Raw genomic sequence first — 114183 nt, 5'->3', positions numbered from 1 at the left:
TGCGTGATCCGATGCGAACCCACTATGTAGCGGAAACGTCACTCGATGACGTCCGCCTCTCCAAAGACCTCGAGCACAGCGATTCACTTCCGTGGTCCGAAGCGCACAGCGACTACGTTTCCCGTGGCGCCTATAGGAGCTGCATGCTCTGGACCCCGGGCGGAGCCGATGGCGACGGGGTGGTCACCAAATACGATCACCGCCAGCCCGGCGCGTTCACGGAGTACGGCAACCAGCTTCCCTATCTCCGCGAGCTGATCAGCACGGTTGTCGATCTGGACCGGCTGAACTTCGTGCGGCTCGCGAAGGTACAGAACAGCGTGGCCATGCCGCACCGGGACCTGCTCGAGCTCAGCGACATCCCGGACGACACCCGCAACGCCCACCGGGCGCACATCCCCCTCGTCACCAACGAGAACTGCTTGTTCAGCGAGGGCAACACCGTGTACCGGATGCGCCGGGGCGAGATCTGGTTCCTCGACGCCTCAGTGATCCACTCGCTGGCGGTGCTCTCCACCGAGGCGCGGATCCACCTCATGCTCGACTTCGTGAACGTGCCGTCCGAGAAACCGTTGATCACGATCCCGGGCCACAGCGCCGACGCCGGCATTCCGGAGGACCGAATGGTCAAACGACCACCGGTCACCGATGCCGACCGCGCCAGCCTATTGCGGCTCGCCGACGTCATGACAATGGAAACGGTCGACGAGATATTCAGCATCGTCATCAAAAAGCATTACCGGTACGACGGTGGCGACGACTTCGTGTGGAGCACGATGATTGACATCGCGCGCGCTTGCGAGGACACCGAAGCCCTCCGGCACATCGAGGAGCTGCGTCGCTACTTCACCATCGAACGGTCCCCCTGCACATAGCCACGCGAGCCGCCGGCTGCCCGGGAAATGCGGAACTCCTCCGAAGACAGGAGAGAACCTTGGCTCCAAGCACATCTGACGTGGCCGCGCCGGGCAAGCCCGCTGCCCGCCCGGTTCCGCTGACCGGGGCGATCGACCACGTGGGCATCCAGACGATGGACCTGGAGAACGCCGTCCTCTGGTACCGGGAGTTTCTCGGCTGCACGGTCTCCTGGGACATGCGAGGCGGCTTCTCCGACCTGAGCCGGCAGCGGCTCCCCGGCCTGACCCGCGTGGTCGAGGTGGCCGTGGGCGACATCCGCCTGCACCTGTTCACCCGCGACCGCGGTACGCACGGGCCGCCGGCCGGCGAGGTGAACCAGTTCCAGCACCTGTGCATCCGGGTCGACACGCCGGAACAGCTGCGACTGTGGCGCGGCCGGTATCGGGAGCTGTACGAATCGGGCCGCTTCACCTTCGCTCGCGCCGAGCCGGCCACCGAGATCGACATCGACGGTCAGGGCATGCAGAGCTTCTACGCGTACGATGTGAACGGCCTGGAGCTCGAATTCACCCACCTTCCGGATACCTCCGAGGGAACGGATGCCGCCGATGCATCCGCTTGAGGTACCGGCCGTCACCACCACCCTCCCGTCCGGCGCGGAATGGGAGTTCGGCGGTCATCCCTACGGGCTTGAGCCGCTGGCCCTGCCCTCCCGATGGGTACCCCGAACAGTGCCCGTGGACCCGATGCGGATCGAGGAACTGCGGAAACGGCTGGTGCACGCGTCACCCGCGTCGGTCCACGACCTCCGTCCGGACAGTGCCGAGGACATCGACCGTCTGTTCTGGTTCCGGTGGATCACCGCCCACCAGACCACCTTCCTGCTGTGGCAGCTGCTCGGGGCCATCCTGCGGGAGAGCGAGGCCGCGCGGGTCGAACACGAGGAGCTCGCCACGCAGGCGCGATTGCTGGTGCGCGGCTATTCGCTGATGCTGATGTACGGAAGTTCCGCCCCCCGGCACATCTACGGACCGGTCATCCGGATGCCGATGGCCCGCCAGCACGTCAATCTCACCGGCGCCTGGGCCCGCGACTATCCACCGGTCCGGCCGCTGATCCGGGGCAAGGTGACGATCGGCTCCGGCACCGTGGCGGAAGCCCTGCGCCACGAGTGCGAACTCAACGAGCAGGTTCACGAGGGGATCGCGGACAAGGTCCTGTCCTCGGGCGAGGTGTCCTTGCTGCGGAGTCCCAAGCCGAAGGGCCGGCAGCAGATCCCCCGGGACACCTTGATGTGGCTGTACGACGGCATCTTCCTGACCAGCCGGGCAACCGTGTCCCAGCTCGCTGTCGGCAGCCAGCTGGTCCGCCGACTGCACGCCATCTTTCTCGACCTCACCGCGAACGGCCTGTACCCCTCCTTCGCGCCGAGCGCGCATGAGGAACCGCCCCGCCTGCGGACCCCGGAGGTGATGCGGCGCAAGGCGGGACTGACGGACTGCGTCCTGGAGATCCTGAGCTTCGTCAGCGCGCCGGCCACCCAGGCCCACCCATCGAGAACGCTCCGGACCAGCTCCACGATGCGAAAGTTGAGGACTACATGACCGCCGCGACAACCCATCTGCCCAAGGAAGAAGCGCGATACTGTGCGGATACCTTCAACGGTGCCGTGGCCGCAGCCGCTCTCAGTGCGGCCTGGGACATCGGCTTGTTGGACGAGCTGGCCGACCGGGAGGCTGTCGACGTACCCGAGTTCACCGCCCGCACCCGCACCCACCCGGAGGCGGTTCGCCGGATCCTTGTCGCGCTGTCCAGCCGCAGGATCGTGGTCGTCGACGCCGGGCCGGACCTGGCCCGGCGCGGACCGGGATTCGACGAGGCGTTCCGTACCAGGGGCTTCTTCTACTGGCTGACCAGGGGCTGTGGTGAGCTCTTCACCGATCTCACCACCCTGGTTCGCACCGATGAACGCGCCGACCGCCAGATGCGCCGCGATTCGCGGGCGATCAGCGTGGCCTGCCGGAGCATCGCCCGCAACTTCTTCGACCCGCCGCTGCGGGATCTACTCGACGGTATCGACTACACGACCGTCGCCGATCTCGGCTGTGGCAGCGGCGACCGGATCATCATGTTGGCCGAGCGGCGACCCGCGATCCGGGCCATCGGGGTCGATATCGCCCCGGGGGCGTTGGCGGTCGCGGGAGAGGCGGTCCGCGATGCGAACCTGACGGACCGGATCACGCTGCTTCGGGATGATGTGCTGAACATGTCGCCGAGGCCGGAGTACGCCGACGCCGAACTGGTCACCTGCTTCCTCATGGGGCACGACTTCTGGCCACGGGACAACTGCGTGAAGACACTGCAGAAGCTCCGAGAGACCTTCCCCAACGGACGAAACCTCCTCCTCGGCGACACCTGTCGGTCCGTCGGCGTGGAAGGCCCGGACCTGCCGATGTTCACGCTCGGCTTCGAGACCGTGCACGCGATCATGGACCAGTACCTGCCCACGCTCGACGAGTGGTACTCGGTGCTCGATGAGAGCGGCTGGCGTCTCGCTGATCAGCGGCTCATCGAACTTCCCGCGTTCAGCTTCATCTTCCACCTGACCCCAGCCTGATCCGTCTTCGACGCGGCCGGCGCGGCCGCACCCGGAGGAACACCCCATGGACGCCCCTTCCGCAAGCGCCGCGGTCGCGGCCGCCGCCCCGGCCGCCCGAATGGATCTTCCGCTGTTCCGCGAGATTCCCGGACATCACGCACCCACACCGTTCTACCTGACCGACGACATGTACGGCGGGCTGTGCTTGGAGCTGGCCGGCGGCGAGCTCAGCGACAAGGTGGGAAAGCCGGTGGCCGATCCGCATACCCACGAGTGTCCCGAGATCTATCTGCTGCTGTCCCCGAATCCGGGCGGTGGCGTGATCGAGGTGGTCGCCGACGGACGCCACCACACGCTGACCTCGCCGGCGACATTCTTCATCCCGGCCGGCACGGTGCACCACTTCGTCACCCGCAAGGCCGAACCGGGCACGTATTGCCTTGGCCTGCTGCTCACCGGGTCAACCCAACGATGACCGTCCTGCGACCCCAGCTCACCGGTACCTTCGGCGCCGTGGCCTCGACGCACTGGTCAGCGTCCGCCGTCGGCATGGGCATCCTCGACCGGGGTGGCAACGCCTTCGACGCGGCGGCGGCCGCCGGCTTCGCCCTCCAGGTGGTCGAGCCGCACTCGAACGGGCCCGGCGGCGACGTCGTGATCTCGGTCTACCCGCGCTCGGCCGGCACGGTGCGCATCATCTGCGGACAGGGCCCGATGCCGCAGGCGACGACCATCGAGCGGTTCGGGGCGCTCGGCATCGAGCAGATGCCCGCGGCGGGCCTGCTCCCCGCGACCGTGCCGGGCGCGTTCGGCGCCTGGATGCGCCTGCTCGCCGAGTTCGGCACGATGCCACTGGCCACCGTCCTGGAACCGGCGATCGGGTACGCCTCCGGCGGCTACCCGCTGCTGCCCGCCGCCGCGGCGACGGTCGCGGCGATGGCTCCGCTGTTCCGGACGGAGTGGACCGCGTCCGCGCGCACCTACCTGCCCGACGACGCGGTACCGGCGGCCGGCGCCCGGATGCGCAACGCCGCGCTGGCCGACACCTACGAGCGGCTGCTGCGCGAGGCGCGGGCCGCGTCGACCGACCGGGAGGCCCAGCTCGAGGCGGCCCGGGCGGCCTTCTACGAGGGCTTCGTCGCCGACGCGATCGACGGCTTCGCGCGTACCACCGAGGTGCTCGACTCCACCGGCGGCCGGCACCGTGGCCTGCTCACCGGCGACGACCTGGCGGCCTGGCGGCCTGCCGTCGAGGAACCGTGCGCGCTGCCGTACGGCGACTTCACCGTCTACAAGCCGGGGCCGTGGTCGCAGGGCCCGGTCTTCCTCCAGCAGCTGGCGATCCTGTCCGGCTGCGACCTGCGCGGCATGGGGCTCGGCTCCGTCGACTACGTCCACACCCTCGCGGAGGCGGCTAAGCTCGCGTTCGCCGACCGCGAGGCCTGGTACGGGGACCCGGCGCACACACCGGTGCCGATGGCCGAGCTCCTGGCGCCGGAGTACACCGCGCGGCGGCGCTCGGCCATCGGCGACCGTGCGGCCCTCGACCCCCAGCCCGGCCGGGTCGGCCCCGGCCAGCCCTGGATCCCGCAGGCCAAACCGGAGCAGCCGGGCGCCGACGAGCCGGACTGGATGACCCAGCTGCGCAGCGGCATACCCACCGTGACCGCCGGGGCGCCGCAGGCCGGCGCCGGGAACACCTGCACCGTCGCGGTCGCGGACCGGTGGGGAAACCTGGCCGTGGCCGTGCCCAGCGGCGGCTGGCTCAAGAGCTCACCGGTGATCCCCGATCTCGGCTTCCCGCTCGGCACCCGCGGCCAGACCGCCTGGCTCGTCGACGGCCACCCGAACTCGCTGGCGCCCGGCCGGCGTCCGCGCACGACGCTGAGCCCCAGTATCGTGCTGCGCGACGGCGAGCCGTTCCTGGCGTTCGGCACGCCGGGCGGTGACCAGCAGGACCAGTGGACGCTCCAGGTGTTCCTCGCGATCGCGGAGTTCGGGATGGAACCGCAGGCCGCGACCGAGCTCCCCGCCGTCAACATCGACCACTTCGCGCAGTCGTTCGCGCCGCGCGCCTCCCGGCCGGGCGTGCTGGTCGCGGAACGCTCGCTCGGACCCGACGTGCTCGCCGGCCTGGAGCGGAAGGGCCACCGGCTCGACGTGGTGCCGGCGTCCACCCTCGGCAAGGTCTGCGCCGCCGGTGTCGACCCGGATACCGGCTTCCTTCGGGCCGCGACCGGCCCGCGCGGCCGCCAGGCCTACGGAGTGTGCCGGTAGCCATGTTCGTACCGAGCCACTACCGGATCAAGGACGAGGACTGGCACCGCCGGATCATCGACGGCCACCCCCTCGCGACGCTCACCACGAACGGGACGACCGCTCCCCTGGCCACCCGCCTGCCGGCCCTGGTCGCGCCGGGTGAACCCGAGTCCGGCCCGCTGGCCGGCACCGAGATCCTCGGCCACCTCAACCGCGCCAACCCGCACTGGAAGGCGCTCACGGACGGCACGTACGCCCGGCTGATGTTCGACGGGCCGGGCGGCTTCGTCACCCCGGCCGTCTACCCCGGCGACCCGTCCGCGCCGACGTGGAACTTCGCGGCTGTGCACGTCTGCGGCCGCCTACGGTTGATCCGCGGGCGGGAGGAGACACTCGAGGTCGTCCGGTGGACGGCCGCTCGCCTGGAGGATCGCTTCGGCGCGGGCTGGGACCAGACCTCCTCGGTCGACTACTTCCGCCGGATCGTGCACGGAGTCGGTGCCTTCCGACTGACGATCGAGTCGGCGGAGGCGCTGTTCAAACTCAGCCAGGAGCAGCCGGCGGACGTGCAGGAGTCGGTGATCCGCCGCTACGAGGCGGATCCCAGCGGCGCCGGCTGGCCGATCGCCCGGCTGATGCGGGAGGCCGGGATGGGCGGCTCCGCCGGATCGCCGGACGACACCGTGTCCGCCTGCCCCTTCTGACCGGGCAGAGCGGATGCCAGGCGCAGGAATCCGGTGGTGGGAAGCGGCGGGCCAGCCGACGGAACCGGCTGACCCACTCCAGGCAGCGTTCGATGGGATGTGGTTCGCTGTGGCAGACGACCAGAATCTGGCGGCCGGGAGTAGCAGCAGCATTGCGGCTGGAAGTCGCCCGACCGGTCAGCGCTCCTGCTCGGTGGGCGCTTTCACTCGGTTCGGGTATCGGCCTCGAGCACGGTGAGGTCGCGCACCGCGTACCGGTGATGCTCGGCCTCTTCCCTGAGCACGACGCTGAGGCAACGGCGCACGACGTAGTCCTTGTCCGGATACGAATCGGCCGGCTTGCGACCACACACCCGATTCAACTCAGCCTCGGTGAGCTCGTCGACAACCCGACGCACCGCGGCCATGCGAGCAAGCCGCGGCACGAGCACCTCCTCCAGCGTCGGGACCACATCAAGAGTGAGCCCGAGAAGCTTCGCCGATGCCTCAGCCGGCATCCCGCCACCAGGAAGCCCCAACGGATGATACGGCGCATCCTCCTCCAGCACAGCGTTACCGATCCAAGCATCACCAGCCATCAGCAGATGCCGCTGCGTCTCAACAAACGACCACTCACCATCGACCCGCTCATGCAGCTTCACCTCCGGTAAGCGCCCAGCACGGTCGATCGTCTCCCCCCACTGCCTCTCGATCGCATCCCAAGCAACCCGGAATTCAGCGGCAGACGTGGCCTCACGGGCCAGCACCCGGTTCGGATGCAACCGATCCAGCTCAGCCTCAACATAGGCGGTCACATCAACGTCATTGACAACAACACGCTCAAAACCGCCACCAAGGGAAACCTCACCCCCATAGCAGTCCACGATCTTCAAACCGGTGACGTCACAATCACGAACCTCCAGGCCGGAGAGGTCGCACAGATGGATGCGGGCACCACGGAACTGGTCACCTTGGGTGTACTCAGCAGTCATCTGGACAGCCTCCCGTATCCGTCCCGCACCGATGCAGACGCCCGTTTCAGTGACTAGACCCGTCCGTCCGCGCCGCCTACGGTTGGCGCGACTGGCGTGTCAGTAGCCTCCATCGGCAGCGGCCGCCCCGCATTCCTCGTTCCAGGCATGTCCGGCTGGCAGGTACCTCATTGAATGAAGGGGTCAAGGTGGCGGAAAGCACGAGCGACCCGGCGATCCGAGGGCTGACGGCCGAACAGGTGGAGTCCTTCAACGAGAACGGGTTCCTCGGGCCGTTCGACCTCTATGCCGAGGACGAGGCTCCGCTGGTCTGGAGCCAAGCCATGATCGATATGGTCACGTCCGAGAACAAGCCGCACGACTCGACCATCATCAACTACGACCGCCATCTCGACTGTGAAGCGCTGTCCCGGCATATCGCCCACCCGGCGATCGTCCACAAGCTTCGCAGCCTCATGGATAACGACATCATGTGCTGGAAGACGCACATCTTCGAGAAAGAGCCCGGCGACTCGGGAACGGGCTGGCACCAGGTCGAGGCATTCACTGTGTACAACGAGTCGGAAACCCGCTCGTATCCCTCGCTGCGCTACACCGAGGAGTCCACGGCCGCCACGCGGGAGCTGTTCGTCTGGACGGCCTTCTCCGAGACGGACAAGGCGCACGGCTGCCTGCGCTTCCTGCCCGGCAGCCACAAGCAGTCCTACAACGTGGAGAACAAGTCCCACAACGGCTACGACTACGCGGAGCTCAAGCTCGACAAGGACTGGGATCCGAACAGTCACGAGATCGTCGACATGGAGTTGAAGCCCGGCCAGTTCGTCATCTTCCTGGACAAGTGCGTCCACGGCTCGCACCCGAACGTCAGTGCCGACAAGCGCGTCGGGTTGGTGTCCCGCTACATCCCGCCGTCCGTGCGGGTCTACGAGCACATCAACCGTCTCAGCGGGTTCGGCGACGCGATCGACCTCGACTACCACGGATGCGTCATGGTGTCCGGCGAAGACAAGTACGGGCATAACCGGATGTACCGGGAGAACCTCAACGGCTTCCCCTTCCCGAAGGTCGAGTCCGATGGCCACTGACGACTACCGGCAGAGGTTCGCCGAGATCCTCGCGCGACCCAACCCATGGGCGGCATCAGCTCGCTCAACATGATCATCGTGCTGATGAATGAACAGCACGCCGGCATCGCCGATGAGGCTCATCCGCGGAAGTCGTGCGCCACCAGCTCGGCGGTCAGCTCGGCCGCGGATAGACCGTCCGTGGTCCGGGCGTATCCGGTGCGGGGCTTACGTCCCCGGCGCAAGTCGGCGGCGAACTCGATGACTGCCTCGGCCAGGACGAAGGTCAGCGGGGCGCCGTGTCGCTCGGCCTCCAGGGTGGCCAGGTCCTCGCGTGGAGCGGCCAACGCGTCCGGGCGCGCTCAGATTTCCTCGTAGCCCATCCGCCGGGCGATCGCGGCGCTGATCGCCGCCGCCAGTTGGTCGGCGTGCTCCTGGTCGAAGAGGCTCAGGTGGTTTCCCTTGATCTCGGCGGTCGTCACCTCGGCGGCGACGGCGGACCAGCCGCGGTCGCCGTCCAGGTAGCCCGCCGGGAACGGCGGCGCGTCGGCGGGCAGCGGGTCGCTCGCGCGCAGGAGGTCCACCTCGGCCGGGTAGTACTCCGGCCGGTAGTCGAGGAACGCCGCGCGGTTGCGTTCGACGGTCTCGGCCAGCTCGGCCTGCGTCGCCGGGGTGGCGTCGGCCCCCTCCAGGCGCAGCACGTCCAGCGCCAGGACCGAAGCCCGGACCCGGGCCGCGTCCGCCGCCGCGGACATGAACGCGGGCGGCGCCCAGGTGTCCAGCAGGAGGGTCGCGGCGACCCGCTCGTTGCGATGCAGCCAGCGGCGGGCCATCTCCAGCGCCACGGCGCCGCCCATCGACCAGCCGGCGACCACGACCGGGGCGACGCCGCGCACCGCGTCGACCTCTTCCACGTAGCGGGCCGCGATCTCCTCGATCGACGCCGGCGGAACCTCCGGCGGCGACTGAAGCGCGTACACCGCGAACTCCCGCCCGAGCCGCTTGGCCACCTGGTAGAACGGCAGCACCGAACCGCTCGCGGCGTGCACGAAGACCACCAGCGGCGCGCCCGGGTGCTCGACCAGGCTCACCAGCGGGTCCACGCCCCCTGCAGGTCGCATCGCGCCCAGCGTCGCCGCCAGCGCGCGGACCGTCGGGCCGGTGAACACGTCCAGGACGCTCGGCTTCAGCCCGAACTCGCTCGCGCAATCCTCGATCAGCTTGAAGACCAGCAGCGAGTGGCCACCCATGGTGAAGAAGCTCTCGGTGACCGAGACCGAGTCCCGGCGCAGGACCCGGCAGAAAATCCCGGCCAGCCGCGCCTCCAGCTCGGTCTCGGGTGCGTCGGTGCGGTCAGCTTCCGTGTCGCGGTCCCGGAGGTCGAGCAGCGCGGCCACGTCGATCTCGCCGCTGCCCCTCCGGGGGATCTCCTCCACTACCGTGACGGTTGCCGGCATCAGGTACTCCGGCAGCCGCGCGGCGGCGCCGTCGACGAGCCTTCTCCCGGACAGCTCACGTTCCCCGTCCGGCACCACGAAGGCGGCGAGGCCGCCGTCCGGCGCCGCGGTCACGACGGCGCGCCGCACGCCGTCCTGCTCGGCGAAGGCCGCCTCGATCTCGGCCGGCTCGACGCGCAGGCCGTGGATCCGGACCTGCCGGTCGATCGGGCCAAGATGCTCCAGCACGCCGTCCTCCCGGTGCCGGCAGAGCTCGCCGGTGCGGAACATGCGGGCGCCGGGGGCAGCGAACGGGTCAGCCACGAACCGGTGCGCGGTCAGCGCCGGCCGCCGGTGGTATCCGCGAGCGAGGCCGATCTCGCAGCCGACGTAGAGCTCACCGACCACGCCGATCGGCACCGGCGCCAGCGCCTCGTCCAGTACGTAGAGGGCACGGTGGCCGGCTGGCCGGCCTTGGTCGGTGACCCGCCCGGTCTCGGCCGGCCCGTAGCCGGCGACGAGGTCGCCCGGGAACCCGGCCACGTCCGGCACCATCGACGGCACGACCGACAGCGTCGTGACGCCGTACGCCTCCGCATGGTCCGCCAGCCGCCGCGGGTCCTGGTGCACCGCTGGCGGCGCCAAGGCGACCGTCGCGCCCTGCGACAGCGGCCAGAAGCAGTCCTCGGGCGTCGCCAGGAGCGCTACGTCGCCGGCACCGAGGGGATGGTCGTGCTGAAGTTGCGCCAACTCGGCCAGCGCCCCCTCGACCGGGTAGGCGATCGCGGCCGGCCGGTCGGTGGCGTGCGCCGCGTAGCGCAGGCACAGCAGGTCGTACCCAGTTGCCTCGACCGGCAGGTCGTCGGCGGGCACCCCGGCCCACCGGCCGGACTCCGCAAACGAGTGCACCTGCCACGGTCCTGCCGGCACGCGGCCCGCCGTCGACCCGTCAACGATCACCGCTGCCGGGGCGGCACCGTCCAGCATCGCCCCGAGCCGGCCCTCCTCCGGATCGAGCGTTACGTACGGGGCGCCGGCCTTGGCCGCGGCTAGTAGCGCGACCGTCTGGTCAACCCCGGGGGAAAGGCACAGCGCCACGACGTTTCCCGGACCGACCCCGGTGTCGCGCAGGAACCACGCCAGCCGGTTGGCCCGGGCGTTCAACTCGGCGTAGCTGAACCGGCCCTCGGCACCGCGCACCGCGATCGCGTCCGGGGCGCGCCGGACCTGCTCCTCGAACGGCTGCGCCAGCGTGCGGTACGCGATGTCCGGCCGGACGTCCCGGTTGAGCCCGTGCAGCACGCGCTCCCGCTCTGCCTGCGACAGCAGCGGCAGCTCGAACGCTCGCGCGTCCGGCCGCTCGGCGGCCGCGGCCAGCAGATGCTCGAGGACACCTGCGGATCGGAGCGCGGTGCCCCGGTCGAACAGGTCGGCCGAGTACAACATGATGCCGCCGAGCGCGTCGCCGTCCGGGTGCAGGATCAGAGCCAGGTCGACCGGCATGGAGTTCGTATTCAGCGCCACACTCTTCTCGGCCGCCCAGCCCGAGCCGCCGACCGGGTGCTGCAGCGTGATGATGGTCTGGAACACCTGGTGCACCCCAGACAGCCGGGGCAACCCCAGTTCGGCCACCACCCGGGCGTACGGTACGGCCTGATGGTCGTGGGCCTCCAGGAAGGCCTCGTGCACCCGGCGGACGACCTCGCGGAACGTCGGGTCGCCGGACAAGTTGGTGCGCAGCGGCACCGACCTCACGAAGCAGCCCACCATCGACTCGGCGACCTCATGGTCCCGGCCGGCCAGCGGGACGCCGACGAGGATTTCCCGCTGCCCCGCCATCCGGGCCAGGAACAGCTTGTACGCGGCCAGGACGACAACGAACAGGGTGACCCCGTCGTCCGCCGCCAGCCGCTGCAGCCGAGTCAGCAACGAACCGGGAATCGTGACCGGCACGGTGGATGCGGCCCGGCTGGCTCGGGCCGGCCGGGGATGGTCTCTCGGCAGGTCCAGCACCGGCAGGTGACCGGTCAGATTGTGGGTCCAGTAGGCCAGGTCGCGCTGGACCGTCGCCTCGTCGGTGTTCTCGCGTTCCCAGGCCGCGTAATCGAGAAAGCCAACCGGCGGGGGCGGGTCGAGTGTCCGGCCGGCCAGCAACGCGCCCAGCTCCCGGACGACCTGCTCCCGGGAGATTCCGTCGGCGACCAGGTGGTGGAAGTTGGTCGCCAGCATGGTGCGCTCGCCGGGCAACGCGAATCCGATGATCGTGAAGAAGCACGGCTCGTCGAGCGGGATCGGACTCTCGGCGGCCCGGCTGCTGATCTCGGTGGCGCGCGCCGCCGCCTCGTCCGCCGGCAGGTGCCGCAGGTCGTGCCAGGTCACCGGCGGCTCGATCGGGCCGCAGTCCTGCTGCATCGGGACACCGTCGCGCTCGAACATCCGCACTCGCAGGATGTCGTGCCGGGCCATCAGCTCCGCCGTGGCAGCGCGCAGTGTCGAATGGTCCAGCGCCCGCTCCATGACCTGCAGGTCCGGAATGCTGTACTCGCTGCTGTCCGGGTACTGCCGGCAGGAGAACCAGATCCCCGCCTGCGGCGGGTTGAGCGGAACGGCGGTCCCCGGCGGCACCGGGGTGATGCGCGGCACTTCGGCCGCGGTGGCCCGCTCGCGCAGCAACTTCATGAGCAGCCGCTGTTTGTTCGCGTCCAACGTGGTCATCGGCTTACCCCTCACCGGTCGCCGAGCCGCTCGGCGACGTCGTCGTCGGACATCGTGGCCACCTCGGCGGCCAGCGCCGTCTCCAGGTTCCCGGCCACGCCCGCGATCGTCGGTGCGTCGAAGAACTGCCGGACGGTGAGCGATACCCCGAACCGGGTCTTGATCCGGTGCAGCATCTGCAGGGCCGACAGGGAGGTGCCGCCGACGGAGAAGAAGCTCTGGTTGCGACCGACCTGGTTGACCTGCAGCAGGTCGCGCCACACCTCGGCGACGTCCGCCTCGATCAGCGAGGTGACCTCCGAGACACCGGTCCGGGCCTCCCGGTCCCGGATGGTGGGAACAGGCAGTGCCTGCCGGTCCACCTTGCCGGACGGGGTCAGCGGCAGGGCATCCAGCTTCACGTACACCGCCGGCAGCAGATACTGGGACAAGTACCCGGCCAGGTACTCGGCAACCTCGGGGATGAAGGCGTCCGGCCCGACCAGATAGGCCACGATCTCCTTGACGCCGGGCTCGTCCTCCCGGACCGCCACCACCGCCCGCTCGACCGCCGGGTGGCTGTCCAGCACCGCCTCGATCTCGCCGGGCTCCACCCGCACGCCCCTGACCTTGGCCTGGTTGTCCGCCCGGCCGGCGTAGTGCAGCAGGCCGTCGTCGTCCAGGCTGGCGAGGTCGCCGGTACGGTACAGCCGCTCCCCCGGCACCACCGGGCAGGGATGCGGCAGGAACCGTTGCGCCGTCAGCTCCGGCTGTCCGAGGTAGCCGCGGGCCAGGCCGTCCACGCCGGCGACGTACAGCTCGCCGACCACGCCCGGCGGTATCGGCCGGAGCGCTTCGTCCAACACGTACAGCCGGTAGCCGTTGACCGCCCGGCCCATCGGGACGCCACCGCCGGCCGGCCAGGCGCGCCCGGTCCAGAGCGCGACCTCCGAGGTCTCCGTCTGGCCGTACGCGTTGTGCAGGTCGAGATCGAAGTGGGCGGCGAACCGCTCCAGAAGCGCCGCCGGCACCGCCTCACCGGAGGTCTGCACGCAGCCGAGGTCCGGGTACTTGGTGGCCGGAACGGTGGCCAGGTACATGTCCAGCATCGACGGTACGAAGTGGGCCAGCACCGTGCCCGGCTCGGCGAGCAGCTCGGCCAGGTACGGCACGTCCGTCTCCGAGCCCGCCTCGGCCAACTCGACTGTGGCGCCGGCGGCGAGCGTCGCGAAGATCTCCCAGATCGCGACGTCGAAGATCAACGGCGTCTTGTGCACGACTCGTCGGCCGGGCTCGAGCTCGTACCGCCGGGCGATCCACTCCACCCGGGACGCCGCGCAGCCGTGGTCGATGACGACGCCCTTGGGCCGGCCCGTGGACCCCGACGTGTAGTAGACGAAGGCCGTGTTCCGCGGGTGGATCCGACGGTGACTCCGGTCCGGCGCGGCCGCCTCGACGATCGGCGCGGCCGCCTCGACGATCGGCAGGCCCTCCAGCCCGGCCGGCGGTGGCCCCGCGGCGATCACCGCCGCCATCTCGCAGTCGGCGGCTATCCAGCGCAGGCGCTCGACCGGGTAGCCGGCATCCAGCGGTACGAAGCCGGCACCCGCGCGGAGTACCCCGAGAAGCGCCGCGATCGACTCCACCGAGCGCGGGACGCACACCCCGACCAGGGACTCCGGCCCGATGTGGGGTGAGTTGCGCAGCGCGGTCGCCACCGCCTCGGCGCGGGCGTCCAGGTCGGCGTAGCTGACCGAGCTCGTCCACCCCTGCACGGCCACCGCGTCCGGGGCCTGGGCCAGCGCGGCATGGAAACCATCGTGCAGCAGCGTCCCGGCGGCGCCGCGGTCCTCGTGGCCGGCGTTGATCGCGGCCAGCTGCGCGGTGGCCGAGGCGGCCGGCATTAGCGGCAGCTCGGCCAGTTGGGCCGACGGGTCCGCCAGTGCCGATTCGAGGAGCGTCAGCAAGGCTTCCTGCCAGCGGCCGGCGGCTGGGCGGTCAAACCGGCGGGTGGCGTACTCCACCTCGCCGGCCAGCGTCCCGTCGTCCAGCCGCAGCGTGCAGGTCAGCGCGACCTTGGCGGTACCGGAGTGGATCGGCTGCTCGGTGATCTGAAGGCCGTCGATCTCGCCACCGCCGTCCATCGGGGTGGACTCGAAGACGAACATGGTCTGGAAGACGGGGTTGTCGGCCCCGCCGGGGGAAAGACCGCCGACCATCTCCGCGAACGGCAGGTCCTGCCGGGACAGCGCCTCGGCCAGCGCCGCGTCGGTGCGCTCCACCAGGTCCCGGAAGCGCATGCCGGGGGTGAATCGCATCCGCAGCGGCACGGTGTTGACCAGGTAGCCGATCAGGTCCTCGGTGCCGGGCCGGACCCGGCCGGCCATCGGGACCCCGACCACCACGTCGTCGGCACCGCCGGTCATCCGGTGCAGCGTGCCGAGGAAGCCGGCCAGCAGCACGCCGAACGGAGTAGATCCATAAGCGCGGGCCACCCGCTCCACCGCGGCCAGGCCGACGCCGGCGAGGTCGAGCGGTATCGAGAACCCGGCCTGCCCCTCCGCCCCGGTCGGCCGGCCGGGTTCCAGCACCGGCACGTCGCCGTCGAGCTGCTCTACCCAGTATCGCCGCTGCCCGGCCGCCTCCTCCGAGCCCAGCCAGCGCTCCTGCCAGGCCACGTAGTCGGCGAACCGCACGGACGGCGCCGGCAGCGGGCGGGCCTGGTACAGCGCGGCGAACTCTCGCCAGAACACTCCCAGCGACCATGCGTCAAAGACGCTGTGGTGCACATCGAGCAACCACAGGTGCTGCTCGTCGTCGACCCGGTAGCAGCAGGACCGCACCAGCGGTCCGGCGGACAGGTCGAACGGCCGGGCCGCCTCGGCCTCGGCCAGGCGCGCCGCAGCCGCCCGGTCGGCGACGGATCTCACCTCGGTACGGACCGGCTCTGGCGGCTGGAGCCGGGACCAGACGCGGCCGTCCCGTTCCGCGAGGGTGGTCCGCAACGCCTCGTGCCGCTCCACCAGCGCGGTGAGCGCGGCATCCATCCGCTCGATGTGCAGCGGTCCGGAAATCCAGTATCCGAGGGGTACGGCGTAGGTCGCGACGCCCTGCTGCAGCCGGTCCAGGTACCACAGCGCGGCCTGGCCGCGCGAGGCCGGCCGCCATTCGTCGTGCTCGCCGGACGCCGCGACCACTCCGCCGCCGGCGTCTCGCCGGCTGGTCCCCTTGACCAGCGCGGCGAGGGCGGTCACGGTCGGGGCGGAGCGCAGCTCGTTGAACGATAGAGCCACATCGGTGGCCCGTGCGATGCCGCTGAGCAGTTGCAGACCACGCAGGGAGTCGCCGCCGGCCGCGAAGAAGTCCTCGTCGGCGCCGGCCGGCCGGCCCAGCACGTCGGCGACGAGTCGCGCGACGACGCCTTCCACACCGGAGGACGTGGCCGCGCCGGCCAGGGCGGGGGTGGCGGGTGGTGGTGGCGGCAGCTCGGACGGCAGCACCTTTCTGTTCAGCGGGGACCGCGGGATCCGGTCCAGCCAGATGATGGTCCGCGGGAGCATGACGGCGGGCAGCCGGTCGGCCAGTTCGGCGCGGAGCGCTGCGTCCGCGGCCGGCGTGTGCTCCCCCTCGGCGTAGGCGATCAGCTGGGCGCCGGAAACCGGGTCGTCGGCCGCGACCACGACGGCGTCGCGTACGCCGGCACAGGCCCGCACCGCGTTCTCCACCTGGCCGGGCTCGACCCGGAACCCGCGGATCTTGATCTGGCGGTCGGACCGGCCGAGGAACTGCAGGTTCCCGTCCGGCAGCCGGTTGGCCCGGTCACCGGTCCGGTACATCCGGGCGCCGGGCGGCCCGAACGGGTCCGGCCAGAACCGGTCGGCGGTGGTGGCCGGCGCACCCAGATAGCCGCGGGCCAGCCCGAAGCCGGCGATCCACACGTCCCCCGGTTCCCCGTCGGCCACCGGCGCCAGCTCGTCGTCGAGCAGGTGTACGGTCACCCCGGGTAGTGGTCGCCCGATCGGCACGAGTCCGACGTCGGGCAGGTTCGCCGGGTCCGGCCGGTAGGTGGTGCAGCTGATCGTGGTCTCGGTGGGCCCGTAGTCGGCGACGAAGTCCACCGGTCGCGAGCCGACAGCCTCCATCCAGACGGCGAGCCGGTCCATCCGCACCTTGTCCCCGCCGACGAACACGGTGCGCAGGCTGTCGGGCAGCGACACGGTCCCAGCGGCGAGGTCGTCCGCCCACTGGTGCCAGTAGTTGCTCGGGAGGCTCACCACGGTCGCCCCGCGGGCCACCATCACGCCGGTCAGCTCGACACTGGTCGGACGGGGCGTGTCCGGCAGCACGACCGCGGCGCCGGCCAGCCACGCCGGCAGCACCTCCTCCAGCGAGGCGTCGATGTGCATCGAGGTGAACTGCATGAACCGGTCGGACGACCGCAGGCCCAGCTCCGCCCGGATCGCAGCGGCGTGTTCGGCCAGGCTGGCATGCGAGACCCCGACGGCCTTCGGCCGGCCGGTCGAGCCGGAGGTGAAGGCGCAGTACGCGAGATTGCCGGGCCACAGCGCCGGCCGGGCCACAGCCGGGTCCGGTTCGGCCGAGCCGGCCGGTTCGGCCATGAGGTCGGCCAGGTCGGCCACCGAGAACCCGGCACCGTCGAACGTCCGCTCCGGTCCACCGCGGAGCACCAGCTCCACCTCGGCGTCGGCCAGCATCCCCGCCACCAGCTCGGCGGGCAGCGCGGCGTCCAGCGGAACGTAGACGCCACCGGCCTTCCACACCGCGAGCACCGTCACCAGCCAGCGGGCGGACTGTTCGACGGCGACCCCGACCCGGACCTCCGGCCGCACACCGCGCACAGCGAGCCGGTCGGCCAGCTCGCCGGCCCGCTCGTCGAGCTGACGGAAGCTCAGGACACCGTCTCCGGACATGATCGCAGGCGCGTCCGGGGTGCGCGCCGCTCGCGCCTCGATCAACTGATGTACGCAGAGATCGGACATCGATCGCCTACCTCCATCCGTGCCGTAGAGATGAACTGCGTTCGAGTCAGGCGACCGTGCCAGCGGCCGTGGCTCGCCGCCAGCTGTCGTACAAGCCGGTGTAGACACCGCCCGCCGCGAGCAGCTCGTCGTGCCGGCCGCGTTCCACCAGCCGGCCGCCATCGAGCACGATCACCTCGTCGGCCCGTTCGGCGGTGGCCAGCCGGTGCGCGACGGTCAACGACGTGCGGCCCGCGGTGAGCCGCCGCAACGCCTCGATGAGCGTCAGCTCGATCCGCGGGTCCACGGCCGAGGTCGCCTCGTCGAGGATCAGGCAGGCCGGGTTGGCCAGGTGCGCGCGGGCCAGCGCGACCAGCTGCCGCTCGCCCGCGGACAGGCTCTCGCCGCGCTGCCCGACCGGGGTGTCCAGGCCGCGCGGCAGGCCGGCGAGGAACGCTGCCGCACCCAGCTCGTGGAAGGCCTGCTCGACGTCGGTACGGGTGGCGGACGGTTGCCCGTACCGGACGTTCTCCTCGACCGTGGTGTCGAAAAGGAACGGTTCCTGCGGCACGACCACCACCCGCGAGCGCAGCGACTCGGTGGCGATTTCCCGTACGTCCACGCCGCCGATCAGGATGTGGCCGCGGTCGGGGTCGGCCAGCCGGGCGATCAGCTTCGTCAGCGTCGTCTTGCCCGATCCGGTGGCGCCGACCAGCACGACCTGGCGACCGGCCGGCACCTCGAACGACACGTCGGTCAGGGCCGGGCCGGCGTTCGGGTAGCCGAAGGTGACATTCCGTACGGCCACCGCCGGCGGGCTGGCTGGCAGCTGCCGGCCGTTGACCGGCTCGGTGACGTCCTCGGCGATGTCCAGCAGTGCCAGCACCCGGCGCCAGCCGGCCACGGCATTCTGCGTGAAGTCGATGACCTGAGTGAACTGCCCCACCGGCCCCAGGAACAGGGTCACCAGCAGGAGGAACGCGACCAGCTCACCGGCGGTGCGCCCGGTTGACGGGCCGATCGCCAGGCCCACCGCGACGACGCCGACCACCACGATCGCGGCGAACAGCTCGGCGAGGGAGAACAGCACGCTGCCCAGATAGCCGGCGCGGGCCTTCGTGTCCCGCCAGCGGTGGATGGTCGCCGTGGTCCGCCGCAGGCTCGGCTTCGTGATGCCGTAGGCGCGGATGACGGCCGCGCCCTGGATCGTCTCCGAGGTCACCGTGAGCAGATCGGCGACGCGGCCCCGGACCGCGGAGTGCGCGGGCCCGAGGCGCCCGGTCAGCACGTGGATGAGGACGATCATCGGCACGATCAGCGCAACCGTGACCAGCGTCAGCCAGACGTCGTAGTACAGCATGCCGGCGAGGGCAGCCAGCATGGCGGCGCCGTTCACCACCCAGGCGATGCCGCCCCACTGCAGGAACTGGCTGAGGGTCCCGACGTCGGAGGTCACCCGGGACACCAGCTTCCCGCGCGTTTCGGCCGAGTGGTACGCCACGCTGAGCCGGTGTATGTGGCCGAAGGCGCGGACCCGCAGCCCGCACAGTGCGCGCTCGCTGGCGATCGCAAGGCGCAGCAGGCTCACCCAGTTGACCAGGGCGGTGCCCCCCACCGCCACCGCCGCCAGCGCGCCCAGGAGAACCAGGTGGCCGACGTCGACGTGTCCGGTGCTGAGTCCCCGGTCCAAGAGCTGCTGGACGAGGACCGGTACGGCCAGCCGGCCGAACCCGCCGACCAGTGCGAGGACGAGCGTCAGGGCCAGGCCGTCGCGGATCTCCGGGATGGAGGCGAAGCCGCGCCGAAGCACCGCGGGCGTCGACCCGGCAACACCGTCGGGATCGACCGTGACCGCACTCATGCCGCCACCCCCTCTCGCTGGCATCTCCGGATCAGCCGGTCGTAGCCGTCGATCCGGAGCAGGTCACCATGGGCGCCGACACCGGCCACGCGGCCGCTGTCGAGGTACACGACCGCGTCGGCCCTGGCCAGCGTCGCGGCGCTGGTGGTGACGACGATCGTGGTGGTGGACGGCAGGCTGGTGGCCAGCCCGCTCATGATCTCCTGCCGGGTGGTCGCGTCGACCGCGGACGTGGCCTCGTCCAGCAACAGCACCCGGGGCCGGCGGACCAGGGCCCGGGCCAGCGCGAGGCGTTGTCGTTCGCCGCCGGACAGCGTCACCCCACGCTCGCCGACCCGAGTCGCCAGCCCGTCCGGCTGGCCCTCGACGATGGCGGTGGCCCGGGCGAGACGGAGCGCCTCGTCCAGCCGCTCCCGGTCGGCGTCCGTGGGTGCTTCCGATGGGGTGCCGTCGAAGTCGAGCCGGACGTTCTGGGCCAGCGTGCCGGCGAACAGGAACGGCTCCTGGAAAACCGCCGCACAGGCCGCCGCCCGGTCGGCTGCGCCGACCCGGTACAGGTCGACCCCGTTCAGCAGCACCGTGCCGCCGGTCGGGGGCAGCAGGCCGGCCAGCGCCAGCAGCAGCGTGCTCTTGCCCGACCCGGTGCTCCCGGTGATCGCGACGGTCGCGCCGGCCGGGACGTCGAAGCTCACATCGGAAAGGACCTCCGGGCCGTCCGGGTAGGCGAAGCCGAGACCGCGGACGCGCAGGTCGAGCGGACCGTTCGGCAGCGGCTGCGGATCCACCACAGCCGGCGGTGGCGTCTCGCCGAGCACCTCCTGAACCCGGCCGTACCCCGCCAGCACGTGCGGCACGTGGGCCAGCACGTTGCCGATCACGCTCAGCGGCACTGCCAGGATGGCGAACAGGTTGACGAAGCTGACCAGTTGGCCGACCGTGATCGCGCCGCTGTCCACCCGCCACGCCCCGACCACCAGGACGACCAGCGACGTGGCGGCCGGGATCAGATCGAACAGCTCGTTCATCAGCCATTCCCGACCGGCCAGCTTGATGTTCGCATCGCGGAGCCGGGCCGATTCGGCGCCGAACCTGTCCCGCTCGGCGCGGTCCCGGCCGAGCGTCTTCACCAGGAAGGCGCCGTCGAAACTCTCGTGGGCGACTGCGGTCACCCGCCCCAGCCGCTGCTGGGCCTCCGCGGCGAGCCCTTCGACCCGTTTCTGGTACACCGAGTTGACCAGCAACAGCGCCGGGATCGAGGCACCGCCGACCACTGCCAGGATCGGGTCCACCGCCAGCATCCAGCCGGCGGTGACCAGGAACATCAGGAACATGCCGAGTACCTGCGGCATTCGGGCCGGCAGGTCCGCGGCCGCCTCCGGGTCGGTGGTGACGTGCGCCAGCTTCTCGCCGGTCGGGTGGGCCCGATGGTAGGCAATCGGCAGCGCGTCGTACCGCTCGACCACGGCCTCCCGCAGGGAGGCATCGAACCGGGCCCGGGTCGCGGTGGCGGTCCATCGCAGGATCAGCGCTGCCGTGCCCTTGACCACGCCGATCGCGAGCACGACCAGGACCATGGCGAGGGCGGTGCCGGTGGCCACCTGGCCGCCCTCGAACCTCGGTATCACCACGTGGTTGACCAGCTCGCCGAGCGCGACGGACCAGACGGTCAGTCCCGCTCCATACAGCATCGCGGCGGCCAGCCCCCAGCTCATCGGACCCGGATGGGCGCGGAAGGCGGCGAGCAGCAACGTGCGCGACCGGCGCAGGACGTTGGGCCGTGCGGCTGGCCTCTGATCCACTGTCGGCACTTCCTCATCATTCGCTGTCGTCATTGCTGCTCAGCGGAGGCGCTCATGGCGGCCCGCAGGCTGGCCGGGCGCATGTCCGTCCACAACCCGCCGATGCGCGCCAGACAGTCATCCCGGGACGCCGGCTCGCCGACCGGCTCCCACCCGGCCGGTACCGGCCGACCCGACCGCCAGATCGAGTACTGCTCCTCGTCGTTGCGAACAATCACGTACATCTCGTCGGTGTCGGTCATGACTGCCTCTCGCTCGCGGCCGGGGCCGCACGCGGCTCCGGCGACAGGGGGAACCGGCCGGAAAGGGCCTCGATCTCGATCTCGATCAGGACCGAGCCCCCGGCGCGTGCGGCCGGCCCGGAATCCGCCGGGTCGACGCGAGCCAGGTGCGCCACAAGTCGGTCCCGGTCGGTCACCACCCGGGCGCATCCGCGAACGTCGATCACCATCGAGTCCCCGGCTTGCGGCTCGCCGGGCGGCGCCCCGTCCGGCTGGAAAATCGCCAGCACCTTGCCGCCGTCCAGCAGCGGCAGCTGCGGATCGGTCCGGTCGAGCACCCCGAGCAGGACGCCGTTGCGACCGCGGTCGCGATCCAGCACCAGCGGCAGCCGGGTCGCGACCGGGAACTCCCCCGCACCGGCGCTCACCAGCGTTCCGGAGCCGCATCGCTCGATCAGCGTCACCGGCGTCGCGGCGGCCGGCCCGGCGTCGTGCCCCGCCGGCGGGAACGCGCGCGCCAGCGAACCGCCGTCCTTGACGATGGCTGTGATGATCTGCTTGGACCGGAAGGGCAGCTGCGACAGCAGCGTGTCGCCGAGCCCGTGCGTCGCCTCGGCGAAGCCCTGCACGTACAGGCCGCAGGTCAGCTCGTCGGTCGTGCGCACGCGGTGTTCACGGGAAACCGCCAGCCCGCCATCGGCGGCGGTGTCCAGGTAGGGAAGGACGTCGCGGTACATCTCCGAGTCCAGTTCGCGCCGGTACCCGGTGGCCAGCACCAGGCCGTCAACTCGGAGCACGCGGGCCCCGCCGCCGAAGCGGGCGTCGACCCCGATCCGGATGCCCGTGCCGTCGGCCCCGGCCTCCGCCCCGGACAGCCGGGAGCCGTCGTGCACCACGAGGCGGGTGCGGCCGCGGACCTCGTCGGCGTAGACCAGCCGGTACAGCTCGTCGAGAAAGCTCGCCTCCACCACGCCGTAGTTGGTGGTTCGCAGGCCGGCGTAGTAGTCGCGCCGGTTCGCCTCGCTGCGGGAGTAGTAGTCGGCGGCGTTGGCCTCGAAGAACTGCTCGTTCGCGAACGGGTTGTTGTCGGTGGCACGCAGCGAGTACCCCGGCAGGATCAGGTGCACGCGGGCGTTGCGGTACCGATCCAGCAGGTAGTGGGTGATCTCGCCGGCGCTTTGCCCGTCGCCGGCGACCGCGAACTCCCACTCGCGGTCGCGGTCGGTGAACGTCTCGGGGACCGTTGGCAGGAACGCGCTGGAGTGCACCACGGTCGGGCCGAGCGTCACCGCCTCCGGCACGCGGGGTACGCCGCCGAGCGCGTGCACGATGTTGCGGGCGTGGTACTCGAGGACGCCGCCGGTCGTGGTGTCGGTCGCGGTCACCCGGAACAACGACAGCGTGCCGTCGTTGTCGCGGACCGCGGTCACCGCGCGGACCGCGGAGCGGTAGCGCACCATGCCGGCGAACTGTGCGGCGACCCACCTCAGGTAGTCCTGGAACTCCAGCCGGGTCGGCCGGAACTCGGCGAGGTTCACGAACCTCTCCAGCCGCCCCTTGGCCTTCTCGTACTGGAGGAAGGTGAATGGGCTGGCCAGGTTCCGCAGGGACACCAGGTCCTTGAGGAAGGAGATCTGCATCCGGGCGCCGTCGATGAGCATGCCCTCGTGCCAGCGCGTTTCGCCGGAGCGCTCCAGGAACAGGCCGCGGCGATCCGGCGCGATCTCCTGGGCGGCGATCGCGAGTGCGATGTTCGACGGTCCGAAGCCCAGCCCGATCACGTCGTACGGGTCATCCGGCGTGCCGAGATTCCGCACGTACCGCTCCCCTCCGCGCCGTCTGCCCGGCTGGTTCATTGGGTGTCTCGGGTCGCTGAGGAGCCTTGGGCGATGCGATCAATGCGACCGGTGTCCAGGAAACCGACCACGGGCGGCACCGTGGACACGACACGACCGGCCTCGTCGAGCCGCTCCCGATACCGCGCCGCGACCTCGGGAAGCCGGGTCCAGTGCGTCGTGGGGCGCAGATGGTGCTCCTGGTGGTATCCGTCGTTGAAGGTCAGCCGGTTGTACAGCCGGCTGTAGTAGCTCACGGAGTTCGCGTACCGGCTCTCCGGCTCCGCCCCGAAGTGCCGGTAGTAGTTCTGGACGTTGACCCAGGTAAACGCGGCCGCTACCGCCGGCAGGTAGCACAGCAGCAGCCACTGCCACGAGAGGACGGCGAGCAGCACGATGAAACTCAGGTGCGCCAAGCGGTCGTAGCGGATCTGGGCGAGCTCGGCCGCGCGCCGGGCCGGGTGCCGGGCGGCCCATCCTCGCAGCGTGGTCTCCGCCGGGCCGACGCCGCACAACCGGCGCAAGGACGCCCAGGTGCCCACGAACTCCCGGGCCGAGGCAGCGAGGCTGAAGACCAGGTACCGCCAGAGCGGGGCGTGGTCGTCGTCCCGGCTGTATCGGTACGTGGAGCTGAGGTCGGCGGTGACCCCGTCGCGCTTGCGGTCATTGTTGTACCGGTGGTGGTTGCGGACGTGACTCAACTGGTACGCCTGTACCGACTGCGCGATGTTCGCCGAGTTCATCAACGACACGAGCGCGTTCAGCCGGTCGTCGGTGAACCAAGGCTGGTGCACGAACATGTGGTTAACGATGAGCACCGAGTAGGTCACCATGGCGGTGACCAGGATCGCCGAGCCGAGCCGCGGCCACAGCCCGTCTGGCGTCAGCACGGCCAGCGCGATCGTCCCGGCGAACTGCACGATGCAAATCCCGAGCAGGATGGCGTCGGTCGGACTGTTGCGCCATATCCGTCCGGGTTCGCGGTCGATCATCTCACCGTCACCTTTCCCGAGTCCTCTTCGACGGAGCCCGGGCACGCCTGCCGGCTGACCTCGGTGGGCCCGATCCGGGAGGCGGATTCGACCCAGGTGAATGCCGCTCGTCGTTCGTGAACGCTGACCGACGATACGTAGCTCCGGCTTCCCAGCGCAGTCACGTGAACCGGCGACGCGGCGCCCGGCCCGCTTCGCGGATCGTGGGCGCGGGGCGGGGGGCTGTTTTACGGGACACGGTCCCCCACTGGCCCGGCGTTAGGTTTCTTGGCAGGAGGTTCGACCGGCTTCTTGCCGAAATGCCGTGCTGTGCGAGGGAGGTGGCTCGCGGTGGCCCTTCTGCGTGCGATTGCCAGGTTTTCGACGTAGGAAGAGGAAGAAGCACGATGCGTCCAACTACCCGATGTTCTGATCAGGCGGTGGAAGACCCGACGGCGCTGCCGATCCAGACGGTGTTCGCCCGCGCGTGCGACCCCGAGAGCACGCCACTGCCCGACGCCCTGCGGGCCGCGATCGTTGCGGAGTTGGACCACGGCTGCGCCGACGATCGCGGTTCGCGGGTCCCGCTGGCCGACCTCGGGCCGTCGGTCGCCGCCTGGGCCGCCACGCAACGCTCGCGCTTCGAAGCACTTTTCGCCGCGGCGGAACGCGAGGGCCGCGTCGACGTGCTCGTCCGCCGGGCGGTCCTCGCGTGTGCCCCCTTGGCCTCGCTGTCCGGTGCCTGGCTGCAGTGGATGAGCGAGCCGGGCAACGCCGAGGAAGCGGTCACCATGCGGGTGCTCTCCCTGTTCGCGGGCGACGTCGGCGCCGGGCATCCGCGGGCGTCCCGAGGCAGCGTCTACCTCTCTCTCATGCAACACCTCCGGGTGGCCGTGCATGCGCATCCGGCGAGTCAACTGGCGCAGGACCGCCGAATCGCCGACCAGTCCTTCTACCTACCGGCCGTCGCGTTGACGATGAGCCGGCGCCCGGACGCTTACCGGGGCGAGATCATCGGTCTTGACCTTTGCCTGCGTGAGGTCGGCATGCTCCCGCCGCTCGACGGTGTTCAGACCCGGCTTCCGCACGCGATCGGATGGGACGCGCTGGATCCGAGCCGCGCGCGCACGCCGGACGAGCCGCCGACGGTCGAGGATGCTCGGGCCGTGGCCGCCGCGTTCGTCGAATCAGCCGGTACGGCCGGCGCGACCGCGGTCGAGCGCGGCTTCGCCTGGGCGTTCGGCGCGCTGCGACGTTGGTGCGACGAGGTGGCCCGGGAGCTGGACGCCGCTCGCGACCCGGGTTTCGAGATGGCGGAGCTGGTGCGGTCCCGGGCCAGGGAGGCGTCGGTCTATCACGACCGGTTCAGCGTGCAGGGCCGGCCGCTGCAGGAGTGGCTCTCCGAGGCGCGCACCGACCCGATCCCGTTCCTGACCGCGCTGGCGAACAGTCGCCTCATCCGGCCGGGCAGGTCCGAGGCCAGCCGTCTGACCGGCGCGCTCGTGTCGGACAAGGGCCGGATGTTCCGGATATTCCCGGACAACGAACTGGACACGATCAAGCGATGGATCGACGCGCTGCCGGCGGATCCCGCACAGCGGGCAGGGTGGCGACCGCCCGCCCATCAGCCCCGGCGAATCACGCTCCGGCCGGCCTCGGAAAGCGCCCGCGATGACGGCGACGCTCCCGCGGACATCCGGCAGGCATACATCCGTCTGTTGCGGCGCACGATCACACCGGCGACCCGCCGGTATGCGCTGCGATACGTGGAAGAGCGGCTCGCCAGGTCCCGCCAGGGCATGGAGTCGTCCGCCCGGTCACTGCCGGACGAGCACCCGGTGGACGGTCTGCGGTCTTGGCTGCTCGACCAGCACGACCTCCACAACATGGAGTTCCACAACGGCTTGGGCGATCCCTTGCCGGACCGCGCCGAGTTGATCGACTCGAGCGTGCAACTGGCGCCGCTCACCCTGATCGACGGTGCCTGGCTGACCGGCTACACCGACTATCAGCTCGCCTCCTCCGAGCGCGGGCACTTCCTCTTCGACACCTACTGGGACGAGCTCGGCAACGGCGACCTGAGCCTGAACCATCCGCTGATCTACCGTGCCGTGTTGCGGGAGATGGGCATCGACCTCCCACCGACTGGCTCGCCGGAGTTCGCGACCTGGCCCGGGTTCCGGGACCAGTCGTTCGATACGCCGGTCTACTGGCTGGCGATCGGCCGGTTTCCGCGCACGTTCGAGCCGGAGATTCTCGGCCTGAACCTGGCGATGGAGCTGTCAGGGGTCGGCGGCAACTATCGCCGCGGCCGGCAGACGCTCAAGAAACACGGCTTCAGTACCGCCTTCGTCGACATCCACAACACCATCGACAACGTCGCGACCGGCCACTCCGCCTGGGCGGCCGACGCCATCGACGGATACCTGGCCCAGCAGGCGCCGACGGCCGGCACGGACGCATGGGACCGGATCCGGGCCGGATACCGATCGCTGAATGCACCATCCGGACTCCTGGCACGCAAAGGGCCCGCCGAGCCAAAACCTGAGGGACGGTCGCAGGTCTGAGCTGGTCCCGGGCATCTCCGCCGACGATCACGACAGTGCGGCGGCGCTCGCCTGCAATCGGGTCGCCGGTTTGGTGATCTGGTCAACCCCGTGGCTGATCCGGCGTTCCTGGTGTGCGCGTGGGAACGCGTCACGACCAACAGGGGCGCTCGGACCCCGGGTATCGACAAGGTCGTGATCCCCAAAGGAAATACAGGGAAGTTCCGGAAACTCGGGATTCCCACCATCACCGACCGGGGAGTCCAGGCTCGTATGGGTTCCGCCCGAACCGGCGCGCGCAGGACGCGGTGGCCGAGATTCACTATTACGCCTCGAAGCCCCGGAACTATCACTGGGTGCTGAAGGCGGACATCGAAGCCTGTTCTGATGAGATATCGCATCGGGCATTGATGGACCGTTGCGGGCGAGAATCACGGACGAGCGGGTCCGTGCGCTGGTGAAAGCGTTCCTGAAAGCCGGAGTTCTGACCGAACTCGGTAAGAAGGAAGAGACCCTGACCGGACCACCACAGGGCGGGATCTTGTCTCCGTTGCTGGCCAACATCGCCGTGTCCGCGGTGGACGATCATTTCGATCACCAGTGGCGGGCGATGGGGAGCAGGTACCAGCGGGCCAAACGCAAGGCAGCGGGTCATGGCGTGCAGAATCATCCGCCATGCGGATGATTCGTCCTGATGATCTGGGGCGAGCGGCATCATGCCGAGGCGTTGCGGGAGGAGGTGACAGCCGTGCTGGCCCCGTTGGGGCTGCGACTGTCACCGGAGATCACCCGTGTGGTCCACATCGACGAGGGCTTCGATTTCCTCGGGTTCACCTTGCGTCGTGAAGGCGCGAACGTACAGATCGACCCGATATCAGGACCTGGATGTGGTGCTGAGAGCTATCAACCAGGTCTTGGTGGGTGGGCGAACTATTTCCGTCACGCGGTGGCCAAGACGGTATTCAGCGATCGAACGCGTGCAACCTCACCAACCACCTGAACCTTACCGCGTTTCGAATAAGGCAATAAGGATGCGGCTATCCGCGTGCCTTACTGCCTGGCGACTAAGGTCGAATCCGGAGGCACCCGAGGAAACGAACGGAAGCGAGTCGCCCGTGACCGACGCTGTGTGGACCAGCGTGTCCCTGCCCTACGTCAGCGGGAATCCCACCGACGCGTGGGGCGCCGAAGCCGCCACGCACGGGCAGACCGGCACGCAGCAGCTGGCCGACGTCACCGAACTGCCCGCGCCGGACGCGGTCGCCGACGCCCTCGGCCTCCCCGCTGGGGCGCCGGTGGTGGTGCGGCGGCGGATCATGCTGCTCGGCGAGCAGCCGGTCGAGCTGACCGACTCCTACTACCCCGCCACCCTCACCACCGGCACCGCGCTGGCCGAGCACCGCAAGATCAAAGGCGGCGCCGTCGCCCTGCTCCACCGCCTCGGCTACCCGCCCCGGTCGGTACGCGAAGACGTCACCGCCCGCCTGGCCACCCCCGCCGAGCAGACCGCGCTCGAACTGCCCGATCCAGCGTGCGTGCTGCAACTGTCCCGCGTGCTGTTCACCGACGGCGAGCAGCCCATCGAGGCCAGCATCATGACCATGACCGCCCAGAACCGGCGGCTGCGCTACCAGCTGACCCTGTAACCCGGAAAGGAGTCAGCCGTGCCCCGCCCCCAGGACACCCGGCCCCGCCACACCCAGATCGCCGCCGAACTCCGCGCCCAGATCATCTCCGGCGACCTCGCCCCCGGCACCCAACTCCCCTCCACCGCCCAGCTCATGGCCACCTACGACGCCGCCAACGCCACCATCCAGCGTGCCCTGGGCGCGCTCAAGGACGAAGGCTTCCTCGACAGCCGCGTCGGCAAAGGCGTCTACGTCCGCGACCAGCCCGCCCTCACCATCTCCGCCGCCGCCTACATCGCCCCCGGCCACATCACCTACCAGCTACTGTCCGTCGAGAAAACCCGACCACCAGCCGACGCCGCCGCGATTCTCGGCCTCGGCGACACCGAGACCGCGGTCCTGCGACAGCGGCTACTGCTGCGCGACGGCGAACCGGTCGAACTGTCCTATTCGTACTACCCCAGCGACATCGCCACCGGCACCGCGCTCGCCCACCCCGCCAAAATCCCCGGCGGCGCACCACAAATCCTCACCGACCTCGGCCTACCCCAACGCCACTTCACCGACCACATCACCGCCCGAGCGGCCACCACCACCGAAATCACCCTGCTCGACCTACCCGCCACGGTGCCCGTCATCCGGCAACTCCGCGTCATCCACACCAACAACGACCGCCCGGTCGAAGCCTCCATCCTCATCAAAGGCGCCCACCGCTACCAACTCCGCTACACCGACAACATCGAATAGGTAGCGGGCCTGGCCGTTCAGACAGCTCCCTTCTCGCGTGGCCGGGTGATCTCGGTTTCGTCGTAGCCAAGTTCGGTAAGAATCTGCCGGGGCGCTGGCCGAGGCCCGTTGGTGGCAGCACGGGTTCGCCGGGGCGGCCGTCGACGTGGATGCCGTGCCCGAGCACCCGCAGCGGGCTGGGCGCGGCACCGGCGGGGAACGGGCAGTTCGTGCACCCGACAGCAGGCCTAGATGTGATGTCCGGGGACGTTGTTCCGGATTGACGTGATGTTGTGGGCCTGTCGTGCTGACAGGTGAAGGCCTCCGGTTGTGGAGTGGAGCTGTCTAGGAACCACTGCATCGACCGGAGGCCTTCATGTCCCACCCTAATGCCACTTTGACCCCGCGAACCCGGCTCCGGCTGGCGCGCCTGATCGTCGAGCAGGGCTGGGGACCGGCCGAGGCCGCAAAGATGTTCATGGTCGCGGTCACCACCGCCCGCAAGTGGGCCGAGCGCTACCGCACTGAGGGCGAGGCCGGGATGGCCGATCGCAGCTCACGCCCGCACCACAGCCCCGCCCGAACACCCGAACCCCTCGTCCGGCAGATCGTGCGGCTGCGCTGGCGACACCGGCTGGGCCCGGTCCAGATCGCCGGCCGGCTCGGGCTAGCCGCCTCGACGGTGCACGCGGTCCTGGTGCGCTGCCGGATCAACCGGCCCCGCCGCATCGACAGGGTCACCGGCGAACCCCTGCGCCGCTACGAACACCCCCACCCCGGCTCACTGATCCACGTCGACGTCACCACATTCGGCAACATCCCCGACGGCGGCGGCCACCGCTACGTCGGCCGCCAGCAAGGCGCCCGCAACAAACGAACCACCCCGAACCTGCCCCGCGGCAACGACTACAAACCCCGCACCGGCACCGCGTTCCTGCACACCGTCATCGACGACCACTCGCGCCTGGCCTACGCCGAAATCCACGCCGACGAAAAGACCCCGGCCGCCACCGCCGTCCTGCGCCGAGCCGTGGCCTGGTTCGCCGAGCACGGAGTCCACGTCGAACGCGTCCTCTCCGACAACGGCTCCGCCTACCGTTCCCACACCTACCGCGGCACCTGCACCGAACTCGGCATCACACCGAAACGCACCCGCCCCTACCGGCCACAAACCAACGGCAAGATCGAACGCTTCCACCGCACCCTCGCCGAAGGCTGGGCCTACGCCCGCTACTACCCCACCGAAACCGCACGCCGAGCAGCCCTACCAGGCTGGCTCCACTTCTACAATCACCACCGACCCCACTCATCCACCGGAGGCCAGCCACCCATCACCCGCCTGACCAACCTCCCTGGACATCACACCTAGAGCTGCGCACTCTCCAGCATTTCCACCACGCTGAGCACAGCGGCGGCCAGCACGCCCGCGGAACTGAGTCCGTGTTCCCAGCACGCCGCAGACCGCCGGGTGAGCGCGATCTCGAGTTCGGGGGCCAGCTCGGCCTGGTGCACCTTGCGGGCCTCCCGCTCGGCGAACCGCTCGTCGATGGCCAGCTCCGGACGACCAATGACGCGGCGCAGCAATTCGAACTGCTACTGCTTGTTGGCCGGATGTTCAGCTCGCCGTCCGCAGCGCGGAAAAGGTGCCGGACGAACAGGCCTTTGAGCGGTTCGTTTCAGGCCGTGCTGCTTGTTGACGAAAGCGCAACTGAACCGGGACCTCAGTTCAATATCACGAACGGACACGAGTCGCTTACTGCGTCTACACAAGGCGCGAGCGGTTCAGGCCGGTAGCTGCCAAAGCCGTACGGTGTTGTCTTCGCAGGCCGTGGCGAGGATCCGGCCATCCGGGCTGAGGGCGATCCCGTTGACGCCTGGTTGTGGCAGCAAGGCGGGTTTCTCGTCGGTCAGGCCGGTGATCTGCACGCCCCGCGCACCCCGCCCCCAGAAGGCGATCAGGGTCCCGCCATCGGGGCTGAGTGCGAGCTGCTCGTCCGAACTGATCTCGATCGTGTTCAGCGGCGGCCGGGTCTGGTTGTGGCTGCGGGTATCCCAGAAGCGGATACTGCCGGCGCCGCTCTACTGCCCCGCGGTCAGCAGCGTCCGGCCGTCTGGGCTGAACGTGAACACATCGAGCGAATCGACCGCCGCGCTGTCCGGGAGGGTGATCGGTGCACCCCGATGCGAGCGGGTGGCCGTGTCCCACAGCAGCACCGTGTCCGAGGTGGCGGTCGGGTCGCCGCCGCGGGTGGCGAAGGTGGCGCCGTCCGGGCTGAACACCACATCCGCGGCGTTGCCCTCACCGAAATCGGCGGTGCCGGTGAGCCGGCGGGCGGTCAGATCCCACAGGTAGACGAGCCCGCGATCACCGCTGGTCGCCAAGGTGCGGCCACCCGGCCCGAGCGTGTTCTGCCTGACCTCGTCCGCCGGATCGATGCCGGCGGTGAGCGGTTCACCGGCCGGGTTGCCGCTGCGGACGTCCCACCACCGCACGGTCGTCGCGGTTTCGTCGGACTGTGCGGTGACCAGGGCCGCACTGTCCGCGCTGAACACGAGGTCGAGAGCGGATTCCTGGTCCCCGAAGGGACCGAGGATCTGCCCGACCGGCTCCTGCGCCGCGACGTCCCACAGTTGCACGGTGCGGTCGGCGTTGACGACGGCCACGGTGCGCCCGTCCGGGCTGAACGTCACCGCCTCGGCGGGGGTGGCACCGGTCAGCGCCCCGGTCAGCGGGAACGGGGATGCCGGCGCCATCGATTCCGGGACGGCCGGGGTGATCGGCGGGACCGGCCAGAGCACCCAGGCCAGCACACCGGCGACAACCAGCGCGAGCGCCACCGCGGCGGGCCACCAGCGGCGGGTCCGTCCGGGTTGGACAGTCGTCCGCACCGCCGTCGGGGTGCGGTCCGGGAGGGCCTTCGTCGCGCCGGCGTCGGTGGCCAGGCGGGCGCTGCCGGACTGCCGCTCGGCGATCATGCGATGCACGGCGGCAGGCCAGGCTCGCGCGGCGGGGGCGATCTGACCGACCGAGCGCAGCACCTCGGCCGGGGTGGGGCGGGCGGCGGGGTCCTTGGCCAGGCACGGCTCGACGACGCGGCGCACCGCGGGCGGGAGCCGGTCCAGGTCCGGATCGGCCTGCGCGACGTTGATCAGCGTCTGCAGGGTCGCCGTCGCGGTGAACGGGCTCGCGCCGGTGCAGGCCGCGGCCACCACCGAGCCGAGGGCGAACACGTCACCGGCGGCGGTGACGTGTTCGCCGCGTGCCTGTTCCGGCGACATGAACGCGGGTGAGCCGATCAGCCAGCCGGAGCGGGTCAGCTCCCGGCCACGGGTGTCGGCCGCGCGGGCGATACCGAAGTCGATCACGCGGACGCCGTCGTCGGCGAGCAGCACGTTGGAGGGCTTGAGATCCCGGTGCACCACACCGGCCTGGTGGATCTGCACCAGCGCCGACGCGAGCCCGGCGGCCAGGCGCAGCACCGGTTCCTCCGGCAGGGCGCCAGTCGCGGACAGGACCTCCTGCAACGACGGCGCGGGCACGAACACCGACGCCAGCCACGGGGTGGGGGCATCCGGGTCGGCGTCCACGACGGCCGCGGTGTAGGCGCCCGACACCGCACGCGAGGCTTCGATCTCACGGCGGAAGCGCGCCCGGAACCCGTCGTCCTCGGCGAACTGCTCGTGCACCAGCTTGAGCGCGAACAACCGCCCGTCCGCGCCATGGCCCAGCAGCACGCGCCCCATCCCGCCGCGTCCCAGCTCGGCGAACACCCGGTACGGCCCCACCCACGCCGGCGCGACGGGTGTCACCGCCGTCCGGACCCCGTCCCCTGCCATCGCGCGGAGGCTAAGCGGCGGCGGTGAAGTATCGATGAAACCGCGGGTCAGGCCCGGTCGTTCAGACGGCTCCCTCCTCGCGCAGCCGGGTGATTTCAGCGTCGTTGTAACCGAGTTCGGTGAGGACCTCGGCGGTGTGCTGGCCGAGTTCCGGTGGTGGCAGCACAGGTGCGCTGGGGCGGCCGTCGACGTGGATGCCGTGTCCCAGCACGCGCAGCGGGCCGGGTGCGGCCTCGGCGGGGAACGGCAGTTCGTGCACCAGGCCACGCGCCTGGATCTGGGCGCTGTCCAGCATTTCCGGCACGCTGAGCACGGCCGCGGCCGGTACCCCCGCCGTGCTCAGCCGCTCCTCCCAGTGCGCCGCGCTGTGCCGGGTGAGGGCGACCTCGAGTTCGGCGGTCAGCTGGGCGCGGTGGGTCTTGCGTGCCTCCCGTTCGGCGAACCTCGGGTCCCGGGCCAGTTCCGGGCGGCCGACGACGCGGCACAGCAGTTCGAACTGCTCCTGCTTGTTGGCGGCGATGTTCAGCTCGCCGTCAGCGGTGCGGAAGGTGCCCGACGGCGCCGCGGTGCCGTTGTTGTTGCCGAGCGGGCGCGGGGACTGGCCGGCGATCAGGTGGTTCGACACCACCCAGCCCATCGCGGTGACCGCGGTCTCCAGCATCGAAACGTCGATCATGCAGCCGGTGCCGGTGCGCTCGCGGCCCAGCAGCGCCGACGAAATCGCGAACGCCGCGGCGAGCCCGCCGAGGGTGTCCGCGATCGGGTAACCCGCGCGCAGCGGGGCCGTCTCCGGGGTGCCGGTCACGCTCATCATGCCCGAGCTGCCCTGGATGATCTGGTCGTAGGCGGGTTTCGCGCGCAGCGGGCCGGTCTGGCCGAACCCGGAGATGGCGCAGTAGACCAGGCGGGGGTTGAGCCGCCGCAACTCCGGCCAGCCGAAGCCGAGCCGGTCCAGCACGCCGGGCCGGAAGTTCTCGCACAGCACGTCCGCGCCGGCCACCAGCCGGCGCAGGACTTCCTTGCCCCGCGCGGATTTCAGGTTGAGCGTGAGCGAGCGCTTCTGCGCGTTCTGCGCCAGGAACGAGGCGCCGAGCCCCGCCCGGTTCAGCTCGGCCGAGGCGCCGAGCTGCCGGGCGAGGTCGCCACCACCGGGCAACTCGACCTTGATCACGTCCGCGCCGAGCAGCGCGAGCTGGTAGCCCGCGTACGGCCCGGCGAGCACGTTGGTCAGGTCCAGCACGCGGACCCCGGTGAGCGGGCGATCGGGGGTTTCCGTGGTCATACCACCGCTTTCTGTCGACGACGGGAGCGCAGGCGCGCGAACAGCAGGCCGGTGACACCGAGCACCAGCACGGCGTAGAGGCTGATCGAGATCGGGCTGGACACCAGCACCGCCGGATCGCCTTCGCTGACCGCCATCGCCCGCCGGAACTCGGTTTCGGCCAGCGGGCCGAGGATCACCGCGATCAGCACCGGCGCCACCGGCAGCCCGTACCGGCGCATCAGGAAGCCGAGCAGGCCGATGGCCAGCACCAGCACCAGGTCGAGGATCTTGCTGCTGGTGGCGTAGACCCCGAGCATGGCGAACACCGAGATGCCGGCGTAGAGGTAGTGCCGGGGCACCTTCAGCAGTTTCGCCCACAGCGGCGCGAACGGCAGGTTCAGCACCAGCAGCACGGCCATGCCGACGAAGAAGCTGGCCAGCAGCGCCCAGACCAGTTCGCTGGCGCGCTCGAACAGCAGCGGGCCCGGCTGCAGGCCGTACTGGCGGAAGGCGGCGAGCAGGATGGCCGCGGTGGCCGAGGTCGGCAACCCGAGCGCGAGCAGCGCGCCCATCGCGGTGCCCGCGGTGGCGTTGCCCGCCGCTTCGGGACCGGCGACGCCCTGGATGGCGCCGCGCCCGAACCGCGAATCCGGCCGCCGCGAAGCCAGCCTGCGCTCGGTGCCGTAGGCGAGGAAGGTGGGCACCTCCGAACCGCCGACCGGGATGATGCCGAACGGCACGCCGATCGCGGTGCCCCGCAGCCAGGCTGGCAGCGCGAGCCGGAACTCGCGGCGCGACAACCACAACCGGCCGGTGGACGGCAGTACGCGAGTGTCCTCCTTGGTCCCGCGACGCGCGGCCACGGCGAGCACTTCACCGAGTGCGAGCAGCCCGACGGTGATCACCACGATGTCGATGCCGTCGAACAGTTCGGGCAGGCCGCCGGTGAACCGGGCCGCGCCGGAAATGCCGTCGATGCCGACCAGCGCGATCGCCAGCCCGAACACCAGCGCGGCCAGCCCGCGCAGCACCGACTCGCTGACCACGGCCGAGATCGCCACGAAGGCGAACAACGCCAGCGCCAGGTATTCGGCCGGCCCGAACAGCGTGGCCAGTTCCGCCAGCGACGGCGCGAAGAACACCACGAGCAGCGAAGCGACCACACCGCCGGCGAAGGCGCCGATCGCCGAGGTCGCCAGTGCCTGCGCGGCCCGCCCGTCCTTGGCCATGCGGTGACCTTCGATCGAACCGGCGATCGCGGTGCTGTTGCCGGGCGTGTTCATCAGGATGCCGGAGATCGAATCGCCGAACAGCCCGCCGAAGAGCACCCCGGAGAACATGATGAACGCGCCGATCGGATCGAGCGAGAAGGTCACCGGCAGCAGCAGCGCCACCGCCATCGCCGAGCCGAGGCCGGGCAGCACGCCGACGGCGGTGCCGAGCACCGCGCCGACCAGCACCCACAGCAGGTTCATCGGGGTGAGCACGGTGAGGAAGCCCTCGCCGAGGTGGACCAGTGACTCCATCAGAACACTCCCGCCAGCAGCCCGGGGGGCAGGTTGAGGCCGAGACCGGCCGAGAAGGCCAGCTGGACCGCCGAGGAGATGGCGATCGACAGCACCGCGTCGAACGCGGGCCGCCTGCTGCCGAGCGCACGAGCGACGCCCCAGAACAGCAGCGCGCCGGAGAGCAACCAGCCGAGCGGATCGAGTGCCGCGATGAACACCACGAGGGTGCCGACCGCCCCGGCCAGTGCCCGGTGGTTGCTGCGGATACGGGTTTTGTCACCGTCACCGGTTTCGGCGGGTTCGGGCCGCCGGAGCACGTCGATGCCCAGCAGTACGGCAAAAACCACGCAGGCGACAGCGACCACCGCCGGGAACAGCCGCGGCCCGGGGGCGGCGGCGCTGCTCGGCACCTCCATGGTGAGCGTGCCCGCGGTGAGCGCGATTCCGGTGCACAGCAACAGGACCGGCACCACGAGGCCGGTGCGGCGGCGCAGATAGCCGCCGGAGTCGGTGGTGGTCACAGGCCCAGCTCCTCGATGATCGCGTCGACCCTGGCCTGGTCCTCGCGGATGAACGCGGTGAACTCGTCGCCGGTGAGCAGGCTGCTCGCCCACTTGTTGCGGCCGAGCGCGTCGGCCCACTCGGGCGAGTCCGCCATGTCCTCGACGACCGAGATCAGTTCGCGGCGCTGTTCGGCGGTGATGCCCGGCGGGGCGACCAGTCCGCGCCAGTTCGGCAGCGCGACGTCGATGCCCTGCTGGCGGAAGGTGGGCGTGTCGATCCCCGGCACCGGCGCGGTCGCCGAAACGGCCAGCGCGCGCAGCCTGCCCGCCTCGATCTGGTCGCGGAATTCGTTGTAACCGCTGATGCCGATCTCGACGGTGTTCGACAGCAGCGCGGTGAGCACCTCGCCGCCACCGGCGAAGGACACATAGTTCAGCTGTCCGGGGTCGATGCCGGCGGCACGTGCGGTGAGCCCGGCCAGCAGGTGGTCGGTGCCGCCGAGCCCGCCGCCGCCGACCGCGTGCGCGCGCGGGTTCTCGCGCCAGACCCGCAGGAAGTCCTCCAGCGTCCGGTACGGCGAGGCGGCCGGGACGATGATCACCTCGTAGTCCTCGGCGAGCCGCGCGATCGGCGTGGTGTCGAGCAGGCCGACCGGCGAGCGGTTCGCGGTGATCGCGCCCTCCATCACGGTGCCGGTCATCATCAGCTGGCTCGGATCGGGGCCGATCTCGGTGAACTGCCCGAGCCCGATCGTGCCGCCGGCGCCGGGCACGTTGACCACCTGGACGTTGTTCACGATCGACGCGCCGCGCAGGGCCTGCTGGAACTCGCGGGCCGCGAGGTCCCAGCCGCCGCCGGGCGCGGCCGGCGCCATGATCGTCAGCTTCGACCTGGGCGTCGCGCCCGAGGTCGACCGGCCGGCGTCCACCGCGGCGAACCCCGCGAGCACCAGCGTGCTCACCGCGCCGAGCACACCGAGCGCGAGTCGTTTGCTGCGCACACGATCACTCCCTTGTGATCCGGGATGTCCACCTAGTGGACAATAATGACCGCCTGATGGTAGACATGGATCCGGAGCGGACGCAATGCCCGCGCGGTGCGAGGCGAAGGGATCGGGCGCATGAAGTCGGTCGAAGCGGACGGCGAAGGCGGTGGCATCCGCGCGGTGAGCCGCGCCTGGCGGGTGCTGCGGGCGTTCTCGCCGGAGCACATGTCGCTGAGCGTCGCCGAACTCGTGCGGGAGACCGGCCTGCCGCGGACCACGGTGCTGCGGCTGGTGGACACCCTGGCCGCGGAAGGGCTGCTGGAAACCGCTGCCGACGGGCACGTCCGCGTCGGCACCAGCCTGATCGGCTTCGCGGCCTTCGCCGAAGCCGCCTGGACCGTGCCGGAGGCGTCGCTGGCGCGGATGCGCGAGCTCGCCGCCGAAACCGGCGAGACGGTCAGCCTGTACGTGCGCAAGGGCCTGTCCCGCGTGGTGATCGGCCAGGCGCCGAGCCCGAACACGCTGCGCCACGTCGTGCAGCCGGGTGACGAACTGCCGTTGTCGGCGGGCGCCGCCGCGCACGTCCTGCTCAGCCTCGAACCGGCGGACGGCCGCGACGAACTGATCACCCAGGTCGCCCGCGACGACGCCGCGCCGTTGCGGGCCGGGGTCGAGACCGCCACCGAGGCGGGCTGGAGCGTTTCGCACGGCCAGCGCGAACCCGGCAACAGCGGGCTCGCCGTGCCCATCCCGTTCGCTCCCGAGGCCGGGCGCGTCCCGGCGCGGCCGGTCGTGCTCGCGCTCGGCGGGCCGACCGTGCGCTTCACCGAAGACCGGATCCCCGGCTTCGTCACCGCCGTCCGCCGGTGCGCCGAGGACCTGGCGCGCACCGGCGTACCACCGGCGCTCTACTGAAACCCCCCGCCCCCGGAACCCCGAGGAGGATCGTGGACTCCCCTGCCGACTACCCGGCCCCGGCCGCGCTTCCGGTCGCCACCGTGTCCGACGCGATGGACCGGTTCGGCGTCGCCGCCGGTATCCGTCCACTGTGGCCTGGCGCGGTGCTGTCCGGCCCGGCCTGCACGGTGTGGACCCGGCCCGGTGACAACCAGGGCCTGCACGCGGCCTTCGAAACCATCCGCCGCGGTGAGGTGCTGGTGGTCAACGGCGGCGGGGACGAGACCAGGGCGCTGATCGGGGAGCTGGTGGCGCAGAAGGCCAAGGCGCTGGCGGTCGGCGGCATCGTGCTCGACGGCGCGGCCAGGGACGTGACCGAACTGGCCGCGCTCGGTGTGCCGGTGTTCGCGCGAGCGGTCACCCCGGCCGGACCGTGGAAGACCGGGCCGTACCGGATCGGCGGCACGATCGCGATCGGTGGTGTGCCGGTGCGCCAGGGCGACTGGGTGCTCGGAGACGACGACGGGGTCGCCGTGGTGCCCGCGGAGCGGGTCGGCGACGTGGTCCGCGCGGCGCACCGGCTCCTCGAAGGGGAAGCCGAGCGGCGCGCGGCCAACCAGCGGCTGGTGCCGCGTGGCTGACCTCCCCGTCGTCTGGATCCCGCGGCCGGTGCACGACGACGCGCTGGCTTTGCTGCGCGAGCACACCGACGTCCGGCTCGGCTACGGTGACGCGGCCACGACGTTCGACCGCGTCGCCGACCGCGTCTCGGCGATCCTGCTGCGCACCGTCCGCGTCGACGGTGACATGATGCGCCGCGCGCCCGCGTTGCGCGTGATCGCGCGGCACGGCGTCGGCGTGGACACGATCGACGTGGACACCGCACGGGAACGCGGGATCGCCGTCACCACCACACCGACGGCCAACACGCAGTCGGTCGCCGAGCACACCATCGCACTGCTGCTCGCCGTCCGCCGGGGAATCGGCGTGGCGGCACGCGGCGCCGGCTCCCGCGACAGGATCCGCGGCCGGGAACTGGCCGGCTCGACGCTGGGCCTGATCGGCTGCGGCAGGATCGCGTCGCGCGTGGCACACATCGCGCGGCACGGGTTCGGCATGCGCGTGCTGGCCTACGACCCGATGCTGACCGGCGAGCAGATCACCGCCGCCGGGGCGGAACCCCTGCCGCTGGACGAACTCCTGCCGCTGTCCCACGCGCTCAGCCTGCACGTGCCACTGGTCACCGGCACGCGGAACCTGATCGGGCTGCGTGAACTGCTGGCGATGCCACCGGGCGGGGTGGTGCTGAACACCTCGCGCGGCGGCACCTTGGACGAGGACGCGCTGCTTTCCGTGCTGCGCCAAGGACATCTGGCCGGTGCCGGGCTCGACGTCACGGTGGTCGAACCACTGCCGGCCGACCACCCGCTGCGTGGTGACCCGTCGGTGGTGATCACCCCGCATGTCGGCGCGCAGACCGCGGAAGCGTTGCGCCGCATGGCCATCGAAGCCGCGCGGCACATCCTCGACCACCTTTCCCGAGCCGAACAGGAGCCGGTGCGATGAACCGCGGATCGCGGAAAACCGAGATCGACGTGCTGGTCAGCGAAGTAGGCCCGCGCGACGGACTGCAGAGCGTGGACCGGACCATGCCGACCGCGGTCAAGCAGCGGTGGATCACCGCGCTGGCCGGATCGGGGCTGCGTGAGATCGAGGTCGGCTCGTTCGTCTCGCCAAAACGCCTGCCGCAGCTCGCCGACACCGCCGACGTGGTCGCGCACGCGCTGACCATTCCCGATCTCACCGTGCTGGCGCTGGTGCCGAACCTGGTGGGCGCGCGGAACGCCGTCGCCGCCGGGACGCGGGCGCTCACCATGCCGTTGTCCGCTTCCCGCGCGCACAGCCAGAACAACATCGGGATGACCCCGGAACAGGCGCTCGAGCAGGTCGGCCTGGTGTGCGAGCTGAAGGCCGCAACGCCGGGACTTTCGGTCGAGGTGGGGATTTCCACCGCTTTCGGCTGCACGCTGGAAGGGCCGGTGGACGAGGATTGGGTGATCGAGCTGGCCGTGCGCGCCGCCGGGCGGGGCGCGGACTCGGTGGGGCTCTCGGACACCACCGGTTACGCGAACCCGGCCCAGGTGCGGCGGCTGTTCACCAGGCTCCGCGCCGAACTCGGCGACCGGGCGGGCGGGGCGCACCTGCACAACACCCGCGGCCAGGGCCTGGCGAACGTGGTGGCCGCGCTGGACGCCGGGGTCACCACCTTCGACTCCTCACAGGGCGGCCTCGGCGGCTGCCCCTACGCGCCGGGCGCCAGCGGAAACATCGTCACCGAGGACCTGGTGTTCCTGCTCGAATCAATGGGCCTGCGCACCGGGGTGGACATCGAAGCTCTCGTCGCCGCCCGCACCATCATCGGCGACGGGCTCCCCGGTGAGCAGCTGTACGGGCACGTCCCGGACGCCGGGCTGACCAAAGGTTTCCAGTACGCGAAGGTGGACTGATGCTTTTGCCAGACGACATCGCCGCCCGTACCGAACGAGCCACCCGCGCCGCCGCCGGCGCGGCGCGGGAACTCGGGGGTGACGGTGACCGAGCCCAGGGCCATCTACGACGTGTTCTCCGTGACATCGGCCTGCGTGTCGCCGAACTGCGGCCGAGCGTGCGTGCCGCCCTGCAGAACGCCGAATTCCGGCAAAGCCTCACCCTCGACGCCGTCAACCGGCGCGGCCGCACCATCACGCTGCGCCTGCAGTGCGGTTCACTGCAGAATCCCGGCGGGGAGATCCGCGGTGTGATCCTGCTGATGGACGGCGAACCGCCGGCACTGGACGGTTAGGCGTCCGCCGATTTTTCGACGCCGACCGTGCTCAGGTGCCCGCGCAGGTATTCGGCGGCCTCCTCGCGCCGGTTGGCCAGGAGCAGGTCGGCGATGTCGAGGTGTTCCCGGCACCGGGTGAGGGCCCGGTCGCGTGGCAGTGAGCGCCGGTACTCGATGAGGCGGCGCAGCCGGTTGACACGGCGCAGGGAGTCGATGAAGAACGTGTTGCGGCCGCACTCGATGATCGCCTCGTGGAAGGCGGTGTTGAGGTCGAACAGCTCGGCGTTGCTCACCGTGTGCACGTCGCCGTCGACGAGTTTTTGCTGCTGCGCCCGGACTTTCTCGATGGCCGCGCGGTCGAGTTCGAAGGTGGGTTCGAGGATCGAGGCGGGCTCGATGACCACCCGGAAGCGGTAACTGTCCTGATAGGACCGCAACGAGGTGAGCGTGGGCTGGAACTGCCAGCCGTAGCCGGGCAGCCGCTCGATCCAGCCTTCGGCGTTGATGCGGCGGAGCAGACCGGCGAGCTGAGCCGGGGTGAGCCCGTAGTCGCGGGTGAGCCGGTTCTCGGTGACGCGGTCGGGCAGCTTGCCGTCGAGCCGGTCGGCGGCGACACGCAGGTACAGGGCGTCTTCCGCGTCCCGGTCGACGGGCAGCTCGGTGAGCTTGTCCGCGGTACGCAGCACGGTGTAGCCGCCCTTGTCGCCGATCCCGACGATGCCGTCGTCGGCGAGCAGGCGCAGTGCGCTGCGCACCGGGGAGCGGGAGACGTTCAGCTGTTCGGCGAGGGTGCGCTCGACCAGGCGGGTGCCCGCCGGGGCTTGCCCGGAGCGGATCCGCTCGACGATGCGCGCCGCGATCTGGCGGGTGAGCGGGGTCGGCGGCATGGCCGGGAGCTTACCCGCGCCGCTCAGCCCGGCAGCACGTCGTGCACGTGTTCGACCTGGGGCGGGGCGGCGAAGAACGGCCCGGCCAGCTCCCGCCACCTGGCGAACGCCGCCGAGCCGCGGAAGGTCACCGTGTGGTGCTCGACGGTCTCCCACTCGACCAGCAGGCGGTAGCGCTGGGGGAACTCGACGCTCCGGCGGAGGCGGACGCCGTGGCAGCCCTCGGCGGCTTCGAACAGCGGCACCGCGGTGGCGACCGCCTTCTCGAAGTCGGCTTCCTGGCCGGGGTGGACCTCGATGAGCGCGATTTCGGTGACCAAAGTCATCACGGTGTGGCCTTTCTACAGGGTGATGGCGCCGGTGAGCAGGACAAAGCCGACCATCGCCAGCGAGGCGACGGTGACCGGGACGAGCGCGAACCGCTGGAACTCGCCGAGGTCCTTCTTGACCAGCCCGAGCAGCACCCACAGCGGGGCGGAGGCGGGGCCGATGGAGTGCAGCATCTGTCCGGCGACCCCGGCCCGCGCGATCTCGTAGGCCGGGATGCCGTGCTGCGCGGCGGATTCGGCGAGCACCGGCAGCACGCCGAAGAAGTAGGCGTCGTTGGACATGAAAAAGCTCAGCGGGAGCCCGATCAGCGCGGTGAACAGCGGGATGAGGTTGCCCAGCGCATCCGGCACGGCGGCGAGCAGGGTGGTCGCCATCGCGTCCACCATGCCGGTCTCGGACAGGATGCCGGTGAAGATCCCGGCGGCCAGCACCAGCATGACCACCGGGACCGCGCTGGCGGCGTGGCGCTTGACGACCTCGCCCTGCTCGGCCACCCGCGGGTGGTTGACCAGCAGCGCCAGCACAAAACCGCCCATGAACAGGGTGACCAGCGGGGCGACACCGGCCACGAGCAGCACCAGCAGGGCCACGGTGAGCCCGGCGTTGACCCACAGCCGCCAGTTCCGCAGCGCGGCGCGGTCGGATTCGCGGTTGGCGATCTCGGCGGCGACGTCGGCGATCACCTGCGGATCGATCCGCCGCCGCTGCCGCCGCCCGAGCAGGTAGGCCACCCCGACGATGAACGCGGAGGTGAGCAGCAGCGACGGGATGAGCGGCACGAAGTACTCGGCGGCGTCGAGGTGCAGCACGCTGATGGCGCGGGTGGCGGCCCCGCCCCAGGGCGTGGCGCCGGAGATCGCGCCCAGCGCCATGGTCGCGATCGCGGCGATCACCAGCGGGTTCATCCCGATGCGGCGGTAGATCGGCAGGAAGGCCGAGCAGATGATCATGTAGCTGGTGGTGCCGTCGCCGTCGAGCGCGACCAGTAGCGCCAGCACCGCGGTGCCCACGCAGATGCGCACCGGGTCCCCTTTGGACAGCCGGATGATGCCGTTCGAGATGGGGTCGAACAGCTTGGCGTCCATCATCACGCCGAAGTAGAGCACGGCGAACAGCAGCAGCACGCCGGTCGGGGCCACGGTTTCGATGCCCTCGATGGCCATGTCACCGAGGTCGGCCCCGCGACCGGCGATGACGGCGAACAGCACCGGCGCGGCGATGATCGCGACGAAGGCGGTGGCGTACTTGCGCATGACGAGCACCATGAAGGTGCCCAGGGTGAGAAAACCCAGCGTAGCGAGCATCGTTGCTTCTCCACTTTTCGGGCAGGCCGGTGGCCGGGGTGACCACGCGTGGTCACCCCGGTGCGGGTGAGGGGTCAGGACCGGTGGTGCTCGGCGTCGACGCGGGTGGTCACGCCGGTTTCCACGATCGTGCGGGTGGCCTCGACCGAGGCGTAGGTCCACAGGATCCGCATCGGCTCGGTGGCACTGGCGTTGCGGAAGCGGTGGGGCACCCCGGCGTCGACGTAGGTGGTGTCGAAGGTGGTGAGCCGGTGTTCGGTGCCGTCGATCTCCACCACCGCGTCGCCTTGGAGAATGACGACGCTTTCGGGGCAGTTGTGGGTGTGCAGCGGGATTCCGGCACCACCCTCGAACAGGGTCTGTCCATTGAGGAACACCGTGGCGCCGCGGGCCCGGGTGACCAGCGGGATGGTGGCGGCGCCACCACCGCGGGAGAAGGCGGTCAGCTCGGCCGGGCGCAGCACGGCGGCTTCGAAGCACATCAGGGGTTCACCGGTCCGATCCACAGGGTCTTGAGGTTGACGAACTCGCGGATGCCGTCGGCACCCAGTTCCCGGCCGTAGCCGGACTTCTTGATGCCGCCGAAGGGCAGGCGGGCGTCGGAGGCGACCATGCCGTTGACAAACACGGCTCCGGCGTCGATGGTGCGGGCCAGCTCGCGGGCGCGCTCGACGTCGGCGGTCCACAGTGCCGCGCCCAGGCCGAATTCGGTCTGGTTGGCCAAGGTGATGGCCTCCTCGGTCCCCGCGGCGCGGGTGATCGCGGCGACCGGGCCGAAGGTTTCCTCGTCGAAGGCGGCCATGCCGGGCGTGACGTGGTCGAGCACGGTGGCCGGGTAGAAGAATCCAGGCCCGGCCACGGGTTCGCCGCCGGTGCGCACCACGGCTCCGGCTTCGGCGGTGCGGCGGACCTGGTCGTGCAGTGCCGCGCGCAGGTTGGCGCGGGCCATCGGGCCGATCGTGGTGTCCCGTTCGGCGGGGTCGCCGAGCTTGAGCGCGGTGGCCGCTTCGGTGAACGCGGCGGTGAACTCGTCGGCCACCGCCTCGTCCACGATGAACCGCTTGGCGTTGACGCAGGACTGCCCGACGTTGACAAAGCGCGCCTTGACCGCGGTCCGCGCCGCCGCGGGCACGTCCGCGTCGGCGAGCACGATGAACGGGTCCGAGCCGCCGAGTTCGAGCACCTGCTTCTTCAGCGCGGCACCGGCCTGCGCGGCGACGATGGCGCCGACCTCGGTGGAGCCGGTGAGGGTGACCGCGGCGATCCGGTCGTCGGCGATCAGCCCGGCGACCGCCGGCACTTCGACCAGCACCGTGCGGAACAGGCCCTCCGGCGCGCCGGCCGCGCGGACCACCTCTTCGACCGCGAGCGCGCACTGCGGAACGTTGTTGGCGTGCTTGAGGATCGCGCCGTTGCCCGCGGCGAAGGCCGGGGCGGCGAACCGGAAGAACTGCCAGAACGGGTAGTTCCACGGCATCACCGCGAGCACCACGCCCAGCGGGTCGTGCACGATCGCGGACTCGGTGGCGTTCGACGGCACCGGGCGGTCGGCGAGATAGGCCGGGGCGTGCTCGGCGTAGTGCTCGCAGGTCACCGCGCACTTCTCGATCTCGGCTTCGGCCTCGGTGATCGGCTTGCCCATTTCGGCGGTGATCAGCCGGGCGTACCGCGGCTTGCCCTCCCGCAGCACCCGGGCCAGCTCGCGGAGCAGCCCGGTCCGCTCGGTCACCGGGCGGGCCCGCCAGCGCCGTTGCGCGGCCACGGCGGCGTCCAGCGCGGCGTCCACTTCGGACTCGGTGTGCGGGGTGAACCGCGCCAGCTCGTGTTCGGTGGCCGGATTGATGGAGACGATCATCAGGCACCCGCCTTCTCGAGCGTTTCCCGTACCGCGGCGGCAAAAGCGGCGGTGCCGAGCGTGCCGCCGACGTCCCGCGTGCGGGTGGCCGGATCGGCGAGCACCCGGTCGACCGCGGTGCCGATCAGCTCCGCGGCCCGGATCAGCGCGGGCCGGTCGTGCCGGCGGCCGAGCCAGTCGAGCAGCATCGCCCCGGACAGGATCAGCGAGGTCGGATTGGCCACGCCCCGCCCGGCGATGTCCGGCGCGGAGCCGTGCTGGGCCTGGCCCACGCAGATGGTGTGCCCGGCGTTGATCGAGCCGCCGAGCCCGAGGCTGCCGGAGAGCTCCGAGGCCTCGTCGGACAGGATGTCGCCGAACATGTTGGTGGTGACCACCACGTCGAAGGTGCGCGGCCGCCGGATGAGCAGGGCGGCCGCCGCGTCGACGATCAGCTCCTCGAGCTCGACGCCGGGGAACTCGGCGGCGACCTTGCGGACCGCACGCAGGAACAGCCCGTCGGACAGCTTCACCACATTGGCCTTGTGCACCGCGGTGACCTTCCGGCGGCGCCTGGCGGCCAGCTCGAAGGCCGCGCGCGCGACCCGCTCGCACGCCTTCGCGCTGACCTTGCGCATCGAGATGGCCAGGTCCTCGGTGGGCATGAACTCGCCGCTGCCGGCGTGCATGTTCCGGTCGGAGTAGAAGCCCTCGGTGTTCTCGCGGACGATCACCAGGTCCATCGGCTGCCGCAGGATCGACAGCCCGGCGTGGGACCGGCACGGCCGCACGTTGGCGAACAGGTCGAACACCTTGCGCAGCTCGGCCGACGGATTGATGCCGCCATCCGCACGCGGCGGGTACTCGTAGTGCGACACCGGCCCGAGCAGCACTCCGTCGGCCAGGGGAACGCGGTCGAGCACCTCGGCGGGCAGCGTGGTGCCGCGCTCCGCCAGCGCCTTCAGGCCGATGTCCCGGCTGTCGAACTCGAGGCCGAGGTCCAGGAGCCGGTCCGCGGCGGTGAGCACGCCGAGGCAGGCCTCGGTGATCTCGGGACCGATCCCGTCTCCGGGCAGGACAAGGATTTCCACTGAAGTCTTCCTTCCGATCGCGTGCGGCGCGGTCGCCGCCGGGCGCGCACCGCCTGCGAGGGACCCTAGAACGCGGGTTGGTATTTTGCAATCCCAATATACCAACTGGCTTCAGCTCGGCAGGTCGAGCGTGATGCCGCTGGAGGCCGCCAGCTCGCGCAGTTCGGCCAGCGTTGCCGCGGGCAGGGCGACCTCACGTGCCCGGTTCTCGATTTCGCCCGGGTAGAACACCTCCGTGGCGCCCTGGGCGAGCGGCACGCTTTTGGTGGTGGCGATGAGGTCGTCGACGCGGCGGCCGAACTCCTCCGGCTCCAGCACCGCGTCGATGCGCAGCGCGAGAACCAGGTGCCCGCACCCCGAACGCCGGTCCGGCACGTACGGCCCGGTCACGCCGGTGCCGTAGGAACTGCCGGTGAGCACGCCGGAAAGCACGTCCATCAGGAACGAGATGGCGTAACCCTTGTGCCCGGCCATCGGGGCGAGAACGCCGTCGATCGCGGCGCGCGGATCGGTGGTGGGCACGCCGTCCGCGTCGATCGCCCAAGTGTCCGGAATGGACTCTCCCCGCCGGAGCGCGGCGTAGATCTTTCCCCGCGCCACCCCGGTGTTCGCGATGTCGAGCACCACGGGACCGTGCGAGCCGCCCGGGGTGGCGATCGACCACGGATTGGCGCCGACGGTTTTCTCCCGGCCACCCCACGGCGCCATCGCGGGACTGCCGTTGGTGGTCAGGATGCCGGCACAACCTTCGGCGGCGATCCGGCGGGTCCAGTAGGCGGCGGTGCCGAAGTGGTTGCTGTTGCGCACCGCGACCACCCCGGCGCCGTGCTCGGCCGCCCGTTCCACGGCGAGCGCGCAGGCTCGGTCGGCGACCACCTGACCGATGCCATCGGCACCGTCGAGCACCGCCACCGCGCCGAATCCGCCGGCCAGCCGTGGTTCGGTGACCGCCCGCATGACCCCGGAGCGCAGCCGGGCGACGTACCAGCCCAGGCGCAGCATGCCGTGGGAGGCGTGGCCCCACCGGTCGGCGGTGACCAGGCTGTCGCTCACCAGCTCGGCGTCGGCACGCGGAACTCCCTCGGCGGCCAGGATCCGGGTGCCCGCGTCCTTGAGCGCCGCGGGATCGATCGGGATCATCGGTGCTTCCCTTCGGTGGCCAGGAGATCGCGCAGCACAAACGGCAGGATTCCGCCGTGGCGGTGGTATTCCTGCTCCCGCACGGTGTCGAGCCGCACGATCGCCTCGAACACGCGCCCACCGGCTTCGATGGTGACCGTTTCGGGGTAGTGGCCCGGTTCGGCTCCGGCGAGGCCGCGGATGTCGAAGGTCTCGTGCCCGGTGAGCCCGAGCGTTCCGGCGGACTGCCCCGGCGCGAACTGCAGTGGCAGCACGCCCATGCCGATCAGGTTCGACCGGTGGATCCGCTCGAACGACTCGGCCAGCACGGCCCGCACCCCCAGCAGCGCGGGCCCCTTGGCCGCCCAGTCGCGCGAGGACCCGCTGCCGTAGTCGCGGCCCGCCAGCACCACCAGCGGCATGCCCTCGGCCCGGTGCGCGAGCGCGGCGTCGTAGACGCTGGTCACGTCACCGCCGGGGTCGATCGTGACACCACCCTCGCGCCCGGGGACGAGCTGGTTGCGCAGCCGGACGTTGGCGAAGCAGCCGCGCATCATCACCTCGTGGTTGCCGCGGCGGGAGGCGTAGGTGTTCAGCTCGAACCGGGTGACGCCCAACCGGCCGAGATGCTGGCCGGCGGGTGTGCCGGGCGGGATCGCCCCGGCCGGCGACACGTGGTCGGTGGTGACCGAGTCGCCGAGCTTGACCAGCACGCGGGCGCCAAGAATGTCCTCGACGCGACCGGGTGCCGCGGTCATCCCGTCCAGGTAGGGCGGTCGCCGGAGGTACGTGGAGCGCTCGTCCCACGCGAAGGTCTCCCCGCCGGGCACGTCCAGGCGATGCCAGCGGTCGTCCCCGGCGAACACGTCGCGGTAGACCTCGGTGAACATGTCCGGCCGCAGGCTGCCGCCGACCACCTCGCGGACCTGCGCGGACGACGGCCAGATGTCGCGCAGGTACACCGGGTCGCCGTGTGGGCCGGTGCCCAGCGGCTCGGTGAGCGGGTCGAGGTCCATCGTGCCCGCGAGCGCGTAGGCGACCACGAGCGGTGGTGAAGCCAGGTAGTTCAGCCGGACGTCGGGATTGATGCGGCCGTCGAAGTTGCGGTTGCCGGACAGCACCGCGGCCACCGCCAGGCCGTGCTCCTCGACCGCGGCGGTCACCTCGTCGATCAGCGGACCGGAGGCGCCGATGCAGGTCATGCAGCCGAATCCGGTGAGGTGGAAGCCGAGTTCGGCCAGGTACGGCGTCAGCCCGGCCTTGCCGAGGTAGTCGGTGGCCACCCGCGAGCCCGGCGACAGGGTGGTCTTGACCCACGGCTTGCTGCGCAGCCCGGCCTCGACGGCGTTGCGGGCCAGCAGTCCCGCCGCCACCATCACCGCCGGGTTGGAGGTGTTGGTGCACGAGGTGATCGCCGCGATGGCGACCGTGCCGTTGCCGAGGCGGTGCTCGCGGCCGCCGAGCCGGACCGGCACCGGATCCCGGGGCGGCAGGCCCAGCTCAGTCACCGCCCGCCGGAAGCCCGCTTTCGCCGCGTCGAGCCGTACCCGGTCCTGCGGTCGCCGTGGACCGGCCAGGGACGGCACGATCGTGCCCAGGTCGAGTTCGATGGTCTCGGAGTAGGCGGTCGCCCGCTCCGGCTCGTGCCAGAGCCCTTGTTCCTTCGCGTACGCCTCGACCAGTGCCACCCGATCCGGTGACCGCCCGCTGAACCGCAGGTAACGCAGTGTTTCCTCGTCGATCGGGAAGTAGGCGCAGGTGGAGCCGAACTCGGGGCTCATGTTGGCGATGGTGGCCCGGTCGGCCAGCCCGATCGCGGCCACGCCCGGCCCGGAGAACTCGACGAACTTGCCGACCACGCCGTGGGCGCGCATCAGCTCGGTGATGGTCAGCACCAGGTCGGTCGCGGTCGCGCCGTCCGGCAGTTCGCCGTGCAGGCGGACCCCGACCACGGGCGGGATCAGCATGGTCAGCGACTGGCCGAGCATGGCGGCTTCGGCCTCGATGCCGCCGATGCCCCAGCCGAGCACGCCGAGCCCGTTGACCATCGTGGTGTGCGAGTCGGTGCCGAGGCAGAGGTCCGGGTATGCCCAGCCGTCCGCGGTCATCACCACGCGCGCGAGGTGCTCGAGATTGACCTGGTGCATGATGCCGGTGCCCGGCGGCACCACCGCGAAGTTCTCCAGATTCTGCTGGCCCCACTTGAGAAAGCGATACCGTTCGGCGTTGCGCTCGTACTCGATTTCGACGTTGCGCGTCAGCGCGTCGGGCCTGCCGAAGACGTCGGCGATGACCGAATGGTCGATCACCAGCTCGGCTGGGATCGCCGGATTGACCCGGCGCGGATCACCGCCCAGCTCGGCCATCGCGTGCCGCATGGCGGCGATGTCGGCGAGCACCGGCACGCCGTTGGTGTCGTGCAGGAAGATCCGGCTGGGGTACAGGTCGACGGCCGTCTTGTGCACGTCCGGCTCACCCCAGCGCAGCAGTGCCTCGACCGGCGCGAGGTCCCCGCCGGGGTGGCGGAGCAGGTTTTCCAGCACGATCCGCAGCGTGTAGGGCAGGTCGTCCGGGGCCAGCGCGCCGATCCGGTGGATCAGGTAGCGCTCCGAGCCGACCACGAGCGTGTCCCGGGTGCTCATGTCCGCTCCCGGATCGCTGCCGCGGCCAGCCGCGGCGGGCTGAGCAGCGGCACGCCCAGCCGTTCCTGCGCCGCCTCGAGTGCCGGGGCCAGTGAGAACTGCCCCAGCAGCGCGAGATCGACATCCCGGCCGACCGCTTCGGCGAGCAGCCTGCCCGCGCGATCGGTGTCCCCCGCGGCCAGCGCCTCGCGGGCCCCGGAAACCACGGAGCCGTATACGGCTGTTGCCGGGCCCACTATCGCTTGTAGACGTTCGACGGTGTCGCGGGTACCCGCCTCGATCGGCCCCAGCACGTGCACCCGCTTCGGGGCCCGGCGAACGACTTCGCCGAACAGGGCGGCATCCGAAGACAACACCGGCCGCTCCCCCGCGAACTCCCCGGTGACGGGCCCGTACAACGAGCAGCTCAGCAGGACCGCATCCGCGCCGCCGTCGAGGGCGTACCGGATCAGGGAACGCATCCGCGCCCGCAGCGGTTCGGTGAGCCCGCCCGCGCGCTCGGCGTCCGTGATCAGCGTGTCGTCGAGCAGGTGCCGCAACCGCGCTTCCGGGAACACGTCGGCGAAGGCGGCCGTCGCCGGGGCCATCGCGGCGGGCGTGGCGTGGACAAGGGCCACGAGCGTCACGAACGGTCCTTCCCGGCCGAGATGGCGGCGACCACGGCGGCGGTGAACTCGGTGGTGGAGGCCGAGCCGCCGAGGTCACGCGTGCTGGTCCCGCCGGTGACCGCGGTGGTGACGCCGGTTTCGACCAGCGCGGCGGCATCACGCAGCCGCGCGTCGTCGTTCTTGGCGGCCAGCCACTCCAGCAGCATCGCGCTGGAGAGCACCATCGCGATCGGGTTCGCCACGTTACGTCCGGCGATGTCGGGCGCCGAGCCGTGCGCGGCCTGCGCCATCGCGTGGGTTTCCGACGAGTTCACCGACGGCGCGATGCCCAGCGAGCCGGCGATCTCACCGGCGAGATCGGACAGGATGTCGCCGAACATGTTCTCGGTGACGATCACGTCGAACTCGTCGGCCTTGCGGACCAGCTTCATGGTCATCGCGTCGATGTGGAAGTCGTCCACGGTGACGTCCGGGTAGTCCGCGGCCACCTCGCGGCAGACCGTGCGGAACAGGCCGGTGGTCAGCTTGAGCACGTTGGCCTTGTGCACGATGGTCAGCTTCTTGCCGCGCGCCTTGGCCAGTTCGAAGGCCGTGCGCGCGATGCGCTCGGTGGCCGCGCGGGTGATGATGCCCATCGCGATCGCCACGTCCGGGCTCGGCATGAACTCGCCGGTGCCCGCGAAGGTGTTGCGGTCGGCGTAGAAGCCTTCGGTGTTCTCGCGGACGATCACCAGGTCGGTGCCGTCCACCACCGCGTTGCCGCCCGGGAACGCCTTGGCGGGGCGGATGTTCGCGAACAGCCCGAAGTGCTTGCGGATGGTGCCGCTGGGATTGAGCTGGGACCGGAACGGCTCCGGGTAGGACACGCTGTCGTGCGGCCCGAGCAGCCAGCCGTCAAGCCCGGCCAGCGCGTCCAAAGTGGACTGCGGGGTGGGCGCGCCGTGGGTCTCGATGGCCGACGCGCCGAGCGGCAGTTCGACCCATTCGACGGGTTCGGCACCCGCGGTGGCGAGCGCCGCGTCGACGATCGCCACCGCGGCGGGCACGATCTCGGGGCCGATGCCGTCGCCGTGCAGCACACCGAGGCGGTAGGAGTTGTTGGTCACTGGTTAGCCTTTCACGGGGTCAGACCTGGAGGGTGAGCAGTTCCTCGGCGTCTTCCGAGGGCAGTGCGGCATCCGGGTAGAGCAGTGCCGACTCAGGGGCGAAGGCGAGCCCGACCTCGCCGGACAGGCCCGGCTCGGTGCTCTCGACCTGCACCACCTGCTTGCCCAGCCGTACGTCGTACTCGTACCGCGAGCCGACGTACGACCGGGTGAGGATCTGGGTGCGCAGCAGGTTTGCCGCGTCGGCGGGCCGGTTCGCCGGCCCCACTTCGAACTTCTCGGGCCGGATGGCCACCGTGACCTCCTGTCCAGCGGTTACGGCTGTGTCCGACGCGACCCTGACCACGGCACCACCGGCTTCGAGCCGGATGACGGCGCGCCCGCCGTCGCGGGATTCGACCTTGCCCCGCAGGAAGTTGCACCGGCCGACAAACGCCGCGACCGCCGCGGCGGCGGGCCGTTCGTAGATCTCGTGCGGGCTGCCGACCTGGAGCAGGTCGCCCTCGCTCAGCACCGCGATCCGGTCGGACAGCGCCAGCGCCTCGTCCTGGTCGTGGGTGACGTAGACGGTGGTGATGCCGAGATCGGTCTGCAGCCGCTTGAGCCAGGCACGGGCCTGCTCGCGCAGCTTGGCATCCAAATTGGACAGCGGTTCATCGAGCAGCAGCACGCTCGGCGAGTAGACCAGCGCCCTGGCCAGCGCGACACGCTGCTGCTGACCTCCGGAAAGCTGGTGCGGGTAGCGGTCTTTCAGGTGCGCGAGCCCGACCTTGTCCAGCGCTTCGGTGATCCGGCGCGCCTGCTCCTCCTTGCCTGTCTTGCGGATCTTGAGCGGCACCGCCAGGTTCGCGGCGATGCTCAGGTGCGGCCACAACGCGTAGGACTGGAACACCATGCCGAGGTTGCGTTCCTCGGGGGTGCGGAAGGTCCCGGCGGCCGAGTCGACGAACACGGTGTCCCCCACCGCGATCCGGCCGCCGGTGGGCCGTTCGAGCCCGGCGATGCAGTTCAGCGTGGTCGACTTCCCGCACCCGCTCGGGCCGAGCAGGGTGAAGAACTCGCCGTCGCGGATGGTGAAGTCGATCTCGCGCAACACGGTGGTCGAGCCGAACTTCTTGTGCAGTTGTCCGACGGTGACTTCAGGCATCGGTGCGCCCCTTCATGAGTAGCCCGGCGAGGCCGACGAACGCGGCGGTGATGGCGATCTGCACGGTGGCGAGCGCGGCCACGGAACCGGTGTTGCCCTGGACCCAGAGCTCGAGCATGGTGGTGCCGATGATGTTGGAGTCGGCCGACGCGAGAAAGATCGCGGGCGAGTACTCCTTGAGCATGGTGACGAAGGTCAGGATGACCGCCCCGGCGAAGGCCGGGGTGAGCAGGCGGCCCAGCACCGAGGTGAAGGTGCGCACCCAGTCCGCGCCCGAAACCCGGGCCGCGTTGTCGAGCTCCTGCCCGAGTTGCAGCACCGACGGCGCGATCGAGCCGAACCCGGACGGCAGCGCCCGCAGCCCGAACCCGATGATCAACGCCACCAGCGTGCCCTGGACCAGGCCGCCGAGCCCGAACGGCAGGTAGGCGAAGGCCCAGAACAGCCCGATGCCGATGATGATGCCGGGAATGGCCTGTGGTGCCAGCGCGAGGTATTCGACCAGCTTGCGGTGGCGGAAGGTGGACCGTTTCGACACCAGCACCGCGAGCACGGCCAGGAAACTGACCACCAGCGCCCCGATCCCGGCCACCAGCAGACTGTTCCAAATGGACTGGACGTAGGCGGCGAAGCCGAACACCCGGTCGTAGTTGGCCGTGGTCAGCGTCTGGAACGGGTTCTGCAGCGGCGTGAACACCTTGGTGAACGACCGGAACACCAGCCCGCCGATCGGCAGCAGCGCGCCGAACACCACGTACACACTGATCGCCGCGACGCCGATCCACTTGAGCCTGCCCAGTTCCAGCCGCCGCGGCCGCGTCGCCTTGCCGCGGACCGACACGAACCGCTGCGCGTTCTTGAGCAGCTTCGCCTGCACCGCCACCAACCCGACGGTGACCAGTAGGATCAGCGTGGACGCCGCACCGAGAACGCCGTAGTCCGGATCGATCGACTGCAGCCCGTTGGTGTACAGGAAGGTCGAGAACACGCTGATGCCGACCGGCTGACCGTAGAGCAGCGGCACGCTCAGCGTTTCCACCGACATGCTGAACACCAGGATCGAGCTGTACACCATCGGCGGCCGCAGCATCGGCACCACCACGGTGAACAGGACCCGCAGCGGCCTCGCACCGCAGACCTGCGCGGCGCTCTCCAGCGAGGCGTCGGACTTGCGCAGGGCGTTGGCGCAGAACACATACGCGATCGGGGCCAGCGCCACCGCCTCGGTGATCGCCATGCCCGGGATCGAGTACAGGTTCCACGGCACAAACCCGAGCCAGTCGCGCACCGCGGTGCTGACGAACCCGGCCGGGCCGTACAGCGTGATCCAGCCGAAGCCCAGGATGAGCGAGGAGATGAAGAACGGCCACTGCATGGCCCCGGCGAACACCCGGCCGAACGGCAGTTTCGTCCGCACGACCAGCACGGCCATCGGGACCGCGATCAGCAGGGTCAGCACCGTGGTGCCGACGGCGAACAACGCGGTGTTGAGCACCACCTTGCCGAATCCGGCCTCGGTGAACAGGCGCACGTAGTTGTCCGGGGTGAAGATGCCACCCGCCTCGTACAGCGGGCGGTCCAGCACGGACTGGATCAGCGTCGGCACCACCGGGGCGAGCACCAGCACGGCCAGGAAGGCCAGCACCGCGTACTGCGCCCACAGCTCGCGACGAGCACCGAGCAGGCGCCGGTACCGCGGGGCAGGCAACGGGGGCTCCACCGGCGGCCGGGTTTCGGTCAGTGTTTCGGGCAGTACTGCCATTTCGACTGCGCTCCGATCGTCGTTCAGCGGGCCAGCAGCCCGTCCCAGCGGCCGACGAACGCCTTGACCTGGTCCTCGGGCGTCAGCTGGTACTCGGCGACGATCACGTTCTCGGCGCCGACGGCGTCGACCACCTCCTGGTGCGTGCGCAGCCCCGGCGCGGCGGTGACGTCGGGGCGGTAGGCGGTCAGGCCGCCCTCGGCCACCGCGCGCTGTCCTTCCTGGGAGAGCACGAAGTCCAGGAACAGCTTCGCGGTGTTCGCGTGCGGAGCCTTCGGGGTGATCCCGATGCCGCGCGGCAGCACCACCGTGCCGTCCTTGGGAAAGGCCACCTGGAACAGCCCGCCGCTGTTGTCCACCACCGGGTACGCCGGGGCGCCCGAGATGAAGAACCCGGCCACGTACTCCCCCGCCAGGATCTTCTCGGTCTGCGTGCCGGACGACGTTTCCGGCCGGGCCATCGGCAGCAGCGTCTCCAGATCGGCCCAGGAGTCCGGGGCGGCCTGGGTGAACGCGCTGGACACGGTGAACCCGAAGGCGCCGTTGACGTCCCGCGTGGTGATCTTGTCCTGGAACTTCGCCGGGTCCTGACGGGCCATCGCGGCGAGATCGGCCAGGCTCTCCGGCGCGCGCTCCAGCAGCGAGGTGTTGTAGGCGATGGTCATCGGATCGGTGGCCATGGTGTAGACGTTCGGCAGCACCTGCGCGAAGTCGGTCAGCTTGGACAGCTCGGGTGACTGGTAAGCGAGCAGGCGCTCCGGCTGCTGGGCGTACTCGGCCCACGCCTGCGCGGCGTTGGAGACCAGGATGTCCGCAGGCGAGCCGCCGGTGGCCTGCTCGGACAGCACCCGCTGGAACACCTCGTCGGAATCCAGGTTGTTCGCCTGGATGTCGGCCACCCAGGGGTACTTCTTCTGGAAGTCGCGGAACACCGGGGCCCAGTTCTCCTGGTCGGTGTTCGAGTAGATGGTCAGCGTGCCGCCCTCGGCCTTCGAACCAGCGATGAGCTGCGCGTACTCGGCCGGGTAGTAGTCCGGGACCTGCTCGACGGCGATCGGGTTCTCCGCAGCCTGTTCCACCGCGGCTCCCCCGCCACCGCAGGCGGTCAGGGTCGCCATCGCAGCTCCCACCGCGGTCAGCAGCCGTGTCGCCCGGGCGGCACGGCCTCCGATCTCTCTCGACGCTGTAGTCATCCGGCACCTCTTCTGGCGATAGCGGCACTGCTGTCGCGGCAGACTCTGAAGGTTATAACCTGCATCCGTCAAGCCCCAGACCAGCATTTCCCGGCTAAATTGCTGGTCATAGCTGATTTATCGGTTATATCTGCGCTTCAGGAAGGCTGCCGTGAGGAACCTGCGGACGGTCGGCTTGTCCGGGTCGGGTACGTTATAAGCAGCGAGAGGGGTGTCATGACCGAACCGGCCGAGCCGTACGTGACCAAAAGCGACTACGCCTACCAGACGATGCGCGAGAAGATCCTCTCCGGCGAGTTCGCCCCCGGAGCGGTGCTCAACCAGGCGATGCTGGCCAAGACCATCGGCATCAGCACCACCCCGCTGCGGGAAGCGCTGCGCCGCCTCAAGTCCGAGGGCTTTGTCGAACTCGGCGCGCACAAGGACGCGAAGGTGAGCGAGCTGTCCGGCGAGGAGGCACGCGACCTGCTCGAACTGCGGCGCTCACTCGACCCGCTCGCGGTCGGCCTCGCCGCCGAACGCCGCACCCGCGACGACATCCGCAACATCCGTGAAGCCATGCGAGGTGTCGAGCCGCTGCGGTCGAACCCCGGCTACGACGACCTGATCGCGCATCGCCGCTTCCACGTCGCCCTCTACTCCGCCTCGCACAACGAGCTGCTGATCCAGACGCTCGACAGCCTGTGGGACAAGGCGGACCGCTACCGCCGCGTCGGGCTGCAGGTCGAGCGGAGCCAGGCCGAACGCGACCAGAAGCACGCCGAGCACCTCGGCCTGGTCGACGCCATCGTGGCCGGTGACAGCGACACCGCCGCCGCGCTGATGCTGCGGCACATCGACACCAGCCTCGGCGCCAAGGCCGCCTCCCGGCTCGGCATGCGCCCCACCGCCACGCCCCGCGAAATCTGATTCCCGCCCCAGTTCCCGAGTTTTCGAGTTTTCGAGGAGAACGATGTCCCTGCCCAGCCAGCCGCTCACCGCCGACCTCTACGACGAGCACGGCGACGCGCTCGAGTCGTGTGACACCCAGTTCCGGCAGTTCGGCGGCCGCGGCGTGTTCTCCGGCCCGATCGTGACGGTTCGCTGCCGCGAGGACAACGCGCTGCTGAAAACCGTGCTCTCCGAGCCGGGCGACGGACGCGTGCTGGTCGCGGACGGTGGCGGTTCCGTGCACCGCGCCCTGCTGGGCGACGTCATCGCGGGCATCGCGGTCCACAATGGATGGTCCGGCGTGGTGATCCACGGCGCCGTGCGGGACGTCGCCGCCCTGCGGGAACTGGACCTCGGCGTGAAGGCGCTCGGCTCGAACCCGCGCAAGAGCGCCAAAACCGGAGCGGGCGAGCGCGATGTGGTGCTCGAGTTCGGCAACGCCACCTTCACCCCGGGCGCCACGCTGCACAGCGACGACGACGGCATCGTTGTGCTGCCCGCCGTCCGCTGACCACGGGCAGAACCACGACACCCCGGACCGGCGGCGCGGGCGTGGCCGCCCTGCTCGTGGGCACCATCCTCAGCCAGACCGCCCTGAACCTGGCCCGCCCGCTGCTGTCCTACCGCACCCTCGCGCTCGACGGCGGCGGGCTCGCCATCGGCCTGGTCACCGCTTCCTACGCGGTCCTCTCGCTGCTCGTGGCCCTGCCGCTGGGCCGCCTGGTGGACCGGACCGGCCGCACCGCGCCCGTGCTCGTGCTCGGCACCGCCCTGCTGGTGCTGGGCCCGCTCGCGCTCGCCTGGTCACCGGCGGTGCCGTGGGTTGCCGCCTCGGCGGCCTGCCTCGGCTTCGGCCACATCGTTTTTATGGTCGGCGCCCAGGGCTACATCGCCTCGGCCGTGCCCGACACCGGCCTCGACCGCTACTTCGGCTGGTTCACCGCCGCGGTGTCGGCCGGGCAGATGTTCGGCCCGCTGATCGCCGGTGGGCTGCTCGGCACCGGGACCGGGGCCGCGCTCGGGCGCACCGGGCTGGCCGCCGTGGTCGCGAGCGTGCTCGCCGCGTGCGCCCTTCCGGCCGGGATCGTCCTGATGCGACGCCGTGCCACGGGGGTGCGCCCGGTGCGGGCGGCCGCGCCGGGTGTGCTGTCCATGCTGCGCAGCCGCGGCATGGTGCCCGGCCTGTTTGTCAGCCTCGCGCTGCTCGGCGCGGTCGACCTGCTCACCGCGTACCTCCCGCTGATCGCGGAGGACCGGGGCGTCGCGCCGCTGGTCGTCGGCGGGCTCCTGGCGCTGCGCTCGGCGGCGTCCATCGTGTCCAGGCTCGGCCTCGGCAGGCTCGCCCGGCGCTGGCGGCGGCACACGCTGATCGTCACCAGCGCCGCCGGATCCGCGGTGGCACTGGCCGTGGTCGCGCTGCCCGCGGCGAACGTGCCCGTCATGGCGGTGGCGCTGGTCGTCGGCGGGTTCCTGCTGGGGCTGGGGCAGCCGCTGACCATGACCGTGGTCGTGCAGGCCGTGCCCCAGCACGGGCGCAACGCGGCGCTGGCCCTGCGGCTGTGGGCGAACCGGCTCGGCCAGGTCACCGTGCCCGCCGCTGCGGGCCTGGTGGCGGGCCCGCTCGGCGCGGCAGGCGCGCTGTGGCTCGCCGCGGCGGTCCTGACCACGGCCGCGACCGCGGTGGCCCTCGACGCGCGCACCAGCGAATAAAGCGCGGGTTCGCGCGTCACCGGCCGTTCAGCACCGGTCGAGCGCCGCCCGGCCCAGCGGTCCCCAGTGCGGCTTGCCGCCGGGCAGCCCCCGATCCCCGGTCTGCCCATGAGCAGCAGGAACAGGCTCTTCAGCGCGGCCAGCCCGCAGGCACGCCGGATGGCCGGTGCACAGGTCACCAAAATCGACGATGCCCGAGGCGTTCCGTCCGCGACGACCACGTTCGCCGGGTGCAGGTCGCCGTGTACCCACACCGCGAGCCGTGCCACGCCTCCGCCGCGACCGCGTCGTCCCAGGCGGCCCGGACGCCGGTAGCGAGGTCGCCGGGAACAACGGCTTGGAAGAAGCTCTCGAAGCCGTCCGCGCACTCCCGGGGATGAGCACCGCGGTCGGTGGCGACCGGCGCCCGGGTGATCGAGGCGTGGTCCAGCGGCTCGCCGGGAACCCAGGTCATCACCGTCCAGTGCTTGGGGAAGCGCTCGGACGGCTCGCCGGACCGCACCGGCATCGGCCCCGAGCCGCCACATCTGGTTGCCCCAGCCGCCCGCAACCTCGCGGATCGGCAACCCGGCCAGACCCCGCGGTTGCTCAACATCGACGCGACACTGGGCTTCGACCACGCATGCCGGGCCCGTGCCTTGTTCGGCGGTTCCGGCGGCGGGTACTTCTCCAGAGCTTCGTTCAATTTCTCGGCGATCGTGTCGAATCCCAGCTTCAGGTGGTAGCGCCGGGTGCCCTGGGAGTTCTGGGGTAGCGGTGGTCCGGAAGTGGTTGTCCTGGCCGCAGGTCGAGCGGGTCGCGGCCGGGCAGTGGCCGGTAGGTGGCGGCGGCGTCGGTGAAGGTGACCAAAAAGGACAGTCGTGCTTGGTCGGTGGTGTTGGCGCCCGCGTAGTGGGCGGTGCGGGCGTGGTGGAACGTCACGTCGCCGGCCCGTACCGGCACGGCGACCCGTGGATTCCAGCGCAGCTCGGGCCAGTGGGTGAACAGGTAGTTGTCCGGGTCCGCGGTGTGCTCGGCCAACGCCACCCGCTGTGGTCCGCCACGGCGGTGCGAGCCGGGCAGGAAGGTCAGGCAGCCGCGTTCGGCTGGCACGTCGACCAAGGCGATCCAGGCGTTGAAGACCAGGCGTGAGTCCAGCAGCGCGAAAGTCAGGTCGTCGTGCCAGCCGGTGGGGGCACTGCGTCCGGGGTCTTTGCGCAGGACCTCGCCGCCCCACACGCGCAGCGGCATCCCGGCGAGCCGCTCGGCCAGCGTGCCGAGGCGGGGGTGCAGGGCCAGCTCGCGCAGGGTGGGGTGGTGTTCCCAGGCGTCGGTGGTGGCCACGATGCGGGTGCCGAATTCCTCATCGGTGTGGCTCCGCGCCGCGAGGGCTTCCTCCGCCGCGGTGCTGAAGCGCGCCACCTCGTCGGCGGTGAGCAAGCCTGGTACGTGGGTGAACCCGCGTTCGCGGAAGTCCTCGACGGTGTGCTCGGTCGCGGTGTCGGTGGTGGTCATGTCAGGCAGTCCCCTTCAGCAGAGTTCCGAAACTCGGCGGCGGCGGTGAAGGAGTTGATGTGGTGGCAGGTGCGATCCACGGACGGACAGCAGCCAGCGTCGCATCGGCGCCGCACTCCTCGGCCGCTCGCTCCAGGTCGGCTCGCCGTGGTGCCCGGCCCGTGTCGGCGAACGCGGTCAGGATCCACCGGTGCACCGCCCGCGCCACCGGGGTGAGCGCGGCGGCAGCACGGGTCTTGTTCGGCGTCAGGTCCGGCTTCTCGGTCACCGGGTCCGGGAACGGTTGGGTGGCTTGGGTTTTGCGCATGTCCGCGACGGTAGGGTCTCCCCCCGGGGTGAGGGTCAAGGCTGGTGACCCACCGGGGATCGCCGGTGGCGGGACTGTGCGCGTTTTCGCCGGCGAGTTCGGTGTGGTGGGTGGCTTCGAATTCGTCGAGGCGGTGCAGGGTCTGCCGCAGTTCGGCGATCCGCCGGGTCACGCGTGCGCGGGACTGGTGCAGCAGGTCGGCCAGGCGGGGGCCGAACGGTGCGTCCGTGCCGGCGAGTTCGCGGATTTCGGCCACGGTCAGCCCGAGCTCCCGCAACCGGCGGATCGCGTTGACGCACCACAGGGCGTCGGTGTCGAACAGGCGGTAGTTCGTGGCGCTGCGGCCGACGGTGTAGATCAGGCCCCAGTCCGTGTACTGGCGCAGCGTCTTGATCGGCACACCGGTGCGCCGGGACAGCTCCCCGACCGTCATCAGCCCGTTGCTCGTCATGGCATCGCTCCGCGGGGTCAGGAGGCGCAGCAGGACAGCTTGGCTACGTCGCGGGTGAACGACTGCGCGGCGAGCTTGAGCCCTTCGGCCATCGTCAGGTACGGCGACCACAGCTCGGCCATCTGCGTCACGGTCATCTGGTTCGCCAGCGCGTAGACGGCGGTCCCGATCACGTCACCGGCGCCGCCGGCGAGCACGTGCGCGCCCAGCAATCGCCCGGTGTGGCGGTCGGCGACGAGTTTGATCAGGCCGCGGGTGTCCCGGTTGACCAGCGCCCGTGGCACGTGCTCCAGCGGCAGCACCCTGCTGTCGGTGGCGTAACCCTGCTCGGCGGCCTGCGTTTCGGTGAGCCCGGCCGCCGCGATCTGCGGGCTGGTGAACACCACCCGCGGCAGGTGGCGGTAGTCCAGCGTGCGCTGTGCGCCCTCGAAGGCGTTGTCGGCGACCAGGGTGCCGTGTGCGCCCGCGACGTAGACGAATTGCGGACCACCGGTGACATCCCCAGCCGCCCAGATCCGCGGATTGGCGGTGCGCAGGTGCTCGTCGACAACGACCTCGCCGCGGGCACCGGTTTCCACCCCGACCGCGTCGAGGTTCAAGCCATCGGTGGCCGGGCGGCGGCCGGTGGCCACCAGCAGGTGCTCGGCGGTCACCGTGGTCGGCTGCCCGCTCGCCCCGCTGAGCGTGACGTGGCGGCCGGTCGCGTCGCGGTCCACCCGCGCGACCCTCGCCCCGGTGATCACCTTCATGCCCTCGTCGGTGAACACCTGCTCGATGCCCCCGCTGACCTCCGGCTCCTCGAACGGCGCCAGCCGCGACAACGCCTCGACCACCGTGACCTCGACGCCGAGCCGGCGCCACAGCTGGGCTTGTTCCAGGCCGACGGCGTTGCCCCCGAGCACGATCATCGACCGCGGCACCGTGCCGAGCTCCATCGCGGTGGCCGACGTCAGGTAGCCCGCTTGCGCGAGTCCGTCGATCGGCGGCGCCCACGGCGCTGATCCGGTGGCGATCAGGTAGTGCCCGGCCTCCACGGTCGCGGTCCCGCCGCCGACGAGATCGACGTCCAGCACCGGCTCCGAGCCGGTCGCGTTGAAGCGGGCAGTACCAGCCAGGAGTTCCCAGCCGTAGTCAGCTGCCAGGTCGGTGTACTTCCCCGCCCGCAGAGACTCCACCAGCTCCCGCTTGCCGCCGATCAGGGCCGGGAAGTCGACGCCGACCTGGGAGGTGGTGATGCCGGGGAACCGGTCGTCCAGGCTGACGTGGCGCGCCCCGGCCGCGGCCAGCAGCGCCTTCGACGGCACGCATCCGGTGTTCACGCAGGTGCCACCCACCGTGCCGCGTTCGATCATCACCACCGAACGGCCCTTCGCGCGCGCCGCGATCGCCGCCGCGAACGCCCCGCCACCGGAACCGATCACGGCCAGGTCGTACCGCATCCGCAGCCCTCCTACCGTCGCCTCGCGCTACGTATTTGCTCTAACGGATATGTCTGATGGTAGCCTCGTATCCGCTTATCCGCATACATCGTGCGACGTGAGAACGGTGAAGACATGACCGCAGGTCCCGGCCCGACCGCCGCGCTGCTGCCCACCGAACCGAACGGGGTGGAGATGGTGGCCAAGTTCTTCCGCGCGCTCGGCGACCCCGCACGGCTGCGGCTGCTCGAATTCCTGCTGCACGACGAACACACCGTCACCGAGTGCGTCGCCCACATCGGCCTGTCCCAGGGCCGCGTCTCCACCCACCTCGGGTGCCTGTCGGACTGCGGCTACGTGCAGGTCCGCCGTGAAGGCCGCTTCGCCTACTACACCGTGACCGATCCACGTGTCGCCGAACTGGTGCTGCTCGCCCGATCGCTGGCCGCGGACAACGCCGCCGCGCTGGCCGCCTGCATGCGCATCACACCGACCGCGTGATCGTCCCGAAGGCCCTGCCAGAACCGACCTCGACCGCCGACGAGAAGAAAACGACCCGCGACCTGCCTCTACGGCAGCCGTACCGATCCAGCACCGTTTCCCGGCTCGGCCATGGTCGCGCCGAGGGGCTCGGGCATCCGGCACCGGTCAGTTCGCGCAGCGCGGGCAGTAGTGCGGGCCGATGGCGCGGTCGTGCCCGCGCCAGCCGTCCTGCCGGGCCTGGCCCCACAGCAGCAACCACGCCTCGTGGTGTGCGGTACCCGGCACCGCCCGTGGCCCGGCCGCCCCGCACCCGTCGCAGATCAGGCGCAACGCGACGACGTCGTCCACCGGTACCGCCGTCATCGCCGCGCCCGTTCTTCCGGATCAACCTGACCAGCGGCCCTCACGCGCTGCCGATCGCCGCCAGGGACTTCGCGGGCGCACCGGCGCTGAGCCAGCCGGCCAGCCTGCGCACCGCGGCCCGGTCACCGGTGAAGCGCAGGGTGCGTGCCCGCAGTTCGTCGAGGCACCGGCTGTGGCCGAGCCACACGCTGGCCAGCGCGGTGATCGTGCACTCGACCCGCACCAGCACCGGCAGGTCCGGGGCGGTCCGCTGGGCGCGGGCCCGCGCGCCCAGCACCACCCACCACTGCCGCGGGCCGGTCACGTCCGAGAACCCGACCTCGATGGCGCCGGGTTCGTGTGGTCCGCCGATGGTCCGGCACAGGTCGGCCAGCAGCAGCCGCGGATCGAGATCACCGGCCCGTGGCGGCGGCAGCCACCGCGAACCCCAGCTGGACAGCTGCGCCAGCACCGGTTCGAGGTCACGCCCGGCCGCGGTGAGCCGGTAGTGGAACCGGCCGTGCCGGTCGGCGCTGGCTTCGACCAGGCCCACCGCGTGCAACCGGCGCATCCGGTGGCCGAGGCTCGACTTGGACACCATCGGCAGCAGCTCGGCGAGGTCGTCGAGGCAGCGCTGCCCGGCGAGCAGCTCGGTGACGATCAGCGTGGTCCACGCCTCGCCCAGCAGATCGGTCGTCCTGGCTGCGGGGTGGTGGGTCGCGGAGCGCTTCACCACCTCATCCTGTCGTGGAAACCGGCGGCGGAACCTGACGACTGCCTGACGATCCGGGCGCCGGCTCGTGCTCGGGCACCTGGGTGACCGACGGCGTGGGATCCGGCATCCGGGTGAGGCTGGGCAGCTTCTCCGGACGGTCCTGCGTGCTGACTCCGCAACCGGCGCACGCCAGCACCAGCACGGCCAGTCCACCGAGCACCAGCTTCCTCATTCCGCCTCCGGGAGTTCGACGACAAACCGCGCGCCGCCGCCGGGCCGGTCCGCCACCTCGGCGGTGCCGCCGTGCCGCGCGATGTGGTCGGCCACGATGGCCAGCCCGAGCCCGCTGCCGGTTTCGTCACCGCGCCCCCGCGCCTGCCCGCGGGTGAACCGCTCGAAGATCCGCGACCGCAGCTCGTCCGGCACGCCGGGGCCCTGGTCGTCGACCTCCATCCGGACCTTCCCGTCGTGTGCGGTGACCGCGATGCGCACCACTCCGCCGGCGTAGCGGTCGGCGTTGTCCAGCAAGTTGCCGACCACCCGGTCCAGCCGCCGCCGATCGGCCAGCACCAGCGCGGGCCCCGGCGCGTCCAGCACGTCCGGCTGGTTCCGGTGCTCGAGCACCCGGCGGACCACGTCGCCGAGGTCCACCAGTTCCCAGGCCTGCTCGTCGGATTCCTGGCGGGCACGGGAGATCTCCAGCAGGTCGACCACCATGCGCTGGAACCGGCGGATCTCCGCGACGAGCAGGTCCAGCGCGCGGCGAGCCGGTGCGGGCAGGGCGTCACGGCGGCGGTCGAGCACCTCGGCCGCGTTGGCCATGGTGGTCAGCGGTGACCGCAGCTCGTGGCTGACGTCCCCGGCGAACCGCGCGTCCTGCTGGACCCGGTGCTCCAGCGCTTGCGCGGTGGCGTTGAAGGTCGCGGCCAGCGGCGCCAGATCGGGATCGGTCTGCGCGGGCAGGCGGGCGCTGTGGTCCCCGGCGGCGATCCGGGACGCCGCGCTGGTCAGCGTGGTCAGCGGGCGCAGCGCGCGACGGCTGGCCCACCAGCCCAGCCCGCCGCCGAGCAGGCCGCCCGCGACCGTCGCGGCGGTCAGCACCACGCTCAGGAACCGCATCGTGCGGTCCAGCTCGACCAGCGGGAACAGCTCGACGTAGAAGCCGCCCTCGGACACCACCGGCAGCACCACCGCGAGCACCGGGACGCCGCCGACGGCCAGGCGCTGGCGGGCCGGTTCCCCCGCGCGGCCGAGATCGAGCAGTTCGGCGGGCAGCGTCTGCGGCGGCACCTGCCTGCCGCTGGTCAGCCACCGGCCCGGCTGGTAGACCAGGATCGACGAGTCCGGGCCGGTGGTCAGGCCGGTGAGCAACTCGTCCAGACCAGGAGATCGGTCGCGGATGGCCGCGTCGACCAGCCGGACGTTGAGCTGCGCCTGCCGCACCGCGGCCTGCTCGCGCTGGTCGAGCAGGTAGTTGGTGGCCAGGTTCCAGGTGGTCACCGCGAGCACGCTGACGATCAGCAGCGAACCGGCGCCCAGTGCCGCGGTCACCCGCCAACGCAGTGACCAGCGCTTGCTCATCCGGCGTCCTGGTGCACCCGGTAGCCGACGCCGCGTACGGTGAGCACCAGCGCGGGCTCGTCCGGATCCAGCTCCACCTTGCGGCGCAACCGGCGGATGTGCACGTCGAGCAGGCGCGTGTCGCCGAAGTAGTCGTACCCCCAGACCCGCTGGAGCAGCTGCTCCCTGGTCACCACGTCCCCGCCGGCGGCGGCGAGTTCGGACAGCAGGCGGAACTCGGTCCTGGTCAGGTGCAGCGGCTCCCCGTCACGGACGACCTCGCCGGTTCCCGGGTGGATTTTCAGCGCGCCGGCCACCAGTTCCGTGCGGCCGGGACCCCGGCGCCGCAGCAAGGCGCGGATGCGGGCCGCCAACTCCCCCGCGATCAGCGGTTTGGTCACGTAGTCGTCCGCGCCCGCCTCCAGGCCGTCGATCACGTCGCGGGTGTCGGTGCGGGCGGTGACCATGATGATCGGCAGGTCACCGCGGGACCGCAGGGACCGGCACACCGTCATGCCGTCGATCCCCGGCAGCATCAGGTCCAGCAGCACCACGTCGACCGGCGTGGACTCGACCACCGACAGCGCCTGCTCCCCCGAAACCGCCTCCACCACGTCGAAACCGTGGTCGGCCAAGGAAAGCCCGAGCGCTTCGCGGATGTGCTCGTCGTCCTCGACCAGCAGCACCGCGGTCATGAGCCAGCCCGCGCCAGGATCATCGTCCACCTCCGGCGGCCGATTATCACACGGCACCGCGATCCCGTCGCTCATGCCCGGCTTCGCCGGTTGTCCCAGCGGGCCAGCCGGAAACGCGCCAGCCGGTGCAGCATCTCCTCCATCGCCTCCGGCACGATCTGGCCGTCGAGATCCCGTTTGGCCGCGACCACCGTGCTGACCACCCCGGACGGCGGCACCGTGCCGCCGAACTCCGTCGCGAGTTCGCGAACCACCTTGCTCACCAGTTCCTCCACCCCACCATCGTCACCGCCGCTCGCCCAATTCGAACTGACGACTGGCTGACGATCGGCCGCCTGCTCCGGTGGGCGCGCCGGATTGTCAGGAGAGCGCAAGGTTTCACCCCGGATCCGGCCGTTTCCCGCTGCTACCGTCGCGCACGGAGGAGTTCACCGGAAAGGGCGTTCATGCGCGGGATGCGTGTCCTCGCCTCGGCAGGGGCGTGCGCGTTCGTAGTCAGTGGTTGCGGCACAAAACCCCTGGTGCCACCGGAAACCACGGAGACACCCCCGCGCACGACAACGGTGACGGCGAGCGGCCTGCCAGCTTGCCCGGCCTCGCAGCTGTCCGGGCGGCTCCGGCCCGGCTCCCCCGAAGTCGGCCACCGCCGCGCCACGCTCGAAGTGACCAACCGCGGTGATTCCCCTTGCGCGCTCAACGGATACGGCGACCTGCGCCTGCTCGGCGCCGACGCCAGGACCGTGCCGACGGACGCCTGGCGCCAGCCGCACCCGGCGGCCACCGAGGTGGTGCTCGACCCCGGCGAGGCGGCGGTCCGGGAACTGCGCTGGTCGGCGCGCCCCGGCAAAGGCGAGCCGGCGGACGGGCCGTGCCAGCCGGAAGCGGTCCGCTTGGAGGTCACGCCGCCGGACCAGGCGGAAAGCTTCGGCGTGCCGTGGTCACTGGGCCCGGTCTGCCGCGGCGGCTGGATCGCCGGCGGCGCGTTCACCGAAAGCACCAGCAACGCCCGCCCATAGCTCAGGTTCGCCCCGACCGAACAACCAGGAACGCGCCGAATCTCGGTGTCTGAATCGGACAGTCGCACCGGGCCCCGTGCAACGACACGGTTTCCGGGCCAGCGACGGCGAATCTCGGCAGGCGTAGCCAATCGCTTGCGCCGATCACGCCGCTGGACTGATTTCCTCGACGGTGAGGGGAACGCCTTCCATGCAGGTGGTGGGTGCGCCCGGGTGGGTGCTTCCGGTGATGGTCATGCGTCGCTGTGGTTGGAGCTGGCTTCGGTCGCCGCCGATCAGCAGGTAGCGGGTGGTGCCGGTCTCGAGCAGCAGGCAGCCGGGTTCCACACCGGCTTCGACCGTGCCGGTCACCCGTACTTCACCGGTTTCGCCGGACGGTGGCCCTTCGGTCGGGGTCGGGCTGGTGCTCACCGTGGGCGGGGACATCCCGGGTGGTGGATCCGTGTCGGGTGGGTTGCCGCAGCCGGTGGCCGTGGCAACCAGGACCGCGGCTGTGCCGATGGCGCACCGCCGGCGGAGGCCACCTGGTGTCTGGATGCGCATTTGTGCGAGTTCCTTTCGGCCGGTCACCTGGATTCGATCGTGACGGCCTGCTCGTGTCGCTGGCCGTCACGGAGGACCACGAGCGGAACCGATTCGCCCGCCTTGGTTTTCCTCAGCGCGGTGAGCGGGTCCTCCACCGTGCGGATCTGGGCACCGCCGAACTCGGTGATGACGTCGCCGGCCCGGACACCGGCCGAGGCGGCGGGACTGTTGTCGTCGACCGCGCCGACCACCACGCCGTGGTCGGCCACCAACCCGAGCTTTTCCTTGATGGGCGGGGTGAGCGGGCGCACCGACACCCCGAGGTAGGGATGAGTGGCGGTGCCATCGGCCAGCAGCTGCTCGGCGATGTCGAGGGCGGTGGCCGACGGAATGGCGAATCCGAGGGAGACCGCGCCGGTCTCGGGCGGCAAGTCGGCTTCGTTGATCCCGATCACCCGCCCTTGCGCGTCGAGCAGCGCGCCACCGGAATTGCCGGGCGAGATCGGTGCGTCGGTCTGCACGAGATCGACCAGCGAACGGGTCTGGGCCGCCGATCCCGGAAGCTGCCGGTGCAGCCCCGAAACGATCCCGGCCGTGACGGTGTTCTCGAATCCCAGCGGACTGCCGATGGCGAGCGCCACCTCACCGGGTTGTGGTAGTTCCTGGCGGAACTCGGGAACGGGCAGCCCGCCGCGTTCGCTGCGCACCACGGCCAGGTCGGTCACCTCGTCGGTGGCCAGCACCGTCCCCGGCGATCGGCTCCCGTCGGCATAGGCCACGGTGACCTCCCGAGTTTCGCCGACGACATGTGCGTTGGTCATCACGACGTCCTCGCGCAGGACCACGCCGCTGCCGATGCCGCCGGCGGCCTGGATGGTCACCACGCTGGGACTCAGCCGCTCGACGACAGCGGCGTACCCGCCGGGTTCGGCGGTCGCCGGATTCGGCGGGGTGGGCGGTGGCGGAACTGGGTTCGTTGCCGGGTGTGCAGGCAGTCAGGGGCAGCATCGCCGCCGCTGACAGCGCGAGCACACCGTTTCTGAAGTTGGCCATGTGAAGCGATACCCCGGTGCGCTGTCTGAACACGTGCCGATCCGGTGTGGGCCGTGCTTGATCGCGATCGCTGTCGATATGCACCTCTTGCGCGCCGATACCAAGAAAGCCGCCGGATGCCAATTCCGGCAGCCGGACCCTGCGCTCGTCTTGGTCGATCATTAATCCGTCGATCTCACCGATCTTGTTCGCATTCCGGTCGAGGACTTCCTCTGCGATTTTCATTCATCACGAGGCTCCTTCCCTGTGTCACGCGCGGCCTACCCAGTGGATCTCGCACCGGAACGGGAATTCGTCGGTTGTCAGGTAATCGCAAGGTTCGCGAGCGAGACAGGTTACGGGCCGGTCACGAGGGTGGTGGCTACGTGTATGGCTGTGAGGACGGGGGAACGCGACAAGGAGTTTCCTGGCATTTCACCGTACCGAAGGCGAAGGAGGCGGACATGACCATTCCTGTTGGCTCGATCTTGGCCGGATTCGACGGGTCGAACGGTTCTCGCCGTGCTGTCGAGTGGGCGGCCGAGGAGGCGGTGCGGCGGCGGGGCACTTTGTTGATCGCGCAGTGCTTCGTGTCGGCGCCGCCGGTCATGCAGGGCTGGACCAGCGCGGACGAGGTCGAGGGCACCCGGATCCGCGAGCAGGCGGAGTACCAGCTCGATGAGATGGCCGACCACTGCGGCAAATCCCATCCCGAGCTGGCAGTGGACACCGTGCTGCCCGAGGGCAGGGCGGGCGTGGCCCTGCCCGCGCTCGCCGAGGAGGCCGGGGCTTCGCTGATCGTGGTGGGCTCGTCGGGCCTCAGCGCCTTGCCACGGGCACTGCTGGGGTCGACCGCCGCGGAGTTGGTGCGCACAGCCGTTCAGCCGGGGGTCGTGGTCCGCGGCGAGGAGCCGGCGGCCGCGGACGCGCCGGTGGTGGTCGGCGTGGACGGTTCGGCGGTCAGTGATCGTGCGGTGGAGTTCGCGTTCGAATTCGCGGCCGGGCACGGGTTGCCGCTGCTGGCGGTGCACGCCTGGACGGACTGGCAGGCGGGACTGCTGGCCAGCGCTCCGATGGCCCCGGTCGGGCGAGAACGGCAAGACACGCAGGCGGAGGCCGCGGTCCGGGCTCACCTCGACAAGTTCGCCGCGCGTTTCCCCGAGGTGCGCAGCGAGGTGCGGTTCGTGGCCGAGCACCCCGCGCAGATCCTGACGGAATTGGCCGAGCACGCACGGCTGCTCGTGGTCGGCAGCCATGGCCGCGGGGCGGTGGGGCGTGTCTTCCTCGGTTCGGTCAGCCACGCGGTGCTGTACCACGCTCCCTGCCCGGTGGCCGTGCTGCGAGACACCGGGGAAGGCCATGCATGACACCGCCCCGGAGATCCGGACTTCGCCCGCACGCTGGACCCGGCAGCAAGCGGTCTCGCGGTGGTCGTGTGGACCGCGATGACCATCGTGCTCGGTGCGACGGCACTGGTCGGTGCGCTGGCCGGTGACGCGGTGAATCGATCATTTTTTCGGAGAGGAACCGATGAAATTGACAGGAGTGCTCGTGACGGCCGGTCTGTGTGCGACATCGGTGGCCGCCTGCGAACCCGCCACACCTTCCCCGGAACGAGCGGATGTCCAGGTCGGCGAGACCAGCGCGACGAACCCGATCGCGGCACCCTCGTGCGCGGCCGACCAGCTCACCGGCACGCTCGAGCCCGGCTCACCAGGTGCCGGGCAGCGCTACGCCACTCTCGTGCTGACCAACAAGTCCGGCCCCGCCTGCACCGTCGACGGTTACGGCGATCTACGGCTCGCGGACGCCGACGACACTGCCCTGCCCACCGATTCGTGGCGCGAACCCGATCCGGCGCCCACGCCGGTGGTGCTCGCCCAAGGTGATGCGGCACAACGCGAATTGCACTGGACAGTGGTCCGCGCGCCGGAGGAACCGGCCGACGGCCCGTGCCAGCCGGAGCCGGAGCGCTTGGAGGTCACCCCGCCCGACCGGGCCGGGCTGATCCCGGTGCCGTGGTCTTTCGGGCCCGTCTGCCAGCACGGCTGGCTGGGCGGCGGCGCGTACACCGCACGATGACCGCCTCAGCACTCGCGCGCCGTGCGTGGTTGCTCCTGTGCGTGCTCGTTCCGGCCGGAGTCGCCGGATGCGGAGACCCGCTCGAGCACGGGCAGGGCGCGGGCACCATGGGCACCAACGCCGAGATCGGCCCGGTCAAGTTGCGCAACGTCTACATCGAACGGCCCGCGGACGGAACCTACCAACGCGGCGAGGACGCACGGCTGGCTGTGTCGCTGTTCACCGACGAGTCCATTCAGGACAGTCTTATCGCGGTGTCCAGCAGCGTCGCCGAACAGGTCCGGCTGCAGTGGGATCAGGCATGCGACGGCGAGGCCGAAACCGTGCCCGCCATACCCTGCGCGGTGGCACCGTGCCCACGACAGGCACCCAGGAAGTGACCGGGCACCCGCCGTACTACCTCACCCTGAGCGGGTTCACCCGGGAAGTGCCCGCGGGCACGACCGTGCCGGTGACGTTCACCTTCACCGACGCGGGAACCGGCACCGTGCAGGCCACGGTGCAAGGACGCGGCGAGCGCGACGAACCCGCTCACTACTCCTGCCTCGACGCCCCGCCGGTCGAAGGCTGACCCGCGGCGTGTTCAACGCGTTTCCGGATCCTCGCGGGCGGATCGGGAAAGCTCATCGAGCCCAGCAGCTCCGGATCGATCGCCGACGAAGGCAACCGGACAGGGCACGCGGTGAAGCCGGCGGCGCACAGCCGCGCTCGAGGCACGCCTCGCCACGACGAACAAGGCGGCATCTTGCGCGTGCGACAGCGGATTCCCGAGGTCAGGGCAGAAAAGCGGACCGGTGTCCACGCTGACAGCCGGGTAGCGGTCCAGCGTGGCGAGAAGCCTGCTGGTGATGGAAAACCTGTCGGAGCGGAGCGCAGCGTCCCCGGCCGCGGGATGCGGTACGACCCGCACGGGTTTGCCGTGGCGAGCTGCGGAGTACTCAACGGACTCCCGCCAAGCCTCGTGGGCAGGCCGGACCGCTGTTGCGCCGCGACCGGCGGACGCCCTACGGTTAGGGCAGTCGTACAGGACGATCGCCCTGGAGGTGGCGGACGATGGCTTCCCCAGCCGCGGAACGGGGCCGGGAGGTGCGCGAGCGACTACTGGCCGCCGCGGTCGAACTCATTCCCGAACGCGGCTGGCCCGCGGTGAGCACCCGGGTGCTCGCCGAACGCGCGGGGGTGACACCAAGCGTCGTGCACTACCACTTCTCCTCGATACCCGCGTTACTCCACGAGGCGGTGATCGGCCGCATGCGCGCAGTACTGTCCGAAGTGGACAAAGCGCTCGACGGTGCGGGCACCCCGGCCGCGGCGGTCGAAGGGATCCTCGCGTCCCTGGACCAGTACTCCGGCGGCGACCAGACGTCGCTGCTGTTCATCGAGGCATACCTGGCGGCGACCAGGGACGACGAACTCCGCGAGCGGATCGCCGCGGTGGCCGGGGAGTTCCGGCAGCGGTTCGGTCGATGGCTGGGCGAACACGGGGTGCCCGCGGCCGCGGAGACCGCGGCCGTGGTGATGGCATCGGTCGATGGGCTGCTCTTGCACCGCGGGCTGGGCTCGGACCCGGACACGGCGCAACTGGCGACCGTGCTGCGCCGGCTCACCACGACCGCGAGCAAGGAGCCGCCGCGATGAAGGCGGTGATCTGCGGCGCCGGGATCGCCGGGCTCACGCTGGCGGGCCGGCTGTCGGACCTCGGCGGCGAGGTCGTGCTGCTGGAACGCGCGCCGGGGCCCCGGACGCACGGGTACATGATCGACTTCTTCGGGCCCGGTTACGATGCCGCCGAATCGATGGGCCTGCTCCCCGCGCTCGAAGGTGTGGCGCACCCGGTCGAGGAGGCTTGGTACGTCGACGCGGACGGGCGGCGCCGCGCCACCGTACGCCCCGGCCTGTTCGCCCACGGCCCGCTGCTGAACCTCATGCGACCCGACCTGGAGCGCGTGTTGCGCGACCAGTTACCGGACACGGTCGACCAGCGCTTCGGCGTCAGCCCGGTCGCCGTCGCCGAGCGCGGTGACCACGTGCGGATCACCCTCGACGACAACACGGATCTGGAGGCCGACCTCCTGGTCGGCGCCGATGGCATCCACTCCACCGTCCGGCGGCTGGTCTTCGGGGACGAATCCCGGTTCCTCCGTTATCTCGGCTTCCACACCGCGGCCTACACCTTCGACTCCCCCGCGATCAGCGCCGCGGTCGCCGGGCGGGCATGCCTGACCGACACCATGGGCAGCCAGATGGGCTTCTACGCCCTACCGGCTGGCCGCGTCGCCACCTTCGGCGTGCACCGGGCCCCGGATCCGAGCCTGCCGGACGACACCCGCGCTGCCGTGCTCGACGCCTACGCCGAGCTGGGTTGGCTGGTACCCGAAGCACTCGATCGGTGCCCGCCGTCCACCGAGCTCTACTACGACCAAGTCGCCCAGATCGAGATGCCCCGCTGGAGCAGCGGACACGTCGTGCTGGTCGGCGACGCGTGCCATGCCGTGTCCCTGCTGGCCGGACAAGGCGCCTCGCTGGGCGTCGCCGGTGCGTATCTGCTCGCCGACCGGCTGGCCGGAGCACGGCCGATCAGCCAGGGGCTGCTGGAGTACGAAAGGCTTTGGCGCCCGGTAGCCGAGGAGAAGCAGAAGACCGGCCGTGCTGCCGCACGCTGGTTCCTGCCGGATTCCGCGTGGCAACTCCCCGTGCGCCGAGCAGCGCTGCGAACGACACACGTGCCGTTGCTCAACCGCCTGATAGCGGCGAGCGTGGCCGGGAAACCCACCACGCTCATCCGGAACCTCCCTACCGCCAGCAAGAAGTGAGGATGCTTTGGCACGGTTCGACAACCGGCCGACCGGGCTGCTGCGGACCGCGTTCCGCGCCCCCGTCTGGCTCTACCGCCTGCGCCTGGGCTGGCTGCTCGGACATCGGTTTGTCTACCTGGCCCACCGCGGGCGCCGCAGCGGACTACGACGCGAAACCGTTCTGGAAGTCGTGGACCTCGGTACCGCCGAAGTTTTTGTGGTCTCCGGCTACGGCGAACGCGCCGACTGGTACCGCAACCTACTGGCCGCGCCCCCGCTGGAAATCCGGCTCGGTGGCCACCGCTACCGGCAGCCACCGCAGCGGTTCCTCACCCGCGATCAGATCGTGGAGCTGCTCACGCGCTACCGTCGGCAGCACCCGCGCACCTGGCGCCGCCTGGCGTCCGCACTCGGTCTGCCCACCGACGGTCAGCTCGACGACGCCGCGGAACGGCTTCGCTCCGTCGCGTTCACCATCCGGGCACCCACTCGCTCCATCACCCGCCCGGGCGGCTGGCTTCGGAGCCGAATGCCGTGACACCGGGGACCGCGAGGAGTACGGTTTCCGCAGGTGCGCCGGGAAGCCTGGTCGGCAGTTGTGACGACCGCCTGCCGACAAAGAGGTCCCGGAATGCACGTGATACCCCTGCCTGAAATCGATTCTTCGATGCTCGCCATGGTGGGCGGCAAGGCCGCCGGGCTCGGTGAGCTGGTCCGCGCCGGTGAGCGGGTCCCGGACGGCTTCTGCCTGACCGTCGATGCCCTGGCCGCTGGGGACATTCCCGAGCGCGAGCTGCTGGAGGCTTACCGGCGGCTCGGCGGTGGCCGGGTCGCCGTCCGCTCGAGTGCCACCGCGGAGGACCTGCCGGGGGCGAGCTTCGCCGGTCAGCAGGACACTTTCCTCAACGTGGACGGAGAAGGGCCGCTCGTCAATGCCGTCCGCGACTGCTGGAAGTCGCTGTACTCCGAGCGCGCGGTGGCCTACCGCGCGACGGCGGGCATCGAGGACGCCGCGATGGCGGTGGTGGTCCAGCGGATGGTCGACCCCGTGGTGGCCGGTGTGCTGTTCACCGCCAACCCGATCACCGGGTGCCGCACCGAAATGGTCGTCGACGCCGCACCCGGGCTGGGGACCGCGATCGTGGACGGCACGGTCGTGCCCGACCACTACGTCCTCGCCCACCACTCCCCCGCCACCGCCCGGAACGGCTGGCTCGACGCGCACCAGCTCGACCAGCTCCGCGAGGCCGGTGCGCGGTTGCAGCGGCATTTCGGTGCCCCGCAGGACATCGAGTGGGCGATCGACGCGGACGGTGTCCTGTGGCTGCTGCAGTCGAGGCCGGTCACCACCCTGTTCCCGCTGCCGCCGGACACCGGCGAAACCCGGCTGTACCTCGAATTCGGCCACATCCAGGGCATGCTGCGGCCGTGCACGCCGATGGGCGTCTCGCTGCTCAAAACCGGTGCGGCGATGTGGTTCCACGCCCACGGTGTCCGGGACGCCCTGCGTGATCCGCTGCCCCGGCTCACGCCCATCGGCGGGCGGCTCTACTTCGACCTGACCGACTTCGTCCGCAGCAAGTTCCTGCGCAAACGCCTGCGGACCTCGCTCGAGGTCTACGGGCCGCGGGTACGAGCCGCGGTCGAGCGGGCGATGGACGACCCGCGCTTCACGCCGCGGCGCGGCGTGCCGTTCCGCCTGGGCAACACGATCCGGGTCACCGCGAAGCTGACGCCGAGCCTGCTCGGCGGCCTCGTGTCGAGCCTGGCGCGCCCGGACGCCGCCCGTGCCCGTGCCTACCGCGCGGTGGCCGAGATCCGCCACCGGACCACGCCACCACCGGAACCCGCCACCGCGCTGACCAGGCTGACGTGGGTCGCCGAGGAATCGCACGGGGTGGTGATGGGCAACGGCATGCTCGGGCTGCTGGGCCCGCTGACGGCGGGCATCGTGTCCGGCACGGCACCGTCGGCGCTGCTCGACGGGATTGCTTCGCCCGAAGAACTCGACGTCGTGCTCGGTGGCATGCCGTTCAACGTGACCACCGAGATGGACCTGGCCCTGTGGCGGCTCGCGGTGAACGCGGCCGGACACCGCGAGCTGTTCCTCGGGCTGTCCCCGGACGAACTCACCGCGAAGTACCGGGCAGGCGAACTACCGGACATCGGCATGGCCGGGTTCCTGGCGCAGTACGGCATGCGCGCGGCGGCCGAAATCGACGTCGGCATGCCCCGCTGGGAGGAAGATCCCACGCCGCTGTGGGCCACCATCGCCAACTACCTCCGCGTGGACGCCCCCGAGCAGGCACCGGACCGGCGGTTCCGCCAGGCCGCGGCGAAGGCGGAGGCCATGATCGAGGAACTCGCCCGGCGCACGCGTCGCACGCGGCCGGTGCGCGGCAGGGTCGCGGTGTTCCTGATGCGCCGGTCACGTCGCCTCACCGGACTCCGCGAGATCGGGAAGTTCGCCTGGCTGCCCGCACTCCAACTGTCACGGCGGCAACTGCTGCTCGCCGGTGAGGAACTCGTCGCGCGGGGGCTGCTCACGCGCGCCGACGACGTCATGTTCCTCGACCTCCAGGAAGCGATCTCCGCCGCACGCGACGGGACCGACTACCGCGACCTGGTCGCCACCCGGCGCGCGGAGCACGAGCGTGAACTCCGCCGCCCGACCGTGCCGGGTGCCCTGCTTTCCGACGGCACCGACGTCGAGACGCTCGCCCCGGCGGGCCCGGCCGAGGACGGGGTGCTCACCGGGATGGCCGGTGCCGCGGGCCGGGCGACCGGCCGGGCACGCGTGATCCTCGACCCCGCCGACGCGCACATCGAACCCGGGGAAATCCTGGTCGCCCCGACCACCGATCCCGGCTGGACCCCGCTGTTCCTGACCACCGCCGGCCTGGTCACCGAAACCGGCTCGCCGGTGGCCCACGGCCCCACCGTGGCCAGGGAATACGGCATTCCGGCGGTGATCTGCGTCCGCGGCGCCACCCGCGAGATCAAAACCGGGCAGCTGATCACCATCGACGGCGGCGCTGGCACCGTCCGCATCGACGAGCCGGCGGACCACTCCGCCGCGGCCAGCGGCCGGAACCCGTAGGGTGGGCACCGGTGTGCCGGGAAGCCTGGTCGGCGATTGTCCACTTTCGACAGTTCTGGAGAACCCGTGGCACCCAGTGGAAAACGCCGGCCTGCGTCGATCTACCGGACACCAGCGGGCCGGGAAGCGATCACCGAGTGGTGTACCGACCGCCTCGCGAACTGGCCCGTCACACACGAACGCCGGGTGATCACCGCGCACGGCGCACCCACCCACCTGGTCGTCGCCGGTGGCGGCGAAAGCACCGTGGTGGTGCTGCCAGGGACCAACTTCAGCGCGGGCGCCTACCTCCCCCTGGCCGCCGAGCTGGCGTCGCGCTGCCGGGTCGTCGTGGCCGACCTGCCCGGCCAACCCGGGCTCAGCAGCGGTGATCGCATGCCCGCCGCAGGCCGGCTGGCGTGGTACGGGCGCTGGCTGACCGACGTGGTGGCCCAGTTCGCGGCGGGTCCGGTGACCGTCGTCGGGCACTCACTGGGAGCGGCGATCACGCTGGCGGCCGACTCCGGCCACGTCCGGCACCAGGTGCTGGTCTCCCCGGGTGGGCTGGTCCGGCTGCGGATCACGCCCGCGGTGCTGCTGGCCTCGGTGGCCTGGCTGGTCCGGCGAAGTCCGGGATCGAGCGCACGGCTCCTCCGGCTCATGCACAGCCACCACCACCACGTCCCGCGGCCCGAGCTCGTTGAGTGGATGACGCTGGTCGCGCGCCACGTCCGCTCGAGCACCGACCCAGGCCACGCCACCATCGCCCGGCACGACGTCGCCCGCACCGTCGCGGTCGGCGATGCCGACGTGTTCCTTCCCCGCCACCGGCTCGCCCCCGCTGCGCGGGAAGCGCTGGGCGCCCGGCTCGAGATCGTCGACTCGGCTGGGCACCTCGTGGTCGACGAGCACCCGGCGCTCGTCGCCGAACTGGCTACCGGCGCGGGGTGAGGGCGCTACCGGTGCCCGCCAGCCCAGCGTGGTTTCCGCGGCTTCTTCGACCATGGCGGACATGGTGGACAGGTAGGTCGCGGTGCTGTGGTTGTCGTCGAGGTGGCGCAGCACGTCACTGAAGTCCAAAAAGGACATTCGGGGCCACTGCGCCACGAATCCGGGTGGGACGTGCTCGGTGACGCCGACGCGGACCAGGCGACCAGTGCGGGCCAGAACGTGGGCACCACACCGAACGCCAGCCGCCACCGCGAGTCCACAAAGGACGGAACCAGCGGCGGCGGTAGACGTGCTGCTCTCTTCACGGACGGCGGTCACCACTTCGCGGCCGGACACGTTCCGCGGAGCAGCATCGTGATCAGCACGGCCGCCTGGTCGTCTCCCACCGCGACCACCGCGCGGCCGACCGGCCCGCGCATCGCCATCGCCAGCACCTGGCGGTCGGTGCCGTCGCCCAGAACCGCCCGCAACCCGGTACCGGTGGCTCGTTCGACGGCGTCCGGGCAGCGGTCGACGACGGCGATAGCTCACCCCTGCGCCCCGGCCTCCGGCGTGTCCGTAGGTGCGCGCCCATCGATGGAGGGACCACCACGGTTCCTAACGGGAAATTGACGACGGCGGCGGTCCCGATCCGGCTCACCGTGCCGACGGCGTTAAGAAAACGTCAACGGGCGCGTCGGGGGCGGTCCGGCCATCGGGTGATATGTGAACTTTGACCTGTGGATCAACTCGCGCCGATCATCGCCGTGCTCGGCTATGGCCGCACCGGCGCTTCGGCGGTCGCGGCCCTGACGGCCGAGGCCGCCGATCGACCCGGCCCGCTGGTCGTGCTGGAGCGGCGCGCCGACCGGCTGGCCGCGGCAGCGGCGGCCGGCGTGCGGGCGGTCGCCGCTGAAGCGAGCGATGCCGCGGTGCTGCGCCGGTCCGGGATACCGCGGGCGGCCGCCGTGGTGATCACCTGCATGAACGACGCCACCGCACTGGAGTTGACCGGGCTCATCCGCCACCTGACCGCCGCGGCGAAGCTGGTGGTCGCCGCGCGGGCACCCGGCCAGGTCGCGGTGTTGCGACGCGCCGGAGCGGACCTGGCCGTGGTCGCCACACGAGCCGCCGGTGAGCTGGTCGCGCCGGCCGCGACCGGGCTGGACCTCGCCCGTGCCACCCGCCTGCTGCTCTCCGGAGACGAGCGCGAACGCCGCCCCGGACCGGACGAAGTCGGCGTGCCGGTGCAGCGGTGCGGCCCTACGGTGGTGGCGGTGCGGCGTGCCGGTGTGCGCCACTGGTGGAACGACCCCGCCGCGAGCACCGTGCGAGCCGACGACGTGCTGATCAGCTGGGTGGAGTGAACGTGGCTTACCTGCGGCCTGCCGCTCCGGTGGCGCCGTGATCAGGCGGCAACCCCGGCGGATCCAGTCCGGCCTCGGCCACCCGGCACGCCTGGTCGTGCTCGGCTTCGGCGCGGCCGTGCTGATCGGCACGGTGCTCCTGATGCTGCCCGTTGCCACTGAAACCGGCGACTCGACGGGCTTCGTGGCCGCGTTGTTCACCGCTACCTCGGCGGTGTGCGTCACCGGCCTGGTCGTGGTGGACACCGCCACCCACTGGTCCACCTTCGGTGAACTGGTGGTGCTGGGCCTGATCCAGGTGGGCGGGCTCGGCATCATGACCCTGGCCTCGCTGCTGGGCCTGCTCGTCGCCCGCCGCATGGGACTGCGGATGCAGCTGACCGCGCAAGCCGAAACCAAGGCCCTCGGCCTGGGCGAGGTGCGCGGTGTTGTGCTCCGGGTGGTGGCCGTGAGCGTGGCGGTCGAGCTGGTCACCGCGATCGTGCTGACCGCCAGGTTCGCCTCCGGTTACGACATGCCGTGGGGCCGCGCGGTCTACGAGGGCGTCTTCCACGCGATCTCGGCGTTCAACAACGCCGGCTTCGCCCTCTACGCCACCAGCCTCACCCCCTACGCCGTCGATCCGTGGATCACCGTGCCGATCATGCTCGCGCTGATCACCGGCGGCCTCGGCTTCCCGGTGCTGTTCGAGATCGGGCGCCGCCTGCGCGGCCGGTTGCGGCGCTGGACGCTGCACGCGCGCATCACCCTGGCCACCTACGCCGCGCTGACCGTGCTCGGCATCGTGGTGATCACCGCGATCGAATGGTCCAATCCGGACACGCTCGGCCCGATGGGGCTGGGTGACAAGCTGCTGGTCGGGGCGTTCCACGGGGTCAGCCCGCGCACCGCCGGGTTCAACACCCTCGACGTGGCGCAGCTGAGCCCGGCGGCGCTGCTGGTCACCGACTTCCTGATGTTCATCGGCGGCGGCAGCGCCGGCACCGCGGGCGGGATCAAGGTGACCACCTTCGCCCTGCTGGCCTTTGTCATCGTCGCCGAGATCCGCGGTGAACCCAGCGTGCACGTGATGGGCAGGCGGCTCTCGGCCGAAGTCCAGCGCCAGGCCCTCACCGTCGCCCTGCTCGGCGTGGGCGCGGTCGCCGCCGCGACCCTCGGGCTGCTGCTGATCACCGGGCTGCCGCTGGACGCGGTGCTCTTCGAGTCCGTGTCCGCGTTCGGCACCGTCGGCCTGTCCACCGGCATCACCGCCGCCATCCAGCCGAGCGGGCAGCTGCTGCTGGTGGGCTTGATGTTCCTGGGCAGGCTCGGGCCGATCACCCTGGCCGCCGCGCTGGCGCTGCGCGAACGCGCACGCCGCTACGAACTACCCGAGGAGCGACCCATCGTTGGCTGACCACAATTCCACTCCCCGTCCCGGCCGCGTCGTCGTGATCGGCCTCGGCCGGTTCGGCAGCTCGCTGGCCCGTGAACTGACCGCGCACGGCTCCCAGGTGCTGGGCATCGACTCGCGGGCCGCACTCGTGCAGCGCTACGCCGACGACCTCACCCACTCCGCGGTCGCCGACACCACCGACGAAACCGCGCTGCGCCAGCTCGGCGTCCCGGACTTCCAGCGTGCCGTGGTGGCCATCGGCACCGATCTCGAGGCCAGCATCCTGACCACCGCCCTGCTGGTCGACTTCGGGATCCCGCACATCTGGGCCAAGGCGACCAGCCGCCAGCACGGCCGCATCCTCGAACGGATGGGCGCCCACCACGTCGTGCTGCCCGAGCACGAGATGGGCGAACGCGTCGCGCACCTGGTCACCGGCCGCATGCTGGACTACATCGAGTTCGAAGACGACTACGCCATGGTCAAAACGCTCGCCCCGGCCGGCGCCATCGGTGTCCCGCTCGGTGAAAGCAGGCTGCGCACCCAGCACGGGGTCACCGTGGTCGCCATCAAACGCCCCGGCCACGACTTCACCTACGCCACCGCCGACACCGTCGTCAAACGCGGTGACGTGCTGATCGTCGCCGGTCGCACCAGCGCGGTCGAAACCTTCGCCGATCTGTCCTGAACCCGGGCGGATCACCGAGCCTCCCGCCGTGGCGCGCGGACCGACCGCAGCAGCGACGCGAAGCCCGACGCGGTGAGCACGCACAAGGCAAGCACGGCGGCGGCCCGCCCGGATTCGGCCGTGAAGGTCAGTTCCGCGTGCTCGCCGAGCACAAAACCCGAATGCAGCGCCCAGCACACCGCCGCGGTCGCCACCGCCGCCCGCGCGGCCGTGACCATGGCGGTCGCATCGACCACCACGACCATCGCGACAAGCGAGACGACCGGCGCCTCCTTCGCACCGACGGCCACCGCCAGCGCCGTGCCCGCCGCGCCGAGCACCACACCAAGAGGGAAACCGAACCCCGCCGGAACAGGTGGAGCTGTCCGCATGCCACCCAGCCCAGCGCACACCAAAGCGCGGCGCGAGCGCCGTTGACACGCCCCGAACACCACCAGCGGCTTTCTTGACGAGTTCTTGGCACCACCCGCAGGTTGGAATACCGACGATATGCATTGCAAACGTGGCATCTTTGTAGTCGAGGTGCGTCGAGGGGTGGGCGCCGTCGATGCTGATAGCGAACGTGCCCGCCTCCACCGTGTGCGTGGTGGCGGAGTCGAGGGCGTCGGTTTCCTCGGCGTCGAGCAAGGCCACCGCCATGCCGAACCCATCGGCAGGGACGCCATGAGCCGTCGTGCGGCTCCGAGCACCCACCACAGCGGCGCCAAGCGTTATCCGCGCCTACGTTCGGCTCGAACGGCCTCAACAAGCGCGCGCGAACGAGCCGACATCGACTGCGGCGTCGTGCCTTGCGCCGATCGCGCCTGTTCAGCGCGAAGTCCAGTTGCTCACCCGCACCGCCCGCGCGAGCGGGTGGTGGCCCGTGTTAACCCCTGTTACTCCTGAGTTGCGAGGATGCTGTCAAGCAGTCCGGGGAACCGCTCATCGAGGTCGTCGCGGCGCAGCGAAAGCAGGTTCTCGCGTCCCGAGGGGCGCTGGTTGATGACTCCCGCGTCTCGTAGCACCTTCCAGTGGTGCGTGAGCGTGGACTTGGAGATGCCGTCCACGATCCCGCCGCAGCGGTGCTCGTCGTCATCGGCGAGCACGCGCACGATCTGCAGCCGCACCGGATGGCCGAGCGCGGTGAGCACGTCGGGGAGCTGCATGTCGCCGGTTCGGATCGTCACCGCCATGAAGCCGATCATACCCATTCTACGGTTCTGCTAGTTCTGACGAACTATCCGTCGGGACGAGCGCCGCCGCCACGACCGCGATGATCGCGATCCCGGCGGTCGCGGCGACGATCGCGGCCCGCGAACCCGCGGTGATCGCCTCCTTGCTCGCGCCCTCGGCCACCGCCGCGCTGATGGCCACGCAGATCGCCAGACCGATGGCGTTGCCGGTGTTCTGGGTGGTCGAGCCGATACCCGAGGCGATGCCCTGTTCGTGGTCGGCCACGCCGGTGCCGACCGCGGCCCACATCGCGGTCCAGACGATGCCCTGCCCGAGCCCGGAGAGCACGATGCCCGGCGTCATCGACCACAGGTTCCCCGTCGCGGTCGCCTCCAGCGCCCACCACGCGGTGCCCGCGATGCCGAGCACCGAACCGGCGAGCAGAGCGGCACGTGCTCCGCGGCTGGTCGTGAGCTTGCCACCGGCCTGGGTGCCGAGGAGGATCGCCGCCGAGGGGATCAGGAACGCGAGCCCTGTCTGCAAGGGCGTGAACGCGTGCACGTCCTGCAAGAGCACGGTCAGGAAGTACGGCAGCGCACCGAACGAGCCCATGTAGAGGAACGTGGTCGCGGCCCCGCCCACGGTGAAGCGGTTACCGAACAACCGGAACGGGATCAACGGGTCCGGCGCCCTGCGCTCGATGAGCAGGAACGCGACGAAGAAGGCCACCGCGAGGATCGCGGTCGTCACGATCGTCGCGTTCGCCCAGCCGGTCTCCGGCCCCTGCACCAGGGTGAACACGATGAGCGTCGCCGCGGCCGTGATGGTGAGACCACCAGGCAAGTCGAAACGGCGCTTCGCGGCCTGGGGCGGATCGTGCGGGATCAGCTTCCACGCCGCCAACGCGACGATCCCGGCCAAGGGCACATTGACGTAGAACACCGCCGGCCAGCCAAAAGCGCCGGTGAGCACACCACCGGCGAGCGACCCGATCGTCAGCCCCGAGGCGCCCGCACCACCCCAGACCGCGAGCGCCCGGTTGCGGGCCGCGCCCTCGGCGTAAAGCCGGTTCAGCAGCGACAGCGTCGCCGGGAACAGCATGGCGCCGCCGATGCCCTGGAACACACGGGCCGCGATCAGCACCTCCGGAGCCCAGGCCAGACCGCCCAGCAGCGAGGAGGTCGCGTACACCCACAACGCGGCGATGAACACGCGCCGCTGACCGAGCACGTCGGCCGCACGGCCACCGAACAGCATGAACCCGCCCATGAACACGACATAGGCCGAGACGACCCACTGCAAGGTCTGCCCGTCGAAGCCCAGACCGGAGCCGATCTCCGGCAGCGCGACGAAGACGATGTTGATGTCGAGCGAGATGATCAACTGCGCCGTCGCCAGCAGCGCGAGCGTCCACCCCGTTGCCCGGCCAGCCGCGCTCACCGCGCGCTCTGATGCCTGCCGCATCCGTTCGTGCCTCCTAGTCCAATCGAACAATAGGACTAGAGTACGCGAACAATAGTTCTGAGTCGAGCCCCGCCTCGCAGTCACCTCCACCGCGTGGCCCGAGGTCGCCTGAGCACGTCACCGACGCACGAGCGTGCCGGCCTGGACCACGAGAGCAACCGTCGCACCGTGCCCGGCAACTGCTCCTCGAACCGGATCAGTGAAGCTCGGCCGCCGTCCGGACGACGACGCCGTAGAGGTCGCCGATCGTCGCCAGTGCGCTGTTGTGCAGCTGCTCGGCCGAGACCCGGGCGACCGCGGTCTCCAGTGGCCGGGTCGCTGAGGCGTCGGCGACGACAGTGGGCTTCTTACCGGCCAGGAACGTGCCCTCGGCCGTGAACTGGACGCACATGTTGGTCATGAACCCGGCGATGACGACGTCGTCGTTGCCGGCGGCCTCGACGAGCTCGCCGAGGTTCGTCCCGACGTAGGCGTTCGGCGCGCCCTTGACGACGACCGCCTCGCCCGCGGCGGGCGCCACCCGGGGATGGATCTGGCCGATCTCGGCGGTGATGTCATACGGGCTGCCCTCGCCGCCGTCGTTGACGATGTGGATGACCGTCGAGCCGGCGTCACGGGCGCGGGCGAGCAGGTCCGCGGCGGCCTCGAGCGCGGATTCCCAGCCCTCGAGCTCCATCACACCGGTGGTGTAGGTGTTCTGGTAGTCGACGAGGACGACGGTCGCGTCCTTGAGGGTCGCGGGGGTGTTGTCGAAGCCGTTGAGCTCACGCAGTGTCGTGCGTGCCATGAGGGTCCTCTTTCTCGTGCGTGAACGATGCGTCATCGACGCTAAGAGCACGCTGCGGTGTCGGCAATGTCATGTAACCTGCAAATACCGACATAGGCTGAACGAGGGCGGGCATGATCGAGCGACTGGTGGTTGTGGTGCTCTTCGAGCGGGTCGACCTGCTCGACGTCACCGGCCCGCCCGAGGTCTTCTCGCTGCTGCAGCGGGAGATGGACGAGCCAACCGGGTACGAGGTGCTGCTCGCTGCCGAGACGATGGACCCGGTGACGACTTCGGCCGGGGTGCGGATCCTGCCGGACACCACGTTCGACGAGGTCGCCGGGAGAACGATCGACACCCTCGTCGTGCCCGGCGCGGTCGAGGTCGACACCCAGCGCCGGGTCACCGCCCTCGTCGATCCGGGCGTCGTCGACCGGGTCCGCGCGCTGGCCCCGAGAACGAGGCGGGTGGCGTCGGTGTGCGTCGGCGCGCACGTGCTCGCCGGTGCCGGGCTGCTCGACGGCAAGCGGGCCACGACGCATTGGTCGACGGCCGGCCAGCTCGCGGCGGAGCACCCGGAGATCGACGTCGACCCCGACCCGATCTTCATCCGCGAGGGGAACGTGTGGACGGGAGCGGGACTGACGGCATGCCTCGACCTCGCCCTCGCCCTGGTCGCTGAGGACTTCGGGCAGAAGCTCGCCCTGCGGGTCGCGCGGCAGCTGGTCATGTACCTCAAGCGGCCGAGCGGACAGAGCCAGTTCAGCGTCCCGCTCGAGCCGGTCTCGACCACGAGACGGGTCGAGGAGCTGCGGCACTACGTCGCCGCGCACGCGGCGGAACCGATCACGGTCGCCGACCTCGCGGCACACATCCACGTGGGAGACCGTCAGGTCACGCGCATCTTCAAGACCGAGCTCGGCACGACGCCGGCCGCGTACATCGAGCAGGCTCGCGTCGAGCTCGCGAGGAACCACCTCGAGACCACCGACGACACGCTCGACCGGGTGGCGGCCGCCTGCGGCTTCGGCACCGTCGACACCCTGGCCCGCGCGTTCCGCCGCTCCCTCGGCGTCACGCCGGGCGACTACCGGGAGCGGTTTCGGATCCGTTCCTGACCTGCGCCCGGGTGTCCTCTTTGGACTTCCTGTCCCACGGAAAACCGCGGGGACGGTCAGGCCGCGTCTCGGCCGAAGAGCGTCCGGAACGTCCGGCGTGTCCGGGGTTGTGGACGGGCGAGTGCGTGCTGACCACTGGTACGGGTCTGGTCGTCGTCGGCGGGGTCGTGGGCCGCTGGGCTGGGGCCGGAGTTCTCGCGGTGCTGCCGGTGTACCGCGATCAGCAGCACGAAGCCCGCGACGATGATGCCGTGCGACACCACGCGGTCCACCGTCACCGCGCCGTTGACCAGGTCGATGCCGGAAACCACGCCGAGCAGGACGAGGAAGCCCGCGAGGGCGGGCACCAGCCCGAAGGCGGCTGCCGGGCGCACCGCCGCCCAGAGCAGCCCGGGAGTTCTCGGGTACGCCGATGATGAGGAGAAGCCGCCATTCACCTCAACGTAACCAACGTGCCCGAGTGGTCCACCTCACGCCTTGGATGGACTCGGGCGTCCCGTTCCCCGGCGGCAACGCCCGCAAGCTTTTCGGTCTCTGATTCGCCTTGGCCGCGTCGTATGTTTCCCGCGCCGCGAGCGCGGTCAGCTCGTATTCGACCCTGGGCGGCAGCTCGGCGTGAACGTGGCGCGCGACGAGTCCGTCGCGTTCCAGATCCCGCAGGGTGTCGGTGAGGACCTTCCCGCTGATTCCCTCGACCGTGGTGCGCAGGTCGCCGAAGCGCATCCGCCCGTCGCTGAGCGCGAGCCGCATCACCTCGAACCAGGTCAGCGGGAGCTCGCAGGCCGCACGCAGTGCCGCGTCGATGGCCTCCCACAGCGCGATTCCGGTCGAAACGTGAATTCAGCGCCGGAGCGGGCGGCATCAGGTAGGCGGGGTTCGTCATTCGCGCCGCGGGTTGAGGTGGTCGACCATCGTCCGGGGGAGGACACGGTTGCCGTGTCCTCCCCCGGAGTTGTTTGCGGGGTTACTGCCGCCACTGCTCCGCGGACGACACACCCGGGAGCGGCTTGCCGATGAGGGCGAGGGGGATGAAGAAGCCGATCTGGCCGATCGCCATGGCGAGGGTGGCGATCGCCTTGTCGTCGTAGTGCTGCGCGGCCTGGGCGGACAGCTCGTCGGAGACCCGCTCGCCGTGCGGGTTCGGGGTGAGGACGGCCTCGACGAGCGCCAGTGCGACACGTTCGGCGTCGGTGAAGTAAGGCGCGTCCCGCCAGGACGCCACGGCGGTGATGCGCTCCTCGGACTCCCCGGCCTTGCGGAGGTTGCCGGTGTGCAGAACGGTCAGGTAGGTGTTGCCGACGAGCTGACCGGCGCGCAACTGCACCAGGCTGATCGTGGCCTGCGGGATCGACCCGTTCCCGGTCGCTTTGAACAGGGCTGCGCCGATTTCGCCCAGCTCGGGGATGAGCACGGCGGGGTTGGGCAGTCGCGAGTGGAGGGTTTCCCGCTGGGTCGTCGTGGTGGTGTTCATGGTGGTCTCCGTTTCCGGTTTCAGTTGGTGTGCCGGTACTTTGACGGCTGGCGCGTGGCGGATGTGACCGCGCTGGCGTGCTTCACACGGGGTGCTGCGGGCGGTTCTGGCTTGCCGGTCGCAGGAGCACCACGGCGGCGAGGATCGCGGCCAGGTAGAAGGCGCCCGCGCCGAGCAGGCCGGTGGTGTACCCGCTGGTGAGTGCTTCCGGCTCCGGTGTGCCGCCCGGCTGGCTCGTCGTGACGGTGAGGGCGGTGGTGGCCAGGATCGCCAGGCCCAGCGCGCCGCCGACCTGCTGGGTGGTGTTGATGAGTCCGGAGGCGATGCCGGAATCCCGCGGGGCGACTCCCCGCACGCCGCTGATCGTCGCCGCGACGAAGCCGATGCCCAGGCCGACACCGGCGACCAGTTGGGCGGGCAGCAGGGTGACGAGGGCGTTCTGGTCCGGGGTGAGCAGGCTGAACCAGCCCATCGCCAGTGCGGCCACCGTCATGCCGGTCGCCAGCACGTTCCGCACCGGGGCGCGGGCCTGCAGCCGCGGTCCGACCACGGCGGAGCCGAGGCCGATGCCGATCGCGAACGGCAGGTAGGCCAGCCCGGTGATCATCGGTGAATAGTGCTTGATGGACTGCATGTAGAGGGTGAGGAAGTAGAACGTGGCCAGTTGGCCCGCGCCCATGAGCAGCATGATCAGGTTGGCGCCGAGCCTGCCCCGGTCGGCCAGCACGCCGGCGGGCAGCATCGGGTTGCGGACGCGGCGCTGGACGGTCACGAACGCCAGGGCCAGCACGACGGCGATCGCGCCGACGGTGAGGGTGAGCCCGTCGCCGAGGCCGTCGGCCCCGGCCCGGTTGATCGCATAGACAAGCGAGCCGAGTGCGAGCGTCGCGGTGATCGCGCCGGGCAGATCGAGGCCGCCGCGTTCGCGGGTGCCGGGAACGATCGCGAGGGTCCCGATGAGCAGGAGGAGCACGAACGGGATGTTGATGAACATGATCCACCGCCAGCCCAGGTACTCGGTGAGCGCACCGCCGAGGAGCAGGCCGGCCACCGCGCCGAGGCCGCCCATCGCGCCGTAGACGCCGAGCGCCTTGTTGCGTTCCGGTCCGGCGGGGAAGGTGTCGGCGAGCAGCGACAGCGCGGCGGGGGCGATGATCGCGCCGCCCACGCCCTGCAGGACGCGCGCGGCGATCAGCATGGCACCGTCCTGGGCCACGCCGCCCAGCACGGAGGCCAGCAGGAAGACCACGAGGCCCGCCCGCAACAGCCGCCGACGGCCGAACAGGTCACCGGCGCGACCACCGGCCAGCAGCAATCCCCCGAACGCCAGCGCATACGAAGTGAGCACCCAGTCCAAATCGGACTCCGCGATGGACAGACCGGCCCCGATGTTGGGCAGGCCGACGGTGACGATGGTGCCGTCCATCACGATCAGCAGTTGCGCGGCGGCGATCACCAGCAGCGCCAGACCGCTCTTCTGGGAGCGGAGTTCGGTGTGTGAGGTCATCAGAGGTTCTTTCCGGAGGCGGTGGCCGCGCGGTGGACCGCGGCGGCGAGCCGGTCGTGTTCGGGGTAGGACCAGTTGAAGGAGAAGCGGCGCCGGGTGTAGCCGAAGGTGATGCCGCTGACGGGGTCGGCGAAGGCCTCCGAGCCCGCGGATCCGTTGTGCCCGAACGCGTTCGCGCTCAGGAACGGGTAACGCAGGCCCTTGGCCTGGAAGCCGAGCGCGTACTGTCCCGATGCGCCGGTGACGAGGTCGCCACCCGTGGAGTGCAGCATGGCGAACTCGCCGAGGGTGTCCGGTTTCAGCAGCGGCGGCCTGCCGTCGAGGCCGACGACCGCGGCCGCGTACATCCCGGCCAGCCCGCGGGCGTTGCCCACGCCGCCCGCGGAAGCCTGCCCGAGCGCGCGTACCCGCCGGGTGTTGACGAAGGCCACCTGGTCCAGGGGCGGCGTGGAGTTGAGGCCGTAGCCGATCCCGGTGATGCTCTGCGGACCGGGAACCGCCGCCCAGAACGCCGCGAGTTCCTCCGGACTGGCCTGCCCCGGCAGGATCTCCCGGTAGCGGGACTCCAGTGCCTCCGGCAGGCCGAGGTGGAGGTCCAATTCGTACGGCGCGCGGATGCGTTCTTCGAAGATCTCCTGCAGCGAGCGGCCGGTGACCCGGCGGACCACTTCGCCCACGATCGCGAACGACACGAATCCGCCGTAGCCGTAGGCCGAACCCGGTTTCCAGTACGGGCGCTGCCCCGCGAGGCGACGGGCGATCACCCGGTCGTCGGCGAGTTCGTCGACGGTGAACCCGCCGTCGACGCCGATCACACCGGAACGGTGGGTGAGGACGTCCCGCAGGGTGATCCCGCCCTTGCCCGCCGCCGCGAACTCCGGCCAGTGCGCGGCGACAGGCTCGTCCAGCGCCAGCGTGCCGTCCTGCACCAGCAACGCCACCGCGAGGGTGGCGGCGCCCTTGGTCGAGGAGTAGACACCGGTCAGGGTTTCACCGCTCACCTCGTCCCCGGCCCACAGGTCGGCCACCTGCCTGCCGTGCACGAACGCCGCGAGCTGGGCACCGGCACCGGCGCCGTCCTCGGCGACCACGGCGGCGAACGCCTCGCCGACCGCCTCGAAACCCTCGGCGACAGTCCCCCGCACCTCGATCTTGTTCATTGGTTCCTGCTCCATCCGTTCGAGCTACCGACTTTCTCGACAGCCCTGACGCACGGATCGCGGGGAGTGTGACCACCACCGGATCGGTCACATCGGAGAAGTTCTGTGCGTCAAACTCGCAGGAGATCCACCGGAGAGGACGATCATGGACGAACACGACTTCCTGGCCAGCCGGTTCGAGGAACACCGCACGCACCTGCGGGCGGTGGCCTACCGGATGCTCGGCTCCCTGACCGAGGCCGACGACGCCGTCCAGGAGTCCTGGCTCAGGCTGGTCCGCTCCGAGGCCGACGACATCGACAACCTCGGTGGCTGGCTGACCACGGTTGTCGGCCGGGTGTGCCTGGACATGCTCCGCTCACGACGGCTGCGGCGCGAGGACCCGCTGGAGGCCCGGCTGCCGGACCCGGTCGTCAGCCAGGAGGACGCCACGGATCCGGAAGCGCAGGCGCTGATCGCCGACTCCGTGGGCCTGGCGCTGCTGGTGGTACTGGAGTCGCTGAACCCGGCCGAACGGCTCGCTTTTGTCCTGCACGACATGTTCGGCATGCCCTTCGACGAAATCGCCCCCATCGTCGAGCGCACCCCGGCCGCGGCCAGGAAACTCGCCAGCCGCGCCCGCCGGCAGGTACAGGGCGCGGCCCCGACTCCGGACCCGGATCCGGCAACCCAGCGCCGGGTGGTCGACGCCTTCCTGAGCGCCGCGCGCGGCGGTGACTTCGAGGCCCTGCTGTCCATTCTCGACCCCGACATCGTGCTCCGCGCCGACAGCGGAACACTGCTGGGCGGCGGCATGCGGATCCTCCGGGGCGCGGACGCGGTGGCCGGTCAACTCGCCACCTTCCACCGCATGGCCACCACGGCGACCACGCGGCCCGTCCTCATCAACGGGGCCGCCGGGCTCGTCAACACCATCGACGGCGATCTCATCTCGATCATGAGCTTCACCATCACCGGCGAGAAGATCGCCGCCATCGACATCCTTTCCGATCCCGGCAGGTTGCCCCAACTCGACCGGACCGGCCCCGAATCGCGATGAGAGCTTGCGCTGCCACCGCCGGTTCGGCTGAATGCCGGGAAAATGCGCCGTCTGGCGGGCGCGCGGCGGCCGCCAGGCTCGTCGCTCCCGGTAGTCCCGGCGGAGAGGAAACTCCGCGAGGCGCGTCACCGCCTCGCGGAGGCTCACCGCCACCATCCACGATACCGCCGATGTGGATTTCCCTGAATAATGCCAACTCGCCGTTCTCGCACTCAGCGAGCGGAGCGGTGGAACTCGGTCAGCTTCTCCAACTCCGGGATGATTCCGGCCGGAGTCGGGCGGGCCAGCCAGGCGTCGTGCAGGGACTTGGCGGCCTCGGCGTAGGACGGGTCGTTCAGCACCGCGAGCAGCGCCTCGCGGATCTCCGCCGCGGACTGGGTGATGCGGTTGATCTGCACGCCCGCGCCGGTCTCCTTGACCAGCCGCGCGGTGAGCCACGCGTCGACGCTGCGCTCGGTGACGGTGACCGAAATCGACTCGCCCTCACCGCTGAAGACCATCCGCTGCGGCTCTTCGGTGTCGGCGATGACGTGCGGGATACCGGCGGCGAGAGTCGCCACGAACGAGCCGCTGCCGCCGTGGTGGATGGCCGCGACGCAGGTCGGCAGCAGGCTGGTCAACGGCACGTAGTCGACGACGCGCAGGTTCGCTGGCACCGGCGGCGCGCCGACCAGCTGGTTGTCGTTGAACGTGCCGACGACCTCGATGTCCAGGCCGTCGATCGCCTCGAAGATCTTGGGGATGAGGTCGACGCCCTCGTGGTAGGCCCGGGTCGAGACGCCGACGGTCAGCGCGACGCGCGGCCGCTGGGGACGCTCGTGCAGCCACTCCGGCAGCACCGCGCCGCCGTTGAAGGGGACCCAGCGCACCGGCACGGTGGAGATGTTCCGCGACAGTCGCATCGACACCGACGGGATCGCGTCGATGGTGAAGTGCCCGAGCAGCACGGTGTCGTCGACCTCGACCCCGTGCCGGTCGGCCAGGGCGCGCAGCGAGATCTCCAGCGGGTTCACCGGCGTCTCGTGCCCCTCGGCGACCCGCTCGGCGAACTTCTCGATCGCCCAGCCGCCGTAGTCCGGGCCGTTGAGCACGCGGCCCGACGCCGCGCCCGCGGCCTTGGCGACCACCCCGCCGCACGGGAACCAGGACTCCCACAGCACCAGGTCCGGCTGCCACTGCTTGGCGAAGGCGATCAGGTTGTCGATGTCCTCGCGCGGCTCCGGCGGCAGGTAGTACCGGGCCGAGAACAGGAAGAACTGGTAGTAGGCGTCCCAGTTGTCCCGCTCGTCACCGCTCAGGTCGAGCTTGGCCGCCAGCTCCTCCATCTCCTCCGGGCTGGGCAGCAGGCCGTACTTCGCCCAGTTCTGCAGCGAATGCGGCTCCGGCTCACCGGTCTTGATCGCGGGCAGGCCCGCGGCGACGATCTGCTCCTCGGCTCCGGGCGGGCAGGCCACGACGACCTCGTGCCCCTCGGCCTGCAGCGCCTGGGCGTGCGGGATGAGGTGGTTCAGGTGGGTGACATGCGGGAAACCTGTCACGAGGACTCGCATCGAACATCTCCTCAAACGTTGTCGTGCGTCGTTGTTGGTGTCGTTGTCGGGCGGGCGTTGCCGGGTGGTCGCGGCCTACTGGCGGACGCCGACGAAGATGCCGGGGCTGGTGGCCCGTCCGTCGCCCAGCCGCAGTGCGGGAACGAACTCGACGGTGCAGCCCGCCCGCTCGAAGGCCGATTCGTATTCCTCGCGGGTGAACAGGCCGACCGACAGCACCGACGAGAACTTCCGGATGCCGTCGGAGTCGGCGACGATCGCCTCGAAGGCGATGCGGCTGCGACCCTCGTGCACGGTGGAGTGGCTGACGCGCGCCACCACGCGGCCGTCCTCTTCGGCCAGGTGGCTGCCGATGTAGCCGTCGATGAACAACTCGGGGAACCACCACGGCTCCACGATCACCACACCGCCCGGCACGGTGTGCGCGGCCATCCTGGCGACCGTGGCCGCCACTTCTTCGGCGGAGCCGACCTCACCGATCGCGTTGCCGAGGCAGGTTACCGCGTCGAAGGTGCGGCCGAGGTCGAAGTTCACCATGTTGCCGAGGTGGACGGCGGACGGCGACAGCCGGGTGATCGCGACCTCGCGCATGGCAGGCGTGAGCTCGACGCCCTCGACGTGGTCGAACCTCTTCGCGAACGCGGCCAGATGGGCGCCGGTGCCGCAGGCGACGTCCAGCACACTTTTCGCCTCGGGGAACCGGGACCGGATCAGCTGAGCGTGCTTCTCGGTCTCGGCGTCGAAGTCCTTGCCGCGACTGTTGAAGACCAGTTCGTACAGTTCGGCGTGCTCCGGGTCGTAATCCATCCGCGCTCCTCCTCCAGGCCGGGGCGGCACCCCGGCTTGCCGTCAGGTCGGCTGTGCCAGCGTCACGCCGCCGGGCGGGCCACCGCATCTCCTGGCTTGCGCCCGTCGCGCCGGCACGTGGTCAGCCGGGAAAAACCGCGCAGGACAAAGGAAGGCCGCCGCCGCCCGCCGTGCCAACATCGATCGGTGGACAGGGGTGACCCGCGTGAAGGGGCGCACGAATGATCAACATGTTTCAGCCGCAAGTCGGAGCCGAGGAACTGGCCGCCGTCGCGGAGGTGTTCGACAGCCAGTGGCTGGGGTACGGGCCGCAGACCAAGGCCTTCGAGCAGGAGTTCGCCGACCACCTCGGCGTGCCGGCGGAGACGGTGCTGTTCATCAACTCCGCCACGGCCGGCCTGCACCTGGCGATGGAGCTGCTGAACATCGGTCCCGGTGACGAGGTCGTCTTCCCGTCGGTGAGCTTCCCGGCCAACGGCCACTGCGTCGCCGCCGCCGGCGCCACCCCGGTCTTCTGCGACGTCCGCCCGCGCACGCTCAACCCGACCGTCGACGACGTGCGGGCGGTGCTGACCCCGCGGACGAAGGCGGTCATGCTGCTGCACTACGGCGGCCAGCCCGGCGACATCGTGGAGATCGCGCAGCTGTGCCAGGAGCGCGGCATCCCGTTCATCGAGGACGCCGCCTGCGCCGTCGGGTCGAGCATCGACGGCCGGGCCTGCGGGACCTTCGCCGACATCGCCATCTGGAGCTTCGACTCGCGCAAGATCATCACCACCGGCGACGGCGGCATGATCTACGTCCGTGACCCGCAGCTGGCGCGCCGCGCGCACCGCCTGGCCTACCAGGGTCTCGACGACCGGGGCGCGTTCGCCGCGATGAAGAACAACGGCACGCGGCGCTGGTGGGACCAGACCATTCACGAGGTCGGCAGGCGGCTGATCGGCAACGACCTGACCGCCGCCATCGGCCGCGTCCAGCTCGGCAAGCTGCCCGGCTTCATCCGGCGGCGCGGCGAGATCATCGCCCAGTACGACCGGCTGCTCGAGGACGTTCCCGGGGTGCGGCGCCCGCCGGCGCTGCCCGAGGGCCACGTCTCGACGAACTACTTCTACTGGCTGCAGTTCGACGACGTGACCGTGCGCAACACGGTCGCCGAGGACCTGCTGGAACTGGGCATCTACACCACCTACCGCTATCCGCCGCTGCACAAGGTCCCGTTGTTCGCCACCGGGGTGGAACTGCCCGGCACCGACGAGGCCGAGGCGATCACCCTGCTGCTGCCGCTGCACCAGTCGCTGACCGACGCCGAGGTCGAGCGAGTCGCCACCAGCCTGATCTCGGTCCTCGACCGCCGCAGGTTCCGCGAGGCCGGGTAGGCGGACATGAAGGTCCGCGAACTCGCCGTGGCGGGCGCCCTCGAGCTGACGCCGGACGCGATCCACGACGACGACCGCGGGCTGTTCGTCTCGCCGTTCCAGGAGACGCACTTCCGGCGGGCGACCGGCCAGCGGCTGTTCACCGTGGCGCAGACCAACCACAGCCGGTCCCGCCGGGGCGTCGTCCGGGGCATCCACTTCACGGTGACCCCGCCCGGCTGCGCCAAGTACGTCTACTGCGCGGCGGGATCGGCACTCGACATCGTCGTGGACATCCGCGTCGGGTCGCCCACGTTCGGCCGCTGGGACGTGGTGGAGGTCGACCCGACCTACTTCCGCTCGGTGTACTTCCCGGTCGGTGTCGGGCACGTGTTCGTCGCGCTCGAGGACAACACGGTGATGAGCTACATGATCTCCGGCGAGTACGTCCCGGAGAACGAGCTGGCGTTGTCACCGCGCGATCCCGACCTCGGCCTGCCGTTGCCGGCCGAACCGATCCTGTCCCCGCGGGACCAGATCGCGCCGACGCTGGCCGAGGCCGAGAAGCAGGGCTGGCTGCCGGACTACTACGAGTGCGTGGACGTGGAGGAAGAGCTGCACGAGCGCAGTTGAAGAGACGATGCCGAGCCCACCACGGGCACACACTGTTCACCAAGAGAGTCGCGCCGGGAACTCCGGGAGCCGCGTGCGATCCATCCCGCCGGTCGGGTGCCGAACTCGATCGGCCGTCACCTGGAAGGCGCCATGAACATCGCCGAGAACATGGCCATCGTCGAGTGCACCGCGTGCCGCATCTGCGGCAACACCGAGCTGCTGACCGTGCTTGACCTGGGGAACCAGACGCTGACCGGCATCTTCCCCCGGCCGGGTCAGGTGGTGCCGACGGCGCCGCTGGAGCTGGTCCGGTGCGGCCCCGGCGGCTGCGGGCTGCTGCAGCTGCGGCACACCTCCGACCTGACGCTGATGTACGGCGAGCACTACGGCTACCGCTCCAGCGTCCGCCCGTTCATGGTCAACCACCTGCACCGCAAGGTCGACGTGCTCACCGGCATGGTCGACCTGGACCGCGGTGACCTGGTGCTCGACATCGGCAGCAACGACTCGACGCTGCTGCAGGGCTACCGCACCGCGGGGCTGACCAGGGTCGGCGTGGACCCGACCGGCGAGAAGTGGCGCGAGTACTACCCCGCCGACATCGACCTGATCCCGGACTTCTTCAGCAAGTCCTCCTACGCCGAGCAGTTCGGCACCCGCCAGGCGAAGATCGTCACCTCCATCGCGATGTTCTACGACCTGCCCGACCCGCTCGGGTTCATGGCCGACGTGCACGACATCCTCACCGACGACGGCGTGTGGATGATCGAGATGAGCTACGCGGTCCCGCTGCTGGAGACGCCGGTCTACGACGCGATCTGCCACGAGCACCTGGAGTACTACTTCCTGCGCCAGATCGAGTGGATGGCCGACCGGGTCGGGCTGACCGTGGCCACCGCCGAGATCACCGACGTCAACGGCGGCAGCCTGTGCGTGACGCTGGTGAAGGACCCGGCCAAGCACAAGATCGACACGCCCCAGATCGAGCGGATCCGGCAGTACGAGGCGTCGCTGGCGCTGGACACCGACGCGCCCTACGAAGCCTTCACCCGCCGCGTCGAGCAGGTCCGCGTGGACGTGCGGTCCTTTTTGGAGGAATCGAAGGCCGCGGGCAAGCTGACCCTGGGCTACGGCGCCTCGACCAAGGGCAACGTGATCCTGCAGCACTGCGGGGTCACCACCGACGACCTGCCGTGCATCGGCGAGGTCAGCACCGAGAAGCACGGCCGCCTCACCCCGGGCACCGGCATCCCGATCGTGTCCGAAGAGGACGCCAAGGCGCAGCGGCCCGACCAGCTCCTGGTGCTCCCCTGGGGTTTCCGCGACGGTTTCGTCGAGCGTGAGCAGGACTACGTCGCGCGCGGCGGAAAACTGGTCTTCCCGCTGCCGTCCCTCTCGGAAGTGTCGGCGCAGTCGAGGAAGGGAGCTGGCCGCGATGTCGACTTCGGCCGGGCGAGCTGAGGACTTCCTGGCTTCGGCGCTGACCACGATCAGCGCGCAGACGGAGGACCCGGACCTCTTCCTCAAGCAGCGGTTCACCGCCTCCCGCTACCAGGTCGACGAGGTCCCGCTGGACACGCTGGCCGAGTGGCGGCTCGACGACCGGCTCGAGCACGCCACCGGCCGGTTCTTCACCATCGAGGGGTTGTCGGTGCGGACCAGCTTCGGGCCGAACCCGCAGTGGTGCCAGCCGGTCATCGTGCAGCCCGACATCGGCATCCTGGGCATCCTGGTGAAGAAGATCCACGGGGTGCTCCACTTCCTGATGCAGGTGAAGATGGAGCCGGGCAACACCACGCTGGTGCAGTACGCGGCGACCGTGCAGGCCACGCAGAGCAACTACCAGCGCGTGCACGGCGGGCGGCCGACGCCGTACCTGGAGTACTTCGTCCGGGGCAGCCGGGGGCACATCCTGGTGGACCGGCTGCTGTCCGAGCACGCGTCCTGGTACCTGTACAAGCGCAACCGCAACATGATCGTGGAGATCCCGCCGGACGAGGAGGTCGAGGAGCGCGACGACTTCACCTGGCTCACGCTCGGCCAGCTGCGAAGGCAGCTCGCCCTCGGCAACGTCAACATGAACGCCCGCACCGTGCTGGCCTGCATTTCCTACGACGGTGCCCGCGACCTCCAGTTGGCCGAAGGCTTCCACGCGCGGACCGTCGCCTCGCACAACGCGCAACGGTCCGACGCGGAGCTGGCCGAGGCGATGACCTGGCTGATCGACCAGAAGGAGAACTACACGCTCGACGTCAAGCGGATCGGACTGTCCGAAATGGACGGATGGGCCGCCGACGGCGGCAGCGTCCGGCACCGCGACGGCCTGTACTTCCGGATCATCGGGCTGTCGGTGCGGGCGACCAGCCGGGAGGTCGGCACCTGGACGCAGCCGATGCTCGAACCGGTGCCGGGCAACCTGGTCGCCTTCCTCTGCCAGCGGCAGAACGGCGTGCTGCGGTTCCTGACCCAGGCGATGATCCAGCCGGGATCGACCGACCGGCTCGAGCTCGGCGCGACCATCCAGCTGGCCCCGGGGTACTGCCGTGACGCGCGCGACCTGCCGCCGCTGGTGGAGTACCTGAGCTCGGCGACCGGGCAGGTGCGGCTGAAGTCGGTGCAGTCCGAGGACGGCGGCCGGTTCCACCGGGCCGACACCGAGCACCTGGTGATCGAGCTGCCCGAGGACCACCACGTCGAGGCGCCGGAGAACTACCGGTGGATGACGCTCGGCCTGCTCGGGCGGATGATGCAGTCGGGCTACTACCTCAACGTCGAAGCCCGCAGCCTGATGGCGTGCCTGCTGTGAGGCTCCTGCTCGTCGGCCTCTCGCGGTTCGCCCGGCGGCGGGTGCTGCCCGCGGCGTCCGCGCTCGAGGGCATCGAGATCGTCGACGTCGCCAGCGCGCACGGCGGTGCCGTCGACAACCTGCCCAAGCTGGGGCGCCGGCACACCGACTGGCGCGCGGCGCTGGAGGGCACGGAACCCGCGCTGGTCTACGTTTCGACGGTCAACAGCACGCACGCCGAGGTGGTGCGGCACGCGTTGCGGCGGGGGCATCACGTCGTGGTGGACAAGCCGGCCTTCCTGACCCTGGACACGGCCGAGGAGCTGGTCGCGCTGGCCCGGTCCCAGTCGCGGGTGCTGGCCGAGGCGACGAACTACGCGTTCCACCCGGTGTTCTCGCCGGACCTGGCCAAGGACATCACCCAGGCCGTCGCGGTGTTCACCCCGCCCGTGCCGCCGGAGGACTTCCGGCACGACCGGTCCTCGGGCGGCGGCGCCTTTCTCGACACCGGCCCGTACTTCGCCTCGCTGGGCCGGGTCCTGTGGGGTTTGGAACCGGACGACGTGCACGTCATCGTGGGCGACCGCACCGCGGACGGCCTGGAACTGGCGTACAGCGTGCTGGCCGGCTACCCCGGCGGCCGGACCGTCGTCGGGCAGTTCGGCTTCACCACGCACTACCGCAACGCCCTGCAGTTGCTCGGGCCCGGCGTCGCCATCGACGTGCCCCGGCCGTTCTCCGCGCCGCCGGACCTGGCCGTCGACCTGCGCATCGAGGTCGACGGCCAGCGTCGGACGCGGAGCGTGCGGCCCGCGGACAGCATGGAGTTGTTCCTCGCCGCCGTGCTGGACGCGGTGCACGCGGGTTCGCGGGAGTTCGACGCCGCCCTGCTCAGCGACGCCCGGACGCGCGACCGCGCCGTCCGCGCCGCCGAGCGTTAGCGCGTTGGTTGCTGGGCAAGGTCGTATTCGGACTCGTAGGCGTCCAGTTCCTCACGGCGTGCACTGAGCACCGCCGTGGCCCGGTGGTGGTCGAAGTCCTTTTCCCACTTGCCGATGACCACCGCGGCCACGGCGTTGCCGAGAACGTTGATGAACACCCGGCCTTCGTTGAGGATGCGGTCGATGCCCACGATCAACGCTAGCGCGGCCAGCGGCATGTGCCCGACCGCGGTGATGGTGCTGGCCAGCACGATGAACGCGCCGCCCGCGATCCCGGCGGTGCCCTTGCTGGTCAGCATCATCACACCGACCATGACCAGCTGCTGCTGCCAGGACAGGTCGATGCCCAGCGCCTGCGCCAGGAACAGCGAGGCCATGGTGAGGTAGACGGCGGACCCGTCGAGGTTGAACGAGAAACCCGACGGGATGACGATGCCGACGACCGGGCGGCCGATGCCCATGATCTCCAGCTTGCGCACCAGTTGCGGCAGCACGGCTTCGCTGGAACAGGTGGACAGGGCGACGAGCAGCTCGGCCTTGAGGAAGCGCATCAGCCCGAGCAGGCTCAGCCTGCAGGCCCGCATGATCGCCCCGAGAATGATCACGACGTAGAGCACGCAGGTGCCGGTGAACAGCAGGATCAGGTAACCGAGCTGCTGCAGGCTACCGGCGCCGTAGGTGGCCACGACCGTGGCGAGCGCGCCGAAGGTACCGATCGGCGCCAGCCGCATCACCCAGCCGACGATCCGGAAGACCACAGTGGACAGTGCCGAGATGCCGCGGGTGAGCGGCGCGGCGGCGGGGCCCGCCATGTTGAGCGCGACACCGAAAACGATCGAAACCAGCAACGCGGCGAGAATGTTGTCGCCGGTGATCGCGCCGAACAACGACTCCGGGATCAGGCTGGTGACGAACCCGGTGAAGGTGGCGTGTTCCTCGGTGGCCGACTCCGGGACGGCGCTCGCGTCGAGCGTCGCGGGATCGACGTTCATGCCCGCGCCCGGCTGGAACACGTTGGCGACGAGCAGGCCGATCAGCATCGAAAGCAGGGACAGCACCAGGAAGTAGCCGATCGCCTTCGCGCCGATCCGGCCCGCCTTGCGCAGGTTGTCCATCGAGGCGATGCCGGTGGCGACCACGCAGAACACCACCGGGATGACGATCATCTTGACCAGCGCGATGAACCAGTCGTTGAGCGGCTTGAGGCTCGCCCCGACACCGGGCGCGGCCAGGCCGACCGCGACTCCCAGGACGGCGGCGACGATCACCTGGAACCAGAGCTCGCCGATCAACCGGCGGAACCGGGACCGCCGGCGAACCGGGCTGGACGTGGACGACATCGTTGTTGCTCCTTCGCACGGCGTTGTGTGGGGAGTGCGGTCAGTGCGGTCAGTGCAGGGCGCGCAGCACCCGGTAGAACTCGGCCTTCCGCTCGAAACCGATGCCGGGGGTGTCGGTCAGGCCGACGTAGCTGTCCTCGACGACAGCGTCGTCGGCGAACCCGCCGGTGGGCTGGAACTCGCCGGGGTAGGACTCGTTGCCGCCGAGCTTGAGCGCGGCGGCGATGTGCAGCGAGAACTGGTGACCGCCGTGGGGAATGCACCGGCGTGCAGACCAGCCGTGCTGGGCCAGCATGTCCTGGATGCGCAGGTACTCGGTCAGGCCGTAGCCCAGTGCCGGGTCGAACTGGAGGTAGTCGCGGTCGGGACGCATCCCGCCGTAGCGGATCAGGTTGCGCGCGTCCTGCAGCGAGAACAGGTTTTCGCCGGTGGCAATCGGGCCGCGGTAGTGCTCGGAGACGATGGCGTTGAGCCGGTAGTCCAGCGGGTCGCCGATCTCCTCGTACCAGAACAGGCCGTAGGGCTCGATCGCCCGCGCGTACGCCAGCGCGGTCGTCAGATCGAACCGGCCGTTGACGTCGACGGCCAGCCGCGACCCGTCACCGCCGAGCACCTCCAGCACGGCCTCGATCCGTTCGAGGTCCTCCGCCAGGTCCGCCCCGCCGATCTTCATCTTGACGACGCGGTAGCCCTGGTCGAGGAACGCGCGCATCTCGTCCTGCAGATCACGCAGCGACTTGCCGGGCGCGTAGTAGCCGCCCGCGGCGTAGACGAACACCTTGTCGTCGGGCTCGCCGTCGCCGTAGCGGTCCGACAGCCACCGGTACAGCGGCTGCCCGGCGATCTTGGCAGCGAGGTCGAACAACGCCATGTCCACCACACCGACCGCGACCGAGCGCTCGCCGTGCCCGCCCGGCTTCTCGTTGGTCATCACCACGTCCCACGCGCGGGCGGGGTCGAGCTGGCCGTCCTCGGCCAGCAGTGCCTCCGGATCGGCGTCGAGCAGCCGTGGCACGATCCGGCGCCGCAGGATCTCGCCCGCGCTGTAGCGCCCGTTGGAGTTGAACCCGTAGCCGACCAGCGGTTTCCCGTCCCGCACCACGTCGGACACCACCGCCACGATCGAGCAGTCCATCGAGCTGAAGTCGATCCAGGCGTTGCGGATGGAGGAGCTGATCGGCACGACGCCCTCGTGCACGGAGACGATCTTCATCGGCCACCTCTCGTTGTAATTTATAAATTACGACGGATGGTAGGGTGGCTCCGGCCGATGCACAAGCACCGGCTTTCGGCGAGGGAGCGACGGTGGCGACCGCGAGCATGTTCTCCAGCAAGGGCGACGCGGCCTACACGGAGCTACGGGCCCGCATCCTCCGCGGAGAACTGGTGCCGGGCTCACGACTCGCCCAGCGTGACCTCGCCGACGAATTCGGAATGAGCCTGACCCCACTGCGGGAGGCCATCCGGCGGCTCAGCAGCGAAGGCCTGATCGACCTCGACACCCAGCGCGACGCCAGGGTCGCGGCCATCAACGCCACCGAAGCCCGCCAGCTCTTCGAGGTACGGCTCTCGCTCGACCCGACCGCCGCCATGCTGGCCGCCCAACGGCGCACGGACGCCGACCTCGCGGCACTGCGGACCGCGGCCGCCCGGCTCGTGCCGGTGACCAGGACTTGGGGCGAAGAAGGACTCACCGCCCACCGCGACTTCCACCGGGCGCTGTACGTCGCCTCGCACAACGACGTCCTCATCAGAATGCTCGACGACATCTGGGACAAGTCAGACCGCTACCGGCGGCTCGGCCTCGATCTGCCCCCTGGCGACGAGCCACGCACCCGGGACCACCGCGAGCACCACGAACTCGTCGAACTCATCGCGAACCAGGACGCCGCCGGTGCCGGCGACCTCATGCGCACGCACATCGAACGCAGCCTCACCGCCACCGCCATCACCGTGCTCGAACAACGGGAGGCGAACCGGGCCACCGGCCTCATCGGACGTTCGGACGGCGCCTGAACAGCATCACCCACAAGCCTTCCTGGCACACGACGTCGTCCTGGTTGCGCAGCTCGACTCGCGTGGTGACCGTGCCGCGGTCCGGTTTGGACACCGAGGGCCGCACCTCGGTGACCTCTTCCCAGACCCGGATGGTGTCACCGGGGCGGATCGGCTCGAGGAAGTTCCACTCCCGGATCCCGGCGAAGGCGATCACCGAGCCGACCTTCCAGCCCAGGCTCATCTCCAGCCCGACGGCGATCGCCAGCCCGCCCATGCCGTGGAAGATGCGGCCGCCGAACTGGGTGCGCTTGGCGTACTCCTCGTCGAAGTGCAGCGGAAACAGGTCGCCCGACCAGGTGCCGAACGTCACCAGGTCGGTCTCGGTGACCGTGCGGCCGCGTGTCTCCCACGACATGCCGGGGTGGAGGTCGTCGAGGAAAAGCGCCGACCCGTCCGCACTCGTGCTCATGCGGGGAGGGTATCTCCCGGGAATCCGTGGCACGAGTGTACCTCGCACCGCATCATCCCGGCTTGCACGCAGGGGTCACCGGCCATGATCTTCTCGGCTTCGTCAGCCGGCACGGTCATGATCGCGACACCCGCGATGGTGCCGGAACCGACCGGGCACAGGACCGCGATCACCCCGTCGGCACGCAGCGACACCATGCGCCGCTGGTGTTCGAGCTCGATCGCGTCCGCGCCGTCCATGGCCCGCTCCGGCCCCCAGTGCAGCAGTGCCAGGCTGTAGGGCTTCGCGGTCGCCACCAGCGCCTGAATCTGTTCGTCGGTCACGCTCATCGCTCGTTCCCCTGCTTCCCGATGCGCTCGGCCAGCGACACGATGATTCCTTCGGGCCCGCGGACGTAGGCCATCCGCCACGCGCCCTCGTATTCGCCGATGCCGCCCACCAGGCCGTACCCTTCGGCCGCGGCGTGCTCGACGGCAGCGTCGAGATCATGCACCTCGAAAGCCACATTGCGCAGCCCCAGCTCGTTGGCCGGCGCGGCCGGAGAACCCGGCAGGTGCTCCGGCCGCGTGAAGCTCGACAGCTCCAGCGTCGTACCCCCGCCAGGCGGCCGCAGCATGACGATCTCGGTACGAGCCCCGGTCATGCCGATCACGGTGTCCAGGAACTCACCTTCGACCGCCATCTTCCGATCGGCCTCCAAACCGAGGCCGACAAAAAACGCCGTCGCCGCGTCGAGGTCGGCGACGGTGATACCGACGTGGTCGAAGTGCCTGACGAAGGTCATCGCATCCCCCAGAGTTCCTTGAAGAGCCGATGAGGAAGGTAGCAGGCTTAGTTCCCTAAGGGAACCCTATTCGCCTCGCGATGCTCAGCTCAGTGACAGCCGCCCGGCCCGGCGAAGGGTGAGCACGGCGCCCACCGTCGCGTAGCCGCGCCAGTCCAGGGCGGCGGCCGGTGAGTAGCTGGCGAAGTCGACGGCCCAGCCGCCGTCTTCCTGTTGCTGCCCGGCCAGGGCGTCCAGCTCGGCGTCGATCACGCCGGGCCCCAGGAGCCGGCCGGCCGGGCTGTCCGGGTCCCACGCGAAGTTGAGCGCTCGCATGGTTTCGCCTTCGCTGCCGCCCTCGACCGGCACCAGGCCGGTCGCCGGCACAAAACGGCCGATCGACGCGAGCAGCGGCGGCGCCTCCGGGTAGCGCTCGTGTGCGGCGTCGAGGAACCGGACGGCGAACGCCAACGCGATCGCGTGCGGTGCCGAGTCCAGCGCGGCGATCGCGTCGAAGCAGTAGCGTGTGGCGCGCTCCAGCCAGGGATGCGCCGCGACAGCCGGGTCGTGCGCGGCGACCCGCAACGCGGTGCCCGCGACAAAGGCGGTGCTCTGCAAGGTCGAGACGGCCGGGTCGGCCTCGGCCCAGAAAGGCGCGCAGGCAGTGGGGTCGGCCATCGGCAGGGCGAAGGGCAGGCCGCCGTCGGGCAGCGTCACCGAATCGAGCCAGTCACACAGTTCCCGTGCCCACGGCGTGGTGGCCGGGCCGATCTCCTCGAACACCTCGAGCGCGTGCAATGCCGCACCCAGCTGGCTTTCCGGCGCGCGCAGGTCCGCCTCCAGCCCCCAGCCGTACCCGCCGTCGCTGTTGCGATACCCGTCGAGCGCCGCGAGTACCCTTTCGACACTTCCCTTCCCCACCGCGAACTCGAAGCGGCGCCGGTCGAGCAGGCGACCGTGCCCAGCCAGGAAAGCCGCGGCGCGTGACAGATCAACACTCATGACCGGCATGATGCCAAGCCCGCGGCTCCGGGGTCTTGAACAGAACGGTCGGCCCGGCGGGCCGGGTCGCCCCTCCGGACAGGAGAACGCCAAGACTTCGCCAAGATGGGCGGCGAGGGAGTCCGTCAGTGCGCTCGCGCGTGGCTTTCCTCCAGTGAGAGGCCGCGCTGGCGCCCGTCGATGATGGACCAGAACCGGGCGCATTTCACCGGGTCGCTCGCCGGGCATCGACGGCCGTGCTCGAGCGCGGCGCGGGCCGCTTCGATCCGGCGCTGCTGCTCGGCCAGCTCCGCCAGCTTGTGCTCGATCAGCTCCTGCCTGCCCTGCCGCCTGCCCGACAGGAAGCGCCCGATCTCCGCCAGCGAAAAGCCGATCTCGCGGAAGAAGAGGATCACGCTGACGTCCCGGACCGCCGACGCGGCGTAGCGCCGCCGTCCCGCCGCCCGCGCCACCGGCCGCACCAGGCCGAGTTCGTCGTAGTAACGCAGCGCGCTCGCCGGCACGCCGGTGCGTTCGGACAGTTCACCGATGGACAGCGACGCAGCAGACATTGACTTCAAGGGTACTTGAACTGCTTGGCTCGGCCCATGAAGATCAACGAAAGGGTGCTGGCCCGCTTCCTGCGCTGGTGGGGTCCCCGCGGCGGGCTGGCGCAGTTCCACCGCCCGGCCGGGGCCGCCGGGCACGTCGCCGGCTGGATCATGGGGCGGCGCTCGTCGAACGTGGCCCGCAACCGCTGGGCGGTCGGGTTGCTCGACGTCCAGCCCACCGACCGCGTCCTCGAACTCGGGTGCGGTCCGGGTGTGGCCGTCGCCGCGCTCGCCGCCCGGGCGTCCCGGGGACTGGTGGTGGGGGCCGACCATTCGCGGGTGATGATCCGCCAGGCCCGCCGCCGCAATCGCCGCGCCGTCCGGGCCGGACGGGTGCGCCTGGTGCACGCGCCGGTCGAGAACCTGTCGATCGGCGACGGGCCGTTCGACGCCGCGCTCGCGGTCAACACCGCCGGGATGTGGCCCGAGCCCACCGCCCGGCTCCGGGAAATCGCCGGGCTGCTGCGGCCTGGCGGGCGCATCGCGCTGGTGTCCCAGCCCCGCTGCGCCGGTGCCACCGCGGCCACTTCGTCGGTGGCCGCCGGCGAGCTGGCAGGCATGCTCACCGACGCCGGATTCGAACACGTCCGAACCGAAGTCCTCGATCTCGACCCGCCCGCGGTGTGCGTCCTCGGACGGGTGTGAGCTCCGCGCCGCGGCGGGTATCCGGTGTCGAGTGATCATCGGAAAGTGCCGCTTCAGCGGAGGGGTCGATGCCGTACGCCACAGAGGAAACCAGCACCCGGGGATGGGCCGGTCGAGGGGCACGCAGCGCAGGGAGTCCGAATCCGGGTCCACCGGATTCCGCATCCGGTGATGCCGGTCGGCGAGGGGCGATAAGTCGGGCGGCGATTAGAGACCGTTGAGCACCCGCTCGAGCGCCGCCCGGCCCAACGGACCCCAGTGTGGTTTGCCCCCGGGGAGGCCCCGGATGCCGTTTTGGCCCATGAGCATCAGGAAAAGGCTCTTCAGCGCAGCCAACCCCCGGGCCCGCCGGACGGTCGCCTCGTCCGCGGACGCGTAACCGTCGAAGAACCGCGACGCCCCGCCCTCCGGCAGCAGCACCCACGCAGCAGCCAGGTCCCACGCGGGATCCCCGGCGCACAGGTCACCGAAATCGACGACGCCCGCGAGCGTTCCGTCCGCGACCACCACGTTCGCCGGATGCAGGTCCCCGTGCACCCATACCGCCGCGCCCTCCCACACCCCGGCCGCGAGGGCGTCATCCCACACGGACCGCACCTCGGCGGCGACGTCATCAGGAACTACAGCCTGGAAGAACTGCTCGAAGCCGTCCGCGCAGTCACGGGGGTGGCCACCGCGATCCGTGGCGACCGGCGCCTCGGCGGGCGCCGCCCCGTGGAGGGCCCGGAGGAAGTCCGCCAGCGTGTCGGCCGCATGGGCGCCCCGGGTGATCGAGCCGTGGTCCAGCGGCTCGCCCGGCACCCACGTCATCACCGTCCAGTGCTTCGGAAAGCGCTCGGACGGCTCCCCGAACCGCACCGGAACCGGCACCGGGAGCGGCAGCCGCGGAGCCAGCACGGGCAACCACCGCCGCTCCTTCAGCTGGAGCGCCGGAGTGGGGTCCCTGCGCTGCATCCGCACCACCAGTTCGTCCCCGAGCCGCCACATCTGGTTGCCCCAGCCGCCCACCACCTCACGGATCGGCAGCCCGGCCAGGTCCGGATGCTGCTCCCGCAACAGATCGCGGACCAGGCCCGCCGTAATGGTCATGCCACCGCACAGTACCGATCAGGGCAGGGTGAACTCCGGCTCCCCGATCGGCAGCTTCGAGGTGTAGATGCCCAGGTACGTGTCCAGGTAGGGCGCGCGAGCGCCTTCGGTGGCGACGTCGTCGGCCGGATCGTCCGTGGCCAGCGCCAGCCGGGCGCCCGTCACCTCGATCCGCTTGCGCGACGGCGTGTCGATCCAGTCGTTGAGCGCGTTGGCCTGGATGGTGCCGATCTCCACCGCCAGCGCATGCCCGGCGGGCAGCGTCCAGTCCGTCGACTTCAGGTCGAAGGCCAGCTCGCCACCATCCACTGTGGACACCTGCTCGTCGAACATGACCGCGGTGCCGTCCGGCGCGACGTCGTACAGCTTGACCATCACGTTGCCGTGCCCCTCGGCGGTCAGCGACAACCGCGGCGTGCCGGTCAGCCGGGTGGGCTTCGCCAGCGGCTCGGACCAGGTGAAGAAGCTGTTCTCCGGTGCGGGACCGGCCTCGGCACCGTTGTCCACATAGGATCCGTCGCCGAGCGAAATCGTGGTGGTGCCGTCCGCGACCGGCCAGCTGTCCTGGGCGCGCCAGGTGCCGGTGCTGTCCTGGATGGCGTAGTCCGGGTACCGGACCGGCGGTTCGATGCCCTTGAGGTACTGGTCGTAGAACGACATCGTCTCGGCGAACCAGCCCTCGCGGCCCATCTCCAGGCGCCCGTCCGGGGTGCGGTCGTTGCCGCGCTTGTGGTCCCACTGCCCGAGCCAGCCGCGCTGCGGCCCCTGGTGGTTCTCCAGGTACTCCTGGATCGCCTCCGGTTCGGTGTTCCACTCCAGGAAGCCCTGCGTCACGAACAGCGGGGTGTCACTGCCCTGGGCACCCGCGGCCAGGTCGCGGACACGCCAGTACTCAGACGCCGGGTCGGCGGTCTGGTAGCCGGCGGTGTTGGCCAGCAGGCATTCCGGATGGGCTTCCTCGTACTCGGCGTTGGCCAGGTAGCGGGGATCGTCGTCCGGCAGCTGCGGCAGCGTGGCGATCTTGTTGTAGGTGTTGGAAACGTTGACGATGGTCGACCGCGGCACCCCGTTGGACCGGATGTTGCGGTACAGGTCCCAGATCGGTTCCTGCGCGACCACCGCCTTGAGCGCGTCCTGGTTCAGGTTGTTGCCCACCAGCCCGGTGATCGCGTCGTAGGACTTGCCGTACATGCCGACCGCGCCGGTCGACCACGGCTGGCTCGCCGCCCAGTCGATCGCCGCCTTCACGTCGGCCTGCTCACCCGGGCCCGCGAAGTCGAGACAGCCCGTCGAGCCACCGAACCCACGCACGTCGACCATCACGAACGCGTACCCGCGGTCGAACAGATCGGTGCCCTCGATGAAGTCGTTGAACCGAGCCGAAGGGCCGGCGTGCTGCCAGTCCTCCACGTCGAGCTGCCCCGAATGCCCGAAGTACGAACCCGCCGACAGGATCACCGGCACCTTCCCGCCCTCGGGCAGGTCCTCCGGCAACAGCACGTCGGCGTGCAGTTCCACATCGGACCCGTCCGAGGACGGGAAGTAGTGCTGCGTCCACGCGGCCCCCTCCGGCACGCGGTCGTTCTCCTCGTGCGTGACCGGTCCCCCGGTCGCGGCCGCGGGAGTGGCGAGCACTCCCGTCAGCGCCAGCACCATTGCCGAAGCGGCGCACGCGGCCGCCCGTGACCTCTTCACGCTTGCCTCCGGGCTACGAGTGACCTCGGTTGATCACTTCGGAACCCAGTGCACACCGTGCCCCTGGGGCACACTCAACCCTCAGCGCGCGACGAGTTCGTCGGCCCGGTCGAGCACCTGGTCGAGCAGCGCCAGCCCGTCCCGCGCCTCGGCCTCGGTGATCGTGCACGGCGGCACCACGTGGATCCGGTTGGCGTTGGTGAACGGCAGCAGCCCCAGCCGTTTTGCCGTGCCGACCAGGTCGGGCATCACGTCAGCGGCCGCGGTGGCCAGTTCCACGGCCCAGAACACCCCCCGGCCGCGCACCTCCCCCACGCTCGGGTGCCGGGCGGCGAGCTTGGCCAGTTCCGGGCCGAGCACCTCGGCGCCGATGCGGCGCGCGTTGCCGACCACGCCCTCGTCCTCCATCGCGGTGATCGAGGCGACCGCGGCCGCGCACGCCAGCGGGTGCCCGGAGTAGGTGAGCCCGCCGGGATACGGCCGCTCGGCGAAGTGCGCGGCGATGTGCTCCGAGATCGCCACCCCGCCCAGCGGCACGTAACCGGAGTTGACGCCCTTGGCGAAGGTGAGCAGATCCGGCACCACACCCTCGTCACCGCTGACGAACCAGGCGCCGGTGCGGCCGAAGCCGGTCATCACCTCGTCCATGATCAGCACGATGCCGTGGCGGTCGCACAGTTCGCGGACCCCGGCCAGGTAACCCGGCGGCGGGACCATGATCCCCGCGGTGCCCGGAATGGCTTCCAGCAGCACGGCCGCGATCGTCCGCGGCCCCTCCAGCTCGATCACCTGCGCGAGGTGCTCGAGCGCGCGCTCGCACTCCTGCTGCTCGGTTTCGGCGTGGAAGTGGCTGCGGTAGCGGTAGGGCCCGAAGAAGTGCACCACGCCGGCGGTGCCGGAGTCGTTGGCCCAGCGCCGCGGATCGCCGGTGAGGTTGATCGCGGTCTGCGTCCCGCCGTGGTACGAGCGGTACCGCGTGAGCACCTTCGGCCGTCCGGTGGACAACCGGGCCATGCGCACCGCGTGCTCGTTCGCGTCGGCACCGCCGTTGGTGAAGAACACCCGGTCCAGGTCGCCGGGTGTGCGCTCGGCGATCAGGCGCGCGGCCTCACCGCGCTGGTCGTTGGCGTGCTGCGGGGCGACGGTCGCCAGCCGCCGCGCCTGCTCGGCGATCGCCTCCACCACACGCGGGTGCTGGTGCCCGAGGTTGGTGTTCACCAGCTGCGAGGAGAAGTCCAGCAGCCGGTTGCCCGCGCCGTCCCAGACGTAGCAGCCCTCGGCGCGGGTGATCACCATCGGGTCCACTGTGGACTGCGCGGACCAGGAGTGGAACACGTGCCGCCGGTCGAGTTCGTAGGTGCGGGCGGCTTCGGGGCTCAGTGCGTTCGCAGTCATCCGCTCGCCTCTCAGACGTTCCGCGGGAAGCCGAGGTTCACGCCGCCGTGGCTGGGATCGGGCCAGCGGGTGGTGACGACCTTCGCGCGGGTGAAGAAGTGCACGCCCTCGGTGCCGTGGGCGTGGGTGTCGCCGAACAGCGAGTTCTTCCAGCCGCCGAAGCTGTAGTAGGCCACCGGCACCGGGATCGGCACGTTGATGCCGACCATGCCGGCCTCGACCTCGTTCTGGAACTTCCGCGCGGCGCCACCGTCGTTGGTGAAGATCGCCGTGCCGTTGCCGTACGGGTTGGCGTTGACCAGGGCGAGCGCCTCGTCGTAGGTGTCCACGCGCAGCACCGAAAGCACCGGGCCGAAGATCTCGTCGGTGTAGCAGGAGAACTCCGGGCGCACGTGGTCGAGCAGCGTCGGGCCGAGCCAGAAGCCGTTCTCCCCGCCGTCCGGCCGCACCTGGCGGCCGTCGACGACCACCTTCGCGCCGTCCAGCTCGGCCTGGTCCACGTAGCCCTTGACCTTGTCCCGGTGCGCCCGGGTGACCAGCGGGCCCATGTCGGCGTCCCGGGTGCCGTCCCCGGTCTTGACCGCCCGCGCGCGATCGGCGATCCGCGCCACCAGGTCGTCGGCGATGGCGCCGACCGCGACCACCGCGGAGATCGCCATGCAGCGTTCTCCCGCGGAGCCGAACCCGGCGCTGACCATCGCGTCCGCCGCCAGGTCGAGGTCCGCGTCCGGCAGCACCACGGCGTGGTTCTTGGCGCCGCCGAGCGCCTGCACGCGCTTGCCGTTCGCGGTCGCCGTGGCGTAGACGTACCGCGCGATCGGGGTCGAGCCGACGAAGCTGACCGCCTTCACCGCGGGATTGGCCAGCAGTTCGTCGACGGCGACCTTGTCGCCCTGCAGCACGTTGAACACCCCGGCGGGCAGCCCGGCCTCGGCCCACAACCGCGCCAGCCACAGCGACGCGGACGGGTCCTTCTCGCTCGGCTTGAGCACCACGGTGTTGCCCGCGGCGATCGCGATCGGGAAGAACCACATCGGCACCATGGCCGGGAAGTTGAACGGCGAGATGATGCCGACGACACCGAGCGGCTGGCGCAGCGAGCTGACGTCCACCCCGGTCGAGGCGTTCTCGCTGAACCCGCCCTTGAGCAGGTGTGGGATGCCGCAGGCGAACTCCACCACCTCCTGGCCGCGGCTGATCTCGCCGAGCGCGTCGGAGAGCACCTTGCCGTGCTCGGCGGTGATCAGCGCGGCCAGCTCGTCCTTGCGCTCGTTGAGCAGCTCACGGAAGCGGAACAGCACCGCCGAGCGCTTGGCCAGCGAGCTGTCCCGCCAGGCCGGGAACGCCTCCGCGGCGGCCGCGATGACCTGCCGCGCGTCCCGCACGCCGGCCAGGGCGACCTCGCCGGTGACGGCACCGGTCGCCGGGTTCGTCACCTCGGCGGTGGTGTCGCTCGTGCCGTCGAAGAGCTCGTTGGCGGCCCAGTGCGCGATCCTCGTGCTTCCAGCCATCGTCCATCCTTCCCAGCGTCTTTCCACGGACCACTCTGCCCACTCGGCGGCCGACGAGATGTACAAGTACGCGCTGGATTCTTTACACTTCGTCGGTGATTCCGACCGTGCGCGAGGTGCTCGCGCTCCCCCTCGTGACCGCCGGCCAGCCCGAGGTCGTCGGCGGCGCGGCGCACCTCGACCAGCCGGTGCGCTGGGTGCACATCAGTGAATCGAGCGATCCCACCGGCCTGCTCCAGGGCGGCGAGCTGGTGCTCACCACCGGCCTGCCGCTGGTGGGCGAACCCGCCAAGGTCAGCGGCTACCTGCACAGCCTCAGCGCGCACGGGGCACGCGGGCTCATCGTCGAACTCGGTACCCACCTGTCCACGATCCCCGAGGGCCTGGGCGCCGCGGCCGACTCGGCGGGGCTGCCGGTCGTGGCACTCGCCCGTCCCATCCGGTTCGTCGAGGTCACCCAGCGGGTGCACCAGATGATCATCGCCGACCGCTACGAGGAGCTCGAGTTCGCGCGCACCACCCACGAGGTGTTCACCTCGCTCAACATCGCCCGCGCCTCGACCGCGGACATCGTCGCCCGCGCCTCGCGGATCCTCGCCGCGCCGCTGGTGCTCGAAGACCTCAACCGGCACGTCCTGGCCTTCAGCGCGGCCGGGCACGCACCCGCGGAACTGCTGGAGAACTGGGCGGAACGGTCGCGCCGGGACTCGCACGACTGGTCGGCCGTCACCGTCGGGCTCGGCCCCGAACGCTGGGCGCGCCTCGTGCTCCCGGTCGCCGCGGACAACCCCACCCGCGCGACGACGGTCCTCGAACGCGCCGCGCAGTCGCTGCAACTGCGCCGCATGATCGAACAGGACCGCGACGCCCTCCTCGGGCAGGCACACGGCGGTCTGCTCGAAGAGCTGCGCGGCGGGCAGATCTCCGACGAAGCCGAGGCGATCACCCGCGCCACCGCACTCGGGCTGCGGCCGGGGAGCCAGTACGCCCCGCTGGTGGTGCGCTCACCGCGGCGGCCGCAGCAGGACGTGCTCGACCGCGGCGAACTCGACCGCGCCCTGCTCACCGCGGTCCGGCGCGCGGTCGATGCCGCGGGCCACACGGCGATCCTGACCCTGACCCGCGAAGGCACCGTGGCCTGCCTGATCTCCTGCGACCACGCGGACAGCGCGCTCGCCACGATCACCGAAAACCTGCGCCGCCACCGGTTCCGCATCGAGCCGGAAAGCTGGGTCGCGGGCACCGCCGCGCCGTCCTCCGGCGTTCTCCAGGCCGCACACGGCCTCGCCGAGGCCGCCCAGCTCGCCGAAGCCGGGCTCAGCCTCGGCGAGGCACACCGGCTGTACCGCACCACCGACGTCCGGCTGCGCGGCCTGCTCACCCTGCTCCAGGACGACCACCGGCTCCAAGCCTTCGCCGAACGCGAACTCGGCCCACTCCTGGACCACGACGCGCGAACCGGGCCGCCGCTGCTCCCGCTGCTGCGCACCCACCTGGAAAACGGTGGCGCCAAAACGAGAACCGCCGAGCAGACCGGGCTGAGCCGCCCGACCCTCTACAGCCGCCTCAGCACCCTCGAACGCATCCTCGGCGTCCCACTCGACTCGCCCGAATCACGCACCTCACTGCACGTCGCCCTGATGATCCTGGACAGCCGAGGGCACACTTCGACATAACAACGTGTGTTAGATTGACGGCATGAGCGACGACCGGTGCGAGCTGCTGTGCATCGACTTCGACCACGCCGAGGCCCTGCGCGCGGCACTGCCCGACCTCGAGGCCATCACGCGCCGCGCGGAGCGGCTGCGGGCGCTGGCGGACCCGACCCGGCTGCGGATCGCGCACGTCCTGCAGGCCGGGACCGAGCTGTGCGTGTGCGACCTGGCGTGGATCGCCGGCTCGTCGCAGGGGCTGGTCTCGCACCACCTGCGCCAGCTGCGCTCGGCCGGGCTGGTCACCTCCCGCCGTGACGGCAAGCTGGTGATGTACCGGCTGACCCCGATCGGGCAGCACACGCTCGCCGCGACCGAGCCGGACCCGGTATGAGCGCCGACTGCTGCGCCGCCGACGAGCACGACGACTCGCCGCCGCCGCGGAAGCCGTGGCAGGTGCGGGAGATCCAGCTCGCCGCGGCCGCCGGAGTGCTGCTGGCCGCCGGTTTTGCCGCCGGGTGGCTGGGTTCGCCGGTCACCGGGACCGTGCTGCACCTGCTCGCCGCCGCCGTCGGCGGATTCACCTTCGTGCCCGGCACCGTGCGGGCGCTGTGGCGGCGCCGGATCGGGGTCGGCACCCTGATGACCATCGCGCTGATCGGCGCGCTGCTGCTCGGGCAGTTCGCCGAAGCCGCGATGCTGGCGTTCCTGTTCTCCATCAGCGAAGCGCTGGAGGACTACTCCCTCGCCCGCACCCGCCGCGGCCTGCGTGCCCTGCTCGCCCTGGTGCCCGAGCGGGTCCGCGTGCTGCGCGACGGCGGTGAGGTGACCATCGCCCCCGGCGAACTCCGCGTCGGCGAGGTGATGGTGGTGCGCGCCGGGGAACGCGTCGCCAGCGACGGGACCGTCCGATCCGGACAGTCCAGTGTGGACACCTCGGCCATCACCGGGGAATCCGTGCCGCTGGAGATCGGGCCCGGTGACACCGTGTTCGCCGGATCGATCAACGGAACCGGCGTGCTCACCGTCGAAGCCACCGCCACGGTCCAGGACAACTCGCTGGCCAAGGTCGTGCGCATCGTCGAGGACGCCCAGCAGCGCAAGGGCACCCGGCAGCGCATCGCCGACCGCGTCTCGCGGCCGCTGGTGCCCGGCATCATGGTCCTCGCGCTGGTCATCGGCGGACTGGGCGCGTGGCTCGGCGACCCGGCCACCTGGATCGAGCGGGCACTTGTCGTGCTCGTCGCCGCGGCCCCGTGCGCGCTGGCGATTTCGGTGCCGGTCACCGTGATCGCCGCCGTCGGCGCGGCGAGC

At 70.6% G+C, this 114183-nt stretch carries 111 protein-coding genes (1 of these 111 cut by a window edge); 49 read left to right on the top strand and 62 right to left on the bottom strand.

The genetic code is table 11. The features are described 5' to 3' along the window. Window positions 1-143 precede the first annotated feature (143 nt). The 7 genes from A4R43_RS02285 to A4R43_RS02255 all read left to right on the top strand — a co-directional run bounded on the left by A4R43_RS02285 (window position 144) and on the right by A4R43_RS02255 (window position 6420). Window positions 144-875, top strand: a complete 732-nt coding sequence (locus A4R43_RS02285) for an aspartyl/asparaginyl beta-hydroxylase domain-containing protein (RefSeq protein ID WP_205215216.1) — start codon at window positions 144-146, stop codon at window positions 873-875. 80 nt (window positions 876-955) lie between these two features. Beyond that, window positions 956-1480 carry a VOC family protein gene (locus A4R43_RS02280; RefSeq protein ID WP_236808722.1) on the top strand — a complete coding sequence of 175 codons (525 nt, stop codon included), beginning with the start codon at window positions 956-958 and terminating at the stop codon, window positions 1478-1480. Further along, on the top strand, window positions 1467-2462 hold the full coding sequence (locus A4R43_RS02275) for a hypothetical protein (RefSeq protein ID WP_162788279.1): 996 nt from the start codon (window positions 1467-1469) through the stop codon (window positions 2460-2462). The genes A4R43_RS02280 and A4R43_RS02275 overlap by 14 nt, the downstream gene beginning before the upstream one ends. Further along, window positions 2459-3475, top strand: coding sequence for a class I SAM-dependent methyltransferase (locus A4R43_RS02270; protein ID WP_113690746.1), 1017 nt, complete (start codon window positions 2459-2461; stop codon window positions 3473-3475). The genes A4R43_RS02275 and A4R43_RS02270 overlap by 4 nt, the downstream gene beginning before the upstream one ends. Window positions 3476-3521: 46 nt before the next feature. Continuing rightward, complete coding sequence (locus A4R43_RS02265) at window positions 3522-3932, top strand: cupin domain-containing protein (RefSeq protein ID WP_113690745.1); 411 nt, start codon at window positions 3522-3524, stop codon at window positions 3930-3932. Next, the gene (locus A4R43_RS02260; RefSeq protein WP_113690744.1) at window positions 3929-5734 is read left to right on the top strand and encodes a gamma-glutamyltransferase family protein; all 1806 of its coding nucleotides are present in this window, start codon (window positions 3929-3931) and stop codon (window positions 5732-5734) included. Before A4R43_RS02265 ends, A4R43_RS02260 begins: the two co-directional genes overlap by 4 nt. Window positions 5735-5736: 2 nt before the next feature. Beyond that, window positions 5737-6420 (top strand): FMN-binding negative transcriptional regulator, encoded by a 684-nt coding sequence (locus A4R43_RS02255; RefSeq protein ID WP_113690743.1) that lies wholly within the window; start codon window positions 5737-5739, stop codon window positions 6418-6420. 203 nt (window positions 6421-6623) lie between these two features. On the opposite strand, the gene A4R43_RS02250 is transcribed toward A4R43_RS02255, so the two are convergent. Further along, complete coding sequence (locus A4R43_RS02250; protein ID WP_113690742.1) at window positions 6624-7391, bottom strand: DinB family protein; 768 nt, start codon at window positions 7389-7391, stop codon at window positions 6624-6626. A 188-nt stretch (window positions 7392-7579) separates the two neighbouring features. Here A4R43_RS02250 and A4R43_RS02245 point away from each other — a divergent pair, with 188 nt between their 5' ends. Then, window positions 7580-8476 carry a phytanoyl-CoA dioxygenase family protein gene (locus A4R43_RS02245; protein ID WP_162788278.1) on the top strand — a complete coding sequence of 299 codons (897 nt, stop codon included), beginning with the start codon at window positions 7580-7582 and terminating at the stop codon, window positions 8474-8476. Between the two features lie 341 nt (window positions 8477-8817). Here A4R43_RS02245 and A4R43_RS02235 read toward each other — a convergent pair whose 3' ends face one another. From A4R43_RS02235 to A4R43_RS02205, 7 genes are read right to left on the bottom strand one after another with little or no spacing between them, the layout of a single operon-like run. Further along, the gene (locus A4R43_RS02235) at window positions 8818-12606 is read right to left on the bottom strand and encodes a non-ribosomal peptide synthetase (protein ID WP_113690739.1); all 3789 of its coding nucleotides are present in this window, start codon (window positions 12604-12606) and stop codon (window positions 8818-8820) included. An 11-nt stretch (window positions 12607-12617) separates the two neighbouring features. Continuing rightward, on the bottom strand, window positions 12618-17585 hold the full coding sequence (locus tag A4R43_RS02230) for a non-ribosomal peptide synthetase (RefSeq protein ID WP_162788277.1): 4968 nt from the start codon (window positions 17583-17585) through the stop codon (window positions 12618-12620). A 46-nt stretch (window positions 17586-17631) separates the two neighbouring features. Further along, window positions 17632-19425 (bottom strand): ABC transporter ATP-binding protein, encoded by a 1794-nt coding sequence (locus A4R43_RS02225; protein WP_113690737.1) that lies wholly within the window; start codon window positions 19423-19425, stop codon window positions 17632-17634. Next, a complete protein-coding gene (locus tag A4R43_RS02220) occupies window positions 19422-21224 on the bottom strand; it encodes an ABC transporter ATP-binding protein (protein ID WP_162788276.1) in 1803 nt (600 codons plus the stop codon). Before A4R43_RS02220 ends, A4R43_RS02225 begins: the two co-directional genes overlap by 4 nt. Before the next feature lie 29 nt (window positions 21225-21253). Further along, the gene (locus A4R43_RS02215; RefSeq protein ID WP_113690735.1) at window positions 21254-21466 is read right to left on the bottom strand and encodes an MbtH family protein; all 213 of its coding nucleotides are present in this window, start codon (window positions 21464-21466) and stop codon (window positions 21254-21256) included. Beyond that, on the bottom strand, window positions 21463-23262 hold the full coding sequence (locus A4R43_RS02210; RefSeq protein WP_162788275.1) for a SidA/IucD/PvdA family monooxygenase: 1800 nt from the start codon (window positions 23260-23262) through the stop codon (window positions 21463-21465). Before A4R43_RS02210 ends, A4R43_RS02215 begins: the two co-directional genes overlap by 4 nt. Before the next feature lie 35 nt (window positions 23263-23297). After that, window positions 23298-24272 carry a fatty acid desaturase family protein gene (locus tag A4R43_RS02205; protein WP_113690733.1) on the bottom strand — a complete coding sequence of 325 codons (975 nt, stop codon included), beginning with the start codon at window positions 24270-24272 and terminating at the stop codon, window positions 23298-23300. A 419-nt stretch (window positions 24273-24691) separates the two neighbouring features. Here A4R43_RS02205 and A4R43_RS02200 point away from each other — a divergent pair, with 419 nt between their 5' ends. The 6 genes from A4R43_RS02200 to A4R43_RS02180 all read left to right on the top strand — a co-directional run bounded on the left by A4R43_RS02200 (window position 24692) and on the right by A4R43_RS02180 (window position 30520). Further along, window positions 24692-26818, top strand: coding sequence for an iron-containing redox enzyme family protein (locus A4R43_RS02200; protein WP_205215215.1), 2127 nt, complete (start codon window positions 24692-24694; stop codon window positions 26816-26818). A 436-nt stretch (window positions 26819-27254) separates the two neighbouring features. Beyond that, window positions 27255-27482: an RNA-dependent RNA polymerase family protein gene (locus tag A4R43_RS43130; protein WP_205215214.1), complete on the top strand. Its 228-nt coding sequence runs from the start codon at window positions 27255-27257 to the stop codon at window positions 27480-27482. Window positions 27483-27491: 9 nt separating this feature from the next. Then, window positions 27492-27797: an RNA-dependent RNA polymerase family protein gene (locus tag A4R43_RS43125; protein ID WP_205215213.1), complete on the top strand. Its 306-nt coding sequence runs from the start codon at window positions 27492-27494 to the stop codon at window positions 27795-27797. A gap of 115 nt (window positions 27798-27912) precedes the next feature. Then, window positions 27913-28443 (top strand): GntR family transcriptional regulator, encoded by a 531-nt coding sequence (locus A4R43_RS02190; RefSeq protein ID WP_113690731.1) that lies wholly within the window; start codon window positions 27913-27915, stop codon window positions 28441-28443. 18 nt (window positions 28444-28461) lie between these two features. Then, the gene (locus A4R43_RS02185; RefSeq protein ID WP_113690730.1) at window positions 28462-29172 is read left to right on the top strand and encodes a GntR family transcriptional regulator; all 711 of its coding nucleotides are present in this window, start codon (window positions 28462-28464) and stop codon (window positions 29170-29172) included. 355 nt (window positions 29173-29527) lie between these two features. Continuing rightward, window positions 29528-30520 (top strand): IS481 family transposase, encoded by a 993-nt coding sequence (locus tag A4R43_RS02180; protein ID WP_205215212.1) that lies wholly within the window; start codon window positions 29528-29530, stop codon window positions 30518-30520. Here the strand turns inward: A4R43_RS02180 and A4R43_RS02175 are convergent. The 7 genes from A4R43_RS02175 to A4R43_RS02145 form a co-directional block, all read right to left on the bottom strand. Further along, the gene (locus tag A4R43_RS02175; RefSeq protein ID WP_113690729.1) at window positions 30517-30735 is read right to left on the bottom strand and encodes a CoA transferase; all 219 of its coding nucleotides are present in this window, start codon (window positions 30733-30735) and stop codon (window positions 30517-30519) included. The genes A4R43_RS02180 and A4R43_RS02175 overlap by 4 nt on opposite strands. Window positions 30736-30933: 198 nt before the next feature. After that, window positions 30934-31077: a WD40 repeat domain-containing protein gene (locus A4R43_RS42525; RefSeq protein WP_162788274.1), complete on the bottom strand. Its 144-nt coding sequence runs from the start codon at window positions 31075-31077 to the stop codon at window positions 30934-30936. A gap of 153 nt (window positions 31078-31230) precedes the next feature. Further along, window positions 31231-32988 (bottom strand): WD40 repeat domain-containing serine/threonine protein kinase, encoded by a 1758-nt coding sequence (locus A4R43_RS42520; RefSeq protein WP_162788273.1) that lies wholly within the window; start codon window positions 32986-32988, stop codon window positions 31231-31233. Between the two features lie 61 nt (window positions 32989-33049). After that, window positions 33050-34270: a CaiB/BaiF CoA transferase family protein gene (locus A4R43_RS02160; RefSeq protein WP_113690727.1), complete on the bottom strand. Its 1221-nt coding sequence runs from the start codon at window positions 34268-34270 to the stop codon at window positions 33050-33052. Next, window positions 34267-35778: a tripartite tricarboxylate transporter permease gene (locus A4R43_RS02155; protein ID WP_113690726.1), complete on the bottom strand. Its 1512-nt coding sequence runs from the start codon at window positions 35776-35778 to the stop codon at window positions 34267-34269. The genes A4R43_RS02160 and A4R43_RS02155 overlap by 4 nt, the downstream gene beginning before the upstream one ends. Further along, window positions 35778-36281, bottom strand: coding sequence for a tripartite tricarboxylate transporter TctB family protein (locus A4R43_RS02150; RefSeq protein ID WP_113690725.1), 504 nt, complete (start codon window positions 36279-36281; stop codon window positions 35778-35780). The genes A4R43_RS02155 and A4R43_RS02150 overlap by 1 nt, the downstream gene beginning before the upstream one ends. Beyond that, window positions 36278-37264, bottom strand: a complete 987-nt coding sequence (locus A4R43_RS02145) for a Bug family tripartite tricarboxylate transporter substrate binding protein (RefSeq protein WP_113690724.1) — start codon at window positions 37262-37264, stop codon at window positions 36278-36280. Before A4R43_RS02145 ends, A4R43_RS02150 begins: the two co-directional genes overlap by 4 nt. 120 nt (window positions 37265-37384) lie before the next feature. On the opposite strand from A4R43_RS02145, the gene A4R43_RS02140 reads away from it, so the two are divergent. Genes A4R43_RS02140 through A4R43_RS02120 form a run of 5 tightly spaced genes read left to right on the top strand, consistent with a single transcriptional unit; the run spans window position 37385 to window position 40988 of the window. Then, window positions 37385-38164, top strand: a complete 780-nt coding sequence (locus A4R43_RS02140; protein WP_113690723.1) for an IclR family transcriptional regulator — start codon at window positions 37385-37387, stop codon at window positions 38162-38164. A gap of 32 nt (window positions 38165-38196) precedes the next feature. Next, entirely contained in the window at window positions 38197-38787 is a 591-nt protein-coding gene (locus A4R43_RS02135; RefSeq protein WP_236808721.1) for an RraA family protein, read from the top strand. Then, window positions 38780-39712 carry a hydroxyacid dehydrogenase gene (locus tag A4R43_RS02130; protein ID WP_113690722.1) on the top strand — a complete coding sequence of 311 codons (933 nt, stop codon included), beginning with the start codon at window positions 38780-38782 and terminating at the stop codon, window positions 39710-39712. Before A4R43_RS02135 ends, A4R43_RS02130 begins: the two co-directional genes overlap by 8 nt. Further along, window positions 39709-40653: a hydroxymethylglutaryl-CoA lyase gene (locus A4R43_RS02125; protein ID WP_113690721.1), complete on the top strand. Its 945-nt coding sequence runs from the start codon at window positions 39709-39711 to the stop codon at window positions 40651-40653. The genes A4R43_RS02130 and A4R43_RS02125 overlap by 4 nt, the downstream gene beginning before the upstream one ends. Next, a complete protein-coding gene (locus A4R43_RS02120) occupies window positions 40653-40988 on the top strand; it encodes a histidine kinase (RefSeq protein ID WP_113690720.1) in 336 nt (111 codons plus the stop codon). Before A4R43_RS02125 ends, A4R43_RS02120 begins: the two co-directional genes overlap by 1 nt. Here A4R43_RS02120 and A4R43_RS02115 read toward each other — a convergent pair. From A4R43_RS02115 to A4R43_RS02055, 13 genes are all read right to left on the bottom strand, one after another. Further along, window positions 40985-41857: a GntR family transcriptional regulator gene (locus A4R43_RS02115; RefSeq protein ID WP_113690719.1), complete on the bottom strand. Its 873-nt coding sequence runs from the start codon at window positions 41855-41857 to the stop codon at window positions 40985-40987. The two genes, A4R43_RS02120 and A4R43_RS02115, sit on opposite strands and share 4 nt — an antisense overlap. Before the next feature lie 23 nt (window positions 41858-41880). Further along, window positions 41881-42177, bottom strand: a complete 297-nt coding sequence (locus A4R43_RS02110; protein ID WP_113697291.1) for an antibiotic biosynthesis monooxygenase family protein — start codon at window positions 42175-42177, stop codon at window positions 41881-41883. 21 nt (window positions 42178-42198) lie between these two features. Beyond that, a complete protein-coding gene (locus tag A4R43_RS02105; RefSeq protein WP_113690718.1) occupies window positions 42199-43491 on the bottom strand; it encodes a CitMHS family transporter in 1293 nt (430 codons plus the stop codon). Window positions 43492-43565: 74 nt separating this feature from the next. Beyond that, entirely contained in the window at window positions 43566-43973 is a 408-nt protein-coding gene (locus A4R43_RS02100; RefSeq protein ID WP_113690717.1) for a cupin domain-containing protein, read from the bottom strand. Further along, window positions 43973-45346, bottom strand: coding sequence for an NAD-dependent succinate-semialdehyde dehydrogenase (locus tag A4R43_RS02095; RefSeq protein ID WP_113690716.1), 1374 nt, complete (start codon window positions 45344-45346; stop codon window positions 43973-43975). Before A4R43_RS02095 ends, A4R43_RS02100 begins: the two co-directional genes overlap by 1 nt. Beyond that, a complete protein-coding gene (locus A4R43_RS02090) occupies window positions 45346-46416 on the bottom strand; it encodes an isocitrate/isopropylmalate dehydrogenase family protein (RefSeq protein WP_113690715.1) in 1071 nt (356 codons plus the stop codon). The genes A4R43_RS02095 and A4R43_RS02090 overlap by 1 nt, the downstream gene beginning before the upstream one ends. 111 nt (window positions 46417-46527) lie before the next feature. Further along, window positions 46528-47556: an Ldh family oxidoreductase gene (locus A4R43_RS02085; RefSeq protein WP_113690714.1), complete on the bottom strand. Its 1029-nt coding sequence runs from the start codon at window positions 47554-47556 to the stop codon at window positions 46528-46530. Beyond that, window positions 47553-50177 carry an aconitate hydratase AcnA gene (acnA, locus tag A4R43_RS02080; protein ID WP_113690713.1) on the bottom strand — a complete coding sequence of 875 codons (2625 nt, stop codon included), beginning with the start codon at window positions 50175-50177 and terminating at the stop codon, window positions 47553-47555. The genes A4R43_RS02085 and acnA overlap by 4 nt, the downstream gene beginning before the upstream one ends. Next, window positions 50174-50803 (bottom strand): hypothetical protein, encoded by a 630-nt coding sequence (locus A4R43_RS02075; protein WP_113690712.1) that lies wholly within the window; start codon window positions 50801-50803, stop codon window positions 50174-50176. Before A4R43_RS02075 ends, acnA begins: the two co-directional genes overlap by 4 nt. Next, window positions 50800-51891 (bottom strand): isocitrate/isopropylmalate dehydrogenase family protein, encoded by a 1092-nt coding sequence (locus A4R43_RS02070; RefSeq protein WP_113690711.1) that lies wholly within the window; start codon window positions 51889-51891, stop codon window positions 50800-50802. The genes A4R43_RS02075 and A4R43_RS02070 overlap by 4 nt, the downstream gene beginning before the upstream one ends. A 19-nt stretch (window positions 51892-51910) precedes the next feature. Next, window positions 51911-53038, bottom strand: coding sequence for an ABC transporter ATP-binding protein (locus A4R43_RS02065; protein ID WP_113690710.1), 1128 nt, complete (start codon window positions 53036-53038; stop codon window positions 51911-51913). Continuing rightward, on the bottom strand, window positions 53031-54800 hold the full coding sequence (locus tag A4R43_RS02060; protein ID WP_113690709.1) for an ABC transporter permease: 1770 nt from the start codon (window positions 54798-54800) through the stop codon (window positions 53031-53033). The genes A4R43_RS02065 and A4R43_RS02060 overlap by 8 nt, the downstream gene beginning before the upstream one ends. A 23-nt stretch (window positions 54801-54823) precedes the next feature. Beyond that, window positions 54824-55918, bottom strand: coding sequence for an ABC transporter substrate-binding protein (locus A4R43_RS02055; RefSeq protein WP_205215211.1), 1095 nt, complete (start codon window positions 55916-55918; stop codon window positions 54824-54826). Window positions 55919-56209: 291 nt separating this feature from the next. On the opposite strand from A4R43_RS02055, the gene A4R43_RS02050 reads away from it, so the two are divergent. The 4 genes from A4R43_RS02050 to A4R43_RS02030 all read left to right on the top strand — a co-directional run bounded on the left by A4R43_RS02050 (window position 56210) and on the right by A4R43_RS02030 (window position 59358). Continuing rightward, a complete protein-coding gene (locus A4R43_RS02050) occupies window positions 56210-56902 on the top strand; it encodes a GntR family transcriptional regulator (protein WP_113690707.1) in 693 nt (230 codons plus the stop codon). 43 nt (window positions 56903-56945) lie between these two features. After that, window positions 56946-57434, top strand: coding sequence for a ribonuclease E activity regulator RraA (gene rraA / locus A4R43_RS02045; protein WP_113690706.1), 489 nt, complete (start codon window positions 56946-56948; stop codon window positions 57432-57434). Window positions 57435-57475: 41 nt separating this feature from the next. Next, a complete protein-coding gene (locus A4R43_RS02040) occupies window positions 57476-58633 on the top strand; it encodes an MFS transporter (protein ID WP_205215210.1) in 1158 nt (385 codons plus the stop codon). 392 nt (window positions 58634-59025) lie between these two features. Further along, window positions 59026-59358 carry a hypothetical protein gene (locus A4R43_RS02030; RefSeq protein ID WP_162788236.1) on the top strand — a complete coding sequence of 111 codons (333 nt, stop codon included), beginning with the start codon at window positions 59026-59028 and terminating at the stop codon, window positions 59356-59358. Here A4R43_RS02030 and A4R43_RS02025 read toward each other — a convergent pair. From A4R43_RS02025 to merA, 3 genes are read right to left on the bottom strand one after another with little or no spacing between them, the layout of a single operon-like run. After that, window positions 59348-60127, bottom strand: coding sequence for a phytanoyl-CoA dioxygenase family protein (locus A4R43_RS02025; protein ID WP_113690704.1), 780 nt, complete (start codon window positions 60125-60127; stop codon window positions 59348-59350). The genes A4R43_RS02030 and A4R43_RS02025 overlap by 11 nt on opposite strands. After that, complete coding sequence (locus tag A4R43_RS02020; protein WP_236808720.1) at window positions 60124-60885, bottom strand: MerR family transcriptional regulator; 762 nt, start codon at window positions 60883-60885, stop codon at window positions 60124-60126. Before A4R43_RS02020 ends, A4R43_RS02025 begins: the two co-directional genes overlap by 4 nt. A gap of 17 nt (window positions 60886-60902) precedes the next feature. Then, the gene (merA, locus tag A4R43_RS02015) at window positions 60903-62324 is read right to left on the bottom strand and encodes a mercury(II) reductase (RefSeq protein ID WP_113690703.1); all 1422 of its coding nucleotides are present in this window, start codon (window positions 62322-62324) and stop codon (window positions 60903-60905) included. Between the two features lie 114 nt (window positions 62325-62438). Here merA and A4R43_RS02010 point away from each other — a divergent pair, with 114 nt between their 5' ends. Beyond that, entirely contained in the window at window positions 62439-62804 is a 366-nt protein-coding gene (locus A4R43_RS02010) for an ArsR/SmtB family transcription factor (protein ID WP_113690702.1), read from the top strand. A gap of 147 nt (window positions 62805-62951) precedes the next feature. Here the strand turns inward: A4R43_RS02010 and A4R43_RS02005 are convergent, their stop codons facing one another. From A4R43_RS02005 to A4R43_RS01985, 6 genes are all read right to left on the bottom strand, one after another. Then, on the bottom strand, window positions 62952-63149 hold the full coding sequence (locus A4R43_RS02005) for a hypothetical protein (protein ID WP_113690701.1): 198 nt from the start codon (window positions 63147-63149) through the stop codon (window positions 62952-62954). Window positions 63150-63189: 40 nt separating this feature from the next. Continuing rightward, window positions 63190-63861, bottom strand: coding sequence for a winged helix-turn-helix transcriptional regulator (locus tag A4R43_RS02000; protein WP_162788272.1), 672 nt, complete (start codon window positions 63859-63861; stop codon window positions 63190-63192). 4 nt (window positions 63862-63865) lie between these two features. Further along, window positions 63866-64075: a hypothetical protein gene (locus tag A4R43_RS42515; protein ID WP_162788271.1), complete on the bottom strand. Its 210-nt coding sequence runs from the start codon at window positions 64073-64075 to the stop codon at window positions 63866-63868. After that, window positions 64072-65424, bottom strand: a complete 1353-nt coding sequence (locus A4R43_RS01995) for a sensor histidine kinase (protein ID WP_113690699.1) — start codon at window positions 65422-65424, stop codon at window positions 64072-64074. Before A4R43_RS01995 ends, A4R43_RS42515 begins: the two co-directional genes overlap by 4 nt. Then, window positions 65421-66098 (bottom strand): response regulator transcription factor, encoded by a 678-nt coding sequence (locus A4R43_RS01990; RefSeq protein WP_162788800.1) that lies wholly within the window; start codon window positions 66096-66098, stop codon window positions 65421-65423. Before A4R43_RS01990 ends, A4R43_RS01995 begins: the two co-directional genes overlap by 4 nt. A 71-nt stretch (window positions 66099-66169) precedes the next feature. Then, window positions 66170-66361: a hypothetical protein gene (locus A4R43_RS01985; RefSeq protein ID WP_236808718.1), complete on the bottom strand. Its 192-nt coding sequence runs from the start codon at window positions 66359-66361 to the stop codon at window positions 66170-66172. Between the two features lie 258 nt (window positions 66362-66619). On the opposite strand from A4R43_RS01985, the gene A4R43_RS01980 reads away from it, so the two are divergent. Then, window positions 66620-67114 (top strand): DUF4232 domain-containing protein, encoded by a 495-nt coding sequence (locus tag A4R43_RS01980; RefSeq protein WP_162788270.1) that lies wholly within the window; start codon window positions 66620-66622, stop codon window positions 67112-67114. Between the two features lie 144 nt (window positions 67115-67258). Here the strand turns inward: A4R43_RS01980 and A4R43_RS43705 are convergent, their stop codons facing one another. Both A4R43_RS43705 and A4R43_RS01970 read right to left on the bottom strand, forming a co-directional pair. Beyond that, window positions 67259-67465 carry a hypothetical protein gene (locus tag A4R43_RS43705; protein WP_236808716.1) on the bottom strand — a complete coding sequence of 69 codons (207 nt, stop codon included), beginning with the start codon at window positions 67463-67465 and terminating at the stop codon, window positions 67259-67261. Between the two features lie 215 nt (window positions 67466-67680). After that, a complete protein-coding gene (locus A4R43_RS01970) occupies window positions 67681-68523 on the bottom strand; it encodes a S1C family serine protease (RefSeq protein WP_236808714.1) in 843 nt (280 codons plus the stop codon). A 612-nt stretch (window positions 68524-69135) separates the two neighbouring features. On the opposite strand from A4R43_RS01970, the gene A4R43_RS01960 reads away from it, so the two are divergent. The 9 genes from A4R43_RS01960 to A4R43_RS01920 all read left to right on the top strand — a co-directional run bounded on the left by A4R43_RS01960 (window position 69136) and on the right by A4R43_RS01920 (window position 77578). Then, the gene (locus tag A4R43_RS01960) at window positions 69136-70038 is read left to right on the top strand and encodes a universal stress protein (protein ID WP_113690695.1); all 903 of its coding nucleotides are present in this window, start codon (window positions 69136-69138) and stop codon (window positions 70036-70038) included. 184 nt (window positions 70039-70222) lie between these two features. Continuing rightward, window positions 70223-70753, top strand: coding sequence for a DUF4232 domain-containing protein (locus A4R43_RS01955; protein WP_162788269.1), 531 nt, complete (start codon window positions 70223-70225; stop codon window positions 70751-70753). Further along, entirely contained in the window at window positions 70750-71133 is a 384-nt protein-coding gene (locus A4R43_RS01950) for a hypothetical protein (RefSeq protein WP_162788235.1), read from the top strand. Before A4R43_RS01955 ends, A4R43_RS01950 begins: the two co-directional genes overlap by 4 nt. Then, window positions 71106-71324: a hypothetical protein gene (locus tag A4R43_RS01945; protein WP_162788268.1), complete on the top strand. Its 219-nt coding sequence runs from the start codon at window positions 71106-71108 to the stop codon at window positions 71322-71324. The genes A4R43_RS01950 and A4R43_RS01945 overlap by 28 nt, the downstream gene beginning before the upstream one ends. A 482-nt stretch (window positions 71325-71806) precedes the next feature. Then, the gene (locus A4R43_RS01940) at window positions 71807-72391 is read left to right on the top strand and encodes a TetR/AcrR family transcriptional regulator (RefSeq protein ID WP_113690691.1); all 585 of its coding nucleotides are present in this window, start codon (window positions 71807-71809) and stop codon (window positions 72389-72391) included. Continuing rightward, on the top strand, window positions 72388-73566 hold the full coding sequence (locus tag A4R43_RS01935) for an FAD-dependent monooxygenase (RefSeq protein ID WP_113690690.1): 1179 nt from the start codon (window positions 72388-72390) through the stop codon (window positions 73564-73566). Before A4R43_RS01940 ends, A4R43_RS01935 begins: the two co-directional genes overlap by 4 nt. 7 nt (window positions 73567-73573) lie before the next feature. Beyond that, the gene (locus A4R43_RS01930) at window positions 73574-74086 is read left to right on the top strand and encodes a nitroreductase family deazaflavin-dependent oxidoreductase (RefSeq protein ID WP_113690689.1); all 513 of its coding nucleotides are present in this window, start codon (window positions 73574-73576) and stop codon (window positions 74084-74086) included. A gap of 129 nt (window positions 74087-74215) precedes the next feature. After that, on the top strand, window positions 74216-76648 hold the full coding sequence (locus A4R43_RS01925) for a PEP/pyruvate-binding domain-containing protein (RefSeq protein ID WP_236808713.1): 2433 nt from the start codon (window positions 74216-74218) through the stop codon (window positions 76646-76648). A 186-nt stretch (window positions 76649-76834) separates the two neighbouring features. Further along, complete coding sequence (locus A4R43_RS01920) at window positions 76835-77578, top strand: alpha/beta fold hydrolase (RefSeq protein WP_205215209.1); 744 nt, start codon at window positions 76835-76837, stop codon at window positions 77576-77578. Between the two features lie 314 nt (window positions 77579-77892). On the opposite strand, the gene A4R43_RS01915 is transcribed toward A4R43_RS01920, so the two are convergent. Then, complete coding sequence (locus tag A4R43_RS01915) at window positions 77893-78048, bottom strand: NAD-binding protein (protein ID WP_236808712.1); 156 nt, start codon at window positions 78046-78048, stop codon at window positions 77893-77895. A gap of 249 nt (window positions 78049-78297) precedes the next feature. Here A4R43_RS01915 and A4R43_RS01910 point away from each other — a divergent pair, with 249 nt between their 5' ends. From A4R43_RS01910 to A4R43_RS01900, 3 genes are read left to right on the top strand one after another with little or no spacing between them, the layout of a single operon-like run. Continuing rightward, window positions 78298-78924: an NAD-binding protein gene (locus A4R43_RS01910; RefSeq protein WP_113690685.1), complete on the top strand. Its 627-nt coding sequence runs from the start codon at window positions 78298-78300 to the stop codon at window positions 78922-78924. Window positions 78925-78961: 37 nt separating this feature from the next. After that, entirely contained in the window at window positions 78962-80320 is a 1359-nt protein-coding gene (locus A4R43_RS01905; RefSeq protein ID WP_113690684.1) for a TrkH family potassium uptake protein, read from the top strand. After that, window positions 80313-80987, top strand: coding sequence for a potassium channel family protein (locus A4R43_RS01900; protein WP_205215208.1), 675 nt, complete (start codon window positions 80313-80315; stop codon window positions 80985-80987). Before A4R43_RS01905 ends, A4R43_RS01900 begins: the two co-directional genes overlap by 8 nt. A gap of 11 nt (window positions 80988-80998) precedes the next feature. On the opposite strand, the gene A4R43_RS01895 is transcribed toward A4R43_RS01900, so the two are convergent. From A4R43_RS01895 to A4R43_RS01880, 4 genes are all read right to left on the bottom strand, one after another. Then, a complete protein-coding gene (locus A4R43_RS01895) occupies window positions 80999-81358 on the bottom strand; it encodes a hypothetical protein (protein WP_162788267.1) in 360 nt (119 codons plus the stop codon). A 504-nt stretch (window positions 81359-81862) separates the two neighbouring features. Further along, window positions 81863-82159, bottom strand: a complete 297-nt coding sequence (locus tag A4R43_RS01890) for an ArsR/SmtB family transcription factor (protein ID WP_113697286.1) — start codon at window positions 82157-82159, stop codon at window positions 81863-81865. Window positions 82160-82178: 19 nt separating this feature from the next. Then, window positions 82179-83603, bottom strand: a complete 1425-nt coding sequence (locus A4R43_RS01885; RefSeq protein WP_113690682.1) for an MFS transporter — start codon at window positions 83601-83603, stop codon at window positions 82179-82181. A 196-nt stretch (window positions 83604-83799) separates the two neighbouring features. Further along, the gene (locus tag A4R43_RS01880) at window positions 83800-84390 is read right to left on the bottom strand and encodes an isochorismatase family protein (protein ID WP_113690681.1); all 591 of its coding nucleotides are present in this window, start codon (window positions 84388-84390) and stop codon (window positions 83800-83802) included. 113 nt (window positions 84391-84503) lie between these two features. On the opposite strand from A4R43_RS01880, the gene A4R43_RS01875 reads away from it, so the two are divergent. Next, entirely contained in the window at window positions 84504-85487 is a 984-nt protein-coding gene (locus A4R43_RS01875; RefSeq protein ID WP_113690680.1) for a GlxA family transcriptional regulator, read from the top strand. Between the two features lie 56 nt (window positions 85488-85543). On the opposite strand, the gene A4R43_RS01870 is transcribed toward A4R43_RS01875, so the two are convergent. The 5 genes from A4R43_RS01870 to A4R43_RS01850 form a co-directional block, all read right to left on the bottom strand. Then, complete coding sequence (locus A4R43_RS01870) at window positions 85544-85861, bottom strand: hypothetical protein (protein ID WP_113690679.1); 318 nt, start codon at window positions 85859-85861, stop codon at window positions 85544-85546. A gap of 64 nt (window positions 85862-85925) precedes the next feature. Continuing rightward, a complete protein-coding gene (locus A4R43_RS01865; protein ID WP_113690678.1) occupies window positions 85926-86237 on the bottom strand; it encodes a winged helix-turn-helix transcriptional regulator in 312 nt (103 codons plus the stop codon). 214 nt (window positions 86238-86451) lie between these two features. After that, on the bottom strand, window positions 86452-86958 hold the full coding sequence (locus A4R43_RS01860) for a carboxymuconolactone decarboxylase family protein (RefSeq protein WP_205215207.1): 507 nt from the start codon (window positions 86956-86958) through the stop codon (window positions 86452-86454). Between the two features lie 82 nt (window positions 86959-87040). Next, window positions 87041-88465: an MFS transporter gene (locus A4R43_RS01855; protein ID WP_113690677.1), complete on the bottom strand. Its 1425-nt coding sequence runs from the start codon at window positions 88463-88465 to the stop codon at window positions 87041-87043. Then, window positions 88465-89625, bottom strand: a complete 1161-nt coding sequence (locus A4R43_RS01850; RefSeq protein ID WP_113690676.1) for a serine hydrolase domain-containing protein — start codon at window positions 89623-89625, stop codon at window positions 88465-88467. Before A4R43_RS01850 ends, A4R43_RS01855 begins: the two co-directional genes overlap by 1 nt. Before the next feature lie 145 nt (window positions 89626-89770). Between A4R43_RS01850 and sigJ the strand changes: the two genes are divergently transcribed. Beyond that, window positions 89771-90664, top strand: a complete 894-nt coding sequence (gene sigJ / locus A4R43_RS01845; protein WP_113690675.1) for an RNA polymerase sigma factor SigJ — start codon at window positions 89771-89773, stop codon at window positions 90662-90664. A gap of 212 nt (window positions 90665-90876) precedes the next feature. On the opposite strand, the gene A4R43_RS01840 is transcribed toward sigJ, so the two are convergent. Both A4R43_RS01840 and A4R43_RS01835 read right to left on the bottom strand, forming a co-directional pair. Next, window positions 90877-92214 (bottom strand): nucleotide disphospho-sugar-binding domain-containing protein, encoded by a 1338-nt coding sequence (locus tag A4R43_RS01840; RefSeq protein ID WP_113690674.1) that lies wholly within the window; start codon window positions 92212-92214, stop codon window positions 90877-90879. A 75-nt stretch (window positions 92215-92289) separates the two neighbouring features. Next, complete coding sequence (locus tag A4R43_RS01835; RefSeq protein WP_113690673.1) at window positions 92290-93021, bottom strand: class I SAM-dependent DNA methyltransferase; 732 nt, start codon at window positions 93019-93021, stop codon at window positions 92290-92292. A gap of 221 nt (window positions 93022-93242) precedes the next feature. Here A4R43_RS01835 and A4R43_RS01830 point away from each other — a divergent pair, with 221 nt between their 5' ends. The 5 genes from A4R43_RS01830 to A4R43_RS01810 all read left to right on the top strand — a co-directional run bounded on the left by A4R43_RS01830 (window position 93243) and on the right by A4R43_RS01810 (window position 98720). Further along, window positions 93243-94400, top strand: a complete 1158-nt coding sequence (locus tag A4R43_RS01830) for a DegT/DnrJ/EryC1/StrS family aminotransferase (protein ID WP_113690672.1) — start codon at window positions 93243-93245, stop codon at window positions 94398-94400. Window positions 94401-94406: 6 nt separating this feature from the next. Beyond that, a complete protein-coding gene (locus A4R43_RS01825; RefSeq protein ID WP_113690671.1) occupies window positions 94407-95012 on the top strand; it encodes a dTDP-4-dehydrorhamnose 3,5-epimerase family protein in 606 nt (201 codons plus the stop codon). A gap of 132 nt (window positions 95013-95144) precedes the next feature. Further along, a complete protein-coding gene (locus A4R43_RS01820; protein ID WP_236808711.1) occupies window positions 95145-96455 on the top strand; it encodes a class I SAM-dependent methyltransferase in 1311 nt (436 codons plus the stop codon). Beyond that, window positions 96430-97800: an NDP-hexose 2,3-dehydratase family protein gene (locus A4R43_RS01815; RefSeq protein WP_113690670.1), complete on the top strand. Its 1371-nt coding sequence runs from the start codon at window positions 96430-96432 to the stop codon at window positions 97798-97800. Before A4R43_RS01820 ends, A4R43_RS01815 begins: the two co-directional genes overlap by 26 nt. Next, window positions 97788-98720, top strand: coding sequence for a Gfo/Idh/MocA family protein (locus A4R43_RS01810; protein WP_162788266.1), 933 nt, complete (start codon window positions 97788-97790; stop codon window positions 98718-98720). The genes A4R43_RS01815 and A4R43_RS01810 overlap by 13 nt, the downstream gene beginning before the upstream one ends. On the opposite strand, the gene A4R43_RS01805 is transcribed toward A4R43_RS01810, so the two are convergent. Both A4R43_RS01805 and A4R43_RS01800 read right to left on the bottom strand, forming a co-directional pair. Continuing rightward, window positions 98717-100060: a cation:dicarboxylate symporter family transporter gene (locus A4R43_RS01805; protein WP_205215206.1), complete on the bottom strand. Its 1344-nt coding sequence runs from the start codon at window positions 100058-100060 to the stop codon at window positions 98717-98719. The two genes, A4R43_RS01810 and A4R43_RS01805, sit on opposite strands and share 4 nt — an antisense overlap. A 49-nt stretch (window positions 100061-100109) precedes the next feature. Then, on the bottom strand, window positions 100110-101273 hold the full coding sequence (locus A4R43_RS01800) for a mandelate racemase/muconate lactonizing enzyme family protein (RefSeq protein WP_113690668.1): 1164 nt from the start codon (window positions 101271-101273) through the stop codon (window positions 100110-100112). Window positions 101274-101365: 92 nt separating this feature from the next. On the opposite strand from A4R43_RS01800, the gene A4R43_RS01795 reads away from it, so the two are divergent. Beyond that, a complete protein-coding gene (locus A4R43_RS01795; RefSeq protein ID WP_113690667.1) occupies window positions 101366-102076 on the top strand; it encodes a GntR family transcriptional regulator in 711 nt (236 codons plus the stop codon). Here A4R43_RS01795 and A4R43_RS01790 read toward each other — a convergent pair. The 5 genes from A4R43_RS01790 to A4R43_RS01770 form a co-directional block, all read right to left on the bottom strand. Then, window positions 102051-102527, bottom strand: a complete 477-nt coding sequence (locus A4R43_RS01790) for a MaoC family dehydratase (protein WP_113690666.1) — start codon at window positions 102525-102527, stop codon at window positions 102051-102053. The genes A4R43_RS01795 and A4R43_RS01790 overlap by 26 nt on opposite strands. Then, window positions 102524-102850, bottom strand: a complete 327-nt coding sequence (locus tag A4R43_RS01785) for a YciI family protein (RefSeq protein WP_205215205.1) — start codon at window positions 102848-102850, stop codon at window positions 102524-102526. Before A4R43_RS01785 ends, A4R43_RS01790 begins: the two co-directional genes overlap by 4 nt. A 2-nt stretch (window positions 102851-102852) precedes the next feature. Then, on the bottom strand, window positions 102853-103311 hold the full coding sequence (locus tag A4R43_RS01780; RefSeq protein ID WP_113690664.1) for a VOC family protein: 459 nt from the start codon (window positions 103309-103311) through the stop codon (window positions 102853-102855). 84 nt (window positions 103312-103395) lie between these two features. Beyond that, window positions 103396-104292 carry a prenyltransferase/squalene oxidase repeat-containing protein gene (locus A4R43_RS01775; RefSeq protein ID WP_113690663.1) on the bottom strand — a complete coding sequence of 299 codons (897 nt, stop codon included), beginning with the start codon at window positions 104290-104292 and terminating at the stop codon, window positions 103396-103398. A 125-nt stretch (window positions 104293-104417) separates the two neighbouring features. Then, window positions 104418-104843, bottom strand: coding sequence for a MerR family transcriptional regulator (locus A4R43_RS01770; protein WP_113690662.1), 426 nt, complete (start codon window positions 104841-104843; stop codon window positions 104418-104420). A 36-nt stretch (window positions 104844-104879) separates the two neighbouring features. Between A4R43_RS01770 and A4R43_RS01765 the strand changes: the two genes are divergently transcribed. After that, window positions 104880-105527, top strand: coding sequence for a class I SAM-dependent methyltransferase (locus A4R43_RS01765; RefSeq protein ID WP_113690661.1), 648 nt, complete (start codon window positions 104880-104882; stop codon window positions 105525-105527). Window positions 105528-105734: 207 nt separating this feature from the next. On the opposite strand, the gene A4R43_RS01760 is transcribed toward A4R43_RS01765, so the two are convergent. From A4R43_RS01760 to A4R43_RS01745, 4 genes are all read right to left on the bottom strand, one after another. After that, window positions 105735-106616 (bottom strand): aminoglycoside phosphotransferase family protein, encoded by an 882-nt coding sequence (locus A4R43_RS01760; protein ID WP_113690660.1) that lies wholly within the window; start codon window positions 106614-106616, stop codon window positions 105735-105737. Between the two features lie 18 nt (window positions 106617-106634). Then, the gene (locus A4R43_RS01755) at window positions 106635-108311 is read right to left on the bottom strand and encodes a CocE/NonD family hydrolase (RefSeq protein WP_236808710.1); all 1677 of its coding nucleotides are present in this window, start codon (window positions 108309-108311) and stop codon (window positions 106635-106637) included. Between the two features lie 81 nt (window positions 108312-108392). Beyond that, window positions 108393-109706 (bottom strand): aspartate aminotransferase family protein, encoded by a 1314-nt coding sequence (locus A4R43_RS01750; RefSeq protein WP_113690658.1) that lies wholly within the window; start codon window positions 109704-109706, stop codon window positions 108393-108395. 11 nt (window positions 109707-109717) lie between these two features. Further along, window positions 109718-111217 (bottom strand): CoA-acylating methylmalonate-semialdehyde dehydrogenase, encoded by a 1500-nt coding sequence (locus A4R43_RS01745; RefSeq protein ID WP_113690657.1) that lies wholly within the window; start codon window positions 111215-111217, stop codon window positions 109718-109720. Window positions 111218-111312: 95 nt separating this feature from the next. On the opposite strand from A4R43_RS01745, the gene A4R43_RS01740 reads away from it, so the two are divergent. The 3 genes in view from A4R43_RS01740 to A4R43_RS01730 are tightly spaced (at most 22 nt apart) and all read left to right on the top strand, a layout consistent with a single transcriptional unit that may run on beyond the window. Further along, window positions 111313-112893, top strand: coding sequence for a PucR family transcriptional regulator (locus A4R43_RS01740; protein ID WP_113690656.1), 1581 nt, complete (start codon window positions 111313-111315; stop codon window positions 112891-112893). Window positions 112894-112915: 22 nt separating this feature from the next. Next, complete coding sequence (locus tag A4R43_RS01735) at window positions 112916-113263, top strand: ArsR/SmtB family transcription factor (protein ID WP_113690655.1); 348 nt, start codon at window positions 112916-112918, stop codon at window positions 113261-113263. Then, window positions 113260-114183, top strand: the beginning of a protein-coding gene (locus tag A4R43_RS01730) for a heavy metal translocating P-type ATPase (protein WP_113690654.1). Its footprint extends 1047 nt past the window's final position; the window shows 924 of its 1971 coding nt (coding positions 1-924); its start codon is at window positions 113260-113262; its stop codon lies off the right edge, out of view. The genes A4R43_RS01735 and A4R43_RS01730 overlap by 4 nt, the downstream gene beginning before the upstream one ends.

It is taken from the genome of Amycolatopsis albispora (genome assembly GCF_003312875.1).
In the GTDB taxonomy this organism is placed as follows: Bacteria; Actinomycetota; Actinomycetes; order Mycobacteriales; family Pseudonocardiaceae; genus Amycolatopsis; species Amycolatopsis albispora.
Note: the sequence above shows the minus strand (reverse complement) of the source record. Positions and strands in the feature narration are given on the sequence as shown.

Coding starts and splice junctions, on each gene's coding strand:
- A4R43_RS01790 (WP_113690666.1), bottom strand. CDS start 102,527: ATGAGCACGAGTGCGGACGGGTCGGCGCTTTTCCTCGACGACCTCCAC.
- A4R43_RS02140 (WP_113690723.1), top strand. CDS start 37,385: ATGAAGTCGGTCGAAGCGGACGGCGAAGGCGGTGGCATCCGCGCGGTG.
- rraA (WP_113690706.1), top strand. CDS start 56,946: ATGTCCCTGCCCAGCCAGCCGCTCACCGCCGACCTCTACGACGAGCAC.
- A4R43_RS01825 (WP_113690671.1), top strand. CDS start 94,407: ATGAAGGTCCGCGAACTCGCCGTGGCGGGCGCCCTCGAGCTGACGCCG.
- sigJ (WP_113690675.1), top strand. CDS start 89,771: ATGGACGAACACGACTTCCTGGCCAGCCGGTTCGAGGAACACCGCACG.
- A4R43_RS01765 (WP_113690661.1), top strand. CDS start 104,880: ATGAAGATCAACGAAAGGGTGCTGGCCCGCTTCCTGCGCTGGTGGGGT.
- A4R43_RS01780 (WP_113690664.1), bottom strand. CDS start 103,311: ATGACCTTCGTCAGGCACTTCGACCACGTCGGTATCACCGTCGCCGAC.
- merA (WP_113690703.1), bottom strand. CDS start 62,324: ATGCGGTACGACCTGGCCGTGATCGGTTCCGGTGGCGGGGCGTTCGCG.
- A4R43_RS02155 (WP_113690726.1), bottom strand. CDS start 35,778: ATGGAGTCACTGGTCCACCTCGGCGAGGGCTTCCTCACCGTGCTCACC.
- A4R43_RS01835 (WP_113690673.1), bottom strand. CDS start 93,021: ATGGATTACGACCCGGAGCACGCCGAACTGTACGAACTGGTCTTCAAC.
- A4R43_RS02180 (WP_205215212.1), top strand. CDS start 29,528: ATGTCCCACCCTAATGCCACTTTGACCCCGCGAACCCGGCTCCGGCTG.
- A4R43_RS01855 (WP_113690677.1), bottom strand. CDS start 88,465: ATGACCTCACACACCGAACTCCGCTCCCAGAAGAGCGGTCTGGCGCTG.
- A4R43_RS01745 (WP_113690657.1), bottom strand. CDS start 111,217: ATGGCTGGAAGCACGAGGATCGCGCACTGGGCCGCCAACGAGCTCTTC.
- A4R43_RS02205 (WP_113690733.1), bottom strand. CDS start 24,272: ATGATCGACCGCGAACCCGGACGGATATGGCGCAACAGTCCGACCGAC.
- A4R43_RS02010 (WP_113690702.1), top strand. CDS start 62,439: ATGACCGCAGGTCCCGGCCCGACCGCCGCGCTGCTGCCCACCGAACCG.
- A4R43_RS01830 (WP_113690672.1), top strand. CDS start 93,243: ATGATCAACATGTTTCAGCCGCAAGTCGGAGCCGAGGAACTGGCCGCC.
- A4R43_RS01805 (WP_205215206.1), bottom strand. CDS start 100,060: ATGTCGTCCACGTCCAGCCCGGTTCGCCGGCGGTCCCGGTTCCGCCGG.
- A4R43_RS01850 (WP_113690676.1), bottom strand. CDS start 89,625: ATGAACAAGATCGAGGTGCGGGGGACTGTCGCCGAGGGTTTCGAGGCG.
- A4R43_RS01995 (WP_113690699.1), bottom strand. CDS start 65,424: ATGAGCAAGCGCTGGTCACTGCGTTGGCGGGTGACCGCGGCACTGGGC.
- A4R43_RS01760 (WP_113690660.1), bottom strand. CDS start 106,616: ATGACCATTACGGCGGGCCTGGTCCGCGATCTGTTGCGGGAGCAGCAT.
- A4R43_RS01750 (WP_113690658.1), bottom strand. CDS start 109,706: ATGACTGCGAACGCACTGAGCCCCGAAGCCGCCCGCACCTACGAACTC.
- A4R43_RS02160 (WP_113690727.1), bottom strand. CDS start 34,270: ATGACCACGGAAACCCCCGATCGCCCGCTCACCGGGGTCCGCGTGCTG.
- A4R43_RS01950 (WP_162788235.1), top strand. CDS start 70,750: ATGACCGCCTCAGCACTCGCGCGCCGTGCGTGGTTGCTCCTGTGCGTG.
- A4R43_RS01925 (WP_236808713.1), top strand. CDS start 74,216: ATGCTCGCCATGGTGGGCGGCAAGGCCGCCGGGCTCGGTGAGCTGGTC.
- A4R43_RS02115 (WP_113690719.1), bottom strand. CDS start 41,857: ATGCCGCCGACCCCGCTCACCCGCCAGATCGCGGCGCGCATCGTCGAG.
- A4R43_RS42515 (WP_162788271.1), bottom strand. CDS start 64,075: ATGAGGAAGCTGGTGCTCGGTGGACTGGCCGTGCTGGTGCTGGCGTGC.
- A4R43_RS01815 (WP_113690670.1), top strand. CDS start 96,430: ATGTCGACTTCGGCCGGGCGAGCTGAGGACTTCCTGGCTTCGGCGCTG.
- A4R43_RS02095 (WP_113690716.1), bottom strand. CDS start 45,346: ATGATCGTCTCCATCAATCCGGCCACCGAACACGAGCTGGCGCGGTTC.
- A4R43_RS01940 (WP_113690691.1), top strand. CDS start 71,807: ATGGCTTCCCCAGCCGCGGAACGGGGCCGGGAGGTGCGCGAGCGACTA.
- A4R43_RS02065 (WP_113690710.1), bottom strand. CDS start 53,038: ATGCCTGAAGTCACCGTCGGACAACTGCACAAGAAGTTCGGCTCGACC.
- A4R43_RS02235 (WP_113690739.1), bottom strand. CDS start 12,606: ATGACCACGTTGGACGCGAACAAACAGCGGCTGCTCATGAAGTTGCTG.
- A4R43_RS02215 (WP_113690735.1), bottom strand. CDS start 21,466: ATGACCGACACCGACGAGATGTACGTGATTGTTCGCAACGACGAGGAG.
- A4R43_RS02225 (WP_113690737.1), bottom strand. CDS start 19,425: ATGAGTGCGGTCACGGTCGATCCCGACGGTGTTGCCGGGTCGACGCCC.
- A4R43_RS02260 (WP_113690744.1), top strand. CDS start 3,929: ATGACCGTCCTGCGACCCCAGCTCACCGGTACCTTCGGCGCCGTGGCC.
- A4R43_RS02055 (WP_205215211.1), bottom strand. CDS start 55,918: ATGGCGACCCTGACCGCCTGCGGTGGCGGGGGAGCCGCGGTGGAACAG.
- A4R43_RS01865 (WP_113690678.1), bottom strand. CDS start 86,237: ATGCGGCTCGCGCTCAGCGACGGGCGGATGCGCTTCGGCGACCTGCGC.
- A4R43_RS02060 (WP_113690709.1), bottom strand. CDS start 54,800: ATGGCAGTACTGCCCGAAACACTGACCGAAACCCGGCCGCCGGTGGAG.
- A4R43_RS02250 (WP_113690742.1), bottom strand. CDS start 7,391: ATGACTGCTGAGTACACCCAAGGTGACCAGTTCCGTGGTGCCCGCATC.
- A4R43_RS02275 (WP_162788279.1), top strand. CDS start 1,467: ATGCATCCGCTTGAGGTACCGGCCGTCACCACCACCCTCCCGTCCGGC.
- A4R43_RS02230 (WP_162788277.1), bottom strand. CDS start 17,585: ATGTCCGATCTCTGCGTACATCAGTTGATCGAGGCGCGAGCGGCGCGC.
- A4R43_RS02100 (WP_113690717.1), bottom strand. CDS start 43,973: ATGTGCTTCGAAGCCGCCGTGCTGCGCCCGGCCGAGCTGACCGCCTTC.
- A4R43_RS01875 (WP_113690680.1), top strand. CDS start 84,504: ATGATCGAGCGACTGGTGGTTGTGGTGCTCTTCGAGCGGGTCGACCTG.
- A4R43_RS02285 (WP_205215216.1), top strand. CDS start 144: ATGCTCTGGACCCCGGGCGGAGCCGATGGCGACGGGGTGGTCACCAAA.
- A4R43_RS42520 (WP_162788273.1), bottom strand. CDS start 32,988: ATGGCAGGGGACGGGGTCCGGACGGCGGTGACACCCGTCGCGCCGGCG.
- A4R43_RS02025 (WP_113690704.1), bottom strand. CDS start 60,127: ATGACCACCACCGACACCGCGACCGAGCACACCGTCGAGGACTTCCGC.
- A4R43_RS02270 (WP_113690746.1), top strand. CDS start 2,459: ATGACCGCCGCGACAACCCATCTGCCCAAGGAAGAAGCGCGATACTGT.
- A4R43_RS01935 (WP_113690690.1), top strand. CDS start 72,388: ATGAAGGCGGTGATCTGCGGCGCCGGGATCGCCGGGCTCACGCTGGCG.
- A4R43_RS02125 (WP_113690721.1), top strand. CDS start 39,709: ATGAACCGCGGATCGCGGAAAACCGAGATCGACGTGCTGGTCAGCGAA.
- A4R43_RS01990 (WP_162788800.1), bottom strand. CDS start 66,098: ATGACCGCGGTGCTGCTGGTCGAGGACGACGAGCACATCCGCGAAGCG.
- A4R43_RS02050 (WP_113690707.1), top strand. CDS start 56,210: ATGACCGAACCGGCCGAGCCGTACGTGACCAAAAGCGACTACGCCTAC.
- A4R43_RS01880 (WP_113690681.1), bottom strand. CDS start 84,390: ATGGCACGCACGACACTGCGTGAGCTCAACGGCTTCGACAACACCCCC.
- A4R43_RS01770 (WP_113690662.1), bottom strand. CDS start 104,843: ATGTCTGCTGCGTCGCTGTCCATCGGTGAACTGTCCGAACGCACCGGC.
- A4R43_RS02005 (WP_113690701.1), bottom strand. CDS start 63,149: ATGACGGCGGTACCGGTGGACGACGTCGTCGCGTTGCGCCTGATCTGC.
- A4R43_RS02105 (WP_113690718.1), bottom strand. CDS start 43,491: ATGCTCGCTACGCTGGGTTTTCTCACCCTGGGCACCTTCATGGTGCTC.
- A4R43_RS01775 (WP_113690663.1), bottom strand. CDS start 104,292: ATGAGTGTTGATCTGTCACGCGCCGCGGCTTTCCTGGCTGGGCACGGT.
- A4R43_RS01800 (WP_113690668.1), bottom strand. CDS start 101,273: ATGAAGATCGTCTCCGTGCACGAGGGCGTCGTGCCGATCAGCTCCTCC.
- A4R43_RS02255 (WP_113690743.1), top strand. CDS start 5,737: ATGTTCGTACCGAGCCACTACCGGATCAAGGACGAGGACTGGCACCGC.
- A4R43_RS01890 (WP_113697286.1), bottom strand. CDS start 82,159: ATGGCGGTGACGATCCGAACCGGCGACATGCAGCTCCCCGACGTGCTC.
- A4R43_RS01885 (WP_113690682.1), bottom strand. CDS start 83,603: ATGCGGCAGGCATCAGAGCGCGCGGTGAGCGCGGCTGGCCGGGCAACG.
- A4R43_RS01840 (WP_113690674.1), bottom strand. CDS start 92,214: ATGCGAGTCCTCGTGACAGGTTTCCCGCATGTCACCCACCTGAACCAC.
- acnA (WP_113690713.1), bottom strand. CDS start 50,177: ATGAGCACCCGGGACACGCTCGTGGTCGGCTCGGAGCGCTACCTGATC.
- A4R43_RS01895 (WP_162788267.1), bottom strand. CDS start 81,358: ATGCGGACAGCTCCACCTGTTCCGGCGGGGTTCGGTTTCCCTCTTGGT.
- A4R43_RS01860 (WP_205215207.1), bottom strand. CDS start 86,958: ATGAACACCACCACGACGACCCAGCGGGAAACCCTCCACTCGCGACTG.
- A4R43_RS01820 (WP_236808711.1), top strand. CDS start 95,145: ATGAACATCGCCGAGAACATGGCCATCGTCGAGTGCACCGCGTGCCGC.
- A4R43_RS02265 (WP_113690745.1), top strand. CDS start 3,522: ATGGACGCCCCTTCCGCAAGCGCCGCGGTCGCGGCCGCCGCCCCGGCC.
- A4R43_RS02020 (WP_236808720.1), bottom strand. CDS start 60,885: ATGACGAGCAACGGGCTGATGACGGTCGGGGAGCTGTCCCGGCGCACC.
- A4R43_RS02120 (WP_113690720.1), top strand. CDS start 40,653: ATGCTTTTGCCAGACGACATCGCCGCCCGTACCGAACGAGCCACCCGC.
- A4R43_RS01960 (WP_113690695.1), top strand. CDS start 69,136: ATGACCATTCCTGTTGGCTCGATCTTGGCCGGATTCGACGGGTCGAAC.
- A4R43_RS01735 (WP_113690655.1), top strand. CDS start 112,916: ATGAGCGACGACCGGTGCGAGCTGCTGTGCATCGACTTCGACCACGCC.
- A4R43_RS43125 (WP_205215213.1), top strand. CDS start 27,492: ATGATCTGGGGCGAGCGGCATCATGCCGAGGCGTTGCGGGAGGAGGTG.
- A4R43_RS02085 (WP_113690714.1), bottom strand. CDS start 47,556: ATGATCCCGATCGATCCCGCGGCGCTCAAGGACGCGGGCACCCGGATC.